Annotated in this window: 100 protein-coding genes, 1 tRNA gene, 1 other RNA gene and 1 pseudogene (2 of these 103 running past the window's edge); 36 read left to right on the top strand and 67 right to left on the bottom strand. The window is 60.0% G+C overall.

Translation table 11 applies throughout. The features are described 5' to 3' along the window. Positions 1–1,268 carry the 5' portion of an aminopeptidase P family protein gene (locus tag AC5YUO_RS12130; protein WP_496153468.1) on the bottom strand. It extends 574 nt beyond the left edge of the window, so the window shows 1,268 of its 1,842 coding nt (coding positions 1–1,268); its start codon is at positions 1,266–1,268; its stop codon lies beyond the left edge, outside the window. A 293-nt stretch (positions 1,269–1,561) separates the two neighbouring features. Between AC5YUO_RS12130 and AC5YUO_RS12125 the strand changes: the two genes are divergently transcribed. After that, on the top strand, positions 1,562–1,735 hold the full coding sequence (locus AC5YUO_RS12125) for a hypothetical protein (protein ID WP_003522343.1): 174 nt from the start codon (positions 1,562–1,564) through the stop codon (positions 1,733–1,735). 147 nt (positions 1,736–1,882) lie between these two features. Here the strand turns inward: AC5YUO_RS12125 and AC5YUO_RS12120 are convergent, their stop codons facing one another. The 3 genes from AC5YUO_RS12120 to AC5YUO_RS12110 all read right to left on the bottom strand — a co-directional run bounded on the left by AC5YUO_RS12120 (position 1,883) and on the right by AC5YUO_RS12110 (position 3,878). After that, positions 1,883–2,761 (bottom strand): 50S ribosomal protein L11 methyltransferase, encoded by an 879-nt coding sequence (locus tag AC5YUO_RS12120; RefSeq protein ID WP_496153467.1) that lies wholly within the window; start codon positions 2,759–2,761, stop codon positions 1,883–1,885. Between the two features lie 80 nt (positions 2,762–2,841). Continuing rightward, entirely contained in the window at positions 2,842–3,450 is a 609-nt protein-coding gene (sco, locus tag AC5YUO_RS12115; RefSeq protein WP_496153466.1) for a cytochrome oxidase assembly protein Sco, read from the bottom strand. Between the two features lie 140 nt (positions 3,451–3,590). Further along, the gene (locus tag AC5YUO_RS12110; protein ID WP_496153465.1) at positions 3,591–3,878 is read right to left on the bottom strand and encodes a hypothetical protein; all 288 of its coding nucleotides are present in this window, start codon (positions 3,876–3,878) and stop codon (positions 3,591–3,593) included. Positions 3,879–3,975: 97 nt separating this feature from the next. On the opposite strand from AC5YUO_RS12110, the gene AC5YUO_RS12105 reads away from it, so the two are divergent. Beyond that, complete coding sequence (locus tag AC5YUO_RS12105; protein WP_004430791.1) at positions 3,976–4,443, top strand: chemotaxis protein CheW; 468 nt, start codon at positions 3,976–3,978, stop codon at positions 4,441–4,443. Positions 4,444–4,656: 213 nt separating this feature from the next. Here the strand turns inward: AC5YUO_RS12105 and AC5YUO_RS12100 are convergent, their stop codons facing one another. From AC5YUO_RS12100 to gcvA, 3 genes are read right to left on the bottom strand one after another with little or no spacing between them, the layout of a single operon-like run. Continuing rightward, positions 4,657–5,148, bottom strand: a complete 492-nt coding sequence (locus tag AC5YUO_RS12100) for a CreA family protein (RefSeq protein WP_035220532.1) — start codon at positions 5,146–5,148, stop codon at positions 4,657–4,659. A 46-nt stretch (positions 5,149–5,194) separates the two neighbouring features. Further along, positions 5,195–5,803, bottom strand: coding sequence for a 3'-5' exonuclease (locus AC5YUO_RS12095; RefSeq protein ID WP_400813324.1), 609 nt, complete (start codon positions 5,801–5,803; stop codon positions 5,195–5,197). A 43-nt stretch (positions 5,804–5,846) separates the two neighbouring features. Further along, positions 5,847–6,749: a transcriptional regulator GcvA gene (gene gcvA, locus AC5YUO_RS12090; RefSeq protein WP_496153464.1), complete on the bottom strand. Its 903-nt coding sequence runs from the start codon at positions 6,747–6,749 to the stop codon at positions 5,847–5,849. A 198-nt stretch (positions 6,750–6,947) separates the two neighbouring features. Between gcvA and AC5YUO_RS12085 the strand changes: the two genes are divergently transcribed. Together AC5YUO_RS12085 and AC5YUO_RS12080 are read left to right on the top strand one after the other, a co-directional pair. Continuing rightward, positions 6,948–7,874, top strand: coding sequence for a DMT family transporter (locus tag AC5YUO_RS12085; RefSeq protein WP_496153463.1), 927 nt, complete (start codon positions 6,948–6,950; stop codon positions 7,872–7,874). 296 nt (positions 7,875–8,170) lie between these two features. Next, positions 8,171–8,707, top strand: coding sequence for a GNAT family N-acetyltransferase (locus tag AC5YUO_RS12080; RefSeq protein ID WP_496153462.1), 537 nt, complete (start codon positions 8,171–8,173; stop codon positions 8,705–8,707). A gap of 4 nt (positions 8,708–8,711) precedes the next feature. Here AC5YUO_RS12080 and AC5YUO_RS12075 read toward each other — a convergent pair whose 3' ends face one another. From AC5YUO_RS12075 to AC5YUO_RS12035, 9 genes are all read right to left on the bottom strand, one after another. Further along, positions 8,712–9,608, bottom strand: coding sequence for an aminoglycoside phosphotransferase family protein (locus tag AC5YUO_RS12075; RefSeq protein WP_496153461.1), 897 nt, complete (start codon positions 9,606–9,608; stop codon positions 8,712–8,714). 65 nt (positions 9,609–9,673) lie between these two features. Continuing rightward, positions 9,674–11,848 (bottom strand): NAD-dependent DNA ligase LigA, encoded by a 2,175-nt coding sequence (gene ligA, locus AC5YUO_RS12070; protein ID WP_496153460.1) that lies wholly within the window; start codon positions 11,846–11,848, stop codon positions 9,674–9,676. A gap of 115 nt (positions 11,849–11,963) precedes the next feature. Next, positions 11,964–13,637, bottom strand: a complete 1,674-nt coding sequence (gene recN / locus AC5YUO_RS12065) for a DNA repair protein RecN (protein WP_496153459.1) — start codon at positions 13,635–13,637, stop codon at positions 11,964–11,966. A gap of 15 nt (positions 13,638–13,652) precedes the next feature. After that, complete coding sequence (locus AC5YUO_RS12060; protein WP_400813317.1) at positions 13,653–14,519, bottom strand: outer membrane protein assembly factor BamD; 867 nt, start codon at positions 14,517–14,519, stop codon at positions 13,653–13,655. Positions 14,520–14,753: 234 nt separating this feature from the next. Continuing rightward, positions 14,754–15,713: a UDP-3-O-acyl-N-acetylglucosamine deacetylase gene (gene lpxC, locus AC5YUO_RS12055; protein ID WP_400813316.1), complete on the bottom strand. Its 960-nt coding sequence runs from the start codon at positions 15,711–15,713 to the stop codon at positions 14,754–14,756. Between the two features lie 265 nt (positions 15,714–15,978). Continuing rightward, a complete protein-coding gene (ftsZ, locus tag AC5YUO_RS12050; protein WP_496153458.1) occupies positions 15,979–17,733 on the bottom strand; it encodes a cell division protein FtsZ in 1,755 nt (584 codons plus the stop codon). Positions 17,734–17,825: 92 nt separating this feature from the next. Beyond that, positions 17,826–19,157, bottom strand: a complete 1,332-nt coding sequence (gene ftsA / locus AC5YUO_RS12045) for a cell division protein FtsA (protein WP_004442783.1) — start codon at positions 19,155–19,157, stop codon at positions 17,826–17,828. Then, positions 19,154–20,086, bottom strand: coding sequence for a cell division protein FtsQ/DivIB (locus AC5YUO_RS12040; RefSeq protein WP_496153457.1), 933 nt, complete (start codon positions 20,084–20,086; stop codon positions 19,154–19,156). Before AC5YUO_RS12040 ends, ftsA begins: the two co-directional genes overlap by 4 nt. After that, positions 20,074–21,000 (bottom strand): D-alanine--D-alanine ligase, encoded by a 927-nt coding sequence (locus AC5YUO_RS12035; protein ID WP_269703292.1) that lies wholly within the window; start codon positions 20,998–21,000, stop codon positions 20,074–20,076. Before AC5YUO_RS12035 ends, AC5YUO_RS12040 begins: the two co-directional genes overlap by 13 nt. Before the next feature lie 543 nt (positions 21,001–21,543). On the opposite strand from AC5YUO_RS12035, the gene AC5YUO_RS12030 reads away from it, so the two are divergent. Then, on the top strand, positions 21,544–22,848 hold the full coding sequence (locus AC5YUO_RS12030; RefSeq protein ID WP_496153456.1) for an MFS transporter: 1,305 nt from the start codon (positions 21,544–21,546) through the stop codon (positions 22,846–22,848). A gap of 71 nt (positions 22,849–22,919) precedes the next feature. On the opposite strand, the gene AC5YUO_RS12025 is transcribed toward AC5YUO_RS12030, so the two are convergent. The 19 genes from AC5YUO_RS12025 to AC5YUO_RS11935 form a co-directional block, all read right to left on the bottom strand. Then, positions 22,920–23,729 carry a GGDEF domain-containing protein gene (locus AC5YUO_RS12025; protein WP_496153455.1) on the bottom strand — a complete coding sequence of 270 codons (810 nt, stop codon included), beginning with the start codon at positions 23,727–23,729 and terminating at the stop codon, positions 22,920–22,922. A 203-nt stretch (positions 23,730–23,932) separates the two neighbouring features. Next, entirely contained in the window at positions 23,933–24,898 is a 966-nt protein-coding gene (gene murB, locus AC5YUO_RS12020; protein ID WP_400813309.1) for a UDP-N-acetylmuramate dehydrogenase, read from the bottom strand. Next, positions 24,895–26,310 (bottom strand): UDP-N-acetylmuramate--L-alanine ligase, encoded by a 1,416-nt coding sequence (murC, locus tag AC5YUO_RS12015; RefSeq protein WP_496153454.1) that lies wholly within the window; start codon positions 26,308–26,310, stop codon positions 24,895–24,897. The genes murB and murC overlap by 4 nt, the downstream gene beginning before the upstream one ends. Then, complete coding sequence (murG, locus tag AC5YUO_RS12010) at positions 26,307–27,443, bottom strand: undecaprenyldiphospho-muramoylpentapeptide beta-N-acetylglucosaminyltransferase (protein ID WP_400813307.1); 1,137 nt, start codon at positions 27,441–27,443, stop codon at positions 26,307–26,309. Before murG ends, murC begins: the two co-directional genes overlap by 4 nt. Positions 27,444–27,449: 6 nt before the next feature. Further along, positions 27,450–28,604 carry a putative lipid II flippase FtsW gene (gene ftsW, locus AC5YUO_RS12005; protein WP_004430748.1) on the bottom strand — a complete coding sequence of 385 codons (1,155 nt, stop codon included), beginning with the start codon at positions 28,602–28,604 and terminating at the stop codon, positions 27,450–27,452. Between the two features lie 5 nt (positions 28,605–28,609). After that, positions 28,610–30,019 (bottom strand): UDP-N-acetylmuramoyl-L-alanine--D-glutamate ligase, encoded by a 1,410-nt coding sequence (gene murD, locus AC5YUO_RS12000; protein WP_496153453.1) that lies wholly within the window; start codon positions 30,017–30,019, stop codon positions 28,610–28,612. Between the two features lie 3 nt (positions 30,020–30,022). After that, a complete protein-coding gene (mraY, locus tag AC5YUO_RS11995; protein ID WP_003522196.1) occupies positions 30,023–31,123 on the bottom strand; it encodes a phospho-N-acetylmuramoyl-pentapeptide-transferase in 1,101 nt (366 codons plus the stop codon). A gap of 23 nt (positions 31,124–31,146) precedes the next feature. Beyond that, positions 31,147–32,580, bottom strand: a complete 1,434-nt coding sequence (locus AC5YUO_RS11990; RefSeq protein ID WP_496153452.1) for a UDP-N-acetylmuramoylalanyl-D-glutamyl-2,6-diaminopimelate--D-alanyl-D-alanine ligase — start codon at positions 32,578–32,580, stop codon at positions 31,147–31,149. Next, positions 32,577–34,046 (bottom strand): UDP-N-acetylmuramoyl-L-alanyl-D-glutamate--2,6-diaminopimelate ligase, encoded by a 1,470-nt coding sequence (locus AC5YUO_RS11985; RefSeq protein ID WP_496153451.1) that lies wholly within the window; start codon positions 34,044–34,046, stop codon positions 32,577–32,579. The genes AC5YUO_RS11990 and AC5YUO_RS11985 overlap by 4 nt, the downstream gene beginning before the upstream one ends. 57 nt (positions 34,047–34,103) lie before the next feature. Beyond that, the gene (locus AC5YUO_RS11980; RefSeq protein ID WP_400813303.1) at positions 34,104–35,846 is read right to left on the bottom strand and encodes a peptidoglycan D,D-transpeptidase FtsI family protein; all 1,743 of its coding nucleotides are present in this window, start codon (positions 35,844–35,846) and stop codon (positions 34,104–34,106) included. Then, positions 35,846–36,406 carry a cell division protein FtsL gene (gene ftsL / locus AC5YUO_RS11975; RefSeq protein ID WP_400813302.1) on the bottom strand — a complete coding sequence of 187 codons (561 nt, stop codon included), beginning with the start codon at positions 36,404–36,406 and terminating at the stop codon, positions 35,846–35,848. Before ftsL ends, AC5YUO_RS11980 begins: the two co-directional genes overlap by 1 nt. A 1-nt stretch (position 36,407) precedes the next feature. Further along, a complete protein-coding gene (rsmH, locus tag AC5YUO_RS11970; RefSeq protein ID WP_496153450.1) occupies positions 36,408–37,433 on the bottom strand; it encodes a 16S rRNA (cytosine(1402)-N(4))-methyltransferase RsmH in 1,026 nt (341 codons plus the stop codon). 14 nt (positions 37,434–37,447) lie between these two features. Further along, entirely contained in the window at positions 37,448–37,888 is a 441-nt protein-coding gene (gene mraZ, locus AC5YUO_RS11965) for a division/cell wall cluster transcriptional repressor MraZ (RefSeq protein WP_496153449.1), read from the bottom strand. Between the two features lie 400 nt (positions 37,889–38,288). Continuing rightward, positions 38,289–38,690, bottom strand: an RNA gene (rnpB, locus tag AC5YUO_RS11960) — RNase P RNA component class A. A 56-nt stretch (positions 38,691–38,746) separates the two neighbouring features. Then, positions 38,747–39,937, bottom strand: coding sequence for an NAD(P)/FAD-dependent oxidoreductase (locus tag AC5YUO_RS11955; RefSeq protein WP_496153448.1), 1,191 nt, complete (start codon positions 39,935–39,937; stop codon positions 38,747–38,749). A gap of 59 nt (positions 39,938–39,996) precedes the next feature. After that, positions 39,997–41,184 carry an NAD(P)/FAD-dependent oxidoreductase gene (locus AC5YUO_RS11950; RefSeq protein ID WP_496153447.1) on the bottom strand — a complete coding sequence of 396 codons (1,188 nt, stop codon included), beginning with the start codon at positions 41,182–41,184 and terminating at the stop codon, positions 39,997–39,999. A gap of 92 nt (positions 41,185–41,276) precedes the next feature. Continuing rightward, positions 41,277–41,816 carry a transglycosylase SLT domain-containing protein gene (locus tag AC5YUO_RS11945; protein WP_113076569.1) on the bottom strand — a complete coding sequence of 180 codons (540 nt, stop codon included), beginning with the start codon at positions 41,814–41,816 and terminating at the stop codon, positions 41,277–41,279. Between the two features lie 247 nt (positions 41,817–42,063). Then, the gene (locus tag AC5YUO_RS11940; protein WP_496153446.1) at positions 42,064–42,843 is read right to left on the bottom strand and encodes an N-acetylmuramoyl-L-alanine amidase; all 780 of its coding nucleotides are present in this window, start codon (positions 42,841–42,843) and stop codon (positions 42,064–42,066) included. Continuing rightward, on the bottom strand, positions 42,840–43,580 hold the full coding sequence (locus tag AC5YUO_RS11935) for a J domain-containing protein (protein WP_003522185.1): 741 nt from the start codon (positions 43,578–43,580) through the stop codon (positions 42,840–42,842). Before AC5YUO_RS11935 ends, AC5YUO_RS11940 begins: the two co-directional genes overlap by 4 nt. A gap of 319 nt (positions 43,581–43,899) precedes the next feature. On the opposite strand from AC5YUO_RS11935, the gene AC5YUO_RS11930 reads away from it, so the two are divergent. The 7 genes from AC5YUO_RS11930 (at position 43,900) to AC5YUO_RS11900 (ending at position 51,549) form a co-directional block, all read left to right on the top strand. Then, on the top strand, positions 43,900–45,111 hold the full coding sequence (locus tag AC5YUO_RS11930; protein WP_400813293.1) for a pyrophosphate--fructose-6-phosphate 1-phosphotransferase: 1,212 nt from the start codon (positions 43,900–43,902) through the stop codon (positions 45,109–45,111). 52 nt (positions 45,112–45,163) lie between these two features. Continuing rightward, on the top strand, positions 45,164–45,799 hold the full coding sequence (locus AC5YUO_RS11925) for a LysE family translocator (protein ID WP_496153445.1): 636 nt from the start codon (positions 45,164–45,166) through the stop codon (positions 45,797–45,799). 136 nt (positions 45,800–45,935) lie between these two features. Beyond that, complete coding sequence (locus AC5YUO_RS11920) at positions 45,936–47,018, top strand: transglycosylase SLT domain-containing protein (RefSeq protein ID WP_496153444.1); 1,083 nt, start codon at positions 45,936–45,938, stop codon at positions 47,016–47,018. 199 nt (positions 47,019–47,217) lie between these two features. Continuing rightward, positions 47,218–48,468, top strand: a complete 1,251-nt coding sequence (locus AC5YUO_RS11915) for a BtaA family protein (protein ID WP_059756626.1) — start codon at positions 47,218–47,220, stop codon at positions 48,466–48,468. Further along, positions 48,465–49,184: a class I SAM-dependent methyltransferase gene (locus tag AC5YUO_RS11910; RefSeq protein ID WP_496153443.1), complete on the top strand. Its 720-nt coding sequence runs from the start codon at positions 48,465–48,467 to the stop codon at positions 49,182–49,184. The genes AC5YUO_RS11915 and AC5YUO_RS11910 overlap by 4 nt, the downstream gene beginning before the upstream one ends. A gap of 234 nt (positions 49,185–49,418) precedes the next feature. Further along, entirely contained in the window at positions 49,419–50,198 is a 780-nt protein-coding gene (locus AC5YUO_RS11905) for a glycoside hydrolase family 25 protein (RefSeq protein ID WP_400813288.1), read from the top strand. 124 nt (positions 50,199–50,322) lie between these two features. Then, positions 50,323–51,549: a lytic murein transglycosylase gene (locus AC5YUO_RS11900; protein ID WP_496153442.1), complete on the top strand. Its 1,227-nt coding sequence runs from the start codon at positions 50,323–50,325 to the stop codon at positions 51,547–51,549. Positions 51,550–52,014: 465 nt separating this feature from the next. Here the strand turns inward: AC5YUO_RS11900 and metF are convergent, their stop codons facing one another. The 3 genes from metF to ettA form a co-directional block, all read right to left on the bottom strand. Further along, positions 52,015–52,908: a methylenetetrahydrofolate reductase [NAD(P)H] gene (gene metF, locus AC5YUO_RS11895; protein ID WP_496153441.1), complete on the bottom strand. Its 894-nt coding sequence runs from the start codon at positions 52,906–52,908 to the stop codon at positions 52,015–52,017. Between the two features lies 1 nt (position 52,909). Then, positions 52,910–53,923, bottom strand: a complete 1,014-nt coding sequence (locus AC5YUO_RS11890; protein WP_269829082.1) for an ArsR/SmtB family transcription factor — start codon at positions 53,921–53,923, stop codon at positions 52,910–52,912. Positions 53,924–54,083: 160 nt separating this feature from the next. After that, on the bottom strand, positions 54,084–55,733 hold the full coding sequence (ettA, locus tag AC5YUO_RS11885) for an energy-dependent translational throttle protein EttA (RefSeq protein WP_400813283.1): 1,650 nt from the start codon (positions 55,731–55,733) through the stop codon (positions 54,084–54,086). Between the two features lie 146 nt (positions 55,734–55,879). Here ettA and AC5YUO_RS11880 point away from each other — a divergent pair, with 146 nt between their 5' ends. The 4 genes from AC5YUO_RS11880 to AC5YUO_RS11865 all read left to right on the top strand — a co-directional run bounded on the left by AC5YUO_RS11880 (position 55,880) and on the right by AC5YUO_RS11865 (position 60,850). Beyond that, complete coding sequence (locus AC5YUO_RS11880) at positions 55,880–56,860, top strand: alpha/beta hydrolase (protein WP_496154856.1); 981 nt, start codon at positions 55,880–55,882, stop codon at positions 56,858–56,860. 169 nt (positions 56,861–57,029) lie between these two features. Then, positions 57,030–58,232 (top strand): succinate--glutarate CoA-transferase, encoded by a 1,203-nt coding sequence (caiB, locus tag AC5YUO_RS11875; RefSeq protein ID WP_496153440.1) that lies wholly within the window; start codon positions 57,030–57,032, stop codon positions 58,230–58,232. Continuing rightward, entirely contained in the window at positions 58,229–59,896 is a 1,668-nt protein-coding gene (locus tag AC5YUO_RS11870) for a thiamine pyrophosphate-binding protein (RefSeq protein ID WP_496153439.1), read from the top strand. Before caiB ends, AC5YUO_RS11870 begins: the two co-directional genes overlap by 4 nt. 195 nt (positions 59,897–60,091) lie before the next feature. Then, a complete protein-coding gene (locus tag AC5YUO_RS11865; RefSeq protein WP_496153438.1) occupies positions 60,092–60,850 on the top strand; it encodes a HugZ family pyridoxamine 5'-phosphate oxidase in 759 nt (252 codons plus the stop codon). Positions 60,851–61,065: 215 nt separating this feature from the next. Here AC5YUO_RS11865 and AC5YUO_RS11860 read toward each other — a convergent pair whose 3' ends face one another. From AC5YUO_RS11860 to AC5YUO_RS11850, 3 genes are all read right to left on the bottom strand, one after another. Continuing rightward, entirely contained in the window at positions 61,066–61,407 is a 342-nt protein-coding gene (locus AC5YUO_RS11860) for a RidA family protein (RefSeq protein ID WP_400813277.1), read from the bottom strand. Between the two features lie 47 nt (positions 61,408–61,454). Beyond that, a complete protein-coding gene (locus AC5YUO_RS11855; RefSeq protein WP_046798035.1) occupies positions 61,455–61,793 on the bottom strand; it encodes a protein tyrosine phosphatase family protein in 339 nt (112 codons plus the stop codon). A gap of 117 nt (positions 61,794–61,910) precedes the next feature. Then, positions 61,911–62,744 carry an aldose 1-epimerase family protein gene (locus AC5YUO_RS11850; RefSeq protein ID WP_496153437.1) on the bottom strand — a complete coding sequence of 278 codons (834 nt, stop codon included), beginning with the start codon at positions 62,742–62,744 and terminating at the stop codon, positions 61,911–61,913. Positions 62,745–62,899: 155 nt separating this feature from the next. On the opposite strand from AC5YUO_RS11850, the gene AC5YUO_RS11845 reads away from it, so the two are divergent. Further along, positions 62,900–64,294 carry a L,D-transpeptidase family protein gene (locus AC5YUO_RS11845; RefSeq protein ID WP_496153436.1) on the top strand — a complete coding sequence of 465 codons (1,395 nt, stop codon included), beginning with the start codon at positions 62,900–62,902 and terminating at the stop codon, positions 64,292–64,294. A 64-nt stretch (positions 64,295–64,358) separates the two neighbouring features. Here the strand turns inward: AC5YUO_RS11845 and AC5YUO_RS11840 are convergent, their stop codons facing one another. The 9 genes from AC5YUO_RS11840 to AC5YUO_RS11800 all read right to left on the bottom strand — a co-directional run bounded on the left by AC5YUO_RS11840 (position 64,359) and on the right by AC5YUO_RS11800 (position 74,165). Further along, positions 64,359–65,564 carry an MFS transporter gene (locus AC5YUO_RS11840; RefSeq protein WP_496153435.1) on the bottom strand — a complete coding sequence of 402 codons (1,206 nt, stop codon included), beginning with the start codon at positions 65,562–65,564 and terminating at the stop codon, positions 64,359–64,361. Positions 65,565–65,610: 46 nt separating this feature from the next. Beyond that, positions 65,611–66,258 (bottom strand): TetR/AcrR family transcriptional regulator, encoded by a 648-nt coding sequence (locus AC5YUO_RS11835; protein WP_496153434.1) that lies wholly within the window; start codon positions 66,256–66,258, stop codon positions 65,611–65,613. Between the two features lie 148 nt (positions 66,259–66,406). Continuing rightward, on the bottom strand, positions 66,407–67,123 hold the full coding sequence (locus tag AC5YUO_RS11830) for a ParA family protein (RefSeq protein ID WP_496153433.1): 717 nt from the start codon (positions 67,121–67,123) through the stop codon (positions 66,407–66,409). 165 nt (positions 67,124–67,288) lie between these two features. After that, complete coding sequence (locus tag AC5YUO_RS11825) at positions 67,289–67,669, bottom strand: hypothetical protein (RefSeq protein WP_496153432.1); 381 nt, start codon at positions 67,667–67,669, stop codon at positions 67,289–67,291. 12 nt (positions 67,670–67,681) lie between these two features. After that, on the bottom strand, positions 67,682–68,827 hold the full coding sequence (locus AC5YUO_RS11820) for an iron-containing alcohol dehydrogenase (protein WP_496153431.1): 1,146 nt from the start codon (positions 68,825–68,827) through the stop codon (positions 67,682–67,684). Then, entirely contained in the window at positions 68,824–70,212 is a 1,389-nt protein-coding gene (locus tag AC5YUO_RS11815) for an aldehyde dehydrogenase family protein (RefSeq protein ID WP_496153430.1), read from the bottom strand. Before AC5YUO_RS11815 ends, AC5YUO_RS11820 begins: the two co-directional genes overlap by 4 nt. A gap of 18 nt (positions 70,213–70,230) precedes the next feature. Then, the gene (locus AC5YUO_RS11810) at positions 70,231–71,598 is read right to left on the bottom strand and encodes a glutamine synthetase family protein (RefSeq protein ID WP_496153429.1); all 1,368 of its coding nucleotides are present in this window, start codon (positions 71,596–71,598) and stop codon (positions 70,231–70,233) included. 65 nt (positions 71,599–71,663) lie between these two features. After that, a complete protein-coding gene (locus AC5YUO_RS11805; protein WP_496153428.1) occupies positions 71,664–73,178 on the bottom strand; it encodes an amino acid permease in 1,515 nt (504 codons plus the stop codon). A gap of 213 nt (positions 73,179–73,391) precedes the next feature. Next, complete coding sequence (locus AC5YUO_RS11800) at positions 73,392–74,165, bottom strand: N-formylglutamate amidohydrolase (protein ID WP_496153427.1); 774 nt, start codon at positions 74,163–74,165, stop codon at positions 73,392–73,394. Between the two features lie 176 nt (positions 74,166–74,341). Here AC5YUO_RS11800 and AC5YUO_RS11795 point away from each other — a divergent pair, with 176 nt between their 5' ends. The 6 genes from AC5YUO_RS11795 (at position 74,342) to AC5YUO_RS11770 (ending at position 80,590) form a co-directional block, all read left to right on the top strand. After that, on the top strand, positions 74,342–75,220 hold the full coding sequence (locus AC5YUO_RS11795; RefSeq protein ID WP_496153426.1) for a MurR/RpiR family transcriptional regulator: 879 nt from the start codon (positions 74,342–74,344) through the stop codon (positions 75,218–75,220). 290 nt (positions 75,221–75,510) lie between these two features. Continuing rightward, positions 75,511–76,617, top strand: coding sequence for an ABC transporter substrate-binding protein (locus tag AC5YUO_RS11790; protein ID WP_496153425.1), 1,107 nt, complete (start codon positions 75,511–75,513; stop codon positions 76,615–76,617). Positions 76,618–76,715: 98 nt separating this feature from the next. Then, complete coding sequence (locus AC5YUO_RS11785) at positions 76,716–77,600, top strand: ABC transporter permease (RefSeq protein WP_496153424.1); 885 nt, start codon at positions 76,716–76,718, stop codon at positions 77,598–77,600. Continuing rightward, positions 77,597–78,379, top strand: a complete 783-nt coding sequence (locus AC5YUO_RS11780; protein ID WP_496153423.1) for an ABC transporter permease — start codon at positions 77,597–77,599, stop codon at positions 78,377–78,379. The genes AC5YUO_RS11785 and AC5YUO_RS11780 overlap by 4 nt, the downstream gene beginning before the upstream one ends. 13 nt (positions 78,380–78,392) lie before the next feature. Further along, the gene (locus AC5YUO_RS11775) at positions 78,393–79,451 is read left to right on the top strand and encodes an ABC transporter ATP-binding protein (RefSeq protein WP_496153422.1); all 1,059 of its coding nucleotides are present in this window, start codon (positions 78,393–78,395) and stop codon (positions 79,449–79,451) included. A 95-nt stretch (positions 79,452–79,546) separates the two neighbouring features. Beyond that, positions 79,547–80,590, top strand: coding sequence for a zinc-dependent alcohol dehydrogenase family protein (locus tag AC5YUO_RS11770; protein ID WP_496154855.1), 1,044 nt, complete (start codon positions 79,547–79,549; stop codon positions 80,588–80,590). A 23-nt stretch (positions 80,591–80,613) separates the two neighbouring features. On the opposite strand, the gene AC5YUO_RS11765 is transcribed toward AC5YUO_RS11770, so the two are convergent. Continuing rightward, positions 80,614–81,252, bottom strand: a complete 639-nt coding sequence (locus AC5YUO_RS11765) for a hypothetical protein (RefSeq protein ID WP_496153421.1) — start codon at positions 81,250–81,252, stop codon at positions 80,614–80,616. A 331-nt stretch (positions 81,253–81,583) separates the two neighbouring features. On the opposite strand from AC5YUO_RS11765, the pseudogene AC5YUO_RS11760 reads away from it, so the two are divergent. Further along, a pseudogene (locus AC5YUO_RS11760) lies at positions 81,584–81,769 on the top strand (AAA family ATPase); the annotation flags it as partial. A gap of 175 nt (positions 81,770–81,944) precedes the next feature. On the opposite strand, the gene AC5YUO_RS11755 reads toward AC5YUO_RS11760, so the two are convergent. Further along, positions 81,945–82,448, bottom strand: coding sequence for a GNAT family N-acetyltransferase (locus tag AC5YUO_RS11755; RefSeq protein WP_496153420.1), 504 nt, complete (start codon positions 82,446–82,448; stop codon positions 81,945–81,947). 91 nt (positions 82,449–82,539) lie between these two features. Then, positions 82,540–86,313: a methionine synthase gene (gene metH, locus AC5YUO_RS11750; RefSeq protein ID WP_496153419.1), complete on the bottom strand. Its 3,774-nt coding sequence runs from the start codon at positions 86,311–86,313 to the stop codon at positions 82,540–82,542. Positions 86,314–86,505: 192 nt separating this feature from the next. Here metH and AC5YUO_RS11745 point away from each other — a divergent pair, with 192 nt between their 5' ends. Further along, positions 86,506–87,753 carry an AGE family epimerase/isomerase gene (locus AC5YUO_RS11745; RefSeq protein WP_496153418.1) on the top strand — a complete coding sequence of 416 codons (1,248 nt, stop codon included), beginning with the start codon at positions 86,506–86,508 and terminating at the stop codon, positions 87,751–87,753. 133 nt (positions 87,754–87,886) lie between these two features. Here AC5YUO_RS11745 and AC5YUO_RS11740 read toward each other — a convergent pair whose 3' ends face one another. Next, a complete protein-coding gene (locus AC5YUO_RS11740) occupies positions 87,887–88,447 on the bottom strand; it encodes a dual specificity protein phosphatase family protein (protein WP_059756755.1) in 561 nt (186 codons plus the stop codon). Between the two features lie 210 nt (positions 88,448–88,657). Then, positions 88,658–89,110, bottom strand: coding sequence for a hypothetical protein (locus AC5YUO_RS11735; RefSeq protein WP_400813250.1), 453 nt, complete (start codon positions 89,108–89,110; stop codon positions 88,658–88,660). 444 nt (positions 89,111–89,554) lie between these two features. Between AC5YUO_RS11735 and AC5YUO_RS11730 the strand changes: the two genes are divergently transcribed. Continuing rightward, positions 89,555–90,187 (top strand): outer membrane protein, encoded by a 633-nt coding sequence (locus tag AC5YUO_RS11730; protein ID WP_400813249.1) that lies wholly within the window; start codon positions 89,555–89,557, stop codon positions 90,185–90,187. A 203-nt stretch (positions 90,188–90,390) separates the two neighbouring features. Further along, entirely contained in the window at positions 90,391–90,762 is a 372-nt protein-coding gene (locus AC5YUO_RS11725; protein ID WP_035261012.1) for a hypothetical protein, read from the top strand. A 103-nt stretch (positions 90,763–90,865) separates the two neighbouring features. Here the strand turns inward: AC5YUO_RS11725 and AC5YUO_RS11720 are convergent, their stop codons facing one another. Then, positions 90,866–91,372 (bottom strand): hypothetical protein, encoded by a 507-nt coding sequence (locus tag AC5YUO_RS11720; protein ID WP_496153417.1) that lies wholly within the window; start codon positions 91,370–91,372, stop codon positions 90,866–90,868. Between the two features lie 40 nt (positions 91,373–91,412). Continuing rightward, positions 91,413–91,488 (bottom strand) — tRNA-Ile (locus tag AC5YUO_RS11715). 180 nt (positions 91,489–91,668) lie between these two features. Here AC5YUO_RS11715 and AC5YUO_RS11710 point away from each other — a divergent pair. Continuing rightward, complete coding sequence (locus tag AC5YUO_RS11710; protein ID WP_496153416.1) at positions 91,669–92,412, top strand: SIMPL domain-containing protein; 744 nt, start codon at positions 91,669–91,671, stop codon at positions 92,410–92,412. 167 nt (positions 92,413–92,579) lie between these two features. Here AC5YUO_RS11710 and AC5YUO_RS11705 read toward each other — a convergent pair whose 3' ends face one another. Next, complete coding sequence (locus AC5YUO_RS11705; protein ID WP_400813247.1) at positions 92,580–92,915, bottom strand: hypothetical protein; 336 nt, start codon at positions 92,913–92,915, stop codon at positions 92,580–92,582. A gap of 151 nt (positions 92,916–93,066) precedes the next feature. Beyond that, entirely contained in the window at positions 93,067–93,489 is a 423-nt protein-coding gene (locus AC5YUO_RS11700; protein ID WP_496153415.1) for a secondary thiamine-phosphate synthase enzyme YjbQ, read from the bottom strand. A gap of 253 nt (positions 93,490–93,742) precedes the next feature. Between AC5YUO_RS11700 and AC5YUO_RS11695 the strand changes: the two genes are divergently transcribed. Further along, positions 93,743–96,295: an HWE histidine kinase domain-containing protein gene (locus AC5YUO_RS11695; RefSeq protein ID WP_496153414.1), complete on the top strand. Its 2,553-nt coding sequence runs from the start codon at positions 93,743–93,745 to the stop codon at positions 96,293–96,295. Between the two features lie 41 nt (positions 96,296–96,336). On the opposite strand, the gene AC5YUO_RS11690 is transcribed toward AC5YUO_RS11695, so the two are convergent. The 3 genes from AC5YUO_RS11690 to dnaG form a co-directional block, all read right to left on the bottom strand. After that, the gene (locus AC5YUO_RS11690) at positions 96,337–97,257 is read right to left on the bottom strand and encodes a DUF930 domain-containing protein (RefSeq protein WP_496153413.1); all 921 of its coding nucleotides are present in this window, start codon (positions 97,255–97,257) and stop codon (positions 96,337–96,339) included. Positions 97,258–97,452: 195 nt separating this feature from the next. Beyond that, positions 97,453–99,507 (bottom strand): RNA polymerase sigma factor RpoD, encoded by a 2,055-nt coding sequence (rpoD, locus tag AC5YUO_RS11685; RefSeq protein WP_496153412.1) that lies wholly within the window; start codon positions 99,505–99,507, stop codon positions 97,453–97,455. 393 nt (positions 99,508–99,900) lie between these two features. Beyond that, positions 99,901–101,886, bottom strand: a complete 1,986-nt coding sequence (gene dnaG, locus AC5YUO_RS11680; protein WP_496153411.1) for a DNA primase — start codon at positions 101,884–101,886, stop codon at positions 99,901–99,903. Positions 101,887–102,059: 173 nt separating this feature from the next. On the opposite strand from dnaG, the gene AC5YUO_RS11675 reads away from it, so the two are divergent. After that, positions 102,060–102,365, top strand: coding sequence for a BrnT family toxin (locus AC5YUO_RS11675; protein ID WP_496153410.1), 306 nt, complete (start codon positions 102,060–102,062; stop codon positions 102,363–102,365). Continuing rightward, positions 102,316–102,648: a BrnA antitoxin family protein gene (locus AC5YUO_RS11670; RefSeq protein WP_496153409.1), complete on the top strand. Its 333-nt coding sequence runs from the start codon at positions 102,316–102,318 to the stop codon at positions 102,646–102,648. The genes AC5YUO_RS11675 and AC5YUO_RS11670 overlap by 50 nt, the downstream gene beginning before the upstream one ends. Before the next feature lie 290 nt (positions 102,649–102,938). Here the strand turns inward: AC5YUO_RS11670 and AC5YUO_RS11665 are convergent, their stop codons facing one another. Beyond that, positions 102,939–103,391: a GatB/YqeY domain-containing protein gene (locus AC5YUO_RS11665; RefSeq protein ID WP_496153408.1), complete on the bottom strand. Its 453-nt coding sequence runs from the start codon at positions 103,389–103,391 to the stop codon at positions 102,939–102,941. Positions 103,392–103,726: 335 nt separating this feature from the next. Between AC5YUO_RS11665 and carA the strand changes: the two genes are divergently transcribed. Beyond that, positions 103,727–104,932 carry a glutamine-hydrolyzing carbamoyl-phosphate synthase small subunit gene (carA, locus tag AC5YUO_RS11660; protein WP_496153407.1) on the top strand — a complete coding sequence of 402 codons (1,206 nt, stop codon included), beginning with the start codon at positions 103,727–103,729 and terminating at the stop codon, positions 104,930–104,932. A 134-nt stretch (positions 104,933–105,066) separates the two neighbouring features. Here carA and AC5YUO_RS11655 read toward each other — a convergent pair whose 3' ends face one another. Together AC5YUO_RS11655 and AC5YUO_RS11650 are read right to left on the bottom strand one after the other, a co-directional pair. Next, positions 105,067–106,464: an MATE family efflux transporter gene (locus AC5YUO_RS11655; protein ID WP_496153406.1), complete on the bottom strand. Its 1,398-nt coding sequence runs from the start codon at positions 106,462–106,464 to the stop codon at positions 105,067–105,069. 157 nt (positions 106,465–106,621) lie between these two features. Further along, complete coding sequence (locus AC5YUO_RS11650; protein ID WP_496153405.1) at positions 106,622–107,032, bottom strand: GNAT family N-acetyltransferase; 411 nt, start codon at positions 107,030–107,032, stop codon at positions 106,622–106,624. A gap of 273 nt (positions 107,033–107,305) precedes the next feature. Between AC5YUO_RS11650 and mcpU the strand changes: the two genes are divergently transcribed. Together mcpU and AC5YUO_RS11640 are read left to right on the top strand one after the other, a co-directional pair. Beyond that, complete coding sequence (gene mcpU / locus AC5YUO_RS11645; protein ID WP_496153404.1) at positions 107,306–109,396, top strand: methyl-accepting chemotaxis protein McpU; 2,091 nt, start codon at positions 107,306–107,308, stop codon at positions 109,394–109,396. A 308-nt stretch (positions 109,397–109,704) separates the two neighbouring features. Then, the gene (locus tag AC5YUO_RS11640) at positions 109,705–110,184 is read left to right on the top strand and encodes a DUF2938 domain-containing protein (protein WP_400813234.1); all 480 of its coding nucleotides are present in this window, start codon (positions 109,705–109,707) and stop codon (positions 110,182–110,184) included. Between the two features lie 38 nt (positions 110,185–110,222). On the opposite strand, the gene ypfJ is transcribed toward AC5YUO_RS11640, so the two are convergent. After that, on the bottom strand, positions 110,223–111,155 hold the full coding sequence (ypfJ, locus tag AC5YUO_RS11635) for a KPN_02809 family neutral zinc metallopeptidase (protein WP_400813233.1): 933 nt from the start codon (positions 111,153–111,155) through the stop codon (positions 110,223–110,225). Positions 111,156–111,254: 99 nt separating this feature from the next. Next, positions 111,255–111,743 carry a DUF2306 domain-containing protein gene (locus AC5YUO_RS11630; RefSeq protein WP_496153403.1) on the bottom strand — a complete coding sequence of 163 codons (489 nt, stop codon included), beginning with the start codon at positions 111,741–111,743 and terminating at the stop codon, positions 111,255–111,257. Positions 111,744–111,828: 85 nt separating this feature from the next. Here AC5YUO_RS11630 and AC5YUO_RS11625 point away from each other — a divergent pair, with 85 nt between their 5' ends. Continuing rightward, positions 111,829–112,662 carry a LytTR family DNA-binding domain-containing protein gene (locus AC5YUO_RS11625; protein ID WP_496153402.1) on the top strand — a complete coding sequence of 278 codons (834 nt, stop codon included), beginning with the start codon at positions 111,829–111,831 and terminating at the stop codon, positions 112,660–112,662. A 157-nt stretch (positions 112,663–112,819) separates the two neighbouring features. Continuing rightward, a protein-coding gene (carB, locus tag AC5YUO_RS11620) for a carbamoyl-phosphate synthase large subunit (protein ID WP_496153401.1) crosses the window boundary here: on the top strand, positions 112,820–115,343 show its 5' portion. 965 nt of this gene lie beyond the right edge of the window; only the first 2,524 of its 3,489 coding nucleotides appear in the window; it begins with the start codon at positions 112,820–112,822; its stop codon lies beyond the right edge, outside the window.

Below are 115,343 nucleotides of genomic sequence, written 5' to 3'. Positions count from 1 at the left end.
ATATCAGTGGTGCCATTGACATATTGCGCGCCGGAATCGACGAGGAACATCTCCCCGTCCGCAAGGGTGCGGTCCGTATCGGTGGTGACACGGTAATGGATAATGGCGGCATGTTCGCCGGCACCTGAAATCGTATCGAAAGACACGTCCTTGAGCGGGTTTTGCATCCCCTGTCCCACCTTGACCCGTGCGACCTCCAACGCCTTCACGGCGGCGATTTCAGTGACACTGCCGGGTTGCTGGCGGTCCAGCCAGCAGAGATATTCGACCATGGCCGCGCCATCCTGCACATGGGCGGCAGCGGAGCCGGCCAGCTCCGCCTTGTTCTTGCGTGCACGCGGCAGGCGGACAGGATCGGCCTCCTCGATGAGCGAGCCGCCCGCTGCCGTGATTGCGCCGGTCAGCGCCACCGGTGTCAGATCGGCATCGACCATCACCCGGCCCTTGGCGCTGGCTATGGCATGCAGACGATCTGCGATCTTCGACGGCGGCAATTGTGTCGCGAGCTGCGCCAGATAGGCCTCGGTCTCAATGCCGGTCTTGCGCTTGTCGAGAAAAATATCCGCCCTGCCATCCGCATAGAGGATGGCGCGGGCGAGCGGATGCGGCGTATGCGGCACATCGTTGCCGCGAATATTGAAAATCCAGGCAATGGACGATGGATCGGTGACCAGCAGGGCATCCGCCCCCTTTGCCGCGACCGTTTCCGCCAGAGAAGCGATCTTTTCCTTCGCCAGCTTGCCGGTAAAGGCTTCGGGCTGGATAACGACAGCTTCCAGCGGCTCGGAGGGACGATCCCGCCACAGGGCATCGAGCGGGTTCTTTTCCAGCAGAACGACCGAACCACCCTTGCCGGCAAGCACTTTTTCCAGCCGCTTCAGCTCCGCGCCGGTGTGCAGCCACGGATCGATGCCGAGCCGGAAACCCTGGGAAGCATGTTCGGCCAGCCAGACGGAGGGTGGCGCGCCAACCAGATCGCCGCCGCTGAAGACCGATTGATCGACCTGTGACTTGAGCTGCGTCGTATAACGGCCATCGACAAAAACCACCGCCTCCGTGCGCGTCACCAGCGCAATGCCGGCGGAACCGGTAAAGCCCGTCAGCCACGACAGGCGCTCGGCGCAGTCAGGCACATATTCCCCCTGATATTCATCGGCGCGCGGCACCAGAAAACCGTCAATGCTAAGGGCGTCGAAACCGGCGCGCAGCGCCTCGACACGGGCCTTGCCGAATTGCGGCGCGGATTTGTTTTCGAAGGTCTGGAACATGTGCGTCTTTCGGGAACTGTCATGGGAAAAGCTGTTCGTTCGCGCCGTCAAATCATTGGCGCGCAACGACAATGCCACGCGGACAAAGCCGGTTTCAAGCCATATATGACAGACAGGATTACGGCGATAAATTGTGCATTTTTTGCGAAATAAGTAATACTCAAGGCAAAGAGCCATGCGAAATACGCACGCCTACCGTGACGTATCCCCTCTAACCAAACAAAAACACATCGCTTATATCAGGATCAACACAGCGAGAGAGACACTCTCCTGGCAAACAAGGATTTGAAGCAATGGCAAAATCTTTCCTCCGCACCGCCTTCGATCGCGTCGTTGAAGCACGCGAGCGTCAGGTCAGCCGCCATGTCAACGCCGCCCTTCTGAACCTCGACGACAAGTCGCTCGAAGCGCTCGGCATGAACCGCGCCGATCTGCGTCGCAAGGCAAAGTCCAGCTACGTATTCTGATCACATCAGGCGCGGCGACCCTCCCTCCCCCGCGTCTGAACAAGAATACGTCGACCCGCTTGAGCAAGCTCCTCCCATGCTCGCGGGTTCCCAGGCGGCGCGAAAGCGCCGCCTTTTCTTTTGTCCGAAAGGGATGCTGCGGAAACTTCAGTCCTTGCGCAGATGCAGCGTCACCCAGCCATTGCGCCAGATGGTGCGGACGTGGGAAAGCCTTGCGCCATTATAGGCGGAAAGCACCTTCCAGCGCTGTGATGCGAGAATTCCCGACAGGATGACGGTGCCGCCGGGCGCCAGATGCGCGACGAGTTGCGGTGCCATCTTGATGAGCGGCCGCGCCAGAATATTGGCGATGATGAGATCGAACGGGCCATGCTTGCGAAAGGCATCCGAGTGGAAACCCGGCGCGGTCTCCAGCGCCATCCCGGAGACGATGCCGTTCAGCCGCACATTCTCCTTCGCCACCTTCACGGCGATGGGATCGATATCCGTCGCCAGCACCGGAATGGGACGCATCTTGCGCACGGCGATGGCAAGAACGCCACTGCCGGTGCCGAGATCGAGCGCATTGCGCACGGTCCGTGCCCGCAGAACCTCCTCGATCATTTCAAGGCAGCCTGCCGTCGTGCCGTGATGGCCGGTGCCGAAAGCCTGACCCGCCTCGATTTCAATCGCCAGATCGTTCGCCTGCACCTTGTCGCGATCATGCGCGCCATGCACGATGAAGCGCCCCGCCCGAACCGGCTTCAGCCCCTCGAGAGACTTGGCGATCCAGTCGACATCAGGAACGGTCTCCTTCTCGATGACGAGACCGGGGAAGACAGGAGCAAGCAGCGCGCTGACGCGCGCGCGGAACTCCTCTTCCTGATCGGCCATCAGATAAACCGAGGCTTCCCAGATGTCGCGCTTCTCATCCACCTCGGTCGTGGCGATCGCGACATCCTCCTCACCGAAATAGTCCGACATGAGATCGAGGATTTCACCAGCCTGAATTTCGGTCGTGGTGACATAGAGGCGGATTTCGCTCACGGCGGGCTGCTTTCTCTGGCTAGGGCTACTCAATCTGCCTTTGCCACAAAACCTTCATCAGTCCAATAAGCCCGTCGCAATTATGCCTTCGCGCCCTTCAGAAGATTCTGGAGCTTCTGCTCGGCAACATCAGGGTTTTCACCATAGGCGATCGTTCCGGCAAAGCGGCCATTGGCGTCAAGCAGGATCACCGATGCCGTATGATCCATGGTGTAATCGCCATTTGGATCCTTCTCGTCCACCGGCACCTTCTTGGCATAGATGCGATAGCCTTTCAGCGTCTCGGCAATCTTGTCGACCGGGCCGGTAATGCCGGTGATCCGCTTCGAGACGTTGGAGACATATTGCTGCATGATCTCAGGCGTATCGCGCTCGGGATCGACGGAAACGAAATAAGCCTGCAGCTTGTCGCCGGCCGGATCCACCTTTTCCATCCAGCCGTTCAGCTCGAACAGGGTTGTGGGGCAGACTTCCGGGCAATGGGTGAAACCGAAGAACAGCGCGGTCGGCTTGCCCTGAAACGCCTTTTCGGTGATCGGCTGGCCGTTTTGCGCGGTCAGTTCAAACGGCACGCCATAGGCCGTCTCGACCATCTGCTCGCGGGTCTTCGTCATCTCGATCGTCAACCAGCTGACGACACCGGCGAGAACGAGCACAACGGCCCACAATACGATGCGAATGTTTCTCATTGTCCAATCCTACCCCGAAAGCTGGCGGCATGTCGCAAGCCTGGCAGACAGATAACGAAAGGCGACGGGGACGGCAAATCAACTGGACGTATTTGGACTAACCGCGCTGATTTGTCACAAAGCCCGAACTGGAAAACGCGTCATAGACACCAGGCAATGCCGCTCTGTACCGTGGACAGGAAAATATCCGTGCTGTGCCGCACCCAGCCCTCAAAGGCAAGAAGCACAACGGCAAGTGAGGCCGCCGCCGCAAGACTTGCCAGAATAAACTTCAGCGGATGGGAAACGAGCATGTTCATATGCTCATCATAACCTGTTTGCTTGAGCGCGAAAACCGCCAAAATACTGGGTTTTGCCGGCGGGACCGGGGCAATTGTTAGGGAAAGTTTAAAATCTTGCTGTGCATGATGACCATAGCGGTTTTTCAAGCCTCGACATGATGTCTCCCGGTCCATTCTCCGGCCACCGCATAAAGCTCAATCCTGCGCGGGCCTGTTAGAGAGCCATCAGAGGAAACCTGCCGTCATGTCCAACGCCATCAAGCAATCCGGCGCATATCTCGAAATCGTCTCCTTCCATCTGAGCGATCAGGAATTCTGCATCGACATCATGGCGATCCGCGAAATCCGTGGCTGGGCACCGGTCACCCCGATGCCGCACACGCCGCCCTATGTTCTCGGTCTCATCAACCTGCGCGGCGCCGTCATTCCCGTCATCGACATGGCCGGCCGCCTCGGCATGAAGATGACCGAACCGTCCGAGCGCTCCGCCATCATCGTCACCGATATCGGCGGCAAGCTGGTCGGCCTCCTGGTGGAACAGGTCTCCGACATGATGACCATCCGCTCCGAAGACCTGCAGCCTGCGCCGGATATCATTCCCGAAGAGCAGCGCAGCTTCTGCCGCGGCATCGTGGCGCTGGAAAAGAGCATGGTCTGCTTCCTCAACCTCGACACGGTCATTGCGGACGAGTTGGCGCGCGAAGCGGCCTGATTAAATCGGCCGATTTCACATTGATAATAAACGGGTAGATCTTGCGACTTATCTTGAGGGGCACGGCCGGGCTGTAAACCTCTCCTCCGTCATGCTCGGGCTTGTCCCGAGCATCTGCAACCTATCATTTTAAGATACGTGATTGGATCCTCGGGACAAGCCCGAGGATGACGTCGCGGTTGAGTTATGCGCAGCAGCGCGGGTGGCAAACCCTCAAGGCTTGCCCTTCTGCCACGTCACCTGCTGATTATAAAGCGGCACCGTCGATATCGCCATCTTGGCCGAACCGTCGGTCAGTTCCCGCGCATGGACCAGGTAAATCAGCGTGTCATTCGCCTTGTCGTAGACACGGCTGACGACGAGCTTCTTCCACACCAGCGACATGCCCTGCCGGAACACCTCTTCCCCGCCCTTCGACAGATCGATATCGCCGATCTCCACCGGTCCCGTCTGGCTGCAGGAAATGGCGTTGTTGGACGGGTCTTCGAACCAGTTGCCGTTCTTCAGCCGGTCGATGACGCCGCGCTCGAAATAGGTAACGTGGCAGGTGACACCCTTGATCTTCGGATCCGCGATCGCCTCGATGACGATGTCATTGCCGATCCAGTCGACGCCCACCTCGCCAACGACCTGCGAATGCGCCGCTGTCACCGGAAGCAATGCCAGAAAGCCCGCAAACAAACCCGACAGAGTTTTCATCGTCATCGCATCTTCTCCGTTACGCTGCTTCAAACATAGGTGGAAGAAGGCGTTACGCAACCCGGGAGACAGCGCGTTTTTTCATGCTGCAGGGCTGGTAACCGGTGGAAGTGAGACGGCCGACCACCATGCCGATCTTTTCCGGCAGGTCTCGGACATGGGCGACGCGCAAGGCCTTGGCAGCGGCAATAGACGCAGCCGCGCAGACAACCGCGTCTTCGGCGGCATTGTGATGCACGAAACGCAGCTGGAGGTGATGGGCAATCACATTCAGCTTGTGCGATGCCAGATTGGGCCAGACATGGCGGGCAATCTTGACGCTGCACAGGTAGGAAAGATCCGGATAGGACTGCCGATATTTGTCGAACGACGCCCGCATGACGCTGAAATCAAAGGCGGCATTATGGGCAATCATGGTGGCGCCCTGGATATCGTCGATGAATTCCTCCATCACCTCGGGAAACTCCGGCGCATCCTCGACATCATCAGGGCGAATGCCGTGCACGGCAATGTTGAAGGGCGAAAACCGCATGTCCTTCGGACGGATGAGACGTTCTTCCACGCGAACGATCTCACCCTCTTCTATCCACGCAAGCCCGACGGAGCAGGCGCTGCCCCGTTCCTCATTGGCGGTTTCGAAATCGATGGCGATGGTTTTCAAGAGTGATTCCCGTTGTTTCATTCCGGCATAGACCGGATTGGCCTCAAAGAGAACCGGCCTCGGTCGAACGCGCCTGCGAAAGCATCCAGTCAATCAGCGTCACCAGATCGGGATTCTCCAGCATGCGTCGCGGATAAACGAGAAAATAGGCAAGCGTGCTGGCCATATCCTTCCCGAAGGGCGCAATCAATGCGCCTTCAGCCAGCTCGCGGGAAACGAGCGAACGCCGGGTGAGCGCAATGCCATGCCCGGCTTTTGCCGCATCCAGCGCGCCATTGCTGTCGATGAAGACCGTGCCTCCGGAGGCATCGACCTCGGATGCTCCTGCCGCCTCCAGCCAGCGCCGCCACTCATTGCGGTTTTCATCATGCAGAAGCGGCACGGATTTCAGATCTCCCGCCTCCTGAAGCGGCCCATATTTTTCCAGAAGCTGCGGCGAACAGACCGGCAGGGTGCTGTCATCGATGAAGCGGATGCTCTCCAGCCCTTCATATCGGCCAAAACCGTGCCGCACGGCGAGATCGACATCGTCCCGCGAAAAATCCACCAGCCGGTTCGTCACGCTGATGCGAACATCCACATGCGGGTGTTGCTGCTGAAAGGCAGGCAATCTCGGCATCAGCCATTGCACGGCGAAAGTCGGCGTACAGCTCAGCGTCAGAACCGTGATCTCGGAGCGCGCCGTCAATTCCGCCGTCGCTTCGCGCATCATCCGAAAGGCGGTGCGGAGCGCGCCGTAATAACGTTCCCCCTCCCGCGTCAGCTGGATGCTGCGCGGCTTTCGGGAAAAAAGCTGCACGCCAAGGCGCGCTTCCAGCTCCCGGATCTGCAGGCTGACCGCGCCGGGCGTGACGTTCAATTCGTTGGAAGCAAGCGTTACGCTGCGATACCGCGCTGCGGCCTCGAAGGCCTGCAACCCTTTCAGAGAGGGAAGTTCGGCTGCCATGATTTAGCTCATCTCAATTATCGCGCGAGAAACAATCGTTTGAATACACCATAAAACAGGGAGTAAATAGGCGCAACAGGACATGAAGCGTGGCGAAACACACACATTATTAGTTTGAGATAAACTCAACCGATATCGGGTGGATGACGGCAATCCCGTCTGCGATCATGTCGATACTGATGCTTTTGGGAGATGACGATGGCGATACAGAAACAGATGGATGCCGGTGAATGGGCGATGCTCGTCGCGCTTTCGCTCCTGTGGGGCGGATCGTTCTTTTTTGTCGGCGTCGCCGTCAAGGAACTGCCGCCCGTCACCATCGTCACGCTGCGCGTCAGTCTTGCGGCAATCGCGCTTCTGATCGTCTGCCGTCTCATGGGCCTTCGCCTGCCGCGCGAATGGGCGGTGTGGCGCGCCTTTTTCGGAATGGGGCTGCTCAACAACATCATTCCCTTCTGCCTGATCGTCTGGGGCCAGACCCAGATTGCCAGCGGGCTCGCCTCGATCCTCAATGCCACCACGCCCCTCTTCACCGTCATCGTCGCGCATTTTCTGACCGCTGACGAAAAAATGACCGGCAACAAGCTCACCGGCGTGCTGATCGGCTTTGCCGGCGTGGCGACGATGATCGGCCCGGCCGCCTTTGCCGGCTCGTCCGGCCTCTGGGGTCAGATCGCCATTCTCGGCGCCGCCATCTCCTATTCCTTCGCGGGCATATTCGGCCGCCGTTTCAAAGCCATGGGCGTGCCGCCGCTGATGACCGCCACCGGCCAGATTTCGTCTTCAACACTGATGCTGATCCCGGCCGCCCTCCTCATCGACAAGCCATGGACGCTCGCCATGCCGAGCCTTGGCACCTGGGGTGCACTGATCGGCATCGCCCTCCTGTCGACGGCGCTCGCTTACCTCATCTTCTTCCGTATTCTCGCAAGCGCCGGCGCCACCAACCTCGCTCTCGTCACCTTCCTCATCCCGGTCAGCGCCATCCTGCTCGGCTCGCTGCTTCTCGGGGAACAACTGGAAATAAAACACTTTGCCGGCATGGCGATGATCGCCGCCGGTCTTGCGGCGATCGATGGCAGATTGCTTTCCAGATTACGCCCGCCTCGCCAGCGGCTGCAGTGAAGTCAGGAAGATCGAGGTCGGCTTGCAAGATAGCGGCCTCGTTCTTTTCCTCTGACCCAGGTGTTTCCGGGAATGATCCCTGCCGTGCCGTCTTGACGCGCGGCGGCTCCTCTGGCCTTATGCCGCCATGACCGGCTTTGCTACCCACATGCATCTCACCGTGACCATTCGCCCCGCAGGGCGCGTGGCGGTGTCAGTGCGTTAGTCATCTGGTCATCCGTCCACCACCCTGCCGCAAATTGGCAGGGTTTGGTGTTTCCCGCTCTGCCTCGGCTGAATATCCAAGGAGAGCAGACATGCCGGAATGCGATATACCCTTACCCCTGGACCCCGATGCGCGCTGGCCCGAAGGCCTGTGTATTCGCGCCCGTACTCTGGCGGATGCGCCGGGGATAACAGCACTGCACAACATGACCGGATATCGCTACGGGACGCTGCGCTGGCCACACCACAATCCCGACGATATTCGCAAGGGGATAGAAACCCAGCCGGCCAACAGTTTTGCGCTGATTGCCATCCTGGACGGCAAGATCGTCGGTGATATCGGCTTGACGCGCCACACCAACCGCCGGGCGCATGCGGGCAGCATCGGCATGGGCGTTCATGATGCCTATAAGGGACGGGGAATCGGCAGCGCCATGATCGGCGAAATTCTCGCCATTGCGGATCGCTGGCTGGACCTGAAACGGATTGAACTGACCGTTTTCACCGACAATGAACCGGCGCTCGCGCTTTATCGCAAATTCGGCTTCGAGGTCGAGGGCCATCTGAAATCCTTCGCCTTCCGTGATGGCGATTATGTCGATGCCTATTGCATGGCGCGTCTGCGATAGCGGTTCAGACGGCTGCGGCGTGATCCGCAAACACATGCCGAATGGTCCGTCGCGACCATTCGGCCATTTTTTCGTTACGCCCGCGCTCGGCATCCAGCACGATCAGCGCCTTCCACAGTGCCCAGCCGCGCCCGCGCTGCCATGCAGTCTCATCCAGATCAAGCGCCCGGCGAAAAACGGCGCGGCTTTCGGCATCAAGCACATTCCACGCGAGAATAAAATCGGACGACGGGTCACCCACACCGGAACTGCCGAAATCGATGACGGCCGACAGGCGGCCGTCCTGCACCAGCAGATTACCTTCGGCAATGTCGCCATGCACCCACACGCCCTGCCCCCGCCAATGGCTCGAAAGCGCGAGCTGCCATATCTCCATGGCCAGCGCCTGATCCACCTCATCGGCAAGGCGCATCGCCGAGGCCCGCGCTTCTCCATCATAAACCGCGAGCGAACCGCCGCGATGAAAGTTATGCACACCGGCCCGCGGACCATCTGAAGCATCGATGTGATGCAGCGCCTTCAAAAACGCCGCAACATCACTGGCTATCGCCGAAAGATCGATGCTGTCCAGATGCCGGGCGAGAGGTTCGCCCTTTAGCCAGCGATAAACGGACCAGCAGAACGGATAAGTTTCGTCCGGCCGCCCCAGCGCCAATGGCGCCGGGATTGGGGAAGGCAGAAACGGTGCAAGGGTCGGCAACCACCGATGCTCCTTCTCCACCTGCGCCACATAGCGCTCAGCGCTCGGCATGCGGACCAGCATATCGTCACCCAGGCGAAAGCTGCGATTGTCCCAACCGCTCAGTTCCACCGGCTGAACATCGAGCGCCGCCCATTGCGGAAACTGGCTGGCGATCAGCGCCCGGACCTGCTGAGCGGTGACAACGATACGGTCATCCATGATGCACTTCCCCGTTGCAGGCGCAAACCTCTAGCGGTGCAAGACAACATGGCGATGACGCGGTATCAGCCGCCGATCAATGCCAGCCACTCGTCCTCATCCATGGTCTGCACGCCAAGTTCCGTCGCCTTGGCAAGCTTGGAGCCCGCCCCCGGCCCTGCGACGAGAATATCGGTCTTTTTCGAGACGGAACCGGCCACTTTCGCGCCGAGGCTTTCGGCGCGGGCCTTGGCCTCGTCACGAGTGAATTTTTCCAGCGAGCCGGTGAAGACAACCGTCTTGCCGGCCACCGGGCTACCTTCGGTCGAAGGCTTTTCAGCCTCCTTCGGCTGCAATTCGCGTATCAGCCGGTCGATGACATCGAGATTGCGCGGTTCCTTGTAGAACTCGATGATGGCGCGGGCCACGACCTCGCCAATGCCGTCGATACTGTTGAGTTCGGCCCAGGCGTCGCTTGCCAGATCCGCCGCCGCCTTCATGCTCTCTTCGAAGTGTTCGTAAGTGCCATAGGAGCGCGCCAGAAGCTTCGCCGTCGTCTCGCCCACATGGCGGATGCCGAGCGCGAAAATCAGGCGATGAAGATCGATCTCACGGCGGGCATCTATGGCATCGAACAGCTTCCTGACGCTGACCTTGCCGAAACCATCGATATTTTCGAGCTTGGTCAGATGGGATGCTTCCTGCCGCGCCTTCAGCGTAAAGATGTCTGGCGCGGTCTTGATAGAGAGTGCCGGATCATCGCTTTCGAAGAAGAAATCGATCTGTTTGGTGCCGAGCCCTTCGATATCGAAGGCATTGCGCGAGACGAAATGTTTGAGATGCTCCACCGCCTGCGCCCGGCAGACGAAACCGCCCGTGCAGCGCGTGACCGAATCGAGCTTGCCGGTCTTTTCATTGCGCTCCCGCACCGCATGGCTGCCGCAGACCGGACATTTTTCCGGGAACGCATATTTCACCGCCTCGGCCGGACGTTTCTCCAACAGCACGTCCAGCACCTGCGGAATGACATCGCCGGCGCGCTGCACGATGACCGTGTCACCGATGCGGATGTCATGATCCTCCGGGCGAATGCGCTCACCGCTATTGCCGATGCCTTCGATATAATCGGCATTGTGCAGTGTCGCATTGGTGACGACGACACCGCCGACGGTGATCGGGGTAAGACGTGCCACCGGCGTCAGCGCGCCGGTGCGTCCCACCTGGATTTCGATATTCTCGACCGTGGTGAAAGCCTGTTCGGCCGGAAATTTATGCGCGGTCGCCCAACGCGGGCTGCGCGAACGGAAGCCCAGCCTTTCCTGCAGATCGAGCCGGTCGACCTTATAGACCACGCCATCGATATCGTAATCGAGATCGGGCCGCGCGATGCCGATTTCATTATAATGCTCAAGCAATTGCTGGGCGGAGGTGAATCGCTTCATCAGCGGATTGACCGGAAATCCCCACTCCCGGAACTTCTCGACGATGCCATATTGCGTATCGGCAATCCGTGCCGGCTGACCGCCATTCGAAACCTCACCCAGAGCATAGGCAAAGAACCGCAGCTTGCGTCTCGCCGTCACATTGGCGTCGAGCTGGCGCAGAGAACCGGACGCCGTGTTGCGCGGGTTCACATAGGTCTGCTTGCCTTCCGCCTCCATCTGGGCGTTGAGCGCCATAAAGTCGCTCTTGGCCATATAGACTTCACCGCGCACCTCCACCACATCGGGCGCATCGGCAGGCAGGCTATTCGGAATTTCCTTGATGGTCATGATATTGGCGGTGACATTTTCACCCGTTGTGCCATCGCCGCGCGTCGCCGCTGTCTTCAGCCTGCGATTCTCATAGCGGATGGACATGGAAAGCCCGTCGATCTTCGGCTCGGCGGTAAAGGCGATGGAATCGTCGGGCAGATGCCCGAGGAAACGATAAACCGAAGCGACGAAATCCCGCAGATCCTCTTCGGAAAACGTATTGTCGAGCGACAGCATCGGCCGCGCATGCACGATGGGTGCGAAGGTCGGAAGCGGCGTGAAACCGACTTTTTTCGACGGGCTGTCGGCCCGCACCAACGCCGGGAAAGCCGCCTCGATGGCATCGTTACGCCGCTTCAGCGCGTCATATTCCGCATCTGAAATCTCCGGCGCGTCGTTGCCGTGGTAAAGCGCGTCATGGCGCGCAAGCTCAGCCGCCAGAAACGCAAGCTCGGAAGAGGCTTCAAGCTCGGTGAGGTTTTCGACGGATTTCTGGTCTTTCGACATGACGGCCTCTTTTCGGAATTACCGAACGCTTTTAGCCGAAATAAAACACAATAAAAACAGGTTTTGCCGTTGGACTCACAAGCCCAATCCGCTCGCACGGCGCAGTGGGCAGCTGTCAGTCCTTGGCAGCCAGCAGCCGCGCCGCCGCAGCCCTCGCCTCGTCCGTCACCGACGCGCCGGCGAGCATGCGGGCGATTTCTTCCGTGCGGTGTTTCGGCTCCATCGTCGCGACGCGGGTGGCAATGCGCTCGCTGCCGTCGCCGGATGGACCCTTGGAAATGAGAAGATGGGTCGCCGCCCGCGCTGCCACCTGCGGCGCATGGGTAACGGAGAGAACCTGCACGGTCTTCGACAGGCGGCGCAGCCGCTGGCCGATGGCATCCGCCACCGCGCCGCCGACACCCGTATCGATTTCATCGAACACCAGGGTCGGTGCCGAACCGCGATCCGCCAGCGCCACTTTCAGCGCCAGCAGGAAGCGGGACAATTCGCCACCCGAGGCCACTTTCATGATCGGGCCGGGACGCGTGCCCGGATTGGTCTGGACGTGAAATTCCACCGTGTCGATACCATCGGCCGTCGCCTGCTCGGGATCGGAGGTCACCTCGACGGTAAACCGCGCCCGTTCCAGCTTGAGCGCCGGTAATTCTGCCATGACAGCATTGGAAAGCGCATCCGCCGCATGGTGGCGTTTATCGGAAAGCGACTGGGCGGCCCGGTCGAAATCGGCCTTCACGACGCCGAGATTTGCTTCCAGCTTGCCGAGCTTTTCTTCACCGGCATCGAGATCGGCGAGATCGGCCACCATCTTTTCGGCGAGAGCCGGCAGGTCAGGCACGGCGACATTATATTTGCGACCGGCGGCGCGCAGCGCAAACAGCCGCTCCTCCACCCGCTCCAGCTCACGCGGATCGAATTCGGTGCGACGCAGCGCCGCCTCCACTTCCATCTGCGCGTTGGAGAGGCTGTCGAGCGCGGCATCCAGCAATTGCACGGTGTCTTCCAGCAGCCCGGGCGCTTCGTGGCTCTTGCGCTCCAGACGCCGCATCATCGAAGCGATGACAGGCACGGGCGAGGCATTGCCGTTCAGGAATTCGCTGGCTTCGGCGATATCGCCGGCAATGCGTTCGGATTTCTGCATCACCGCCCGGCGCTCGGCCAGTTCTTCCTCTTCACCATCCCGTGGCGAGAGTGTCTCCAACTCCTCGACGGAAGAACGCAGGTAATCCGCCTCACGGGCGGCGGCCTCCACCTTGGCGCGATGCGTCTTGAGCGCACGCTCGGCATCCTTCCAGGTGCGGTAAAGGCCCTGGACGGTACGGGCTTCGTCGCTCAGCCCGGCAAAGGCATCCAGCAGCGTGCGGTGGGCATCGGTGTCGACAAGCGCGCGATCATCATGCTGGCCATGGATTTCGACCAGCAATTGCCCGAGCTGGCGCATCATCTGCACGCTGATGGCCTGATCGTTGATATAAGCCTTGGTGCGCCCGTCCGAGGATTGCACCCGGCGGAAAATCAGGTCGCCATCGTCATCGAGACCGTTTTCGCGCAGGAGAAGCCGTGTCGGGTGACTGTTTGGGACTTCGAAAGTGGCGGTGACCTGCCCCTTGTCCTCGCCATGCCGTACAAGGCCGCCATCGCCGCGGCCACCAAGCGCCAGCGAGAGGCTGTCGAGAAGAATGGATTTGCCGGCGCCCGTTTCACCCGTCAACACGGAAAGGCCCGCCTCGAAACCGAGGTCGAGCCTTTCAATCAGGACGATATCGCGAATCGAGAGCTGGACCAGCATGGCCTATGCCCCGTCTCAGGCGCCGATAAGCTTCTTGCCGGCGCGCGAAATCCAGGACCCCTTGTTTTCCCGCGGTTCCAGCCCGCTGCCCTTCAGCAGCTTGTAGGAATCCGAATACCATTGGCTGTCAGGATAGTTGTTGCCGAGAACGGCGGCAGCGGTCTGCGCCTCGTCCACCAGGCCCATCGCATAATAGGCTTCCGTCAGACGCGCCAGCGCTTCCTCGATCTGGTTGGTGTTCTGGTATTGCTCGACGACAATGCGGAAACGCGAAACGGCGGCGAGATATTCCTTGCGCTCAAGGTAATAACGACCGACCTGCATCTCGCGGCCGGCGAGCTGGTCGCGGGCGAAACGGATCTTGGCCTGCGCGTCGGCGACATATTCCGAATCGGGATAGTCGTTGACGACCTTGTTCATCGCTTCGACGGTGCGCTGCGCTGCGCGCTGATCCTGTGTCACGTCGGAAATCTGCTTCGAATAGGCAAGGCCGATCATGTACTGAACGTAGGCCGCATCCTTGGAGCGCGGATATTGCCGCAGGAACCGGCTGCCGGTCGCAATGGCCACATCGTTCTTGTTGGTGCGCGTGGCGATGAAGGTCTGCATGACAAGCGCCTTCTGGCCCCACTCGGTGAAGGGATATTGCTTGTCGATCGCCTCGAACTTGCGTGAGGCTTCCGTCATGTTGCCGGCGTTCATGTTGGCAAGCCCCTGCTTGTACAGAACATCAGGCGGATCGGTCTCGACGCCGAGCTTGGTAATGTCGATATCCGGATCGGACTGGCAGGCCGTGACGGCGACACTTGCACCGACCAACAACAACGAAACGGCGATCCCCCGCATCGTACCCTTCATCGCACCAGACCCTACATGCTTCATTCGACAGTTCCCACTTCCCGCGCAAATACATAAGCATCGGCTTTGCACTGGCGTTCTAGCCATAAAAGCATCCGCAGGGCAACGCAATGATGACGCATTAACGCATTTTTATGGCATCGACCCGTGCAATCGCATGAATATCAGACGATATAACGCAACTTCTTGTTCGCATCACAAAAAAGCCGCCCCAAAAGGGAGCGGCTTTTTCTGTCAATTGATAGCCTGCGAACAAACTCACGCAGACCAGGGTGCGAATTCCGGCATATTGACCGCAACGAATTCGCGGGCGCGCACCATCTGGTGGCGGGCGGCCGGCGCTTCGACGATCTCATAGGCCGTGCGGTCGCTCAAAAGCGCTTTCAGCGCATTCGCATTGACCTTGTGGCCGCCGCGATAGGAGCGGTAGCAGCCGATGAACTGCGCGCCGGCAAGCGCCAGATCGCCCACGGCGTCCAGCGTCTTGTGACGGACGAACTCGTCCTTGGCGTAACGCAGGCCTTCCATGTTGATGACGCTGTTGTCGTCGGAGATGACGACCGAATTCTCAAGCGAGGAACCGAGCGCATAACCGGCAGCCCACAGACGCTCCACGTCACGCATGAAACCGAAGGTACGGGCGCGCGACAGTTCGCTCTTGAAGCTCTCCGCCGTCAGGTCACCCTTCCAGGACTGCCTGCCGATCAGCGGCGTATCAAAATCGATATCGACCTCGAAGCGCGTGCCGTCATAGGGACGGAACTCCGCCCAGGAGGCACCCGAATCGATGCGCACCGGCTTGATGACGCGAATATAACGACGCTTCACGCCGAGGTTCTTGATGCCGACCGATTCGATCGCTTCGATGAAGGGCGCGGAGCTGCCGTCCATGATCGGCGCTTCCGGACCGTCGACTTCAACGACGAGGTTGTCGAGGCCCATGGCGTAGATGGCAGCCATGACGTGCTCGATCGTCGCCACCGACTGGGAAAGCGAACGGCCGAGCACGGTGCACAGGTCGGTATTGCCGACATTGGCCGAAACCGCCTTCAACTCGGTAACGCTGCCATTGTCATGAAGGCGATGGAAGACGATGCCCGTTCCGGCTTCTGCGGGCTGGAACGTCATCGAAACCGGATTGCCGGAATGCACGCCAATGCCTTTAAGCTGAACAGCATGGGCGATAGTTGTCTGAAATCCGAGCAGTCCGATAGTCATGCGTATATGCCTTGTTTTGCAAACCGCGCCGCCTGGCGCCGTTCAAGTTTTCAAGCCGGTTTTGGCAACCGGCCAAGTCCGTATTTTCCCTTACCCAGCCTCATACATACGCACATGTAGGTGCCACGACAAATCACTGTTCGTTTCGGATTGTTACACGCGTAAACCTTTGAAAAGGCGAATTAATTTAGTGTTAATAACGTAAAATAAACAAAACGCCCGGATCGTGAAACCCGGGCGTTTAGAGAGGCGGATGGAATCGCTCTTAGTTGGACTGGCGGCGCAGGAAGGCCGGGATTTCCAGCTGGTCGTCGTCGTGATGGCTGGACGATGCAGGCGTTGCACGACCGTGGTCGTCAAGCTGGCCACGACGCGGCGCGTAGAGGCTGGCTTCCGGCGAAAGCGGCGCGCGGCGCTGCTGCGGAGCCATGCTCGGCGCATCCATCATGTCGGAGGGAACTTCTTCTTCTTCGCGGCGGCCAAGCGAGTTGGTGATGCGCTTCAGAAGACCCATCGGGCCACGCTCTTCCTGGGCAGCAGGAGCGGCATGGGTGCGATGGTCCAGCTCGGCTTTGACGACCGGCGGGAAGTCTTCGACCTTCGGCATGCGAACCGGCTCGGGCTGGCGGGCAACGGGTGCGGGTTCCTGATAGACCGGAGCCTGGGGCTGCTGCATGCGCGGTGCCGGAGCGGCGACCTGTTCCGGAGCATGATAGACCGGTGCCGGAGCAACCGGAGCCGGAGCGGCCTGCTGAACCGGCTGGGCCGGACGAAGGGTCGGCGCTTCAGCCGGAGACGATGCGAACAGCTTGCTCTGCGGACGGAAGTCCTGGGCCGGCTGCTGGTGTGCGGCAAAACCGAGTTCACGTTCCATTTCGGCTTCCGCCGAACGGATGGTCTGGGCGATCGGGTCTACGGCTTTCGGTGCCTGCGAGACTGCTGCAGGCTGTACTGCGGCCGGAGCGGAAGCAACGGCCGCGGAAGGACGGATAAGCGGCTTGGCAACGGCAGCTGCGGCGCGCATATCAGCGATGTTCTGCTCACCAACGCCTGCAACGCGATCGATGCCGGTTGCAACAACGGAGACGCGGATGAGACCTTCAAGCGCTTCGTCGAAGGTCGCGCCGAGGATGATGTTGGCATCCGGATCGACTTCTTCGCGAATACGGGTCGCAGCTTCATCGACTTCGAACAGGGTAAGGTCGCGACCGCCGGTGATGGAGATCAACAGGCCCTGTGCGCCCTTCATCGAGGTTTCGTCGAGCAGCGGGTTGGCGATGGCCGCTTCCGCAGCCTGCATTGCGCGGCCCGGACCGGAAGCCTCGCCAGTACCCATCATCGCGCGGCCCATTTCGCGCATGACCGAACGGACGTCGGCGAAGTCGAGGTTGATGAGACCTTCCTTCACCATCAGATCGGTGATGCAGGCAACGCCGGAATAGAGAACCTGGTCGGCCATGGCGAAGGCGTCGGCGAAGGTCGTCTTGTCGTTGGCAATGCGGAAGAGGTTCTGGTTCGGAATGACGATCAGCGTATCGACGGACTTCTGCAGTTCCTCGATGCCCTGTTCGGCAAGACGCATGCGGCGGCCGCCTTCGAAGTGGAAAGGCTTGGTGACGACGCCGACCGTCAGGATACCCTTGTTACGGGCAGCCTGCGCAACCACCGGGGCGGCACCGGTGCCGGTGCCGCCGCCCATGCCGGCGGTGACGAAGCACATGTGGGTGCCGTTCAGGTGATCGATGATCTCATCGATGCATTCTTCAGCGGCGGCGCGGCCGACTTCCGGCTGGGAACCGGCGCCGAGACCCTCGGTGACGTTGACGCCGAGCTGGATGACCCGATCCGCCTTCGTCATGGTCAGAGCCTGCGCATCCGTGTTGGCGACGACGAAGTCGACGCCCTGGAGGCCAGCCGTGATCATGTTGTTGACAGCGTTACCGCCACCGCCACCCACACCGAAAACGGTAATGCGTGGCTTCAGCTCGGTGATATCAGGCTTTTGCAGCTGTATCGTCATTTTACCATTCCTTCTTTCTCTGGCCGCATCGCCCCGCTGGCCGATTCTTGAAAACTCAACTCTGAAACCTCCGGCTTACGCCACGAGGCCACTCAAAAACTCTCTTTCAGCCATTGCCCCACCCGGGCTATCCGGCCGCTACCGTTACCAAACGGCGAGAACATTCCGCCTTGCGCCGCATGAATTTCGATGTCCGCCACCTGCGGATAGATCATCAGTCCGCAGGCGGTTGAGAATGCCGGTCCCTTCGCCGCTACCGGAAGACCGGCAACACCCATGGGGCGGCCGATACGAACGTTGCGGGCGAGAATGCGCCGTGCCGTTTCCGGCAGCCCCGTCAGCTGGCTTGCGCCGCCGGTCAGGACAACGCGCTTGCCGACGATGGGGCTGAAGCCGGACTTCTGGATACGATCACGGATCAATTCCAGCGTCTCTTCGATACGCGCCCGCACGATGCGGGTAACAAGGGCTCTTGAAACTTGCGATGGTTGATCGCGATCATCTTCGCCAATCGGCGGGATCGAAATCATGTCGCGCTCATCCGCGCCATTCAGCAAAGCCGAACCATGCACCACCTTCAGTCTCTCCGCATCTTCGATTCGTGTCGAGAGGCCTCGTGCAAGATCTGTCGTAACATGATGGCCGCCAAGGCCAATCGCGTCGGTGTGGATGAGACGGCCTTCGGCGAAAACCGAGATCGTCGTGGTGCCGCCGCCCATGTCGATGGCCGCGCAGCCGAGTTCGACTTCGTCATCCACCAGCGCCGCAAGGCCGCTGGCGTAAGGCGTTGCCACCATGCCTTCGACGGAAAGATGCGCGCGGTTGACGCAAAGCTCGAGATTCTTCAGCGCCGTGCGTTCCACAGTCACCACATGCATGTCGACGCCGAGAAGATCACCATACATGGAGAGCGGGTCACGGATGCCGCGCTCGCCATCCAGCGAATAACCCGTCGGCAGCGAATGCAGGATCGCCCGGTCCTGGCGCATGGACTGCTGGCTTGCCGCCACCAGAACCTTGCGCAGGTCGCTTGCTTCCACTTCCTGGCCGCCGAGATCGATGCTCGCGGTGTAGATGTCGCTTGCCAGCCGTCCGGCGGAAACATTGACGATCAGGCTGTCGACGGTGAGACCCGCCATGCGCTCGGCCGCATCGACAGACAGACGGATGACGCCTTCCAGCGCGTCGAGATCGGCGATCACGCCTGACTTCACGCCGCGCGAGCGCTGGTGGCCGATGCCGATGATTTCGACCTTGTGGGTGCGGCCGGGCAGAATTTCGCTTTCCTGACGCGGCGTCAGCCGGCCGATCATGCACACGACCTTGGTCGAGCCGATGTCCAGCACGGAGACGATGTGGCTGCGCTTGGAGGAAAGCGGCTTCAGGCGTGGCAGACCGAAATGGGAAGAACCGAAAAAGCTCATGTGTTCTTCTCCGCCTTCTTGAGAGCCTTGGTGCGCGCATCGACAGCGGCCTGACGGCGCTCCGTGGCGCCTTCGGTCAGCTGGATCGTGGTGCGGTCGGCCAGTCGGAGATCGACGGCGGCGACATCGCGCGACAGCACTTTTTCCTCGAGATCGAGCCGCGCCAGCAATTGCAGCGCCTGCGGCAGGTTCTCTTCCGGCAGCTTGACGACGATGCCGTTGTCGAGATGCAGATCCCAGCGGCGGCCGGCAATGCGGACATAAGCGCGGACACGGTTGCGAATTTCCGGCCAGTCGGCCAGCTGCTCGACGAAACCGGCGGCACCCGTTTCCGCGTCACGGCCGACGAAGAGCGGCAGGGCGGCGAATTTATTGTCCCGCAGCGGCGCGATCACGCTGCCGCTTTTTTCGATCAGCGAGAGTTCCGTTCCATGCTGCCAGATGCCGAAGGCCTGACGCTCCTTCAGCCGGACTTCCACGGTCTTGGGATAGACCTTGCGAATATCGACATCTTCCACCCAGGGAAGCTGGACCAGCTTGCGGCGCGCCGCATCGATATCGAGCGCGATCAGCGAGGTGCTGCCATCGAGGCCGAGAAGCTGGAAGACATCGATTTCCGAAGTCTGCAGATTGCCGGAAACCTTTACGTCCTCGACCGCAAACCCGGCAGCCGATGTCGTGGTCTGGGTGACGATATTGGTGTGGCCGCCGAGCGACATGCCGTAAAGTCCGGTCACCGCGTAAAAGGCGATGGCCGAAATCGTGCCGGTATGGGCGGGAATATGAATGCGTCCGGTCGCAAGGCTGACACCGAAACGCACGAAGCGACGTAGCGGACGCGGCAATACCATGCGGTCGTCGGCGCTGGCTGCCGCCGCGAATTGTTCGCGCTTTTTTGCCGTCGACTTTTTGCCGGTCACCGCAAACACGAAGCGTCCTCCACCATCCAGCTGACAAGGTTACCAAAGGAGCGGCCAGCATGGGCCGCCATTTCCGGCACCAGGGAGGTCGGCGTCATGCCCGGCTGCGTATTCACTTCAAGCCAGATAACTTCGCCATCTTCTGAGAAACGGTCGTCGTAACGAAAGTCTGAACGGCTTACGCCACGGCACCCGATCGCCTGATGCGCCATAACCGCCAATGTTTGAATCTTTTGGTAAATTTTCGGTGAAATTTCCGCGGGAATGACATGTTTCGAGCCACCGGCCGCGTATTTCGCATCGTAATCATAGAAATTGTGACCGAGAGGCACCACCTCGGTGACGCCGAGCGCCTCGCCGTCGAGCACGCCGCAGGTGAGTTCGCGCCCATGAATATAGCGCTCGACCATGACCTGATCGCCATAACGCCATTCCGACGAGGTGAGGATCTGCGGCGGATGCGACTGGTCTTCCTTGACGATGACGACGCCGAAGCTCGATCCCTCGCGCACCGGCTTCACCACATATGGTGGCGCAAGCGGATGTTCGCTGGTGAAATCGAAGCGGTTCATGACGCGCTCGGCAGCAACCGGGATGCCGGCGGCAGCGGCAACTTTCTTGGCCTGCGCCTTGTCCATGGCAAGGGCGGAAGCCAGCACGCCGGAATGGGTATAGGGAATGGCCAGATATTCGAGAATGCCCTGAATGGTGCCGTCTTCGCCGAAGGGGCCGTGCAGTGCATTGAAGGCGACATCCGGGCGCAATTCGGCGAGTACGGCGGCGACATCGCGCCCTACATCGACACGGGTGACCTTGTAGCCCTCGCCTTCGAGCGCAAGCGCGCAAGCGTTGCCCGACGAGAGGCTGACCGGCCGCTCCGACGAAAACCCACCCAAAAGAACAGCTACGTGCTTGCCGCCCATCGAACCCTCTGACACCAACTCTCCGTTACGAACCACGCCCGAACCGACCGAATTTGACGGACGGTGATTCTGGCACATGATCCTTGAGATCAGTTAAACGCCATTAAGGTTAATGAATCGTTTACTTTCGTTAACCGCCGCGTCCAACATGCCGAGTTCCGTTAAAGAATCAGCATCGATCCGGATTCCCTCCTTGGAATCAGAGAGTTGCGCGGATTGCAACATGCAGGTTTTCAATGATCGGAAATAAAACCGCCCTGGCGGGTTCGCCGCTTCGCGATGAAGGCAAGGTCGAAACGTTAACGGACGGGCTTATTCCCCAGACAAAATTATCTGGCGTTTCAGCATTTTAAATCCGCGGCCTGAATCAGTCTCTCAATCGCGGGACTGTGACCGGCGGTCCCCCGCAAGTCCTGTCATGTTCAACAATCACATTATTTGCATTATTTCTTTTTTAGCATTCCATAAGAACAAAAATTGCGTTAACGCAGTCATCGCCTCCCAAGGCATGACATTGCAATCATCCAAAATGGAACCAATACCATGACCGACGCGATATCTCCGGTATCGCCGACCGCTGACACTTCGAACGTTGTAAAGACAAATTCGCCTGCACGAGTTCTCACTGCCAGCCTGGTCGGCACGACCATCGAGTTTTTCGACTTTTACGTTTACGCCACGGCCGCAGTGCTCGTGTTCCCGGCCTTGTTCTTCCCGAACAATGACCCGATGACGGCGCTTCTGGCGTCCTTCGCCACCTTCTCCATCGCCTTCTTCGCCCGCCCGCTAGGCGCTGTGGTCTTCGGCCACTATGGTGACCGCGTCGGCCGCAAGACAACGCTTGTCGCCGCCCTGCTCACGATGGGCGTCTCGACGGTCGTGATCGGCCTCCTGCCCTCCTATGAGACCGCCGGCGTCCTCGCCCCGCTGTTGCTCGCGCTTTGCCGCTTCGGTCAGGGCTTCGGCCTTGGCGGCGAATGGGGCGGTGCCGTCCTGCTCGCCACGGAAAATGCCCCTCCCGGCAAACGCAGCTGGTATGGCATGTTCCCGCAGCTCGGCGCACCGGTCGGCCTGTTCCTCTCCTCCGGCGTCTTCTGGATCCTGCTACACTTCATGTCGCAGGAAGCCCTGCTCAGCTGGGGTTGGCGCATTCCCTTCGTCGCTTCGATCATCCTGATCGCGGTCGGCATGTGGGTTCGCCTGTCGATCACCGAAACGCCCGACTTCCAGAAGGCAATCGAAAAGGAAGAACGTGTGGCCGTGCCGGTTGCGGAACTGTTCCGCAACCATAAGCGCAGCCTCGTGCTCGGCACCTTTGTGGCGCTCGCCACCTTCGTGCTGTTCTATATCGGTACCGCCTATCTTCTGTCCTACAATGTCAAGGTCCTGAAAATTCCGTTCCTCGACGCGCTGGAAGTTCAGATCCTCGGCTCCATCGTCTTCGGTATCTTCATCCCGATCGCCGGCAAGCTCGCCGAAAGATTCGGCCGTCGTGAAATCCTGATCCTGACGACGGTGCTGATCGGCCTGTTCTCCTTCCTGCTGCCCGGCCTGATGTCCGGCGGTGAAGGTTCGATCTTCGTCTTCGCGGCTCTGGCCATGATGCTGATGGGCATGACCTACGGCCTGATTGGCACAGCGCTCGCCGCACCCTTCCCGACCCGGGTGCGCTATACCGGCTCGTCCATCACCTTCAACATGGCCGGCATCTTTGGCGCATCGCTGGCGCCTTACATCGCCACATGGCTGCAGGTGAATTACGGCATGGGTTACGTCGGTTATTATCTCTGCGTATCGGCCCTCATCACGCTGGCCTGCATTCTTCTGTCCCGCAAGGACGAAGTCTGATCCCAGATCATCGACGACAAAAAGCCCGCGAAACCTCCGTTTCGCGGGCTTTTCCTTGTCTGCTTTTGCCCTTAAGCCACGGCCTGGCGCCGCTCGACATGGCCGGTCATACAGACGCGATTGCGCCCCCCGCCCTTTGCCCGATAAAGCGCCAGATCGGCATTGTGCATGACCTTGTCGAAGATTTCGGCGTCGCCGCGAAAAGCAACCCCAATCGAAATCGTCACCGTGATCCGCAGATCTTGATGCTCTACCGGCGTCGTTTCGATCGCCGCGCGCACCCTTTCGCACATTTGCAGGAAGGCAAGCGGGCTGGTTTCCTGCACGACCACAAATTCCTCGCCGCCCAGACGGGCGACATGGGCCGGGGGATCAAAATGCTCTCTTATCCTGCGGGCCACGCCTGAAATGACAAGATCACCGACGAGATGGCTGTATCTGTCGTTCACCGACTTGAAATGATCGATATCGAGAAAGGCGACGCAATAGTCACTGCCGAGTTCGGCGCATGCCGCATAAAGGCCGAGCCGGTTGCTGAGGCCAGTCAGGGCGTCCGTATGGCTCAAATGCAGGAAGCGCTCGTGGGATTGCATGAGAATTTGCACTTCCTTGGCATTCAGCCAGCAAACCAGCAACGTCACCGTAAACGCCACAGCGCCGCCAAGCGTCACGCTCAGCATGATACCGTTGATGAGATCGGTCACCAGCCCGAATTGTGCAAGAAGCGTCAGGCCGCCCGTGCACATCACGATGACGATGACCGTCACGAGGCACGCGATACGGATGGAGAATTCCAGAGGGTCGAGCCGCCGCCGGCCCTCCAGCGTCGCGACCGAAAAACTCATCATCTCGATCGGTTTTTTCCAAAGACCCAAGATCATGCTCAAAAGTGCCTAAATCACGTAATGTCGTTGGTATTTCCAAATAAAAAAGCAATTTAATATTGAGGGAACGAGACCTCGCCTCACTCACTCTCGTATTTTCCCCCGATATTACGGGAAAAACTGTTGATCGACCGTTACGATACACGCAGCGGCCGGATCAACAGCAGGATTTTCTTGCGATACGCAGCATCCGCCGGGGATTACGCCCCGAGGAAGGGTTCCACTTCGCGGCCCGGCATGAAAAGGCCTAGCCGCTTGATTTCCCATTCCAGCCGGATGCCCGACTTCTCGAACACGCGCTTGCGGATGGTCTCGCCCAGATATTCCAGATCGTAACCGGTCGCATGGCCCGTATTGATCATGAAATTGCAATGCAGCGACGACATCTGTGCGCCGCCGATGACGAGACCGCGGCCGCCCGCCTCATCGATCAGTTCCCAGGCGGAATGACCTTCGGGATTCTTGAAAGTGGAGCCGCCCGTCTGTTCGCGGATCGGCTGAACGGTCTCGCGATGGTGGCGCACGGCATCCATATCGGCGCGGATTTTCGCCTTGTCTTCCGGATAACCCTCAAACAGCGCGCCGGTGAAGATCAGGCCCGCATCGGCGCCGGAATGGCGGTAGCTGTAGCCCATATCCGCATTGGATAGCACATGCTGGTTGCCCTGACGGTCCACCGCATAGACTTCCACAACGCGATCGCGCGTCTCGCCGCCATTGGCGCCGGCATTCATGCGAAGCGCGCCGCCGATGGAGCCGGGAATGCCGTAAAAGAAGTGGAACCCGCCAATGCCATTATCCATGGCCATCGCCGCAATATGCTTGTCCGGGCAGATCGCACCGGCCTTGATGCGGTTTTCCCCCGCCAGCTCCACCTGGCCGAAACCCTTGGCGGACAGACGGACGACCACGCCCGGAATGCCGCCATCGCGCACCAGAAGGTTCGAGCCGACGCCGACCACGGTCAACGGCACGTCTTCCGGCAGAATTTTCAGGAAGGCGATCAGATCGTCGGTATCGTGCGGCTGGAACATGACTTCCGCAAGTCCGCCGGCTCTGAACCACGTCACGCGGTCCATGGGCGCATCCGGTGTCAGACGTCCCCGCAATTCATTTACCCCGTCGCCGAGCCTCCCCAGCAATTTAACCCCATCGACCTGTCTCATTCAGACTTTCCTGATATGCTCTTCAATTCCGAAGGCAGTACTGCTGCCCATTGCGTGATATTTCCAGCCCCCAAGAGAACCACGAAATCACCCGGATTCGCAATGCCTGCAACCACTGAGGCGAGATCTTCCCGTTTTTCGAGAAAACGGGCGTCCCGATGGCCGGCGGCCTTGATGGCCGAAACCAGCGCTTCCGAGCTTGCGCCTTCGATCGGATCTTCGCCCGCGGCATAGACCGGAGCAAGGATAATCGTGTCGGCATCGTTAAAACAATGCGCGAAATCGTCGAACAGGCTGGAAAGGCGGCTATAGCGGTGCGGCTGGTGCACGGCGATGATACGGCGCTTGCAGGCCTCCCGCGCTGCTGCCAGCACGGCCTTGATCTCGACCGGGTGGTGACCGTAGTCATCAAAGACCTGAACGCCATTGGCTTCGCCCGTCAGCGTGAAGCGACGCTTGACGCCGGCGAAGGAGGCAAGGCCCTTCTTGATGTCGGCTTCCGAAATGCCGAGACGATTGGCGACGGCGATTGCAGCCGTCGCATTCGACACATTGTGGCGGCCGGGCATCGGCAGGACGAGGTCCTTGAAGGAGAATATCTTGCCGGTGCGGCGACGGCGGATTTCCACGTCGAATACCGAGCGCGTGCCATCGATGCGCACGTTCGAAAAACGAACGTCGGCCTGCGGGTTCTCGCCGTATGTGATGACCTTGCGGTCCTCGATGCGGCCGACCAGCGCCTGCACTTCCGGGTGGTCGAGGCACATGACGCCAAAGCCGTAGAAAGGCACGTTCTCGACGAACTGACGGAACGCGGCGCGCACGGCATCGAAATTGCCGTAATGGTCGAGATGCTCCGGATCGATATTGGTGATGACGGCCACATCGGCCGGCAGTTTCAGGAAGGTACCGTCGGATTCGTCGGCCTCCACCACCATCCACTCGCCCTCGCCCATGCGGGCATTGGTACCATAGGCATTGATGATGCCGCCATTGATGACGGTCGGATCGAGATTGCCGGCTTCGAGCAGGGTTGCGACCATGGAGGTGGTCGTCGTCTTGCCATGGGTGCCGCCGATGGCGATGGCGTTACGGAAACGCATCAGCTCGGCCAGCATTTCGGCACGGCGAACGATCGGCAGGTGCTTTTCGCGCGCAGCAATGAGTTCCGGATTGTTCTTCTTGATGGCGGTCGAAACAACCACCACTTCGGCGTCACCGATATTATCCGCCGTGTGGCCGACAAAAACCTCGATGCCCTTGTCGCGCAGGCGCTGCACATTGGCGCTGTCGGCCTGATCCGACCCCTGAACGCGATGGCCGAGATTGTGAAGCACTTCGGCAATGCCGCTCATGCCGATCCCGCCTATGCCGATGAAATGCACAAGGCCTATGGCTTTCGGCATCTTCATGCCCCAACTCCTTCATTCTTCTTCTTGAATTCCTGTACGGACTGGCCGGAAGCGATCGCCTCCACCAGATCGGCCAGCACATCCGCCGCATGCGGTTTGCCGGTCGCCTTGGCCGCAGCCGCCGTTGCCGAAAGCCGATCCGGTTCCGAAAGCGCCGACATCAGCAGGCCGGACAGCTTCTGCGGCGACAGTTCCGCCTGCTTGATGACGCTTGCCCCGCCCGCCGCCGAAAGCGCGGCCGCGTTCGCCGCCTGATCGTGATCCAGCGCATGCGGATAGGGCACGAGGATCGACGGCCGGCCGATCACCGAAAGCTCGGATACGGTCGAGGCGCCCGAGCGGCTGATGACCAGATCGGCCTCACCGATGCGCGAGGCCATGTCGCCGAAGAAAGGCGAAACGTCAGCCTTTACGCCGAGCTTCTGGTAAGACGTTATCACATTGTCCTTGTCTTCGGGACGCGCCTGTTGCGTCACGACGATGCGCTTGCGCTGTTCGTCCTTCAGCAGGCAGATCGCTGCCGGAACGGCGCTGGAAAAGAACTGCGCGCCCTGGCTGCCGCCGAAAACCACGAGCTGGAAGGGCTCGCCCGTCTTTGAGGGCGTATAGGGAATTTCAGACGCCGCCAGCACCGCAGGGCGCACCGGATTGCCCGTCGCCACCGTCTTGTCGGAATATTGGCCGTTGGCAGGCGGCAGGAAACCGCCGGCAATCGCCTTCACGCGGGCAGCCAGCGCCTTGTTGGCGCGGCCCATCACCGCATTCTGCTCGTGGATGATGGAGGGAACGCCAAGCCCGGTCGATGCCAGAAGCGGCGGCACGGTGGGATACCCGCCGAAACCGACGACTGCGACCGGCTTCAGTTTGGCGACCAGCCGACGCGCGGCGCGCAGGCCCACCCACAGCTTCCAGAGCGATCGCGCCACCGAAATCGGGTTCTTCGAGCCGATGGTGGCGGAAGGCACCACATGGATTTCATCCGCCGGAAACTTGCCGGCATAACGTTCAGCGCGGCTGTCGGTGACGAGATGCACCGAAAACCCACGCGCTTTCAGCGTATGCGCCAACGCCTCGGCTGGAAAGACATGGCCGCCGGTTCCCCCGGCGGCAAGAAGAACAATACCCTTGCTCATAATCGTTTACTCCGCGGGAACGCCGGAACCGACGCGGAAGAAACTCCGCTCCTGCGCCCGCTTTTCGGGTCTGTGGCGTGTCAGCGCCAGAAGGAAGCCAGCGGTCACGCAGATCGCCATCATCGACGAACCACCATAGGAAATCAGCGGCAGCGTCATGCCCTTGGCGGGCATAAGCTCCAGATTAACGCCGATATTGATCATCGACTGCATGCCGATTTGAAGGACCAGACCGGCCACGGCGAAACGGCAGAAATCGTCTTTTTCCTTGAAGGCGTGCGACAGGCCGCGCAGTACGATGAAGGCGAAGATGGCCACCAGGAACATGCAGAAAACAATGCCGAATTCTTCCGCCGCCACCGAGAATATGAAATCGGTATGGCTGTCGGGAATGATGCGCTTGACGATGCCCTCACCCGGTCCGCGCCCGAACCAGTCGCCGCGAATGATCGCCTCGCGCGCCGTGTCCACCTGAAACGTATCGCCCTCGCCCGTCCAGAACCGGTCGATACGGCCCGCGACGTGCGGCAACATGAGATAGGCGGTCACAATGCCGCCGACGCCGAGGCCGCCGAGCATGATGATCCAGAACCACGGAACGCCGGCCATGAAGAACATGCCGCCCCAGACCACCGATGTCAGGATCGTCTGGCCGAAATCCGGCTGGGCGATCAGGAGTGCGGCCACGATGCCGAAGGTGATGATGGCGAAAAGATTACCGGGTATTTCAGGATGACGCGCCCGTTCGGCAAACAGCCATGCGCAGACGATCACGAAGGCCGGTTTCATGAATTCCGAGGGCTGGATCGAAAAGGTGCCGATGGAAATCCAGCGCCGCGCGCCCTTGACCTCGATGCCGAAGAACAGCGCGAAGATCATCATCAGCAGCGAAGCGATGAGCATGATGACCGCGACGCGGCGCACCTGGCGCGGCGACAGGAAGGACAGGCCGACCATGATCGCCAGCGACGGCACCATGAACATCGCCTGGCGCTCGACGAAGAAGAAGCTGTTGAGACCGATGCGCTCGGCAACGGCGGGCGAAGCGGCAAAGGACAGCATCAGGCCGATGCCCATCAGTGCGATGAACGCCGCCAGAAAGAAACGGTCGATGGTCCAGAACCACTCCGCGACCGGACCGCGATCAACTCGGCTTACCATGGCCTTCAGCCCCCTTTTCCAGAGTGAACGAGCATCGTCATGCCATCGAGCGCCGCGACCTGCGCGACGAACGAATCACCTCTGACTTCAAAGTTCTTATATTGATCGAAGCTTGCGCAAGCCGGGGATAACATCACGATATTGCCGGCCGTCGCGTCTTTTTCCGCATCCGCCGCCGCGTGTTGCACGGCCTTGTCCAGAGTGCCTGATATTTCGTAGGGCACCGCCTCGCCGAGCGTCGCCGCAAATTCGGCCGCCGCCTCGCCGATCAGATAGGCCTTGGCGATGCGCGGGAAGAGCGGCGAAAGGCTGGTGATGCCGCCGGCCTTCGACAGACCGCCGGCGATCCAGTAGATACGGTCGAAACTCGAAAGCGCTGGCGCTGCCGCATCCGCATTGGTGGCCTTGCTGTCATTGACAAAGGTGACATTGCCACGCCGGCCCACCGGCTGCATGCGATGCTTGAGGCCGGGGAAGGACTTGAGACCGGCACGAACCTCATCTTCCGATACGCCGACGGCGAGGCAGGCTGCAATCGCTGCCGCAGCGTTCTGTGCATTGTGGCTGCCGCGCAGGGTCTGGATACCGTCGAGATCGACCAGCAGCGAAGACGTGCCGCCATGCGCCCTGAGAATCCGGCTGCCTTCGGCATAGAGACCTTCGGAAACGACATTGCGCTTGGAGATGCGCTCCACCTTGACGCCGGCGCGCTCGATACGATCGGCAATCAGCGTCGAGTGACTGTCATCCACACCGACAATCGCCGTGCCGCTACCCGCCACCAGCCGTTCCTTGACGTCGGCATAATGCTGCATAGTGCCATGCCGGTCGAGATGATCGGGCGTCAGATTGAGCAGGATACCGGCCGTCGGATTGATCGTCGGAGCCAGATCGATCTGGTAGGACGAGCATTCCACCACGTAGAAACGTTGCGCCTTCGGCGGATCGAGGCTCAGCACCGCCGTGCCGATATTGCCACCGAGCTGCGTATCGCGGCCCGAAGCGTTGAGAATGTGGGCGATCAGCGCCGTTGTCGTCGACTTGCCGTTGGTGCCGGTAATCGCGATGAAGGGGCAATCCGGTGCATGTGCCCGGCGCTCGCGGATGAAAAGCTCGATATCGCCGATCACTTCGACGCCCGCCGCCTTCGCAAGGTCCACCGACCAATGCGGCTTCGGATGCGTCAGGGGCACGCCGGGCGCCAGCACGAAGGAGGAAAACGAAGACCAGTCAATCGTGTGAAGGTCCGCAGTCATAATGCCCTCGGCCGCGGCCTTGGCAACGCTGTCGGGATTGTCATCGAAAGCCACGACGTCGGCACCACCGGCAACAAGCGCCCGGGCGGTAACGAGACCGGAACCGCCGAGCCCGAAGAGAGCGACCTTCTTACCTCTAAACGACGTGACCGGGATCATCACTCACCTCAGCTTCAGGGTGGCGAGACCGAGCAGCGCAAGGCCCACGGAGATGATCCAGAAACGGATGACCACCTGGCTTTCCGTCCAGCCCTTTTTCTCGAAATGATGATGGATCGGCGCCATCAGGAAAACGCGCCTGCCCGTGCGCTTGAACCAGAAGACCTGGATGATGACCGACAGGGTTTCCATGACAAAGAGACCGCCGACGATGACCATGACGATCTCGTGCTTGGTGGCAACGGCGATGGAGCCGATGAGGCCGCCGAGCGCCAGCGAACCCGTATCGCCCATGAAGATGGCGGCGGGCGGCGCGTTGAACCACAGGAAGCCGAGGCCCGCGCCGATGACTGCGCCGACAATGACGGCAAGCTCACCCGTGCCGGGCACAAAATTGATCTGCAGATAATTGGCGAAAACCGCGTTGCCGGCGAGATAGGCGATCACGCCGAAGGTAGCGGCGGCGATCATGACCGGCACAATGGCGAGACCGTCGAGACCATCGGTCAGGTTCACCGCATTGCCAGCCCCAACGATGACAAAAGCGCCGAACAGCACGAAGAAATAACCGAGATTGATCACGAATTCCTTGAAGAAGGGAAAGGCGATGGAGCTGCCGAGCGTGCCGCCATGCGGCGCGGAGGCAAGCGCCATCTTCATCATGAAAAACACGGCAATCGCCGCGATCAGGAATTCGATGCCGAGACGGGCCTTGCCGGAAAAACCCTTGTCGCTCTGTTTCGTGACTTTCAGATAATCGTCGTAGAAACCGATGGCGCCGAAACCGAGCGTCACCATCAGAACGGCGACGACATAGACATTCGACAGATCACCCCAGAGCAGCGAACCGCCGAGAATGCCGGCAAGGATCATCAGCCCGCCCATGGTCGGCGTGCCGGCCTTCTTGAAATGCGTCTGCGGTCCATCGGCACGGATCGGCTGACCCTTGCCCTGACGCACGCGCAGCGAGTTGATGATGGCCGGTCCAAACAGGAAGACGATCAACGCAGAGGTGAACATCGCCGCACCCGCCCGGAAGGTGATGTACCGGAACAGGTTGAAGATTTGAATTTTATCCGACAGTTCGACGAGCCAGATCAGCATAATTGCCCTTTCAAAAGGCTATTTCAGACTTGGCGTTCCGTCTCGGGGAATGCCGGATACTTGTCAAGCAGGGCGGCGACAATCTTGCCAAAACCGAGCCCAAGTGACGATTTTACCATCAGCGCGTCTCCCGGTTGCACCCACTGCAGGGCAAAATCGGTGAGTTCCGCCGTCGTCGGGAACCAGATGACGGTGACGCTATCAGGCAACGCGTCGCGCAACGCCGCCATCGCCTCGCCCGCGAGCCAGACATGTTCGATTCCCGCCGCAAGCAGCGGTCCTGCCAGTTCCTCGTGCAACTGCGCGGAAAACTCGCCCATTTCCAGCATGTCGCCGAGAACCGCGACGCGCCGGCCATGGCCCTGCGTTTCCGTTTCCGCCAGCACGGCAATCGCCGCGCGCATGGACGCCGGATTGGCATTGTAGCTTTCATCGATCAGCAGGAAGGATCCGCTTTCAATCGTCAGGCGGTGGCGCTGGCCGCGCCCCTTCACCGCCTCAAGCGTTCCGAGCGCCTCGAAAGCCCGGTCAAGATTGGCGCCGGTGACGGCAACGGTGCCCAGCACGGCCATGGCGTTATCGGCAATGTGCCGGCCGGGAATGTTGATGTGCAACTCGCTGGTTTCGCCGTTCAGGATCGCCCAGATCGTTGAGCCCGTCGTCGTGCTCTCGAAATCCGCAAGGCGGAAATCGGCCTTGGCGTGCTGCCCGAAGGTAAGGATATGTTCGATACCCTGTTCCTGCGCCGCTTCTTCAAGCTGCTCGAACTGGGCGTTGTCGCGGTTGAGGATGACCGAACCGCCCTCTTCCAAGCCTTCGAAAATCTCCGCCTTGGCGGCGGCGATCTCTTCGATATTCTTGAAATTGCCGAGATGGGCCGGCGCGATGGTGGTGATGATCGCCACATGCGGACGGACCATCTTTACCAGCGGCCGGATTTCGCCGGAATGGTTCATGCCGATTTCGAAGACACCGAATTCCGTGTCCGCCGGCATGCGCGCGAGTGTCAGCGGCACGCCCCAATGGTTGTTGAAGGACGCCACCGCCGCATGCACCCGGCCCGAAGGAGCCAGAGCCTGCCGCAGCATTTCCTTGGTGGTGGTCTTGCCGACCGAGCCGGTCACCGCGATGATGCGCGCAGACGTTCTTTCGCGCGCCGCAATGGCAAGCTTGCCAAGGGCTGCGAGCACGTCTTCGACCACGATCATCGGCACGGTCAGGCGACCGAGCGCCGGCAGCTTGGCTTCGGCAACGACCAGAAGACCGGCGCCGTTGGCAACGGCGAAGCTGGTATAATCATGACCGTCCACCCGATCCCCCTTGATCGCGAAGAAGGCCTCACCCTGTTTGACCGTCCGGCTGTCAATGGAAATGCCGGTGATACCGGTCGGCAGGTTGCCCACGGGGCGTCCTGCCGTGATGGCGATCATGTCAGCGACTGTCCATAACCAGCTCAAATCTTCGATCCTTCCAGCCCTGCCAGTGCACCGCGCACCTGTTCATGATCGGAAAACGGTAGCGTCACGGAGCCGACGATCTGCCCTTCTTCATGCCCCTTGCCGGCAACGATCAGCGTGTCGCCATGCGACAGCATCGACACCGCATGGCGGATCGCCTGCGACCTGTCGCCGATTTCCAATGCGCCGGGTGCCGCCGCCATGACCTCGGAGCGGATCGTCGCGGCATCTTCCGAACGCGGATTATCATCAGTGACGATGACGATGTCGGAGAGACGCGTCGCCACCTCACCCATGATCGGACGCTTGCCCTTGTCGCGGTCGCCGCCGCAACCGAAGACGGTGATGATACGGCCCGAGGTGAAGGGGCGCACAGAGGTCAGAACATTTTCCAGCGCATCCGGCTTGTGGGCGTAATCCACATAAGCAAGCGCGCCGTTCTTCGTCTGGCCCACGAGCTCCAGACGGCCGGCAGCGCCGATCAGCTTTTCAAGCGCCTTCAATGCTGTCGAAGTCGGAACGCCGGTGGAGATGGCAAGACCGGCGGCAACAAGCGCATTCGCAACCTGGAAATCACCCGCCAGCGGGATATCGACTTCATAAATAACGCCGTCATGATGCACTTCGATCATCTGCTTGTGACGGAAATGCTCGACACGCTTCAGCGTCAGATATCGGCCCTTGCGGCCGACGGTGCGCACATCGAGACCCGCTTCGTGCGCCGCCTGTATGGCCTTGTCCGACCATGGGTCGTCAGCGAAGATCACGGCGGGAGCGCCTTTTTCCATCAGCGTATCGAAGAGCCGCATCTTTGCGGCCATGTAATCCTCGATGGTCGGATGGTAATCCATGTGGTCGCGGCCAAGATTGGTGAAGCCGGCAGCTGAAAGCCTGACGCCGTCGAGACGGCGCTGGTCGAGGCCGTGGCTCGAAGCCTCCATTGCCGCATGCGTCACGCCTTCGGCGGCAAGTTCGGCCAGAAGCGCATGCAGCGTCACCGGATCAGGCGTCGTCAGCGCGCCATAATCCTCGCGGCCGGGAGCGATGACGCCCGTGGTGCCGATCTGCGCGGCGGCATGGCCGGCAAAAGCCCAGATTTGCCGCACGAAGGAAGCAACGGATGTTTTGCCCGCCGTGCCGGTGACGGCAACCATGATTTCAGGCTGTTTTCCATAAAAACGGGAAGCGGCAAGCGAGAGATAAAGGCGCGGGTCTGAGACAACCAGAACCGGCACGTCGGCTTCCACCGCGTGCCCGGAAACAACGGCGACCGCACCTTTGGCGACCGCGTCCTTCACATAGGCCGCACCATCAGCCTTGGTGCCCGCAACCGCCACGAACAGGCTGCCGGGCTGAGCCTTGCGGCTGTCTGCGGTGATCCCCCCGATTTCGATTGCCCCGATCCTTGACAGGAGCAATTCATTCAATTCCGGAAACGCATTTCCGGATATATCTCGCAAATTCATCGACTGTTTCCGTCTTGTCCCCCCGGCACGAATCGCCGGAACATCATAAGCTAACAATCAATAAGACACGAGCAAGGCCGAGCCGTCCTTGCCGAACTTCGGCTTTACGCCCAGCACCGCCGCCGTGCGGGTGATGATATCGTGCACCATGGGTGCGGCCGACGTGCCGGCGAGCGCCGCACCGTTGCCCTTGTCCGTCTTCGGCTCATCGATGAAGGACAGCACCACATATTGCGGGTCGTCCATCGGGAAGGCCGACAGGAAGGCGTTGAAGTTCTTGTCGTGCACGTAACGTCCGTTGACGACCTTGTCAGCCGTGCCGGTCTTGCCGCCGACGTTGAAGCCGTCGACGCGCGCATTGCGGCCGGAACCGTTGACGCCGTTCCATTCGAACAGGAAACGCATGTCCTTGCTGGCGCCCGGTTTCAGAACCTGCTTCGCCACCTGATCCGCCTGCTCGCGGGTACGCGGCAGGAATGTCGGCTCGATCAGTTTGCCGCCATTGACGAGTGCCGCACCGGCGACCGCCGTCTGCAGCGGTGTCGTGGAAACGCCGTGACCGAAGGAAATGGTGATGGAGTTGATCTTCTTCCATTCACGCGGCTGCGACGGCAAAGCCACTTCCGGCAGTTCGGTCTGCATGCGGGTCAGGAGGCCAAGCCTTGTGAGGAATTCCTTGTGGCCTTCGGTGCCGACAGTGTCGGCGATCTTGGCCGTACCGATGTTGGACGAATACTGGAAGATTTCCGGCACCGAAAGCATCCGGCCCTTGCCGTGGAAGTCCTTGATGGTGAAGCCACCAATGCGGATCGGGTAACGCGCATCAAACATGTCACCGAGACGGACGCGGCCCGAATCGAGACCCATGGCAATCGTAAAGGACTTGAAGGTGGAACCCATTTCGAACGTGCCGTTCGACATGCGGTTGAGCCAGCCTTCCTTGGCGCCTTCGGCCGGGTTGTTCGGATCGTAATCCGGCACCGAGGCCATGGCGAGAACTTCACCGGTATGCACATCCAGAACCACGGCGCCCGCACCGATCGCCTGGAACTTGGCGATCGCCGCGGTCACGACTTCACGAACGATGGACTGCACACGCAGATCGATGGAAAGCTTCACCGGCTCCAGCGGCTGGTCGCTGGTCATGCCAAGCGCCGTCAGATCGGCAAGGCCCTGGCTGTCGACGTAACGTTCCATGCCCGCAACGCCGCGATTGTCGATATTGACGTGGCCGACGACATGGGCGGCGGTCGGCCCGCCGGGATAAAAGCGGCGCTTTTCCGGGCGGAACCCGACGCCGGGAATGCCGAGCGCCAGGATCTGGCTCTGCTGCTTCGGCGTCAGCTGGCGGCGCAGCCACTGGAAACGCGAATTGGAGGAAAGCTTCTGATAGGTACTGCGCTGATCGAGGTCAGGCAGCACGGTGCGCAGCTTCTCAATGGCCTCATCGATATCGACGATGCGATGCGGTTCGGCAAACAGCGAGACGGTGCGGATATCGGTGGCCAGCACCTCGCCGTTACGGTCGAGGAGATCGGGGCGCGACGCCATCAGCCTGTCTGCGGGCGCGATGCTCGACACCGTTTCCTGTTCCGCCATGCCATATTGCACGAGACGGCCGCCCACGACGGCATAAAAGGCGACGAAACCGAAAATGAGAAGGCCGACGCGGCTTTTCGCCTGGGCGGCGCGCTTCTTGCGGGCACCCTCAAAAGCCGCATGATCCGTATAGACACCGGTGGTGCTGGCGGAAAAGTGAGCCTTGCTCTTCAGAACCATGACGCGGGAGAGAAAAGACATCAGCGGTTCACCGATCCTGTTATGGTTTCATCCATCTCGCCGGTTTCATCGCCAGCGGTGGCGGAAGCGACCGGTACAGGTGCCGGCGCCGGACGTGAAACGCGTGCGCGGGGCGTGGGCACCGGAACGCCGTTCACGGCGATCTGGCCTGCAGGCGGCGATTTCGGCTTCGAAGCGCCACCGAGCGTGGCGCCCGGCTTGGAACCGTTGACGGCGGCGGCAATCACGTCCTCGACGCTCATGCCCTCAGGCTCGGGCGGCTGCGGCAATTGCGAACGCAGCATGGGAAGCTCGCGCGGCTGCGCCAGTTGCGTCGGCAGCGTCGGCGAAAGGCCGAGTTCCGTCTGATAGGCATTGACCAGACGGTGCAGACGGTTCGGCTGCGTCAGCAGCGCCCAGTCGGCCCGCAGAAGATCGATCGTATCCTTTTCAAGCTTGATCTCGGCTTCCAGCTTGCGGACTTCCTCAAGTTTGAGGTCGGCCTTGTGCTTGATCGAATAGGTGACGACCGCGGCCGCGACCATCACACCCATCAAGATGACATCGAAAGTGCGCAGCATATCAGCCTCCCATCTTTTCAAGGCTGGCGAGATCGGGAAGTTCGAAGATCGAGAAATCCGCGGCCCGTGCCGGTGCGGTGGTGCGCAGGCCAGCCCGCAGCTTGGCGGAACGGGCACGCGGATTAAGCTCCGCCTCCTCGTCGCTGGCAGCGATCATCGGCTTGCCGATAGCATCGAAAATAGCCGGCTTGTCCTCGACCATCGGCAGATGCCGGGAACCGGCGGCCTTGCCGGAACGGTCGGAGAAGAATTTCTTGACGATGCGGTCTTCCAGCGAATGGAAGGTGACGACGACCAGCCGGCCGCCGGGCTTCAAGGACCGCTCTGCAGCGAACAGCGCCTGCGCCAACTCGCCAAGCTCGTCATTGACGAAAACACGCAGCGCCTGAAACACGCGCGTCGCGGGATGGATTTTATCCTTCGCCTTGCGCGGCGTGACGATCTCGATGAGGCCAGCCAGATCGCGGGTGGTGCGGAAGGGCTCCTCCGCCCGCTTCTTCTCGATGGCGCGGGCAATGCGACCCGGCTGCTTTTCCTCACCGAGAAAACCGAAGATGCGAATGAGATCGCCGACCTTCGCGCGGTTGACGACATCGGCCGCCGAAACGCCGGAAGCGGACATGCGCATGTCGAGCGGACCGTTCTTCTGGAAGGAGAAACCCCGCTCGGCCTCGTCGATCTGCATGGAGGAAACGCCGATATCGAGAACGACGCCATCAAGCCCACCCTCGGGGGCGTGCTTGGCCAGATCGGAAAATTGCGACTGGATAAGGTTCAACCGGCCGCCATTGCTGGCAACCATGGCCTGACCGCCGGCGATCGCTGTCGGATCGCGGTCCAGCGCGATGACATTTGCACCCTGATCGAGAATGGCCTGGGTATAACCGCCGGCGCCAAAGGTGCCGTCGAGAATGATCTTGCCGGGTGCAGGCTCCAGCGCGGCAATGACTTCGCGAAGCAGGACCGGGATGTGACGCTGAGGTCCGCCATCGGCATCAGAAGATCGCCCGCCAGAATTCGCCGCCATTCCGTGTCCCCGTCCTATGCGGGGCGAGCAGCCGAAAAACCGCGCCCCGCTCTTGCTTCCGCCTGCGCCGCCAGAAACGCATTCGGTTGCCAAAGCTGAAAATGATCCGCCCGTCCGACGAAGGTGACCTCGGTGGAGATGCCGGTGAATTCCCGCACGAAATCCGTCACCATCAATCGACCTTCCTGGTCGAGCTTCATGAAAACGCCGCCGCCGTGAACAAGCAGCGACATTGCGTTCGCTTGCGGCGAGAAGGCATCCATGGACGCTATCTGCCGCTCGTAGCGCTCCAGCAAATCCGGACCGCCGACACTGATTGCCGGAAAGGCGAAATCCTGGAGACAATAAAGCTCCTGAATGCCGCGCCTGACCAGCACCGAACGAAACGGAGACGGAACCGAAACGCGCCCCTTGGCGTCGATCCTGTTCGTCACGTTCGATAAAAAGCGGTCCATTACTCAACTCGCCAAAACCGCATGCCGCAAAGCGATCCATCCGCTCCGCAGCCGACACCGGTACGCACGACACATCGCCAAGCGCCAAGGCGACGTGCCCTGCAGCAGCCCCTCGTAGGCTCCTCACTCGTTTCAGCGATTGCGGGTCAAAAACACGACCCAATGTGGTGTGCATTTGGGATATCATGGGACACTATGGGCGTCAATGGGAGAAGCCGGCACGATACCGACTTCGCATCGGAAATTCATAAGCCGTTAAGTTTAACGAATGGTTTACTTCAGGCGCGTCGATGCGCTTTCACGGCGCGGAAAGGCGCGGTGAAACAAGAATTTTTCCTTTATGAAACAACAGAATGATTACGTCTTTTCGGAACTCCCGCTCCGGAGCCGAAAAGGAAAATTCGCCAGTTGGCCTGTAAGCCGGGTTCTGTATGGCCCCGGTTTGACCCGGAACGTGGCAGCCATTCATCTGGGACGGCATTTGCATGCCGCCTCGCGCAACCCACCCGGATGACGGGCCCGGAAACCGGCTGTGAACGGGCTTTCGCCCGCCCCGTGTCATCCCTATTCGGTCTTGCTCCCGGTGGGGTTTACCTTGCCGCCGCTGTTACCAGAAGCGCGGTGGGCTCTTACCCCACCCTTTCACCCTTACCATGCGATGCATGGCGGTTTGCTCTCTGTGGCACTTTCCCTGGGGTCGCCCCCGCCGGACGTTATCCGGCACCGTATTTCCGTGGAGCCCGGACTTTCCTCACCTTACCGTCTTTCGACATTGGTAAAGCGCGGCTGCCCGGCCAACTGGCATGGGCTGCATAACCATGTTCCGAAACGAAAGCCACCGAAAAGCGCAGAGAAAGATCAAAGAAATGCCGGTTTGAAATCCGTCGAGAAGGCCCCGTCGGCGATTTCCCCGTCCCGCAGCAGCACAGCACCGAGCCGGCCGATCTCATCGGAACTCTTGGCCGCGGTGCCGTTGCCACCGGTCAGAACCGCGATGCGCGGCGAGGCGGTGAAGCCGATGGCCGGATAACCGCTTCGCGTTTTGGAGACGACGCAGGCGGCCATCGAGACCCGCGAGAGATCGATGGAAGGCACCAGCGTTCCGACAATCCCCGAGAGATGATCGCGCACGCTTTCGCGCCCCCCGGAGCGAAACCATTGCCGGATTTCCGGATCGCTACCGAGCCTCTTGTCGTCCGGATCGCCACCGATCTTCAGGTAGAATTTTCCGTCGGGATAACGCACCGGCGGCAGGAGATAGATATGTTTGGTCGTATCACGCGGTTCGTAGATCAGCGACGGCATGCCCGCATATTGCCCAAGGTCATCCTCGTCTATCTCGAAGAAAGCGACGGTACGGGCATAAACATCAAGCCCGACCGGTTGCGGCAGCAGATCTTTGGTGATCGAGAACCCGCCGGCCGCCACCAGCACCCGGTCTGCGGTATAAACCGCACCGGAAGCCGTCCGCACCGAGGCGCGACCATCCTCTTCCCGCGTCGAGACGACAATATCGTCGATCAGCGTAACGCCCGCCTTTCCCGCCAATACGGCCTGCGCCTTCACCAGTGCGCGCGGGTTGACGTAACCGGCATTGTCCCTCTCAAACACGCCTTCGCAACCCTGTTCGAAGGAGAAATAGGTAAAGCGGCTTTTAAGGCTATGGTCCTCAAGCAGTTCCGTGGAAACGCCGAGCCGAGCCGCCGCTTTCAGAACATCGTCGACAAAGGGATTGGCGCCGCCCCGTTGAGGTCCAACCATCAGGCAACCGACCGGCGCGTAAAACTCGACACCGCTGCGTGTGGCAATATCGGCATAACGCGCGATGGAACGGTTGGCGAGCAAGGCCCAGTCGGCATCGCCATCGATGGTGCGGGTAATCCGCGCCTCGTCATAGTGGCTGGCGAAGACGCCCTGATGCGATTTGATGTCGGCAGGTTCGCCGGGACCGATCAGCGCGACGCCATCCACCGTTTCGGCCAGATGGCGGGCGGCAGCCGCACCCATCATGCCGCGACCCACGACGATGTATTTGAAATGTCCCGACATGCCGCCCTCTTCACCCGCTCATTTCCGTCGCAACCTTGTAGCCGCTTCCTCCCTGAATGTCAGACGAAAACCGGCGACATTTCGGCGGCGAATTCGTCCTCGGTCAGCTGTCCGTTCAAAAGCAGCATCGCGCCCAGCCGTCCGATCTCGTCCGAAGACTTGGCGGAGACGAAATTGCCGCCTGTCAGAACCGCGATATTGGAGGATTGCGTATAGCCGATATAGGGATAACCGCTGCGGGTAATCGAGGCGACACAGGAGCCCGAAGTGACCGGGCAACCGGCGAGCTCAGGCATCAAGGATAAGGCCCGCTTTTTCAGGAACTCCACCTCATCAGGCGTACCATCCGAATGGAACCAGCCCACCGCCTCCGCAAGCGTTTCAAGCCGGCCCTTTTCGCTCTCGCCGCCGATCTTCAGATAGACCTTGCCATCGGGATAACGCACCGGCGGCAGGATGTAGACGATGTCGTCCTCGGTTTCCGCCAGTACGATGGTCGAAGGCATCGCACCGAAAAGGGCCTGCCGTGCCTCATCCAGTTCGAAAAAGACGATGGTGCGGCCCGTGGCCGCCATATCCACCGGTGACGGCAGAAGCTCCGCCATATTGGTGAAACCACCCGCCGCGACGATGACCTTTTCGGCCGTATAGGTGGCCCCTTCCCGCGTCTTGACCTCGACCCCACGGGAGGTATCGCGGATATGCACCGCCGTCTCCCGCACAAGCCGCGCGCCCTGCGCTCCGGCAATCGCGCATTGCGCCTTCACCAGCGCCCGTGGATTGACGTGGCCGGCATTGCTGGCCTCGAAATAACCGCCATGATCGGCAGGCAGCGAGAACATTGGAAATCGGTCGGCCAGCGCAGCGTTGCCAAGCGTTTCCACATCAAGACCAAGACGATCCGCCGAGGACAGCGCTCGCGACACATAGTCTCCCGCAAGCCCCTTGCCGTTGCCGGTGAACAGGCAGCCCGCTTCGGTGAAAAAGCGGATGCCGCTTTTGTCCTCGATCTCCGCATAACGCCGGATCGATCGCAACGCGAGTTCGGCCCAGACGGGATCGCCGTCAAAACCACGGGTGATACGCGCTTCGTCGTAATGGCTTGAAAACACGCCTTGATGGGTCTTGCGATCGGCCGGCTCGCCCGGCCCGATCAGCGCCACGCCATCCGTTTGCACGGAGAGATGCCGCGCCGCGGCCGCTCCCATCATCCCTGCCCCGACCACGATATATTTAAAATCCGGCATGTCATGCTCCGTATCAGATTTGTTTCTGACTACAGCATGCCGGACCGAACCGGAATCGCTTTTCGCAATTTCGCAGATGATCGATGGCGACCTCAGCCGGCCAGCAGCGCCTGCACCTTGCCGCAATAGCGCTTGGAGACCGGGTTCATACGGGTGGCGCCATGGCCTGCATTGTAACGCAGGATCGTGCTGCACACCTGACCGCCGCCCAGCTGATGCGCCGTCGCCAGATATTGCATGCCCCAGCGGATATTGGTCTCGGGATCGTAGAGCGCCTTGGTCGTGCCGCGATAGCCCATCATCCGCGCCGTTGCCGGCTTGATCTGCATCAGCCCGACCTCGCCGGCGCTGCCGCGGGCCTTGGGGTTGAACTTGCTTTCCACCGAAACCACGGCATGCGCCAGATTGGTGGGAACGCCGTAACGCTTGGCATATTTGACGATCAGATCGGAATAGTCGTTTCTGAGCGAAGAAGGCAGGCTCTTTTCGGGAATGGGATAACCGGGCTTGCGGAAGAAGGTCTCCAGCGTCACGGTTTTGGTCTTAACGTCCTCGTCTTTGGCAAAAGCAATTCCCGCCTGCGAAGCGAGCATAACAACGCCCGCCGCGACAGCAACAACAACCCTGTTCATATGTAGAAAAAGTCTCCAGATCGGATGACAGAAACAATGAAGCGACACAAATAATCTGCGCCCGGAAAGTCGATCTCGACCTTCCGCTGTCCGGTCTCCTTGATTGATATTGACGGCAGGTTCCCCTGAAGAACGTCACCGCATGCAGTGACGTTCTTAAACTTCCTCAATGCGGATTAACTGTGGCACAGTAAAAAAAGCGACTTGAAGAGCGAGAAAAAGAGGAACGCTTTTCCAGAATTCGCGTTTAAGCGGCCGAAAATCTCGGCAGGCTGGCGATCAGCCGATGCAGCGTGTCGATAGTGGAGAAATCCGCGATCCCATCCACCAGAGCGGGACGGAAATGCCGCTGGAAGGCAGCCACGGCGCCTTCCGTTTTTTCGCAATAAGCACCTGTAATTTCAACGCCGTATCCATAGATGGACAGCATCGACTGCAGCGCTTCGACCGGCTGGCCATGATCGCCGCGCTGGAAAAAGCGGCCGCCGCGGATCGGCGCGGGCTCCACCCAATGGCCGACACCGTGCTGCGACAGGATGTCCCACGGGAATTTTTCACCCGGATCGACCTTGCGGATCGGCGCGACATCCGAGTGCGCCAGCACCCTTTCAGGGGCGATATTCCAGCGCCGGCCGCAATCGCGACACAATTCGATAACGGCTTCCACCTGTTTCTTCGGAAATTCCGGCAGGCCGCCGGGATGGCCCTGATTGGCGATCTCGATGCCGATGGAGCGGGAATTGATGTCCTCATTCCCCGCCCAGATGCTTTTGCCCGCGTGCCAGGCACGGCGGGTTTCCGGCACGAGCTGGACGACGCGCCCATCCTCGAAGACGAAATAATGGCTGGAAACCTGACTTTCCGGATTGCAGAGCCAGGAAAGCGCGCCATCGGCCGTCGTCATGCCGGTATAATGCAGCAGGATAATATCGGGACCGGCCACATCGAGCCTTTCGCCATGGTTAGGCGAAGGCGCAACGGCTGCGCCCCCGAAATCCGGGGTGAAATCCGGCAGACATTCACTCATGCGACGCGGCGTTCTTTCTCGATGGCCGCATAGGCGGCGTTGAGAGCCGCCATACGCTCATTCGCAGCCGCATGCAATTCCATGGGAACGCCGCGTGCAATGAGCTTGTCAGGATGGTGTTCGGCAACCAGCGAACGGTAACGCCGGCGAATATCGGAAAAATCGTCGGAGGGCGAAACGCCGAGCACGCGATAGGGGTCGCGCCCGTCCATATGGACATGCCGCGCCATTATCGTTTCGAAGTGATCTTCGGTGATACGGAAGATTTCCGCGATCCGGCCGAGGAAGGCAAGTTCCCGCTCGTGGATCAGCCCGTCGGCCTTGGCAATGTGGAACAGGCCGTCGATGACGCTTTCCAGCATCTCGCAATTGGCGTGTCCGGAACCGCACAGACCGGCAAGCCGCTCCGCATAGGCCTCGTAACCGGCAACGTCCTGACGCGCGAGGTTATAAAGACGGGCTACGTTCTTGGCTTCTTCTTCCGGGAAATCGAAGATTTGCCGGAAGGCGCGCACCTCGGCATCGTTGACGACACCGTCGGCCTTCGCCATCTTGGCGGAAAGTGCGATGATGGCCACGGAAAAGGAAACCTTGCGGCGGGTTTCCGGGTCACCCTCAAATAGGGTGCGGATGGCTTCCACCACGCGCCCGAGCGCACCGCCTGCCGCGTCGCCGATTGCGCCGAGCAGCCGTTCCCACAGGGATGAAATTTGCAGACAGGCGAAATCGAACATCATGCGACAAGCATGACGGGATATTGCCGCGAATGCAATATGTCCGGAGGACCGGCGGCATTAACTTTTATTCATCTTTGCGACAGTTTTGCTTCAGGAACAAGAGTGCGGCACACGACGGGGTCATGGTTTTCCACAGACGACGGGGAACCGGACACCGGCCATGCCGATTGAAACGATTATATTCCGCCACTTTGCCCAAGCCGCTGAAAAACCGCGAGAAATCGGCATTGTTCTTCATAAATTCACTTTACACCTACACGCGGCTGTCGCATCCATTTGCCAGACATGTCTTTGGGTATATGTGAAAAGGAGAGCCATGATGGCCAAACAGAAAGTCGCAATGCTGACCGCGGGTGGCCTTGCGCCCTGTCTCTCTTCGGCCGTGGGTGGCCTGATCGAACGCTACAGCGACATCGCGCCTGAGATCGACATCATCGCTTACCGCTCCGGTTATCAGGGCGTGCTTCTGGGCGACCGCATCGAAATCACGAAGGACATGCGCGAAAAGGCGCATCTGCTGCACCGTTACGGCGGCTCGCCGATCGGCAACAGCCGCGTCAAGCTCACCAACGCCGCCGATTGCGCCAAGCGCGGCCTGGTCAAGGAAGGCGACAATCCGCTGCGCGTCGCGGCTGACCGGCTGGCAGCTGACGGCGTCACCATTCTCCACACCATCGGCGGTGACGACACCAATACGACGGCTGCGGACCTCGCCGCCTATCTCGGCGCCAACGGCTACAACCTCACCGTCGTCGGCCTGCCGAAGACGGTCGATAATGACGTGGTGCCGATCAAGCAGTCGCTCGGTGCCTGGACGGCGGCAGAGGTCGGCGCCGCCTTCTTCGACAATGTCAGCAACGAGCAGAGCGCCGCACCGAAAACCTTCGTCATCCACGAAGTCATGGGCCGCCATTGCGGCTGGCTGACGGCCGCCACCGCCCGCGCCTATATTCAGAAGACCAGCGGCAATGACTATGTCGAAGGCCTGATGATGAACACCCAGATGAAGAACATCGACGGCATCTATCTGCCGGAAATGGCCTTCGACATCGAGGCGGAAGCCGAGCGTCTCAAGGACGTCATGGACAAAAACGGCTATGTCACGCTGTTCGTTTCCGAAGGTGCCGGCCTCGACGCCATCGTCGCAGAACGGGAAGCTGCCGGCGAAGCGGTCAAGCGCGACGCCTTCGGCCATGTGAAGATCGACACCATCAATGTCGGCGGCTGGTTCCAGAAACAGTTCGCCGGCCTTATCGGCGCCGAGCGTTCCATGGTGCAGAAGTCGGGCTATTTCGCCCGCTCCGCCGCTGCCAATGGCGACGACCTGCGCCTCATCCAGGGCATGGTCGATCTCGCCGTCGAAAGCGCGCTCAACAAGGTCTCCGGCGTCACCGGCCATGACGAAGACCAGAATGGCAAATTGCGAACCATCGAGTTTCCGCGTATCAAGGGCGGAAAGCATTTCGACCTCTCTGCAAAATGGTTTACCGAAGTGATGGAACACGTCGGTCAGCCGTTCACAGCGGCCTGATTTTACGATAGTCTAAAATAAGACGGCGACAGGGAGGGCAAGGAGGAAGAGAATGTCTGGACAGGCGTGGCTGATTTTCTGTGCAGCATGTGCCGTTGTGTTCGCACTCCCCTCTCCCCTTGTATTCTCTGTCGCCTCCTATGCCGCCATTCGCGGCAAAAAGACGGTCTTCGCTTCCGTTATCGGCGGCGCACTCGGCATCGTCACGGCCATGACGATTTCCGCCATTCCGGTGGCCGGTCTCGTCTGGCTGCCGCAATCCTTCGTGGAAATCGTGCAATGGGCCGGCATCGGCTGGCTGATGCTGTTTCTCCTGTGGACCTTCGCCACCCCCGCCGCCCAGGCGGCCAATGCCGACAATGACAATCTGCCGGGCAAATCCTGGAGCGGTATCTTCCGCGATTGTTACGCCATTGCCGCCCTGCGCCCGCGCTACTTCACTTTCTTTCTCGCGCTGCTACCGCAATTCGTGTCCACCTCCGGCAATGCAATTGAAACGCTTGCCATGGCGCAGGCCGCCATCCTGCTTCTGGCGCTTGTGATTTTAACCGCGCAGGCGCTGTTTGCCGGCTCCACTCTGGCGCTGGTGCGCCGCATGTCGGGCGATAAAAAAATCCGGCCGAAATACCGCACCCACTTCATTTCCGGCCGCGCCGTCAGCGCCGGATACAGGCGCATCGCGGCCTGAAAAACCGCCCGAAAGCCGGGGAGAAACGTCCCGGCTTGCCGCTATCCTTACAATAGGTTAATGAAGGCTCGACGGGACACTGCCTGCTTCGCTCGACGCGGGGGTATCGAAAGACAGGCATAACGAAGGCGGCAACATGCGAAATTCGGGAAAATTCCGCGGAAGAAGTGCACTTCTTCTGTCTTCCACCGTGGGTCTGGCACTGGCATTGAGCGCATGCACCAGCGTCGAATATACCGCGAAGGAAGGGCCGGACGGCCCGAAGATTGCAACAGTCAATCCCGCTGCCACGCCTGCGCAAACATCGGCGCCGCCGGCAACGGCCGAAGCCGCAGCGGGCGCGACCCCGGCAGCAGCGGCGGTGCAGACCGCCGAAACCGCAACCTCTTCCCAGCCTGCGGCACTTCCCACCGCCGTCGCCGTCAAGGGCGGACGCGTGGCTCTGCCGCCGGCTTCTGAAATTGCCGCAGCCGCCGCCATCGCCGCCCAGATGCAACCGCAGCAGAACGAGGTCGCTCAGGCAAGCGTGACGACATCTGCACCGACAACGGCCGCAGCCCTTGCGCCGACAAGCGCCACTCCAGCGGCGACAGCCATCGAAACGGCGGATCTGGCGGCAAGACCGGCCGCCCACAATGCCGCAGCCGATCTGCCGCAGGTGGTTGCCGTCAAGGGCAGCTTCCCGCCGGCACCGCCGCCGCCCGGTTCGCCCTCCATCGGCACCGAACTGACAGCCGAACGGAAAGTCATTCCGCTGCCGAAGCCGGACAGCTCGGTTCTCGCCTATGCCGCCGGCCCGACCAATGCCGCGCTTGCCGCCATCCGTCAGAACGAATCAATGACGGCGCCGCTCAATTCCGCACCCGCCGGACGCGAAAAGCTGAGCGGGCTGATTACCAAATACGCCACCATGTATGACGTGCCGGAAGATCTGGTTCACCGCGTGGTGCAGCGTGAAAGCCGCTATAATCCCGGTGCCTATAGCAGCGGCAATTTCGGCCTGATGCAGATCCGGCACGCCACCGCCCGCTCGATGGGCTTCGATGGCCCCGCCTCCGGCCTGTTCGATGCGGAAACCAACCTCAAATACGCCGTCAAATATCTGCGCGGCGCATGGGTTGTGGCGGGCAACGACCGCGATAACGCGGTCCGGCTTTATGCTCGTGGTTATTATTACGACGCCAAGCGCAAGGGCATGTTGCACGTTCTGCGCAAGTGATGGCCTCCGGCTCTGTTATGCGAATGCAACCACGCGGCTTTTCTTAAGCCGCCGGGTGTTTTCATTTCATCATCCTGATTGGGCGGCGCAGGCCGGTTTTCCACCGACCTCCCTATTCCCCGCCTTTGCCCACAGCCCCTGTCATCAAATTGTAGTGTCACGGCTGTAGACGCCTCTCAATCGACTGAGAGGTGAACATATGACGAGTGCGGCACCCAAGACCGGCTTCAGCAAGAACACGAAACTGAAGTCCGCATTGCTCCAGCACAAGGCACTCTCCAAAAGCGGTCTGTCCGAGCGCTTCTTCGGCGTCCTCTTTTCCGGCCTCGTCTATCCGCAGATATGGGAAGACCCCGAAATCGACATGGAAGCGATGGAGCTTGGCGAAGGTCATCGCATCGTCACCATAGGTTCGGGCGGCTGCAACATGCTGGCCTATCTCTCCCGCAACCCCGCCAGCATCGATGTGGTTGACCTCAACCCGCATCACATCGCGCTGAACAAGCTGAAGCTCGCCGCCTTCCGCCATCTGCCGGCGCACCAGGATGTGGTGCGGCACTTCGGCCGCGCCAACACTCGCAGCAACAGCCACGGTTATGACCGCTTCATCGCCGAGCATCTCGACGCGACGACAAAGGCCTATTGGTCGAAGCGCACCCTTTCCGGCCGCCGCCGCATCTCGGTGTTCGACAGGAACATCTATCGTACCGGCCTGCTCGGCCGCTTCATCGGCGCCGGCCATCTCATGGCCCGGCTGCATGGCGTGAAGCTCACCGAAATGGCGAAGACCCGCACCTTGGACGAACAGCGCCAGTTTTTCGACAGCAAGGTGGCGCCGCTGTTCGACAAGCCGGTGGTGCGCTGGCTGACGAAGCGCAAAAGCTCGCTCTTCGGCCTCGGCATTCCGCCGCGCCAATATGACGAGCTGGCGAGCCTTTCCGCCAATGGCACGGTCGCCTCCGTGCTCAAGGAGCGCTTGGAAAAGCTCGCCTGCAACTTCCCGCTCAGCGACAATTATTTCGCCTGGCAGGCCTTCGCGCGCCGTTATCCCGAGCCGCATGAGGGCGCGCTGCCCGCTTATCTCAAGCCGGAATATTACGAGACGATCCGCAACAATACGGCGCGCGTCGCCGTACACCACGCCACCTATACCGAGCTTCTTTCCCGCAAGCCGGCAAGCGCAGTCGACCGCTATATCCTCCTCGATGCGCAGGACTGGATGACGGACACGCAGCTTAACGAATTATGGTCGCAGATCAGCCGCACCGCCGCTTCGGGCGCGCGCGTCATCTTCCGCACCGCAGCCGAAAAGAGCGTCATCGAAGGCCGGCTTTCGCCTGATATCCGCAACCAGTGGGTCTATCTCGAAGAGCGCTCCAACGAGCTCAACGCCATGGACCGCTCCGCCATCTATGGCGGCTTCCATATCTACCAGAGGGCTATGGCATGAAAACCATCGGCGAGAATGTGGGCCTTGCAGACAGCGCGCATGCGAGCCTGATGGACCGCATGTATCGCCACCAGCGGCATATCTACGATATCACCCGCAAATATTACCTTCTCGGCCGCGACAGGACCATTTCCGGCCTCGACGTGCCGAAGGGCGGCACGCTGCTGGAAGTGGGCTGCGGCACCGGCCGCAACCTGCTACTCGCCAGCCGCAAGTTTCCGGACGCGAAGCTTTTCGGCCTAGACATCTCCGCCGAAATGTTGCTGACCGCGTCCGAGAATTTTTCCGGCAAGGCGGAACGCCCCATTCTGCGTGTGGCCGATGCCACTGCTTTTCGCGCTTCAGAATTCGGCCAGACCGACGGCTTCGATCGCGTCATGATCCCCTATGCGCTGTCGATGATACCGGACTGGGAAAAGGCGATCGAACAGGCGCTCACGGCGCTGAAACCCGGCGGTTCGCTGCATATCGTCGATTTCGGCCAGCAGGAACAATTGCCGAAGTGGTTCCGCACCCTTCTGCAAGCCTGGCTCGCGCGTTTTCACGTCACGCCCCGCGCCAATCTCCGTTATGTTCTGGCCAATATGGCCGGCCGCTTTGACGGCAATCTCGAATTCGAGGAAATTGCCCGGGGTTATGCGTGGCGGGCGATCATCACTCTTCCGGTCGTTGAAGCGCAGCAGCCGAAAATCCACCGCATATTGGCCGACGCCTGATTCCCGAAGAGTTACGCATCGCGCCAGGCCGCAAGGGGTGTCGCTTTCGGGGCTCCTGCCGGGTCAGATTTCCGCAGTAAAACCGCAAATCGCTTCAAATCCAGCGACTTGCGAGGTGCAAAAAGCACGTTGCCCCTTGCCATATCAGTTTGTTTACCATGTTATGCGCAAATCGGGAGATACGGTACGCCCATTTGCGGCCGTGGGATGGTCAACATTTTCATCAGGGTTCCAATGCGGCTGCGTTTATCGGCACTACTCACGGCTATGCTGTTGATCGGCGGCTGCACCTCCACGAGTTACGACCTGCTTGAAACCGCATCCGTTTCCAAACCGAAATTTTCCGATACCGATCCCCAGGATTTCGGTATGAACAACCCGCACCGCCACGAAGTGCACGGCATCGACGTGTCCAAATGGAATGGCGATGTTGATTGGCAGACCGTGCGCAAGTCGGGCGTGTCCTTCGTCTTCATCAAGGCGACGGAGGGGTCGGACCGCATCGATCCGAAATTCGGCGACCATTGGCGCAGCGCGGCGGCGGCAGATGTTCTGCACGCGCCTTACCACTTCTATTATTTCTGCTCGACAGCAGACGCCCAGGCCGACTGGTTCATTCGCAACGTGCCGAAGGAAGCCGTCACCCTGCCGCCGGTTCTCGATGTGGAGTGGAACCCCGCCTCCCCCACCTGCAAGACACGTCCCGCACCCGGCATCGTTCGCGCCGAGATGCAGCGTTTCCTCGACCGCATCGAGGCGCATTACGGCAAACGCCCGATCATCTATACCTCGGTCGATTTCCACCGCGACAATCTCGTCGGCCAGTTCAAGAATTATCATTTCTGGGTGCGCTCCGTTGCCGCGCATCCGACCAAGATCTATGAAGACCGGCAATGGGCCTTCTGGCAATATACGGCAACCGGTGTCGTGCCCGGCGTGAACGGCCCGACCGATATCAACGTCTTTGCCGGCAGCGAGAAAAACTGGCGCAAATGGGTCGCTTCCGCCAAATAAACACGGCCAAGAAGCAACACATTCAAAAAAACCGCGTTCTCACCTATCGCCAGACCGCGAGACCCGTTTTTTTGTCGCAAACATATGGGTAAAGCGGGCCTTACAACCCATTGAGGAAATTCCCATGTCCACCTTCCGGTCGCGCAGCATCGTTTTTGCCGCCGCTTTGTCGCTTCTTTCCACCGGCTCCGCTTTCGCCACGCCGCCCGTGGCCTCGCCTGACGATCCCAAGCAGGTTGCCTGCGGCGGTGATCTCGGCGCATTTCTCGAAGGCGTAAAAGCCGACGCCCTCGCCAAGGGCATTCCGGCCGATGCAATCCAGAAGGCGCTTGCCGGCGCACAGATCGACCCTAAGGTGCTCTCGCGTGACCGCGCGCAGGGTGTCTTCCGCCAGACCTTCCTGGAATTCTCCCAGCGCACCGTCAGCCAGGCGCGCCTCGATATCGGCCGCAAGAAACTGCAGGAACTCTCCTCCACCTTCGCCCGCGCCGAAAATGAATTCGGTGTACCAGCCGGCGTCATCGCCGCATTCTGGGCCATGGAGACCGATTTCGGCGCCGTTCAAGGCGACTTCAACACCCGCAACGCGCTGGTGACCCTCTCGCATGATTGCCGCCGCCCGGAACTTTTCCGTCCGCAGCTGCTGGCGCTCATTGAAATGGTTCAGCATGGCGATCTCGACCCTGCCACCAACACCGGCGCATGGGCCGGTGAAATCGGCCAGGTGCAGATGCTCCCCAAGGACATCATTGCTTTCGGCGTTGATGGTGATGGCAACGGCCACATCAACGTCAAGGATAGCGCCCCGGATGCCATCCTGACGGCTGCGAAATTCATCCAGCATCTCGGCTTCAAGAAGGGCGAACCGTGGATTCAGGAAGTCTCCCTGCCGGAAAACCTGCCATGGGAAAAATCGGGCCTTGGCGGTCCGCTCACCGCCGGCGAGTGGTTTGCGCTTGGCGTGACGCCGCGTGACGGCAACAAAAACTTTGCCTCCCTGCCCGCTGCCCTCATCATGCCGCAGGGCCGCAAGGGACCGACCTTCATCACCTATCCGAACTTCAACATCTATCTGGAATGGAACCAGTCGTTCATCTACACGACCTCGGCCGCCTATTTCGCCACCCGCCTGATGGGCTCTCCCGTCTACAACAAGGGCAATCCGGAGCCCGGCTTCGACGATGCGACCATGAAGGAGCTTCAGACCAAGCTTGAGGCGCGCGGACACAATGTCGGCAAGGTGGATGGCATTCTCGGTTCCGGCACCCGCGTCGCCATCCAGAAGGAGCAGCAGCGTCTCGGACTGCCCGCCGATGGCTGGCCTTCGACCGCACTTCTCCAGGCGCTTTAAGCAATCTTAACGGCGCCTTCCGGCCCTTAATCTGTCGGACGGAATCAAGGCATAAAGTGTTAATCTCGACCTGATGACTGGGGATAACACCCCGGTCATTTACTTTTTTTAAACATATGAAGCACTGCGTGATAAGAAAATAATCTTTTAATTTCAAATAATTACAGAAATTTCTTTTTTATGTCGTCTGCAGACGTGCTGCACTGCATCACAAAAACCGCTTTTCAACTGCCACAAAACGGTCATATTATCGAACCTGTCAACAACAGGAGGCACCCATGGGACTTACAAAATCTCTCAATGCCTTGGCAGTCGGTTTGGCGTTTTTGTTCGTAGCGATGATGCTTTTCATCTGACGAGACGTGAAGACCAAACGCAGATAAGAACCGTAGATGACACGAGTTTAAAAAGCGCAGGCCCTGAGGGACCTGCGCTTTTTTCATGTCGGTCATCCGCTGCGTGAAATCAGGCGGCGCTGCGGCGCAGACGCTCCAGCCCGAGATTTTCAAGCACCGCATCAACCAGCGGAGCACGGTTCATGGTGTAGAGGTGGAACTCGTTGACGCCGCGTCGTTGCAGATCGGCGATCTGCTCGGCGGCAACCTCTGCGGCCACGCGGGCACGCCCCTCCAGATCGTCGTCATAACCTTCGAACCGCTCATCCAGAAAACCGGGAATGCTGGTGCCGCAACGGCCGGCGAAACGCTTGAGCTGGGTGAGGTTCTGGATCGGCATGATGCCCGGAACCACCGGAATGGTGATGCCCGCCGCCGTCACCCGTTCCATATAACGCTCGAATACGTCATTATCGAAGAAGAACTGCGTCAGCGCACGCGTCGCACCATTGTCGGCCTTGCGCTTCAGCATATCGATATCAACAGCTTCGCTTGCGCTTTCCGGGTGCTTTTCCGGATAGGCCGAAACGGAAATCTCGAAGTCGGCAATTTCGCGCAGCCCCTTCACCAGAGCAGCGGCGTTCTCATACCCTTCAGGATGCGGCTGATAGGCCGTGCCGATGCCAGTGGAGGGATCGCCGCGCAGCGCCACGAAATGGCGAACGCCGGCATTACGAAACTCTTCGATGACCTGATGCACGTCGTCACGGCTGGCATCCACGCAGGTCAGATGCGCGGCGGTGGCCAGATGGCTGTCGCCGATCATGCGGCGCACCGCATCCAGCGTCGGCGCCTTGGTGGAACCGCCGGCGCCATAGGTGACGGACACGAAATCCGGGTTCCATTTCTTCAGCTCGGCAACCGTTTCCCAGAGCTGGGTTTCCATCTCGGGATTCTTGGGCGGGAAAAATTCGAAAGACAACCGGATATCGCCATCACGGCGTGCGGTTTCCGACCTCAACATATCATGCCCTCCCGGCAGCAAGTAAAACGGCCTCTTGCACCACATCGTCTGCCATCAGCAGCCGCTGGTCGCGGGCAACCCATATCGTCACGTCCAGAGCCTCGTCGGACGCTTTTTCAGAATGAAGATCGACGGCGCGCTCCAGAGACAGCCCGGCCTTTTTCAGCCATTCTTCCATCAGCGGATGCGAAAAGCCGAGCCGCACATGCGCATGCTCATCGCGCAGATATTCGAAGGAATGCGGCGCAAGATCGATGACGATCAGCCGCCCGCCCGGCCGCAGCATGCGCGCGGCTTCGGACAGCGCGATTTCCGGCTGATCGAGGAAATGCAGAACCTGATGGATGACGATCAGATCGAAATCCTGACCTTCCAACGGCAGATTGAGAATATCGCCATGGCGAACCGAGGCATTGACCACGCCCGCCTTGTCGAGATTGGCGCGCGCCACCGAGAGCATGTCGCGGCTGGCATCGACGCCGATCGCGCGGCGATAAATGCCGCTCAGAAGCTGCAGGATACGGCCGGTACCCGTGCCGAGATCGAGCAGCGAATCGACCGGCGTGGTGCCCACCAGTTTCAGGAGCGCGCCTTCCACAGCCTCGTCGCTGACATGCAAGCGGCGCAGCTCGTCCCAGGCGGAGGCGTTACGGCTGAAATAATCCTGCGCCCGCTCCGCCCGCACCCGCTTGACGGTGGCAAGCCGTTCGCTGTCGCGCTGGAGAACGGCGTCGGAGGGCGATGCGGCGCCGAGCAGCTGCCGGACGACGCCCGCAGGCTCGCCATCCTGCCGCAAACGGAAATAGGCCCAGGCACCTTCCTGATAACGTTCGATCAGCCCCTCTTCCGTCAAAAGCTTGAGGTGACGGGAAATGCGCGGCTGCGACTGGCCGAGAATTTCGGTAAGATCGGTAACCGTCAGATCGCCGGCCGCAAGAAGCGCCAACAAACGAAAGCGCGTCGGCTCACCCGCCGCCTTCAGGAGATCCACCAATTTGTCCAGACCGAACGCCACTCTGCCGCGCCTCGCAAGCTAATCAAGATATAAAGATATCTTTATGTCGACGTAGCGTTCGATGCAAGCGCAAAGTGTCCTGCGCCGCCATCAACTCCAATTATTGCACAAGAAAAGGCCCGCTTTGCGGCGGGCCTTTCTGAAGCGATGCGGAAAAGGATCAGCGCGTCAGGCGCTTGTAGCTAACCCGGCCGGGCTTGATGCTTTCCGGGCCGAGGCGGCGGACCTTGTCCTTTTCATAGTCTTCAAAGTTGCCTTCGAACCATTCCACGTGGCTGTCACCCTCGAAAGCGAGAATGTGGGTGGCCAGACGATCGAGGAACATACGGTCGTGGCTGATGATAACGGCGCAGCCGGCGAAGGCTTCCAGCGCTTCTTCGAGCGCTGCCAGCGTTTCCGTATCAAGGTCGTTGGTCGGTTCGTCGAGAAGCAACACGTTGCCGCCCGCCTTCAGCATCTTGGCGAGGTGCACGCGGTTACGCTGACCACCCGAGAGGTTACCAACCTTCTGCTGCTGATCGCCGCCCTTGAAGTTGAAGGCGCCGCAATAGGCGCGCGAGTTCACCTCGAACTTGCCGAGCTTGATGATGTCGTTGCCGCCGGAGATTTCCTCCCACACGGTCTTGTCGCCCGCCAGCGTATCGCGGCTCTGATCGACATAACCGAGCTGAACCGTCTCACCGACAGTCACCGAGCCGCTATCGGGCTGTTCCTGACCGGTGATCATCTTGAACAGCGTGGACTTACCCGCGCCGTTCGGACCGATGACGCCGACAATACCGCCGGGCGGCAGCTTGAAGGACAGGTTTTCGATCAGCACGCGGTCGCCATAGGACTTCGTCAGATTGTCGGCTTCGATGACGACGCGACCGAGACGCTCGGCAACCGGAATGACGATCTGCGCATCGCCGGGACGGCGGTTTTCCGCGGCTTCCACCAGCTCGTCATAGGCCTTGATACGCGCCTTGGACTTGGTCTGGCGTGCCTTCGGGCTGGAGGCGATCCACTCGCTTTCGCGGCTGATGGCCTTCTGGCGCGACGCATCTTCGCGGGCTTCCTGCTGCATGCGCTTGGCTTTCGCCTGCAGGTAAGCGGAGTAGTTGCCTTCGTAAGGAATGCCGCGGCCACGGTCGAGCTCGAGAATCCAGCCCGTCACATTGTCGAGGAAGTAGCGGTCGTGAGTGATCATCATCACGGCGCCGGGATAGTCGCGCAGATGCTTTTCCAGCCAGGCGATGGTTTCAGCGTCAAGATGGTTGGTCGGTTCGTCGAGCAGCAGCAGGTCCGGCTGCGACAGCAGCAGACGGCAAAGCGCCACGCGGCGGCGTTCACCACCCGAAAGGCCCGTTACGGCCGAGTCGCCGGGCGGGCAACGCAGGGCGTCCATGGCCATTTCGACCTGATTTTCCAGATCCCAGAGGTTCTGGCTGTCGATCATGTCCTGAAGCTTTGCGCCCTCATCCGCGGTTTCGTCGGAGTAGTTCATCATCAGTTCGTTGTAGCGGTCGACGATCGCCGTCTTGTGCGCCACGCCTTCCATGACGTTTTCCATCACGGTCTTGTTTTCGTCGAGCTTCGGCTCCTGCTCGAGATAACCGAGCGTCGCACCTTCGGCGAGCCAGGCTTCACCGGTATATTCCTTGTCGAGACCGGCCATGATTTTCAGAACGGTCGACTTACCGGCGCCGTTCGGGCCGAGGATACCGATCTTGGCATCGGGGTAGAAGGAGAGATGAACGTTCTCCAGAACCTTCTTCGCGCCATAGGACTTGTTCAGCCCAGCCATGTGATAGATGAATTGACGTGCCATTGTAGCGAATGCTCCACATCGGATTTTTAAGAGTACGTATCGGGAAATTTGCCGCTATGTAGGGTAAATAGGACCTTGGGGCAACCTCTGGCACGATTATGACCCCATGATTATGACAAGCTGCGTGATGAGGCGATGGCGCGATGATGAATGAGACGACCGATAACTTCGCCTTCAGCCAGATCCAGAGGCTGGAAGCCCCTTCCGGCGCATCCATCGCCTTCCGGTATCAGCCTTCCGCCCTATCCCCCGCGCGCGGCGTGCTGATGATCTGCCACGGCCTCGTCGAACATGCCGGCCGCTACCGCCGTTTTGCCGATGTCATGGCGAAACAGGGCTTCGAGGTCTATGCCCACGACCATCGCGGCCATGGCCGTACGAAAGCGGCGGATGCGCCGCTCGGCCGCTTCGCCTGGAAGGACGGCGCGGAAAAGGTCGTTGCCGATGTCATGGCGATGCGCGTGATGGTCGCAGAAAAACATCCCGGCCTGCCGATCATCCTGTTCGGCCATTCCATGGGCGGCCTCGTGGCGCTAAATACCGCCGTCAGCCATCCGGATGCCTTCGACGGCCTGTCGATCTGGAATTCCAATCTCAATCCCGGCGTCATGGGCCGCATCGCGCAGGTGGTATTGCGGCTTGAAAAAATGCTGAAGGGTTCGGACGTGCCGAGCGCCATCCTGCCGAAAGCAACCTTCCGCGCCTGGAACGCGAAAATGCCGGAAAGGCGCACCCTTGCCGACTGGCTGAGCCACGACAAGGCGGCGGTGGACGCCTATGTCGAAGACCCGCTCTGCCAGTTCGAGGCCAGTGTTTCGCTCTGGCAGGATGTCTTCGAACTCTCCTATCGCGCGCCGAAACTCATCGAACGCCTGCCGAAGACCTTGCCGCTTTTGCTGGTCAGCGGCGATCAGGACGCCGCCACCAATGACGGCAGGGAAATCGTCTGGCTGGCCGAGCGGTTTCGGGAGGCAGGTTTCAGCCATGTCGAACACACCATCTACAAGGGCATGCGGCACGAGACGCTGAACGAGATCGGCTGGCAGGCGGTAGCGGCGGATTTCGCCGCCTGGTGCGGCCGGGTCGTGGATGACACTAAAACCCCCTCCCCGTCATTCCGGCCTTGAGCCGGAATGACGGAATTAGGGGACACCGAGAACGCAACGAATGTCGAAGCGGCCGTGTCATCCCCAATTTAGCGCCGTTCCAAAACGGAATAAGTCCATGAGATAAAATCACATGCGACGGGGCAAGCAGCGGTCTATAAACCGGCAAGAGAAAAACACCGGGGGACAGATGACCGACATGCCGAACAGGAAACCGCCGCTCTCAGGCATTCGCGTCATCGAGCTGGCGCGTGTTCTGGCCGGCCCCTGGGCGGGGCAGATGTTGGCCGATATGGGCGCTGACGTCATCAAGGTGGAAAACCCCGAGGGTGGCGACGATACCCGCGCATGGGGACCGCCCTTCGTTGAAGGTGCGGATGGCGAAAACCTTTCCGCCGCCTATTACCACGCCACCAATCGCGGCAAACGCTCCATCGTTGCCGATTTGAAGACGCCCGAGGGCTGCGAGCTGGTGCGCCGGCTGGTGCGCACCGCCGATGTCGTCATCGAGAATTTCAAGCGTGGCGGGCTTGCCAAATATGGCCTCGATTACGAGAGCCTGAAGGCGCTCAATCCGAAGCTGATCTATTGCTCCATCACCGGCTTCGGCCAGACCGGGCCTTATGCCGATCTCGCCGGATATGACTATATCGTTCAGGGCATGTCCGGCTTCATGTCGATCACGGGCGAAGCGGATGGCCAGCCGATGAAGGCCGGCGTGGCGGTGGCCGATATCTTCACCGGCATCTATTCCGTATCGGCCATTCAGGCGGCCCTGATCCATGCCATCCGCACCGGCGAGGGCCAGCATATCGATATGGCGCTTCTCGATGTGCAATCGGCCGTGCTGGCCAACCAGAACATGAATTACCTGATTTCCGGCAGGCCGCCGGTCAGGCTCGGCAATGCCCACCCGAATATTTCGCCCTATGAGGTGGTGCCGACGGCCGATGGCTTCCTGATCCTCGCGGTCGGCAATGACGGCCAGTTCCGCCGTCTCTGCACCATTCTCGGCATAGGCGCGATTGCCGACGACGAACGTTACGCGACGAACAAGGCCCGCGTGGCCCACAAAGCGGACGTGCGGCGGATCGTTTCCACTGAAACGCTGAAATGGCAGAAGGGCGATCTCCTGACCGCCTGTGAAAAGAATGCCGTGCCGGCCGGACCGATCAATTCCATCGAGGAAATGTTCGCAGATCCGCAGGTGAAGGCGCGCGGCCTCCGCGTCGATCTGGAGGCGGAAGACGGCACCGTCATCCCCGGTGTGCGGACACCCATTATCATGTCACAGACGCCGCTGCGTTATGAGCGCCCGAGCCCGAAGCTCGGCGAACATCAGGCGCAGGTGCTGGCCGAACTGGAAAACATCGAAAGGACCACCACGCCATGACTGCAGCCGGAATGAAAAGAACAGGCGGACAGTTGATCGTCGAAGCGCTGAAGGCCAATGGCGTCTCCCGTGTTTCCTGCGTTCCCGGCGAAAGCTATCTGGCCGTTTTGGATGCGCTATATGAAAGCGGCATCGAAACGGTCGTCTGCCGCCAGGAAGGCGGCGCCGCCATGATGGCCGACACCTGGGGCCGGCTGACCGGCGAACCCGGCATCTGCATGGTGACCCGTGGTCCGGGCGCGACAAATGCCTCAGCCGGCCTGCACATCGCAAGGCAGGATTCCATTCCGATGATCCTGTTCATCGGCCAGGTGCAGCGCGAGGCCCGCGAGCGTGAGGCCTTTCAGGAGGTCGAATATCGTCGTGCCTTCACCGAATTCGCCAAATGGGTGGGCGAGATCGACGATGCACGCCGTATCCCCGAATTCGTCACCCGCGCCTTTGCCGTCGCCACCTCCGGCCGCCCCGGCCCGGTGGTGCTGACGCTGCCCGAAGACATGCTGGTAGAAGAGGTCGAAGCGCCCGAGGCAAAGCCCTACACGCCCGTCGAAGCGCATCCCGGCCCATCCCAGATCGCGGCCTTCGCCAAAATGCTGGGCGAAGCGAAACGGCCCATCTTCATCATCGGCGGCACGCGCTGGTCGGAGGAGAGCGTCGCAACCTTCCGGGCATTTGCCGAAAACCACAAGCTGCCCGTCGGCTGTTCCTTCCGCCGCCAGATGCTGTTCGATCATCTGAGCCCCTCCTATGCGGGCGATGTCGGCATCGGCATCAACCCGGCGCTGGCCAAGGAGATCAAGGAATCAGACCTCGTGGTCCTCCTCGGCGGCCGCCTCTCCGAAATGCCCTCCTCCGGTTATACGCTGCTCGACATCCCCTACCCGTCGCAGAAACTCGTCCATATCTATCCGGAAGCGGAAGAGCTTGGCCGCGTTTACCGTCCCGATCTGGCGATCTGCGCCGCCCCGGACGATTTCGTTGCCGCCCTCTCCTCCGCCACGCTTTCCGACAGCGCCGCATGGGCGGAGCGCACCGCCGCCATGCATGCAGCTTACCTCACCTGGTCGACGCCGCCGCAGAGCGGCCCCGGCGCGGTGCAGATGGGTCCGATCATGGACTGGATCGAAGCCAATGTGCCTGAGGATGCGATCTTCACCAATGGCGCCGGCAACTATGCCACCTGGCTGCACCGCTTCCACCGTTTCCGCCGTTACAACACCCAATCGGCTCCGACATCCGGCTCAATGGGTTATGGCCTGCCGGCAGCGGTGGCTGCCAAACATCTGTTCCCGGAGCGGGAAGTGATCTGCTTTGCCGGTGACGGCTGCTTCATGATGCACGGGCAGGAATTCATCACCGCCGTGCGTTATGGCCTGCCGATCATCACCGTGCTGGTCAATAACGGCACCTATGGCACGATCCGCATGCATCAGGAGCGGGAATATCCCGGCCGTGTCAGCGGCACCGATCTCGTCAATCCGGATTTCAACGCTTTTGCAAAGGCCTATGGCGGCCACGGCGAAACGGTGGAAAGAACGGAAGACTTCGCCGCCGCCTTCGAGCGGGCGCGTGAAAGCGGTAAACCGGCCATCATCGAGGTAAAGCTGGATGCGGAAGCAATCACGCCGACGCGCACGCTGACGCAGATCAGAACCCGGGCCTGACATTGCCGCCGATATTGGTGGTGGACACGGCTCCGGCATGGTGTAAATCCTGACGCTCCAGTCATCCTCGGGCCTGTCACGAGGATCCAATCACGTATCGTAAAATTCATCGGTTGCAGATGCTCGGGACAGGCCCGAGCATGACGAACAGAGAGGTTCCACACTTCTCTCAGCAGCCTTGGATCAGGAAACGACATGCCGGATGTTGCCCCTCCCGTCATCACTCCACGCAGCGCGAAGATCGAGCCCTCGGCCGGCGCGCCCTTCGAGGCCGTGCGCGTGGCCCGCGATGTGCTGCACACATCCCGCACGGCAGCGCTCGCCACGCTCGATCCCGTCAGCGGTTATCCCTATACGACCGCCACCAATATCGGCATCGAGCCGGATGGCACACCGTTCTTCTTCGCAGCCGGGCTGACGCTGCACGCCCGCAACATGGAGGCCGACCCGCGCATCTCGCTGACGCTCGCTCCTTTCGGCAAGGGTGACGCGCTGACGCTGCCGCGGCTGACGCTGGTGGGCAAGGCGGAACAGATCAATCCGGATGAAGTGCCGCTTGCGCGGCAGCGCTACATCGCCCGTTACCCCAAGGCGAAACTTTATCTCTCCCTTCCCGACACGAGGCTTTACCGGCTGCGGACGGAAGGCGTGCAGATCAATGGCGGCCCGGCCCGCAATGCCAGCAACATCATCCCGGCCGATCTGCGCACCGACCTTTCCGGCGCAGACGAATTGATGGCGACGGCGGAAAGCGAATCGACCCGGCTCAACGCCATCAAGGGCGAAGCGGCCCGGCTGGCCGTTCTGTCCGGCGCAAAGACCGGCCGCTGGACGATCACCTCCATCGACCCTGATGGCATCGATCTCGCTTCGGCAAGCGATCTGGCGCGGCTGTGGTTTGCGGAACGGGTGATGACGTTGAAGCAGTTTGAGAAGGCCTTGCCCAGCTTTTGAAGTGAAAGGGTCAAGCGATTCGCAAATCTGGGACAATCGCCTCGCCTCCGTCATGCTCGGGCTTGTCCCGAGCATCTGCCACCTATCAATTTGCGATACGTGATTGGATACTCGGGACAAGCCCGAGCATGACGAAACGAAGGTTTTGATTGTCCCATCAAAAAAAGGCCGGGCCGCTTCCGCGACCCGGCCTTTCTCATAAATCAGTCCATTGCTCAGAGAGCAGCGGTCACGATGAATTCAACCTTGTAGTCCGGCGTTGCCAGCGCTGCTTCGCTGGTGGCGCGGGCCGGCGGGTTTGCCGGGTCGATCCAGCCTTCCCAGACGGCGTTCATTTCGCCGAAGGTGGACATGTCGGAGAGGTAGATGATGGTCTGCAGGATCTTCGACTTGTCGGAACCGGCAGCAGTCAGCAGGCGCTCGACTTCAGCGAGAGCCGACTTGCTCTGTTCCGTCACGCTGGTACCTTCGCCAACCTGGCCGGCCAGATAAACGGTGTTGCCGTGAACGACGGCGCCGCTCATGCGCTTGCCGGGCTCGATACGCTTGATGGTCATGGAAAACTCCTGTTGATTGGCATTAAAAATCGAAGATGCGCGGAAAATCAGCCGCGCAGGTGATGGGTCTTTTCGTAGATCGCCGTGGAGCGCGCGCCGGAACGGCAATAACCGAGCATCGGGCGCTGCAATTCGTCCAGCGCATCCACCATGCCGGCAACGGCATCGGCATCGACGCCATAACGGCCGACCGGCACATGCATGATGGTAAGCCCGAGCTGCTCGGCACGCTCGGCAATATCGGCGAAAAGTGGCTGGCCGTCTTCTTCGCCGTCAGGGCGGTGGCAGACGATCGACTTGAAGCCGAGTGCCTTCACCTCATCCAGATCGGCGACGCTGATCTGACCCGTTACCGAATATTCGTCGTCTATGCGCCTGATATCCATGTCATGCCTCCGCTGAAACCGGCGTCCGCGCCGCTGGCTGTCATCCGTGAAATCCGCATCCGATGTAAGCGGTCAAAACCCCTGCGTCAATGACGGGACATCTTCATTCGGTACGGCTCAGAGGATGGAAAAGCGCAGGCCGAAGGAACGGCTTTCGCCCGGCTGGAGAATATTGAACTCGCCGGCCGCCTCAAGCTCGCTCCGCCCCACCCAACGATGCGAAACCGGTTCGATGCCGAGCACATTGGCGGGGTCCTGCTGGTTCCGCCACATCTGCAGATAGGGCAAGGTCTCGGTGCGAAAACCGACGGTCAGTGTCTTTCCGCCGATGGCGGCAATCGGGCCAAGCTTCAATTCCGCCCATTCATCATTGCCGGCGGGAACGCAGAAGACATTGCCCGGCTCCTCGCCAAACCGCCAGCCATGGCCGCCACCATCCAGCATCGCGCCTTCAAGCCGCACGGCATCGTCAAACAGGCGGGCACCGATATTCATATGATACATCAGAAAGACCGGGATCGGCCGCCCCGACATGTTGACGATCCTGTCATCGAGACTGACTTCACCGCTTTCACCATCGATACGCCATGTCCGTTCCAGAAGCGCTGCGCCACCATCGGCAAGCTTCACGGGAACCCCGACGCGCGCCAGCGCATTGGTCTCATGAACGTCGAAGGCGATGATGGTCGCGGGATGTGAGGAGAAGGAGCCATGCAAGGGATACCGGCGCCCCTCGCGATCACCATCGATCGGCTCCGGATGACGGATATGATCGGGACCGCAGGTGAAGAGAAAGCCTTCCAGCGAATGATCGATGCGCACATCGCCATCGTCGGGAATGGCGCGGCCGGGCGCGATGTCGACGCCATCGACGACGCAGGCGCCAATATCGAAAACGGAGGTTTCATCGAGGAAAATGCGTGGCGATCTGCCGGCCTGAAACGAACGCAAGACAACCTCCCTGTGGCAGTAAAAACGCATGAATCACGGAAACGCTACTAGTCGTGACGGAAATTAAGATTGCATTAACCGCGAATTCACCTTTTTCACAATAGGGTCAAGATTGCGGTGTGTTTATCGGTGAACAAGCAAGGGATAGCAGAATCGTGAAACAGTTTCTTAACGCAGCTCTGGGTCTGACGGTCGCGCTGGCGTCGGTTTTCGCCCCGCTACAGGCTGGCGCGCAGCAGCGTTATGGCGATCAGCAGACGATGCTGGTCACGCCGGACGGTCGCGTGCTCGATTTCATGCCGGAGCGCGGCGATATCGTCATCAGCCGCGATGCGATGGGACGCACGGTGTTTTACGACCAGTACGGCAACCTGCTTGCCACCGAAATGCCCTCCGGTTACCAGCAGCAACGGCAGCAGGCGCGCCAGCAGCGCGACACCACCTATTATCCGCCCGCCCCCGGCGGCCAGTACCGTGAGCCGCAGCGCGACTATGGCTACCAGGACAATGGCAGCGTGCGCGATTACCGCGAATATCGCGGCGACGGTTCCGACGAGAATTTCTATACCGGTTCCGTTCCCGCACCCGGCGCGGTGGAAAGCGGGCCGCTCGGCCAGCCGATGCCCGGCGAAACCACCACGGCCGCCGTTCCGCAGCCGGACCACCTGATCGAGCGGCATACGCCGGTGACGACGCCGGTCAACCGCTCCCGGCAGGAGATCGTCGCGCTCCAGACCTTCCTCGACCGCGAGGGCATCTCGCCCGGCGTCATCGACGGCAAGATGGGCGACAACGTCAACAAGGCGATTGCCGCCTGGCAGGACATGACCGGCGAAAAGCTCGACCCCAACAATTCCGATGACATTCTGGAGCGGCTGCGCGCCTCCGGCGGCATGCCTATTGTCGACTACACCATTACCGCCGCCGACGCCGCCGGCCCCTATGTCGCCTCCATCCCGGACGATTATGCCGAGAAATCGCAGCTGCCCGCGCTCTCCTTTACCTCGACTTCGGAAGCGCTCGCCGAACGCTTCCACATGGACGAGAACTATCTGAAGGAACTGAACCCCGGCATCGATTTCTCCGTGCCCGGCACCATCATCAAGGTCGTCAATCCGGGCGAGACGAAAAAGGGACAGGTAGCCCGCATCGTCGCGCATAAGGGCATCAAGCAGGTCTTCGCTTACGGTCAGGACGGCAATCTGATCGCCGCCTATCCCGCCACCATCGGCTCCACGGATACACCTTCGCCAAGCGGCACGCACACGGTCGAGCGCATCGCGCTCAATCCCGGCTATACCTATAATCCAAAGATCAACTTCAAGCAGGGTCAGAACGACAAGATCCTGCAGATCCCACCGGGCCCGAACGGCCCCGTCGGTACGGTCTGGATCGCCCTGTCGAAGCCGACCTACGGCATTCACGGCACGCCGGAACCGTCCAAGATCGGCAAGACCAACAGCCACGGCTGTATCCGCCTGACCAACTGGGATGCGACGGAACTGGCGAAGATGGTCCGTCCGGGCGTTGTGGTCGAATTCGCGGAATAATCGACGGCAAGAAAAGGAAGAGCCCGGCGGATTGCGGTCCGCCGGGCTTTTTCGTTGATGGGCTTTATCCGCGCTTTTCCGTGAGGAAATAGAACAGCGCCGCCACCGGCAACGCAAAACCGATCCACGAAGCGGCGCTCCATTCACCGACCGCATAGGCCCAGCCGCCCACGGCGGAGCCGATGGCGCCGCCCATGAAGAACGTCGCCATATAGATGCCGTTCAGACGGCTGCGGAATTCCGCCCCGAGCGTGAAGATCGCGCGCTGGCCGAGCACCAGATTGGTGGTGACGCCGAAATCCAGAACGATGGCTGCGACGACCAGAATGGCGAGCGCCAGATGTGAGCCTTCAGGCGCCAGATGCGTGACGGCGAAGGAGAGCGCCACCGCCACCAGTGCAAAGAGGGTGGCGACACGCGTCCAGCCGCGATCGGCCATCCGCCCGGCAATCGGTGCCGCCACGGTGCCGGCCGCGCCGGCAAGGGCGAAGAGCGCGATCTCGCCCTGGCTGAGATTAAAATGCGGCCCGCTCAGATAGAGCGGCGTCGTGGTCCAGAACAGGCTGAAGGCGGCAAAGAGGAAAGCGTGGTAGATCGCCCGCCGCCGCAGGATCGGCGTGTGCAGGGCAAGCCTGCCCATCGAGGCCATCAACGCGCCATAGCTCAGCCGTGCTTCGGGCATGCGGACTGGCAGAAGCCGGAAAAGCACCACGGCAAGAAGGGCCATGACCGCCGCCGACGTCAGAAAGACGCCGCGCCAGGAAACCACTTCCGACAGCAGGCTGGAAACCGGCCGCGCCAGCATGATGCCGGCCATCAGCCCGCTCATGACATTGCCGACCACGCGCCCGCGAATGGCATGCGGCGCCATGTGCGCGGCATAGGGAACGATGACCTGCACCGCAACGGAACTGACGCCGACCAGAAAGGCGGCAATCAGGAACGGCGCCGCATGCGGTGCAAACGCCGCGGCGGCGAGCGACAACACCGCCATGGAGACCGAACTGACCACCAGCTTGCGGTTTTCAATGAGATCACCGAGCGGCACGACGAACAGCAGGCCGATACCATAACCGATCTGCGTCAGCGTCACGATCAGGCCGGTCGCGCCGGCGGAAAGACCGAGTTCCGCGCCGATAATGCCGGCAAGCGGCTGGCCATAATAAAGATTGGCTGCGATCAGCCCGCAGGCTGTCGCCAGCAAAAAGGTCAGTGCCGGGGAAATGGATGTTGTCTCGACATCATCCCCGTCAATTACACGCGTCGTCATCATTTTCTCCAATATGGAAACGAATGTTTCCTAAATAGTCACAAAATCAATCGGCAAGCTTCATGGCGATATCCACCACGGTCACCATGTCCTTGAAGCTGCGCCCGGTTTTTCCCACCACGCGCATGCCGTACATCATGCACAGCATCGCTCTAGCGAGATCATCCGGGTCGGCTTTCGAACGCACTGAACCATCCTTCTGCCCTTCGGTGATGAGACGGGCGACAATCCGTTCCCTCGCCTTCACGGCCCGCTCGACTACGACGGCAATGTCGTCATCCAGGGCGGCCAGATCGGCAGCCGCACCCACCACCAGACACCCATCCGAGCCCACACCGCCGTGGGATCGTTCGGCATAAAACATGAGGCCCGCTCTCAGACGCTCATAACCGGTCTCGCCACCGGCCACCGCCGCCTCGAAACGTTCGGTCTGCACGATCCTGTAGCGCTCCATCGTGGCGATGAAGATGGCTTTCTTGTCCTTGAAGGCCTTGTAGAGACTGCCCTGCGCCAGCTCCATCGCATCGGTGAGATCACCGACAGAGGTGGCGTGGTAACCGCGCCGGGAAAAAACACGGATCGCGCCGTCAAGCGCACGATCGAGATCGAACTCGCGCGGCCGGCCGCGATGGCGCTGTTCCTGGGCATGGGTGCGGGTCGTATTGGTCATGGCTGCAATATAGGAAACGATCATTTCCAAATCAAGTGGAAAAACTCACACCATGACGAGGCAATGGGAAGGGCCTGATGACGCGCCCTCCCCGACAATCATTTGCAGGGAAATTCATCCAGGAAATCTGGCGACGACGCCGCAAGAATCTACGGTCAGCCGAAGCAAAGGCTCAGGCTGCCTTGCGGGTGAAAAGACGTCCGGGCTGCGTTCCGAGCCGCGACAGGCGTTTCGGCATAAGCGCAGCAACCTCAGCGGCGAAAGCTTGCGCATTCTCCACGGCCTTGTCGGTATTGCTGACCTTGTCCTTATCGAGACAGAGGAGCGTGCCGCCATAATCGAAAATATCACGATAGGCCGCCCGCTCGACAATCGCCGTGTTGAGCACGGAGACGTTCTTTTCGGCGAGCAGCATCTTGACGAGCAGCAGCGAACGCGTCGCCACCATGGCGTTCACCCGCGTCAGCACGATGGAGTGGGCGATCGCCTTGCCCATCCTGCAGTTCAGGAACTCGATGTGATCGAGCACTTCGGCGGCACCCCGCGCATCCATGGCCGAGCCCTGAACCGGGATCAGAACATGATCGGAGATACCGAGCGCCATGGTCAGAAGCGGCGTTTTCGCGCCTGGCAGGTCGATGATGAAACAGTCGGTATTGGTTCTGTTCTCGCGAATATGGCCTTCGAGCGAAGCCATCGTCACATGCGAAATCACCGACAGATTTTCGATCTCGCCGGATAAGTCGTGCCAGCGGGAAATCCACAATTGCGGATCGGCATCCAGAACCGTCACGCGATGACCGCTGCGGGCCAGTTCGGTTGCCAGAAGCAGCACGGCCGTGGTTTTCCCGGCGCCGCCCTTGGTATTGGCAAAAGTGATGACTGACATGATACCCCCTGTTGGTCAGAGCCGTTTCATGCTCATTCACGCACCGACGCCTTCATGGTGCTTTCCACAATCTTAACGAACAGGGTTAACAAATGGCTAAGAACGGTTATGCCGGGCAACAGAAAGCCCGCGATTTGTAACGCGGGCTTCTTCCAGTTCAGTGGATTACGTCAGCTTGCGGCAGGAACCCACATCGTCCGCTCGCAGCCGACCGGCTTTGAGATCTTCATATTTGGGCAGATTCAGCGAACCGCCCAGCCTCTTCTCAACGGTATTGCGATCAAGCGAAATCATGCGCCCGGCACTGGTAAAGGACACCATGCCATTTTTTCCGGAATAGGCCATGGTCGCGCGCATCTCGCAAAAATAGCGGTCGGAGCCTTTCGACAGGTTCCAGCCCCGAATACCCGCCTTGTTGCTCGAGAGGGCTCCAACTTTATAGCCCTGCCCGGAAAGTTCCTTAAAAGAAGCAGCCTGCGCAACGACAGGCAAACCCAACAACGCCACCGCGACCAGTGACGAAAAAAGTGAAAATCTAGCGGTCACTCTGCCTACCCTTTAAAAGCAATCCTCGAACAACTTCCTGGTATTCTCAAGCGTCATCGGCACCGGATTGCCGCCGCAGCTCGGATCCTTGATCGCTTCTGCCGCGAGCTCGTCGATACGATCAGGCTTGATGCCCATGGCGGTCAGATTTTCCGGCACACCGAGTTCCTTGCGAAGCTCCAGCACATAGTCATAAAACCCGTCGAAACCGCCGGAAATGCCGAGATAGGCGGCCGCGCGGGCGATCTTGTCTTCGATGGCGGGACGGTTGAAACGCAGCACCGCCGGCATGACCACGGCATTGGTCATGCCGTGATGGGTGTTGTAGACGGCGCCGATCGGATGCGAGAGCGAGTGAATGGCGCCAAGACCCTTCTGGAAGGCAACCGCCCCCATCGCCGCCGCCGCCATCATGTTGGTGCGGGCTTCGATATCCGTGCCGTCCTTATAGGCGCGCGGCAGGAATTCCTTGACCAGCCGCAACCCCTCCAGCGCCACGCCGGCGCTCATCGGATGGAAGAACGGCGACGAATAGGCCTCGAGGCAATGCGCGAAGGCATCCATGCCCGTTCCCGCCGTGATGACCTTCGGCATGCCGACCGTGAGTTCCGGATCGCAGATGACGACGCCCGGCAAGAGCTTCGGATGGAAGATGATCTTCTTCACATGGGTCTGCGAATTGGTGATGACGCTGGCACGACCGACTTCCGAACCCGTACCAGCGGTTGTCGGAACGGCGACGATCGGCGCGATCTTGGAAGCGTCCGCCCGGGTCCACCAGTCACCGATATCCTCGAAATCCCAGACCGGACGCGTCTGCCCGGCCATGAAGGCGATGGTCTTGCCGAGATCGAGACCCGAGCCGCCGCCGAAGGCCACGACACCGTCATGGCCGCCATCGCGATAGACCTTAACACCCGCTTCCATGTTGATTTCGTTGGGGTTCGGATCGACCTCGGCAAAGATCGCCCGGCCGAGGCCCGCCTCTTCCAGCACGTCGAGCGCATGCGCGGTGATCGCCATATTGGCAAGGCCGCGATCCGTCACGAGAAGCGGCTTCTTGATGCCGAGCGTCTTGCAGGCTTCCGCCAGTTCCTTGATCCGGCCACGGCCAAGCTTGACGGCGGTGGGATAGCTCCAGTTGGCGACGATGTTCATTTCGTGACTTTCTTCAGATGGTAGGATTTCGGTCGGGTCAGGTTCTGGAAACCGAGGACGGAGAGCGAGCCGCCTCGGCCTGTCTCCTTGACACCGGTCCAGCAAAGGGCGGGATCGAGATAATCCGCACGGTTCATGAACACGGTGCCGGTTTCGATCTCGCGGCCGATGCGTCCCGCGCGGGCCGCATCCTGCGTCCAGAGCGAGGCGGTCAGACCGTATTTGCTGTCATTCATCAGCGCGATGGCTTCGTCGTCATTCCTCACTTTCATGATGCCAAGGGCCGGGCCGAAGGTTTCTTCGGTCATGAACTCCATGGAATGATCGACATTGACGAGGACCTGCGGCGCGACATATGCGCTCTCGCCGTCATCGGCGGGAAACAGCTTCGGATCGACCAGTGCCTTCGCACCCTTGGCAACGGCGTCAGCGATCTGCGCACGCACCACCTTGGCGAAACGCTTGTTGGCCATCGGTCCGAGCGTCGTTTCCTGTTCCAGCGGATTGCCGAGCTTGTAATTGGACACCCACGCCACCGACTTCTCGACGAATTCGTCATAGAGGTTTTCATTGACGTAGATGCGCTCGATACCGCAGCAGCATTGGCCGGAATTATAGGTCGCGCCGTCCATCAGCGTATCGACGGCACCGTCGAGATCGGCATCCTCCATCACATAACCGGGATCCTTGCCGCCAAGCTCAAGCCCGAGACCGGTAAAGGTGCCGGCAGCGGCGCGCTCGATGGCCCTGCCGCCTTCCACCGAACCGGTGAAATTGACGAAATTGAACAGGCCTTCGGAAATCAGCGCCGACGTCGTGCCATGGTCGAGGAAAACGTTGATGAAGACGTCTTCGGGCACGCCGGCCTCGACGAAAGCCCGCACCATACGTTCGCCGACGAGAAGCGTTTGCGCCGCATGTTTGATGACAACCGTATTGCCGGCCATCAAGGCGGGCGCGACCGTGTTGATCGCCGTCATATAGGGATAGTTCCACGGCGCGATGACGAAGACCACGCCATGCGCCTCGCGCTCGATGCGGCGTTCGAAATTGCCGCTTTCCTCGATAACGAGCGGCGCCAGCGCATCGGCGGCAATGGAGGCGACATAGTTGGAGCGCTCGTTGAATCCCCTAAACTCGCCGCCATAACGCACCGGACGGCCCATCATATGCGCCAGTTCCGGCACCACCTCCGCCACCATTTCATTGAGGCGCGCGACACCCTTCAGAACCAGCTGAACACGGTCCTCTAGCGGGCGCCGCGCCCAGTCCTTTTGCGCCTTGCGCGCCTTCGAAACGGCGGCCCGCGCCGCCTCCAGCGACATCGCCTCCCGCTCGGCATAAACCGAGCCATCGATGGGCGAGATATTCTGGATCATGGTCATGATGTTTTCCCGTAATGATTAGGCCCGTTCGAAACCGCGCGCCACTTCCCAGTCGGTCACGCGGCGGTCGTATTCTTCCTGTTCCCACCGTCCGGCATGGACGTAGTGATCGATCACATCGTCGCCAAAGGCGTTGCGCAGCATTGTCGATCCGTCCAGAAACGCGGTGGCGTCACGCAGGGTCTTGGGTATCTCGCGCACGTCCTTGCCGCCATAGGCATCGCCGACAAAAGCGGGCTCAAGTTCGAGTTTATTTTCGATGCCGTCAATGCCCGCCGCAAGCAAAGCCGCCATGGCGAGATAGGGATTGAGATCGGACCCGCCGACGCGGCACTCGATGCGGATGCCCTTGGTGCCTTCGCCGCAGAGACGATATCCCGCCGTGCGGTTGTCGAGGCTCCAGATCGCCTTGGTGGGCGCAAACGTGCCGGCCATGAACCGCTTGTAGGAATTGATGTAGGGCGCCAGAAAATAGGTAATCTCGCTGGCATGGGCCAGAAGCCCGGCAACATAGTGCCGCATCAGTTCCGACATACCGTGCTTGGCGTCCTTGTCGAGGAAGGCCGGTGTCTTGCCATCGGCGCTCCACAGCGACTGGTGAATATGCGAGGAACTGCCGGCGGCATTATAGTTCCACTTGGCGAGGAAGGTCACCGCCTTGCCCTTGGACCAGGCGATCTCCTTGGTAGCGTTTTTGATGATGGCGTGCCGGTCGGCCATGGTCAGCGCCTCGGCATAACGCACATTGATTTCCGCCTGGCCCGGAGACGCCTCACCCTTGGAGTTTTCGACCGGAATGCCGGCGCCCTGCAGGCCCTTGCGCAGCGCCCGCATGACATCCTCTTCCTTGGTCGTCTGGAAGATGTGGTAATCCTCGTTGTAACCGCTGGCGAGGTTCAGCCCTTTGTAGCCGCTGGCGCGCGCCGCATCGAAGGTCTGGTCGAACAGGAAGAATTCCAACTCGGTCGCCATATAGGCCTTCAGCCCCATGGCCTCCAGCCGCGCCACCTGCTTTTTCAACAGTGCGCGTGGCGAATGCGGCACCTCTTCATGGGTGTGGTGATCGAGCACGTCGCACAAAACCAGCGCCGTGCCTTCCAGCCACGGCACGCGCCGCAGCGTCGAAAGATCGGGTTTCAGCACATAGTCGCCATACCCCTTTTCCCAGCTGGAGGATTTGTAGCCGGGAACGGTTTCCATCTCCATGTCGGTGGCAAGCACGTAATTACAGCTATGGGTTTCCTCAAAGGCGCTTTCAACGAAGAATTCCGCCTGAAACCGTTTGCCCATCAGACGCCCCTGCATGTCGACAAGGCAGGCCAGAACCGTGTCGATGCGCCCCTCGGCGACATCCATTTTAAGCGCGTCGAATGTGTAGCTCGTCATTTTTGTCCGTTCCCTTTATTGCCGTGACCGGGCGGCCGGAATGCGGCCGCCCGTTTGTTCAAGCATCAGGCCTTTGCAGCCGCTGCGGCAACCGCAGCCTGCTTGTGCTCCAGCGCGAATTCCTCTTCCGGCGACAGGATGAGGCGGTGGCGTCCGACAAAGGCGAAATAGGCGATCGCCACGGCGAACCAGACCGCTACCCAGAGCACGCCCTTGGTGAAGTTCGGGTCCTGGATCTGGTAGAGCAGCGTGATGATGGCGATGATGATCGTCAGCACCGCGCCCGGAATGCCGAAGGGCGAGCGGAACGGCCGCTCGATATGCGGCAGGTTCTTCCGCAGCAGGATGAAGGAAATCGCCTGCATGATGTAGGAGAACATCGCACCGAACACCGCCATGTTCAAAAGCACGCTGCCGATGATGCTGCCGCCCTGTTCCGCACCCAGCGCGAACCAGATGACGAGCATGACCGCAAGACCGACAATCGCGCCGGAAATATTGGCCACGTATGGCGTGCGGTATTTGGAATGGGTAATCGACAGCACGGTTGGGAAATAACCCGCACGCGACAGCGAATAGATCTGCCGGCCCTGCGCATAGAGGATCGTATGGAAGCTGGCGATCAGGCCGGTAAGCGCAACGAGACCGAGCAGCACCACGCCGCCATCGCCGTAGATCGCCTTGAAACCATCAAGCAGCGGCTCCAGCGAGGAACCGAGATGGAACGCGCCGACGCCCGGCAGGGACGGGTTGAGCAGCACGATCATGAAAGCCGAAACCATCAGCGTCACCATGCCGAGGATGATGCCCTTCGGCATGTCGCGTTTCGGATCGACCGATTCTTCCGCCGCCAGCGGCAGCTGCTCGATGGCGAGGAACAGCCAGACCGCAAACGGCAGCGTGGCGAGAACGCCCGAGAAGCCGAAGGGGAAGAAGGAACCGCCGCCCTCTGGCAGTTCCACCGCCTTGCCGTCAGGTCCGACACCGATATTGAGCGCGAAACGCGAAAAATCGATGTTGGGAATGGCGCTGATCCAGAAGAACACCAGAACGGTAAGCGAAATCAAGGTAATGACCAGCGTCACCTTGAAGGAAAGCTCAAGCCCGAAGACGTTGAGCGCCAGAAAGATCGCGTAAAACGCTATCCACACGAAGGGTGAATAGGCCGGATCAAGGCCGAGAATGGAGTTCACATAGGCGGTGATGAAGGTGACGACGACCGCCGGCGTCAGCACATATTCGACATTCTCGCAAAGCCCGGTGATGAAGCCGCCCCAGGGACCCATGGCCGTGCGGGCGAAGGAATAGGCCGCACCGGTATGCGGAAGCGCCGGGCTCATTTCCGCGATGGAAAATGTCAGTCCGAGATACATGATGGCGATGATGATGCCCGCCACCAGCATGCCGCCCCAGCCGCCGGTGGAAAAGCCGAAATTCCATCCGGAAAAATGCCCTGATATGACCGCGCCGACGCCGAGCGACCAGAGTGACCACACGCCCGCATAACGGGATAGTCCGCGTTTTTCGAAGTAAGATGCATCAGCCTTCTTGTAGCTGACGCCTGACGATGAACTGTCCATGCCCTTCTCTCCTGAATAAGAAAAAAACAAGCCAGTCAGCCGTTATTGGCCGATTGTGCCCCAGTTTTTGGCTTCACCCGGGAGATCTCCCGCGATTGGCCGCACGCACTTGCTGTTCCCTTGCCGCTTCGCGCCTTGCCGGCTTTTTTAATGGCGGCAGTCTCATTTGGCAGCCGGCCCCGGTGTTTTCACCATCGGCCGGCCATAGCTCCCTCACTCATCGATCGATGAGAGCGCCTTCCCCATAAGCTCGTGGAGAAAAGCGGCGATTGCCGCCTGTTCTCCTTCATTGGTGATGAGATCGTTGCGGATCTCGATCATGACGTTCAAAAGCCCGTCCGGCAGCGCATGCAGCCGCAGCGTATGCGTCACACCGTCTTCCGGGCCATAGGGATCGTTGCGATTGACCGTGAGCGAGGCCCCTTCGGCGCCTGCCAGCATCGCATCCGCGAGGCGGCTGTCGCTATCGTGCAGGATGCCTATCTCAACCTTTCGGAACCGGCCGTGATAAACCGGCGTGAAACTGTGGATGGTCACCACCACCACCCTGCGGCCATCCGCCTGCCGCGCCGCGATGATCTCGCTCACCCGATCGTGAAACGGTACATAAAGCGCCGACGTGCGGGCGAACCGCTCCGCTTCGCTAAGATCGAAATTGCCGGGAATATCGTAAATCTCGCTTTTCACCGGCATGGCGGAAGGCGATTCGGGCGGCCGGTTGCAATCATAGACGAGGCGTGAAAACCGCTGATAAACGAGCGTGGCGTCAAACTTTTCCGAAAGCAGCCGGGCAACGGCCAGAGCACCCGGATCCCAGGCCGCATGGCTCGAAAGCACTTCGGGTGAAAGACCCAATGTTCCGTATTTTTGCGGAATGGTGGCGGAGGCATGTTCGCAGACGAGAAGGACATCGCCCTTCGCCGCAGCATTCTCGATGCCGACGGCCTGCCCTTCCGCTTCTGTGAAAAACCGTGACCGCACCGTCATGCACGAACCCCGCCCGGAAACCCCGCCGCCCCGTCAATGGCGAAAAGAATTCTTCACATTATCGCGAGTGTCAAATGGAATTTTGAAATTTTCTCTTCATTTTTCCCATTGACTCGATAGCTGGCACAGATGTTTATTTTAGCCATGCACCGGCAGAAGACCGGAAGGGGAAAAGTTTGCGCAGCACGACGGCGACCGTCTCGGATGTCATCCATGCCCATTACGACGCGTTGACCCGTTCGGAAAGGCGGCTGGCGGAAAGCCTGCTCGGCAACTACCCCGTCTCCGGCCTCGGCAGCATCACCACCATTGCGGAAAACGCCGGCGTTTCGACCCCAACGGTGGCACGCATGGTGCAGAAGCTCGGTTATAAGGGCTATCCGGAATTTCAGGCGCATCTGCACCAGGAACTGGAAGCGACGATCTCCGGCCCCATCGCCAAACATGACCGCTGGGCAACCAACGCGCCCGGCCTGCACATTCTCAACCGCTTTGCCGATGCCATCACCGGCAATCTGCGCGATACGCTTGGTGATCTCGACACCGCCGTCTTCGACAATGCCGCAGCGCTGCTTTCCGACCGCAAGCGCAGCATCTATTTCGTCGGCGGGCGGATCACCGGTGCGATTGCCGAATATTTCTTCACCCATATGCAGGTGATCCGGCCCAAGACGACGCTGATGTCGTCCAATTCCAGCGCGTGGCCGCAATATATGCTGAATATGAGCGCCGGCGACGTTCTGGTTATCTTCGACATCCGCCGCTACGAGCACGACATGACGACGCTGGCCAAGGTGGCCAAGGCCGACGGCGTGCAGATCATTCTCTTCACCGATCAATGGACATCGCCGGTGGCGCGCCACGCGCTGCACACTTTCCGCGTCAGGATCGAAGCTCCCTCGGCATGGGATTCCTCTGTCGTCACGCTGTTCGTGGTCGAAGCGCTGATCGAAGCGGTGCAGAACGGCACCTGGGATGAAACCAGGGAGCGCATGAACGCGCTGGAGGGCCTATTTGAACAGACGCGGCTGTTCCGCAGGCCGGACAAAACATGAAACTATATAGCCGGCAACTTGCTTGACGCGGATGCCGCTCGCTGATTGGATACCTGTCATCGCTACCAGCACGATAAAACAGGATAAGAAAGCAAGCTGGGGAACATATCTGACCACCACGGATGACGATGGGAATCTCCCGCAATTGCAGGCAAAAGGTCTGACGATGGCGGAAAACGGGCGTAAAGTGACGGAATCCGGATAAATAAATTGTAATCCAGCCGTCACATTAGCTTCATCGAGAATCCGTATCAGCGTCCGCAATATGAGAACACGAAGAGGAGAAAAAAGTGATCTCTCACTGCCGCCGACTGCTCGCTACGACCACTGCACTGGTCATCGCCTCCACCGCCATTGCCGCCGCTGAGCCGAGCGCCGAACTGATCGCCGCCGCCAAGAAGGAAGGCATGCTCACCACCGTCGCGCTGCCGCACGACTGGTGCGGTTACGGCGACGTCATCGCCGCTTTCAAGGCGAAGTACCCGGAAATCACCGTCAACGAACTGAACCCCGACGCCGGCTCTGCCGATGAAGTCGAAGCCATCAAGGCGAACAAGGACAACAAGGGCCCGCAGGCGCCTGACGTCGTCGACGTCGGTCTCGCTTTCGGCCCGCAGATGAAGGCCGAAGGCCTGCTGCAGCCCTACAAGGTCTCCACCTGGGATGAAATCCCTGACAACGTCAAGGATGCAGACGGCTACTGGTACGGCGACTATTACGGCGTCATGTCGATGTTCGTGAACAAGGACCTCGTCAAGAACACGCCGAAGGACTGGGCCGACCTGCTGAAGCCGGAATATTCCGGTCAGGTCGCTCTTGCCGGTCCTCCGCTGACATCTAACCAGGCAATTCTCGGTGTTCTCGCCGCAGGTCTCGGCCAGGGTGCGAAGTCCGGCAAAGAAGCCGGCGAAGCCGGTCTGAAGTATTTCGCCGACCTCAACAAGGCAGGCAACTTCGTTCCGACCGTTGGCAAGGCCGGTACGCTGGCGCAGGGCTCGACACCGATCATCATCGCCTGGGACTATAACGCCCTGTCCTGGAAGAAGACGCTGAACGACAACCCGCCGACGGAAGTCGTCGTGCCTGAGAAGGGCGTTCTGGCCGGCGTTTACGTTCAGGGCATTTCCGCCTACGCGCCGCATCCGAACGCCGCAAAGCTGTGGATGGAGCATCTCTATTCGGACGACGGTCAGCTCGGCTGGCTGAAGGGCTATTGCCACCCGATCCGCTTCAACGCCATGGTCAAGGCCGGCAAGGTTCCGCAGGAACTGATCGACAGCCTGCCGCCGGCAGCCGCCTATGAAAAGGCAATCTTCCCGACCCTCGAGGAAGTCGATGCCAACAAGGCTGCCGTCACCGGCGGCTGGGACAAGACCGTCGGCGCAAACGTCAAGTAAGTTGTTAAGAAGCACCCCGGCTAAATAAAAGCCGGGGTGCTTCTTTCGTAATAACCGCAATATATAGACCGTTTTGAAACGGCGTGTGGGGACAAGGCATGCCATCAACCAACACCGGCGGATCATCCGACGCGGGCAGAAAGCTGCCGCTTCATTGGATAGGTGTGCTGCCATTCGTCGTCTTTGTTGCGATGTTTTTGATTTTGCCGACGATGAAGATCGTCATCGGTGCCTTTCAGAATCCGAGCGGCAGTTTCACGCTCGCCAATATCGCAGGGCTTTTTACGCCGTCCATCATGGGCGCCTTTACGATCTCGATAAAAATTAGTCTGGCTTCCTCATTATTGGGATGCCTGATCGGCTTTTCGGTGGCCGCGGCCGTTATACTCGGCGGTCTTCCGAGCGTGTTGCGCGGGCCGCTGATGACATTTTCCGGTGTTGCGTCACAATTTGCCGGCGTGCCGCTGGCCTTTGCATTTCTGGCGACCCTCGGCCCAGTCGGCATATTGACGGTGTTCCTGAAATCCCAGCTCGGAATAGACCTCCGGTTGATGGGCTTCAATCTCATCTCCTTCTGGGGACTGACAATTACCTATCTCTTCTTTCAAATCCCGCTCATGATCCTGATCATCGCTCCCGCCCTGGACGGGCTGAAGCGCGAATGGCGTGAGGCTGCGGAAGTTCTCGGCGCGACGGGAACCCAATATTGGCGGTTTATCGCGTTTCCCATCTTGCTGCCGTCGCTGCTGGGTACATTCGCTCTGCTGTTCGCAAATGCCTTCGGTGCCGTCGCGACGGCAATCGCGCTCACTGGCTCCTCGCTGAACATCGCCCCTATCCTGCTTTTTGCCCAGATACGCGGCGACGTGCTCGGTGACCCACATCTCGGTTACGCACTCGCCTTCGGCATGATCGTCGTCACCGGCATCGCCAATGCGCTTTATATCTGGCTGCGCGCCCGCAGCGAAAGGTGGCTGAAATGAAGCGTTTCCTCGCCTGGGGCGCGCTGATCTTCGGCCTGCTCTATTTCGCCCTGCCGCTGATCGGCATGACCAACTTCTCGCTGAAAATGCGGCGCGGCGAATATTCCTTCGACGCCTATGGCAAGGTGCTGACCGATCCGCGTTTCCAGGAAACTTTCAGCTATTCGGTGGTGATGGCGCTGTTCACCATCGTCTTCGGTGTTCTGCTCGTCGTGCCCACCGCCTATTGGGTGCGCCTGAAACTGCCGGGCCTGCGCCCCTATATCGAATTCATCACGCTGCTACCGCTGGTCATTCCGGCCATCGTCATCGTGTTCGGTTATATCAGGCTCTACAACACCTCGAGCTGGCTGCCGCTGACCGGCACGACCTTCGGCACCAACCTTCTTCTGATGTTCGGTTACGCCACGCTTGCCCTGCCCTACATGTACCGCGCCGTCGACACCGGTCTTAGAACCATCGATGTCTCGACGCTCACGGAAGCGGCGCAGAGCCTCGGCGCGGGCTGGACGACCATCCTGTCGCGTATCATCTTGCCCAATGTGCTGGTCGCCGTGCTGTCGGGCGCGTTTTTGACCTTCGCCATCGTCATCGGTGAATTCACCATGGCGGCCCTTTTGAACCGCCCGGCCTTTGGCCCCTACATGCAGCTGCTCGGCGCCAACCGCGCCTATGAACCGGCAGCGCTTGCCGTGATTTCCTTCGGCATCACCTGGGGTTGCCTCGGTCTGATCCAACTCGTTTCCCGCTACCAGAAGGGCGCGCCTCCCAAGGCCTGAGGACAAGATTTTCATGAGCTTTTTGACACTTAGCAACATCAAGAAATCCTTCGGCTCCGTGCAGGTCGTGCATGATTTCAACATGGCCATCGAAAAGGGCGAGTTCGTCTCCTTTCTCGGGCCGTCGGGCTGCGGCAAGACCACCGTGCTGCGCATGATCGCCGGTTTCGAAACCCCGAGCGGCGGATCGATCGTCATCAACGGCAAGGACCAGACGGCGCTGCGGCCCAACCAGCGCAATATCGGCATGGTGTTCCAGGCCTATGCGCTGTTCCCGAACATGAATGTCTATGAGAACGTCGCCTTCGGTCTGAAGGTCGCCGGCAAGCCAAAAGCCGAGATCGACGCCCGCGTGAAGGAAATGCTCCAGCTCATCCATCTGGAACATCTGGCCGACCGTTATCCCTATCAGATGTCCGGCGGCCAGCAGCAGCGCGTGGCGCTCGCCCGCGCATTGGCCCCGAAGCCGGAAGTGCTCCTGCTGGATGAACCGCTCTCCGCGCTCGACGCCAAGATCCGCGTCTCGCTGCGTGAGGAAATTCGCCAGATTCAACAGAAACTCGGCATCACCACCATCTTCGTGACCCACGATCAGGAAGAGGCCCTGTCGATCTCCGACCGTATCGTCGTGATGAATGGCGGCCGCGCCGACCAGATCGGTTCGCCCTTCGATATCTATAACAAACCCGCCACCCGTTTCGTCGCCTCCTTCGTCGGCACGCTGAACCTCATCGACGCCATCGTGGTGGATTCCTCGTCCAACACCATCCGTGTCGGAGAGCAGCAGATCACCCTGCCGAAACCGGTCGATGCGGCGAATGGCGAAAAAATCACGCTGGCGCTTCGCCCGGAAGCGGGCTCGCTCGGCAGCGACGCGAAAGGCGATGTTGCCATTTCCGGCCTCGTCACCTCCAGCCAGTTCCTCGGCTCCGTCATCCGCACCCGCCTCGATCTCGGCGGCTCCACCCTGTCTTTCGATATGTTCAATGATCCCGGCACAGCCCCCCCTGCCGTCGGTGAGCAGGTGACGCTGAAATTCGCGGCCGGTGACCTGATGCTCATCAAGGACTAAAGCGCTTTTCCAGACGCAAAACCGCTTCGCCCATTTGCGGGAAATGGTAGAGCAGGTATGACTTCGAACCTGCATACCAACACTATGAGGCCATGATGCGCGCGCTTTATTACGAACGATTCGGCGAGACCCCGGTTGTCGCGTCCCTGCCCGATCCGGAACCGGCCGATGGGGGCGTGGTCATAGAGGTAAAGGCGACCGGTCTCTGCCGCAGCGACTGGCACGGCTGGATGGGGCATGATCCGGATATTCGCCTGCCGCATGTTCCCGGCCACGAATTCGCGGGGGTGATCGCCGCCGTCGGCAAGAACGTCACCCGCTTCAAGACCGGCGACCGCGTCACGGTGCCCTTCGTCTCCGGCTGCGGCCATTGCCATGAATGCCGTTCCGGCAACCAGCAGGTCTGCGAGGCCCAATTCCAGCCCGGCTTCACCCATTGGGGTTCCTTCGCCGAATATGTCGCCATCGACTATGCGGATCAGAACCTCGTGCATCTGCCTGATACAATGAGCTACGCCACCGCCGCCGGTCTCGGCTGCCGTTTTGCCACCTCTTTCCGGGCGGTGACGGATCAGGGACGCCTGAAGGGCGGCGAATGGCTGGCGGTCCATGGCTGCGGTGGTGTTGGCCTTTCCGCCATCATGATCGGCGCTGGCCTCGGCGCACAGGTTGTCGCCATCGATATTGCCGAAGACAAACTCGAACTCGCCCGGCAACTCGGCGCGTCCGCCACCATCAACAGCCGCATGGTCGCCGATGTTTCAGAGGCGGTGCGGGAAGTGACGGGTGGCGGCGCCCATGTCTCCGTCGATGCGCTTGGCCATCCGCAGACCTGCTGCAATTCCATCAGCAACCTGCGCCGGCGCGGCCGGCATGTGCAGGTGGGGCTGATGCTGGCCGATCACGCCATGCCCGCCATTCCCATGGCCCGTGTGATCGCGCACGAACTGGAGATTTACGGCAGCCACGGCATGCAGGCATGGCGCTACGAGGACATGCTGGCGATGATCGAAAGCGGCAGGCTCGCGCCGGAAAAACTGATCGGCCGCCATATAAGCCTCACCGAAGCCGCAACCGCGCTGCCCGCCATGGACAGTTTCAGGGAAAGCGGCATCAGCATCATCGACCGGTTCGAATAACCGCCGGTCGCAGCCGTTTCTTGTCAGGCGCTCCTGCGTCCGAAAGCCCGGACAGGAGCGCCTGTCCGGGGTGATGCCGGCACAGTAGCTGGCATCGGGCTGCTCTCGGCATGATTGCTCTCGGTGTCGCTCCACTGGCGTCGCACCAATTGCTTCTTGCGGACCGTCAGCGGATCGACCTCCGCCGCCGGGTCATTGTCAATGACAGAAGGCGTCGCCAGCGACCGGGCAAACCCCCGGATGAATTGCAACCCCTTGTGGATGAACACAAAAAGACCGACCGCCAGCACGGCGATGAAAACCACAAAACCCCAGCGACCGTTCTCCTCCTTACGGGCCGCCCGTTCCATGCGGTGCTTGGTCGTGGGATCGAAACCAAGTACCGCCTTCAGCCTCGCAATATCTGCGTCGCTGAGTTTGCTGTAGCGGTCGCCGTGATAGAGAACGTAAACATTGCCATTGCTGCTGTTCAGATAGCCGAGATCGAAGGCTTTGCCTTCCCGAAGAAAAGCGGCGGTGTTCGGCAGATCATAAACGAGATCGATCGTCTCGCCGCCGCCAAATCCGGGAATGGCAAATAGTCGAACCTTCCGCGCCTCCGCCTCGCTCGCGGATATCGCGGACAACAAGGAGGCGTAAAAAAATAACACTATATAGTTCATTCATTCCCCACAACAGCAATGAGAATGAGTGACGATTGACATGCCTACCTTAATTCAAAGTATATACTCGAAATAATCTTTTAATAATGCACGTATTATTCGGACAAGCAGGAGGAATTATAATATATTAGCGAAATATACTATACCTCCTCCTAATAAATAGAACTATTGCAACAGGCCTATGCGGTGAGGTTTACACCAGCACATGAACACCATTGGCGCAGGCCACACACCCCGTTAAACTCCAGCCACAATCACCCGCTTCAAGCCTTGATGACGAGCCGGGGCGCAACACCTCCGAACAGGACGGATTATTGGCAAGGAACGCGACATGCTGTTTCTCGACAGCGTAACCATGAAAGAGACCCCGGACGGAAGAGACGCCTATCCCTTCTCCGTTCCGGCGCTGCGCCATCTGGAACGCCTCGAATTCAAGACGCCGATCACCTTTTTTGCCGGCAATAACGGCTCCGGCAAATCGACGCTGCTGGAAGGGCTCGCGGCGGGAATGACGTCACCGAACGCCGTTATGGAAAACATCGCTTCCAGCGACGCCTCCTCGACCGTCCGTTGAAATACCTGAACGATCAGGCGCTGATAGGGCCAAGCCGTCGGGGGTCTAAAAATCGGCCCTATGTTTTGGGGATGGATTGCAAGCCATTCGGAAAGAATCGTTATCCGTTTGCCGGCGCTTAACCGCGATGCGGACGAGCGATCGAGTAGATGACCTGGCGCTCCCCGTAGCGCCACGTCTCTTTTTTGAAACTCATACCGAGTCGCTCCAGCAGACGCCGCGACGGCAGATTCGCGGCTTGCGTTTCCGCCACCAGATGCTCGTAACCAAGGCATTGAAAAGCATGGAAAATGACCGCCGCCGCCGTTTCGGCGGCAATCCCCCTACCCCATACAACCGGGGCGAACTCATATGACAGTTCCATATCCTCGCTATCATGATGCGGCGCGATCCCCACCAGCCCGACACATCCCGCTGGCTCGCCGCCGTCCAATTGAACCGTCCAGCAGTGACGGTCGGTTCGACTGACGAGAATGGAATCCGCCCGCTCTTGCGCCTTGGATAGTGAAAGAGGCCCTCCCAGATAGCGTCTGACATGAGGATCAAGCGCCAAAGCAACGATCTGCCACCTGTCCACATTTTCAGGCGCGCGGAGAACGCAACGCATCGTCCTCAATGTCATTTGCCGCAGAACCCTTGCGACGGAGTGTTCAACTCAGGTTCGATCATTGTAAATCCAACTTGCCCTGCTGTCTTCCTCTCCGCGTGTGCCTTCAAGCCGCGCTGTCGATTTTCTCTTCGCCGTTGGTCGGCACGTAATTCAGTACCGGTCCGAGCCAACGCTCCACTTCTCCCACCGGCATATCCTTGCGGCGCGCATAGTCGAGAACCTGATCACGCTCCACCTTGGCAACACCGAAATAATAGCTCTCGGGGTGGCCAATATAAATACCGGAGACGGAGGAGCCGGGCCACATGGCGTAGCTTTCCGTCAGCTCCACACCCGCCGCATTGGTGGCATCGAGCAGGGCGAACAGCGTCTTCTTTTCCGTATGGTCAGGCTGTGCCGGATAGCCGGGTGCCGGGCGAATACCGGCATAGGCTTCCGAAATCAGCTCCTCGCCATTGAAGTTTTCCTGCGGCGCATAACCCCAGAATTCGGTGCGCACCCGCTCATGCATACGCTCGGCAAAGGCTTCGGCGAAACGGTCGGCCAGCGCCTTGACGAGAATGGACGAATAATCGTCATTGGCCCGCTCGAAACGCTCGGCAATCGCCACTTCCTCAATACCCGCCGTCACCACGAAGCCGCCGACATAATCGGCAACGCCGCTATCGACGGGCGCAACGAAATCGGACAGCGCCACATTGGGACGGCCATCGCGCTTGGAAAGCTGCTGGCGCAGCGTGAAGAAGGTGGCAAGCTCTTCGCCACGGCCTTCATCCGTAAACAGGCGGATATCGTCACCGACGGCATTGGCCGGCCAGAAGCCGATCACCGCCCGCGGCCGGAACCACTTTTCCTCGATGATCTTCTTCAGCATGGCCTGCGCATCGGCATAAAGCTGGCGCGCCGCCTCGCCCTGCTTTTCGTCGTCGAGAATGGCCGGGAAACGGCCCTTTAATTCCCAAGTCTGGAAGAACGGCGTCCAGTCGATGTAACGGGAAAGCTCCTCCAGATCGTAGGTTTCGAACACCTTGGTGCCGAAGAACTGCGGCTTGACCGGCGCATAGCCAGACCAGTCGATCTTATGCGCATTCTCCCGGGCGCGGGAAAGCGGCAGGCGCTGCTTCTCGCGCTCGTTGCGGGCATGGGCCTCAGCCACCTTGGCATATTCAGTGCGGATGCCATCGATATAATCGGGCTTCTGCTCTGCGGAGAGAAGCGCGGAAACGACACCCACCGCACGCGAAGCATCGGTGACATAGATCGCCTGCCCCTGCTCGTAACGCGGATGGATTTTGACCGCCGTATGCACGCGGCTCGTCGTTGCCCCGCCGATCAGCAGCGGAATCTCGAAACCCTGACGCTCCATCTCGGCCGCAACATGCACCATCTCGTCCAGCGATGGGGTGATCAGGCCGGAGAGGCCGATCACATCCACCTTTTCCGCAATCGCCGTTTCGAGGATTTTCGTCGTCGGCACCATGACGCCGAGATCGATGATCTCGTAATTGTTGCAGGCGAGAACGACGCCGACGATATTTTTGCCGATATCGTGCACATCGCCCTTCACGGTCGCCATCAGCACCTTACCGGCGGCACTGCGTTCCGCCCCGCCGTTCTGGCGTTTTTCCTCTTCCATGTAAGGAAGCAGCACGGCAACCGCCTGCTTCATCACGCGGGCGGATTTCACCACCTGCGGCAGGAACATCTTGCCGGACCCGAACAGGTCGCCGACCACGTTCATGCCGGCCATCAGGGGGCCTTCGATAACGTGCAGCGGACGCTCCGCCTTCTGGCGCGCCTCTTCCGTATCGGCCTCGATATAGTCGGTGATGCCATTGACCAACGCATGTTCCAGACGCTTCTCGACCGGCAGTTCGCGCCAGGAAAGGTCCTGCACCTTGGTATCCTTGGCGCCTGTGCCACGGAAACGCTCCGCGACCTCCAGCAGCCGCTCCGTCGCGTCGTCACGCCGGTTCAGCACCACGTCCTCGCAGGCCTCGCGCAGCTCGGGATCGATATTGTCGTAAACCGCAAGCTGACCGGCATTGACGATGCCCATATCCATGCCGACCTGAATGGCGTGGTAAAGGAACACGGCATGCATCGCCTCACGCACGGGCTCGTTGCCGCGGAAGGAGAAGGACAGGTTGGAAACGCCGCCGGAAATATGCGTGAGCGGCATGGTTTCGCGGATGGTCTTGGTGGCCTCGATGAAGTCCACGCCGTAATTATTGTGCTCCTCGATACCCGTCGCCACCGCAAACACGTTCGGATCGAAGATGATGTCTTCCGGCGACAGGCCAGCCTTTTCGGTCAGGAGCTTATAGGCGCGCGCGCAGATTTCCACCTTGCGCTGATAGGTATCCGCCTGCCCAACCTCGTCAAAGGCCATGACGACAACCGCCGCACCGTAATTGTGAACGAGCCGCGCCTGCTGGAGAAACTTCTCCTCGCCTTCCTTCAGCGAAATCGAGTTCACGATCGACTTGCCCTGAACACATTTCAGGCCGGCCTCGATGATCTCGAATTTCGAGCTATCGATCATGACGGGTACGCGGGCGATGTCAGGCTCGGCGGCGATGAGGTTCAGAAACTCCACCATCGCCTTTTCGGAATCGATCAGGCCCTCATCCATGTTGATGTCGATGATCTGCGCGCCGTTTTCCACCTGATCGCGGGCAACAGCCAGCGCCGCCGTATAATCGCCGGCGGTGATGAGCTTGCGGAAGCGGGCAGAACCGGTGACGTTGGTGCGCTCGCCGACATTGACGAAGGGAATATCCTTGGTCAGCACGAAGGGCTCGAGGCCCGAAAGCGACATGAACGGCTTGTGTTCGGGGATCGGACGCGGCTTGTAATCCTTGACCGCTTCGGCAATCGCCCGGATATGCTCCGGCGTGGAACCGCAGCAACCGCCGACGATGTTGACGAGACCGTCGCGAACGAAGCCCTCGACCTGACGCGCCATCATCTCGGGCGTTTCGTCATACTGACCGAATTCGTTCGGCAGGCCGGCATTCGGATAGGCGCAGACGAAGGTATCGGCCACGTCGGACAGTTCCTGAAGATGCGGACGCATCGCGTCGGCACCCAGCGCGCAGTTCAGGCCGATGGTGAAGGGATTGGCGTGGCGCACCGAGTTCCAGAAGGCGGACGGCGTCTGGCCGGACAGAGTACGGCCGGAAAGGTCGGTGATCGTGCCCGAGATCATCACCGGCAGGCGAATGCCCTTCGCCTCGAAACGCTCCTCGCAGGCAAAGATCGCCGCCTTGGCGTTCAGCGTATCGAAGATCGTCTCGATCAGGATGATATCGGCGCCGCCGTCGATCAAGCCATCGATCTGCTCGCCATAGGCAATGCGCAGGTCGTCAAAACTGACGGCGCGAAAACCGGGATTGTTGACGTCAGGCGAAATGGAGGCCGTGCGGTTGGTCGGGCCGATGGCGCCCGCCACGAAACGGCGGCGACCATCTTCGCGTTCGGCGCGCTGGGCAGCGCGGCGGACGATCTGCGCGCCCTCTCGGTTGAGATCGTAGACGGCATTTTCCATCTCGTAATCGGCCTGGGCGATGCGCGTCGACGAAAACGTGTTGGTTTCGAGGATATCCGCGCCCGCCATGGCGTAGCGATAATGGATTTCCTCGATGGCATCCGGCTGGGTCAGGATCAGAAGGTCATTGTTGCCCTTCTGGTGACAGGCGCAGCCGATAAAACGGTCGCCACGAAAATGGTCTTCGTCAAAACCCAGCCCCTGGATCTGTGTGCCCATGGCGCCGTCGAGAATGAGGATGCGTTCGCTGGCGGCCTCGCGCAGCGCCTTGAAAATTTCCGCGCCGTCACGCTTTGCCCCTTCAGGGCCGAACAGATCGTCAAACACGGGCACACTCCTCATTTCGATTTGCAAGATCGCAAGCCGTCAAGTCACATAAAGATATGTTTATGTCAATATATCTTCAAGGAACAGGCATGGCTTTGCGCCATTGCGGCACGTTACGAAATTTCACTGACAGATGACAGGTTTATACGGCAAGGATATAAGCCGAAGCAGCAAACCGCATGGAGGATGAGAATGCCCGAGGACGATCGCAACAGCCGCAACTGGAACACCCTGCCCTGGCACCGCCAGTGGCTGGTAAAACAGGCCGAGGGACTTTTCGATTTCTTCCAGTACCGCGCCCTCAACCCTGCCGGCGGCTTCTTCGATCTGGATGCCAAGGGCACGCCGCTTCAGGCAAAGGATCCCGTGCGCGGCATCCATGCGTCGGCCCGCATGGTGCATTGCTTCTCCATCGGCCATCTGCTCGGCCGTCCGGGTTGTGGCGATATCGTCGATCACGGCATGACCTATCTCTGGAACAGACATCGCGACAGCGAACATGGCGGTTATTTCTGGCAGGTGAACGATGCCGGCCCGGTGGATGCCACCAAGCAGGGTTACGGCCATGCCTTCGTGCTTCTGGCCGCCTCTTCCGCCAAGACCGTCGGCCACCCTCTCGCAGACAAGATGCTGGCCGACATTACCGAGGTGCTGGAAACGCGTTTCTGGGAAGAAAAACACGGCGCCATCGCCGAGGAATTCCATCGCGACTGGTCGCCTATCGAGAACTATCGCGGCCAGAACTCCAACATGCACCTGACCGAAGCGCTGATGGCCGCCTATGAGGCGACGGGCGACAATAGCTACCTCAGCAAGGCAGAGCGCATCGCCGATCTCGTCATCCGCCGCCGCGCCGGCGAGCTGGATTTCCGCGTGCCGGAACATTTCGACGAGAACTGGACGCTCGACAAGGCGTATCGCGGCAACGAAATGTTCCGCCCGTCCGGCTCCACCCCCGGCCACTGGCTGGAATGGGCGCGCCTCATCCTGCAACTATGGGTGCTGGGCGAACGCCGCCATGACTGGATGCCGGTGGCCGCGAAATCGCTCTTCGTGCAATCCATGGCGCTCGGCTGGGACCGGGAAAAGGGCGGCTTCTTTTATACGCTCGACTGGAACGACAATCCGGACAAGCGTGCCAAGCTCTGGTGGCCGATGTGCGAAGCGGCGGGCGCTGCCCACTTCCTCAATGAGAACCTGCCGGCGGACAACTTCTACGAAGACAGCTACCGCCGCATCTGGAGCACCATCGCCAACAACTTCATCGACCATGAGAATGGCGGCTGGCATGAGGAACTGACGGAAGATCTGGTTCCCGCCCACACGCTGTTCCCCGGCAAGGGTGATATCTACCACGCGCTCCAGGCCTGCCTCATCCCGCTTTTCCCGGCGACGGGAAGCCTGACGAAGGTGATCGGGGAAAGCGGCGGGGATTATTGAGGCGCGTTGCGGCCAACAGTGCCTCTGCCGTCATGCTCGGGCTTGTCCCGGGCATCTGCAACCTATCCGCTGGACACAACGTGATTAGATCCTCGGCACAGGGCCGAGGATGACGCCGCGTATAAAGCGACACTCAAAACCCGATGGTTTCCTCGAAATCATCCCACGACTGGTACATTTCATAACGCCCGATACCGGGGATCGGCACATGCCCGTAATAGGGCGAAAGCTGAAACTCCGCGGCCGCCTCGCTCTTGCCGGCCACGGCGGCCACATAGATGGCGGAGGCGAGCCCGGTGCGGTTAGCACCATGTTCGCAATGGATGAGGACAGGTTTTTCCGCATTGCGCAGCACGGCCGCCAGCGTTTCCGAATCTTCCACCGAGACCTTTTCGCTTGAACTCAGCGGATAATCGACAAGCCGGATGCCATTATTTTTTGCCGCAAGGCTTTCCGCATCATACCAGCCTTCACGCTTTTCATCGCGCAGGTTGATGATCGTCTTGATGCCATAAGCCTTGGCATAGGCCGCGATGTCTTTGCCGCTCGGCTGAGCCGAACGATAGAGCTCTCCGGGAATGACTTCGTGAAAATTTCCGGTCAGTTGACCGATGCCCATATGCGCACCCGCCAGAACCGGCAGTGCGACAAGGCCGATGGCGGTTATTTTCAGAAACTTTAGAACAATACGCAAAACATCAACCCGCGACATCAATCGAATGAAGGGGGAGATGGCATCGCAAATGGACGAAAACAAGTCAGCGACGGGCCCGGCCGGTTCCCTTGCGGACGATGAGAATTCGCCCATCCGCCCGGAACCGCTGTGACGCAGGGATTTTCCGGTCGCCGCTCACCAGCACGAAAACCTTCAAAATACCGTGATAGACGGGAACCGCCGAACCGCTCAGTCGAATTCCGCGGAAATGACGGTGACACGCCATTCCAGCCGTTGCGGCTCCACCCTTTCATTGTTGCGCATCCGGAACGCCCGGCAGGCCGCGAAAGTCTCACCGGCCTCGATCCGTCTTTCGCTCACCTGATAGGGATCGAAGGAAACGGAGGCGCGGAAGGCCGGCTCGAACCCTTCGAGCGTATAGGTCAGCCGCTGCACCGCGACGTTATTGTCGTTGCGGAAGCTGACACGGATCGGCAATGCCGCATCCGGGCAGGCCGCATCGAATTCGGCGCTCGCGACGATATGGTCGAGCCGCTGATTGCCGCGCCGCCAGTCATAAATCACAAAGGCGGCGGTGGTCGTCCAGATCAGCAACAGGCAGATGACGACGGATTTGAGATGCCGCGGAAACGCAATGAGGGTGAGAAGAAGAATGGCGCTGAGAACGGCTCCGACAATCACGTCGCCCCTCCTCCGCTAGAATAAAGCCTCATGCGATCTTTTCCTCCCATGCCCTTTCCGCCCGCAACGATCCCCCTCGCCGGGAGGCCGCAACGGTGTAGTCTCAACAGCAGCTGATGCCGCCGGCGATGCAGCGCAAAGCACCAGCACCGCCACAGTCTACCACAACTCTATGGTCGCGCCCTGCGCTGTCAAGACAACCAAGCGTGACGTGGGCCAGCCGCCCTGCCGGACCTTTGACGAAACGCCGAAGGGAACCAAACACGGCCAAAGACGTTCGCCGCATCAGAACAGCATGGCGGGGCGATAAAAAGCCGCGATCCGGGGCAAGACGGCCAGCAACGCCGGGAGGACATAAACACCTCTTGGAACCGCCGAACCCCGACCCATATTAAAAGCAGCTAATCTATGCTATGGATGTCAGTCAGCTCAGGGAGAAAAACGATGAAAACGCTGATCGTAACGTCACTTCTGGCCCTGTCGGCCAGCACCGCAATGGCCGCGGATGCCGTCTACGAAACGCCCGCACCTCCGGTCGCGCAGGAAACCCTGCCGGTCTTCACCTGGTCTGGCCCCTATCTTGGTATTCAAGGCGGCGCGGGCTGGGCAAATGGCGATTTTTCAGCGGGCGGCCCGGTCGCCTCGGATAATTTCAACGGCGGCATTCTCGGCGCCTTCGTGGGTTACAATTACCAGTTCGACAATAATATGGTCCTCGGCATCGAAGGCGATGTCGATTATAACTGGAACGACAATGACTATGCCGGCACCAAGATCGGCACCGACTGGCAGGGCTCCGTGCGGGGCCGCGTCGGTTATGCCTTCGATCACGCCCTGCTCTATGCCACGGCAGGCTGGACCGCGACACGCGGCTTCATCGAAACGCCCGGCGCCGGCAAGGACAGCACCACCTTCAACGGCTACACCGTCGGCGCGGGTCTGGACTATGCCTTCACCGACAATGTGTTCGGCAGGCTGGAATATCGCTACAACGACTATAGCGACAAGGACATCTTCGGTATCAACACCGATGTCGACCAGCACACTGTGAAAGTGGGCCTTGGCGTGAAGTTCTGATAGCGACCAATCGATTTCGACAAAAGCCCGGCCATCCGCCGGGCTTTTTTTCGCTGAAAGCCTGCACCCACTGCGGCCGTCTGAGACCAGAGAAATATGAACCGCATAAAAATGAAATATTCACAGGCCGTTCACCCGTCCCGTGCCATCATCCGGGCATAATGAGCCTCTATCTCCCGAAGCAGGCTTATGGAGTAGCCCCGATGAAAAAGATAATTCTTTCCACTATTGCCGCGCTGGTCGCCACCGGCAGCATTTTTGCATCCTATGGCACCGCTGCCGCGCAGGACTATCCCTATCGCCCGCGCTACGACCGGGGTTACGACCGCGGCGGCCCACCCCCGCCGCCCTACCGCGAACACCGCCGCCACAATGATGGCGCGGCGATTGCCGGCGGCCTCGCCGCAGGCGTCATCGGCGGCCTGATCGGCGGCGCCATCGCCAACAGCAACAACGGCCCGCGCTACTACGAGCCGCCACCGCCGCCCCGCCCGCGCTGCTGGTTCGAAGACCGCCGCGTTCCCAATTCCTATGACGGCGGCTGGCATACGGAAAGTATGCGGGTTTGTAACTGACGGCATAGTCGCAACAGACAAGGGCGCCGGACGAAATGAACCGGCGCGCTATGCAGTCGACGTTTGCCCGGCAAAACATATGCCCCTTAGACATAATGTGCGGCTATATTTTCTCAGCAGCCTTCAAGGCGTTAGGTTGAGACGTTCGTTTGGGGACTCGCGCAGTATATGGCCTACCTCGGCTCGTGGTATAAATTGCGGCCCACATTTTCCCTGTTCGAATATCGCCAGTTACGTCTTCGCGAGGATGCGCCATCCCCGTCCATTCTTGTCCGGATCCGAGCATCGTAGGAATTATCGGCGGATGTCCAGGCATTTGAGGATGCAGAACCACAAACGTTTGGCTCGCTTTGTTGCGCCATTTCGCCCATATATTGGGGTACTCCAGTAAACAAAAATGGGTAATCGTAGTAGGAGCATCGCCACGGTTCACAGCGTTTACCACAAGCAAGTTAGTCTGCTCTACTCCGCCTTGGCCAATCAATGTCATATCAGGATTGGCACGCACAGAGATTTTGGGGCCGCTCTCAAACCAGCGTCTGATTTCCAATGCCAGCGCGCCTGTTGCTACAACTGCGGCATAAACTGCTGCCCAATCACTAGCGTTCATTTTTGAAGCCACCCCTTTTCATGACCCGGTTAAGGAGCGATGGTGGGCCCGGAGGGACTCGAACCCCCAACCAAGCGGTTATGAGCCGCCGGCTCTAACCATTGAGCTACAGGCCCTTTTCGGAAAAACCAGTCCGAAACACCGGTTTCGCAATGGCTCGAATCCGGTGGGTCACGCTCTAACGCAATTTTTTGAGGCCGACAAGCCAATGATGCTTTCGCAAAGCAGTGCCGCCGTATTAGCTACACAATCTAAGGCAATACCCTTCAAAGGGACTCAATCAACGAGGAAACACCATGAAGACAAAAACGGCCCGCCTTTTCGCACTCACCGCATTGACCGCGGCGGCCATGATGCCGCTTGCCGCCCAGGTATCTGCGCAGGATGCCAGCCTGCGCGAAGCCACCATCAGTGTTTCCGGCGAAGGCCAGGCGGCCATCGCGCCCGATATGGCTATTCTTTCCTTCAGCGTCGTCAAGCAGGCGGAAACCGCCGCGGCTGCGCTGACTGAAAATTCCAAGGCGCTCGCCGATGTTCTGAAGGCGTTGAAAGAGGCGGCCATCGAAGACCGCGACCTGCAGACGAGTAATTTCTCGTTGCAACCGATTTATAAGCAGAACGAGTCCAAGAACGGCGTTTATGTCGCGCCTGAGATCACCGGCTATCAGGTGTCCAACGGCCTGACCGTGCGGGTGCGCGATCTGAAAAAGCTCGGCACGATCCTCGACACCTCCGTCAAACTCGGCATCAACCAGGGTGGCGATATCACCTTCACCAATGACAAGCCCGAAGCGACGGTGACCGAAGCCCGCAAGCTGGCCGTTGCCGATGCTCTGGCCAAGGCGAAAACGCTGACGGAAGCGGCAGGCGTGAAGCTCGGCCGTGTCATTCAGATCAGCGAAAACTCGCAGCGCCCCATGCCGGTACCGGCGGGCATGATGCGTGCTTCGATGATGAAGGAAGCCGACAGCGTGCCGATCGCTTCGGGCGAGAACAGCTACAGCGTGGTGGTCAACGTCACCTTCGCTCTCGACCAGTAAGATCGACGGCGGGCGGCACCCCGGTGCCGCTCCTGCCCAATCTTGAGTTCAGTCGCTCACATAACGCAAAATAAAATGCCCCTCGCCTGCCTTTCCGGACAAGCGAGGGGCATTTTTGATCCATCTGCCGTACGGGGATATCGGCAGATCGATAAGGGTCGCTGCTGTTAGCGGCGGATTACGGGGCAACCGCGCTCATTGGCGAAGACAATGCGATCACGGCCGCGGCGGTCGAAGCCTGCCACCACGACACGGCGCGGCGATACATCAACCACGCGAGCGCGGCGAAGGCCCATGCGGCTTGCCTTTTCTTCCGCAAGCCAGGGCGAGCAGCCGCGGCTCGGGCGATCCGGGCGACCCCAGCCGGGGCGATGGCCATAGCCATCCTGAACCTGAACTCTGAACTGGACATCCGAGCCTGCGGAAGCCGCTGGCGCAGTGAAGGAAATTCCACCGAGGGCGATGAGGGCAGCCAGGCCGGCTTTTGCGAAGGTGCTGAACATGGACTCACTCCGTTTGTTTCTTTGCCGACAGGGGAACATCCCCCGGCGATTGAGGAGACCCTAGACCCGCCCGTCTGAATATCAGCAGAACCGGATGTTCAGCAGGCGTTCAGGGAGGTTAACGCGGAACGCCTCGATCCGGATCCGGATATCACGGCGAGATATGCAGCACGATTTCGCGCCGATGCGGCTGGTCGCGATGCTCGAAAAGATAAAGGCCCTGCCAGGTGCCGAGCACGAGCCTTCCATCGCTGATCGGCACACCCATTGAAACCGTGGTGAGCGCCGATTTGATATGGGCGGGCATATCGTCGGGGCCTTCGAGGGTGTGGATGATCCAGCGCATGGAAGGATCGTCGGAAGGCGGCACGAGCCGGGAGAAAAACACCGTGAGATCGCGCCGCACATCGGGATCGGCGTTTTCCTGAATAAGCAGCGAGCAGGATGTGTGCCGGACGAAGACCGTCAGCAGTCCCTCTTCCACGCCGGCATGGCTGACGAATGCCTTGGCCTCGGATGTGAATTCATAAAGACCCTGCCCCCGGGTGGCGACGATCATTTTTCTCTGCGGCACATTTTTTCCTTCAACGGGTTGGAACAAAATCGGCGCTGCCAACGTTTCAACATGTCAAATTGTATCCGATGACGTTAGGGATACGACAATTGCGTGACGACGGCCTATAAAAGCAGAACGGAAAACCGGCGTCACAGTTGCAAAAAACGGGGAAGGGTTGGCACTATCAGAATGAATTATTCAAGCTTACCCGTTCCTCGACGAACACAATATTCCCCGTACAAGACAGGCACAGGGTGCGAAAGACTGATTCATGGCCCCCAGTGACTATCATGTCGACCTGACCAATTGCGACCGCGAACCCATCCACATCCCAGGCTATATTCAACCGCATGGCTGTCTCATCGCCTGCGATAACGCCATGCGCATGGTGGTGCGGCATTCCGAAAACTGCCGCGAGCTGCTGGGCATTGGCGGCGATATCAATGGCAGAACCGCCGAAGAGGTGCTCGGTAAAAAACTCGTGCACGATCTTCGCAATGCGCTCACCGTCACCGGCAGAACCACGCGCCCCGCCATGCTGCCCGCCATGGAAATGAGCGATGGCCGCAGCTTCGATATTGCGCTGCACCGCTACAAGTCCACCACCATCATCGAATTCGAGCCTTCCCGCAACGAGACACAGCCGCTGGGCACGGCGCGCAAGATGGTGGACCGCATCCGCGAGGCCGACAGCGTCGAAAGCCTGATCTCCAGAACGACGCGGCTTATAAAGGCGACGCTCGGTTACGACCGGGTGATGATCTACCGTTTCGAGGAAGATGGTGCCGGCAAGGTCGTGTCGGAAGCAAAGCAGCCGGAACTGGAAAGCTTTCTCGGGCAATATTTCCCTGCAAGCGACATTCCGCAGCAGGCCCGCGCGCTCTATCTCAAGAACACATTGCGCATCATCTCCGATGCCAGCGGCGCCCGGGTTCCCGTCCTGCCCGCTCTCGATGCCTCGGGTGAGCCGCTCGATCTGTCCTTCGCGCATCTGCGCAGCGTCTCGCCCATCCATTGCGAATATCTTCGCAACATGGGGGTTGCCGCTTCCATGTCGATTTCGGTGATTGTCGACGGCACACTCTGGGGCCTCATCGCCTGCCACCATTATTCCCCGCGCGTGCTGACCATGCCGGTCCGGATCGCCGCGGAAATGTTCGGAGAGTTTTTCTCCATGCATTTGCAGGTTCTCAAGCAGAAGCGCAGGCTGGATACCGTCAACCATGCCCATGCCGCGCTGGACCGCTTCCTGCGGCTTGCCGCCCATCACGCCAATATCGAAGAACTGCTGATCGACAGCTTTCAGGATTTTGCCGATCTGATGCCCTGCGATGGCGTCGGCCTGTGGGTGGGGAATAACTGGCACGGCCATGGCGCAACGCCGCCGCAGGACGCCATTCCAAGGCTGGCACGTTTCGTCGCCTCGGCGTCGGAGGGAAAAGTCTGGGCGACGCACGCACTGTCGCAGGCCATACCGGAAGCGGAGATCTATGCCGGCACGGCAGCCGGAATGCTCGCCATTCCGCTGTCACAGGTGAAAAACGACTACCTGCTGTTTTTCCGCAAGGAGATCGTGCAAAATCTGAACTGGGCCGGCAATCCGGAAAAATCCTATGAGACCGGCCCGCTGGGCGACCGCCTCACCCCGCGCAAGAGTTTTGCGATCTGGAAAGAGACGGTTCGCCTGCAGGCGCAGCCCTGGTCGGAAGCCGACCGGGAAATTGCGGAAGCGGCGAGAATCGCGCTGGTCGAAGTCGCCTTCCATCACAGCGAGCTGATGGCGGGCGAAAGGGAGCGCGCGGAAGTGCGCCAGCGCATGCTGAACGAGGAGCTCAACCACCGCGTCAAGAATGTTCTGGCCATCATCAAATCGCTGGTCGGCAATCCCTCGCAGGAGGGCAAGACCCTGCAGGAATATGTCACCGCATTGAAGGGCCGCATTCAGGCATTGTCCTTTGCCCATGACCAGATCATTCGCGGTGAAGGCGGCGGCGCGCTTCGTGATCTTCTGGATGCGGAACTGTCGCCGCATCGCTCGCCGGAGACCATTGTGAAACTGACCGGCCCGCAGGTCACGCTCGATTCGCGCGCCTTCTCCGTCATGGCTCTCGTTCTGCATGAGCTGGCGACGAATGCCGCCAAATACGGCGCGCTTTCGCAAAATGGCGGACAATTGCATGTGCGCTGGGACATCAACGAGAACCGCGACTGCGAGATTGAGTGGCGCGAAATCCTGCCGACCAAACTGCCAACGCCATCACGCGCCGGTTTCGGCACGGCGCTCATCAGCCGCAGCATCCCATACGATCTCGGCGGACGCAGCACGATACGTTATCTGCCGGATGGGCTGGAGGCGGAAATTCTTCTGCCTTCCCGTCACGTTTCGTCGGCAACCACGGCCTCAGACGCACAAACCGAGGATAAGGCCGCGCCGCAGCAGAGACGCTATAACCGGGAGGAACCGTTGAAAATATTGCTCGTCGAAGACCAGATGCTGATCGCCATGGATGTCGAGAACATGCTGGAAGACAACGGTATCAAGGCGATTGAAACGGCAACCTCGTCGGCCATGGCCATTGAAAAGCTGAAGAGCTATGTGCCCGATGTGGCCATTCTCGACATCAATCTCGGTTCCGATACATCGATCCCTGTCGCGCGGGAACTCCACCGCCGCGGCATCCCCTTCCTTTTCGCCACCGGTTATGCGGATGGCAGCATGGTGCCGGATGAATTCGGCAACGTGCCTGTTATCAGGAAGCCCTATGATGAGGATGCGCTGATGGCGGGCATTGGGCTGTTGGTTGGTGATCCGGAGCGGGTGTAGAGACTTATGTAACGAGGTTTCCTGTTTGAGAAAACTTGCCCTCACTGAAATCTCGTAAAGCCCCGTTTTTTCGCATCTTCCGGGCTGACCTCATTCCCGATTTTGAACCGGAACTCCGTCACGGTGTAATTTTCCAGATCGACCTCGCACTGGAACGAGACATCATGCCAGCCATTGCCCGTGTTGAAGGCGCCGCCAGAAGCATCGATCGAATTGCCGGAAATCCTGCCGCCCGTGTCCGAATAGGGAATCATGCCTCTGGCGGCAAATCCCGCACCCTGAATCTGAGCCAGGGCTTCGGTGCTGCAAAGCTGAACGACACGGCGACGTGGTGGCAGATCGCCAAACATTTGGCGTCTCTGGGCCGGTGACAGCATGGACGAAGACAGGAGGTTTTTGGCCGCCGGAAGTTTCGCTGGCTTCTTTTCCGTCACTTCCGCCGGCTTTTCTTCAGCCGGCTTGGCCTGCGGCACAGGCGGCTGATCGGGCTGCGCGTCTTCCTTCACCGGTGAAATCGCGATCTCCCCCTGCGCTGCGGAAGCCTGAAGATCGCTGTTGGCGGCAGGAGCTGCGGGCTTTTCCTCAGCCGTTTTTTCAGGCTGGCTTGCAGGTTCTTCGGCAGGCTCGGTCTTTTCCGCTTCCTCCGTCTTGCCCGGCTTGTCCTCGGGGTCCGTCTGCGTTTCCTCGGGCCTCATGGCGATGGCCGGCAACGTCGCCTGCGGCGGCGGCAAAGGTTTTGCCTCTTCCTGTGGCGGCATGGGCGGCGGTGGCGGAGGTTGCGGTTTTTCCTCTTTTGCCTTCTCTTCACCCGGTGGCGGGGCCTCTTCCGCCTTTTTCTCCTCGGGCGGCGACACCAGATCGACGCTGATGCTCTCCGGCTCCTGCGGCTCGGCTATCCGCTCCGGCAGCTCGAAAAGGAAGAGCGCGACGACGACAAGATGCAGCAGAACGGAGACGGGCACTGCCCATCCCTTCCACCGCCATCTGCCTGCCGAAACCTGTTGCATCTCATCGAACCAAATCGAAGCTGAGCATTTCCAGTAAAGCGGAATGCCTGTTTTCACACATAAGGCTTGTCGCAGAGTTCGCCAGTGCGGGAAACAAAAAACCCGGCCAGCGCTGACTGACCGGGTTCAATTTTAAAGGAAACAAACAGCTTAGCTGTCGAGGAAGCTGCGGAGCTTTCTCGAGCGGCTCGGATGCTTCAGCTTGCGCAGCGCCTTCGCCTCGATCTGGCGGATACGTTCGCGCGTGACCGAGAACTGCTGGCCGACTTCTTCCAGCGTATGGTCGGTGTTCATGCCGATGCCGAAGCGCATGCGCAGAACGCGTTCTTCACGCGGCGTCAGCGACGCCAGAACGCGGGTTGTCGTCTCACGCAGGTTCGCCTGAATGGCGGCGTCGATGGGCAGCAGCGCGTTCTTGTCCTCGATGAAATCACCGAGATGCGAATCCTCTTCGTCACCCACGGGGGTCTCGAGCGAGATCGGCTCCTTGGCGATTTTCAGAACCTTGCGCACCTTTTCAAGCGGCATGGCCAGCTTTTCCGCCAGCTCTTCCGGGGTCGGCTCGCGACCGATCTCGTGCAGCATCTGGCGCGATGTACGGACGATCTTGTTGATCGTTTCGATCATGTGAACTGGAATACGGATCGTGCGGGCCTGGTCGGCGATCGAACGGGTAATCGCCTGCCTGATCCACCAGGTCGCATAGGTCGAGAACTTGTAACCGCGGCGGTATTCGAACTTGTCCACCGCCTTCATCAGGCCGATATTGCCTTCCTGAATGAGGTCGAGGAACTGCAGACCACGGTTGGTGTATTTCTTCGCAATCGAGATCACGAGACGCAGGTTGGCCTCGACCATCTCCTTCTTGGCGATACGCGCTTCGCGCTCGCCCTTCTGCACCATCGAAACGATGCGGCGGAATTCGGCGATGGAAATGCCGGTTTCCGTGGAGAGGTTCTGGATTTCCTGACGGATTTCCCGGATCGTGTTGCTTTCTTCGCGGGCGAATTCCTTCCAGCCGCGCGCGGCCAGATTGGCGATCGACTTCATCCAGTTCGGATCGAGTTCCGCACCGTGATACTGTTCAAGGAAGCTGTCGCGTTTGACACCATAGGATTCGGCAAGACGCAACAGGCGGCCTTCGTTCTGCATCAGCCGCTTGGAAATGTCGTAGAGCTGCTCGACGAGGCTGTCGATACGGTTCTGGTTCAGCGACAGCGACTTGACGGCCGTGATCAGCTGATCCTTCAGTTCCTTGTAACGACGCTCCTGGCCGGAAGACAGCGTGCCGGTGCAGGCCAGACGTGCCTCGACCTGCTGATCCTGAAGCTTGCGCAGCTTCTTGTAGGTGTCAGCGATGGTATCGAGCGTTTCCATAACCTGCGGGCGCAGTTCGGCTTCCATCGCGGCAAGCGAAAGGTTGGACTCGTCGTCGTCCTCTTCTTCCTCTTCCGGCGGCAGGCCATCGCCACCCACGTCAGTCACGTCTTCGTCGCCAGTCGGCGCACGCAGCTTGCGGGTCTTTTCCTTTTCTTCGGCGGCCTTGCGGTCAGCCTCGATCTTTTCCGGGCTCTGGAACTGCGGCGCAGCCTTGGCTTCCGGACCGGAATAGGTCGTTTCGAGATCGATGATCTCGCGCAGCAGCGTCGTGCCTTCGTTCAACTCGTCGCGCCAGATGATCAGCGCCTGGAACGTCAGCGGGCTTTCGCACAGGCCCGAAATCATCGTTTCGCGGCCGGCCTCGATGCGCTTGGCGATGGCGATTTCACCTTCGCGCGACAGAAGCTCGACGGAACCCATTTCGCGCAGATACATGCGCACCGGGTCATCGGTACGATCGGTCGGTTCTTTCTTCTTCGCGGTCGCGAGCGCTGTGCCGCCGGAAGGGGCCAGTTCGCCGCCTTCGGACTCTTCGCTGTCGGAATCGCTGTCGTCTTCGCTGGCGGTCGCCTCCTCGGCATCCTCGTCCTCGATGACGTTGATGCCCATGTCGGACAGCATCGCCATCGTGTCTTCGATCTGCTCGGAGGTCACCTCTTCGGACGGCAGGACGGAATTCAGCTCGTCCATCGTCACATAGCCGCGCTTCTTGGCGGCCTTGATCATTTTCTTGACCGCGTCATCCGAAAGGTCGAGAAGCGGGCCGTCCGTCGCACCGTCGCGTTCGTTTTCTGCTTCTTCGTTTTCTTTGACTTTGGTTGCCATCTATCTCGTCGCTTTCCCTGACGCTAACACCTGTTCCGCCGCATCGCCGTCCGCCCCTCGAGCATCCGGCGCATTGCCGCGAATCACTGTCAGACACCTAACGGAGTGATCTTTAATTGCCGATTAACCACGGCAGCCTCAGGCAGAATGCAAAGACAGTGCACCCGGAAATGCTTGCTCATGCAATTTCTATCCGCCAAGGCTCATTCCACCTTACTTTTCCTGAAATGGTGATTCCCGCTATTTCCCCTCCCGTCAAGCCTTTGAGGGCGAGACAGCCAGGGAAATTCTTAAAAAGAGCCGCAATTTGCGGGTTATCACCAGACTATCCCCTATTTAGGACGCCTGCCGCAAAAGGCAACCCCAGACACCTTTCAATTCTGCCGACCATCCTCAGCCATGACCAACGGCCGGCCCCTTAACCCGACCGGACATGACCCCGAAACCATCGATGATCGCCTCCTGATTTTCCATCCGGCCGATTTCGAGCTGCACTTCTGCCAGCACCCGCACCAGCAGCGTGCCGCGCTCATCATCCGTCGCCTCGGCGATTTCCCGCTCCAGCTCGCGTTTCTGCCAGAGCAGGGATTTCGTCCGCTTGTGCAGCGAAAGCGCCTGTACATAACCTTCGCGCGCATCCTCCATCGCCGCCTGTTCGGTCGCGGTCCACAGGCGGGCATTGCGCACCTGCTGGTCCATGGCCTTCAAAAGCCCTTCGAAGTCCTGTTGCGACAGGCGCTCGATCAATCCCGCCCGCGATATGTCGGCTGCATTTTCCGCCGCATAGGTCAACACCGTCGACCACAGGCGCTGCAGATCACGGTTTTCGTAATCGATGGCGGCGATCTCGTCATATTCCTCAAGCAACAATTCGGGATGGTTGACGATGGTGATAGCGAGGACGCTTTCGCGCAGCGAAGGCTTGGTCTGATAGCCCCGGACAAGCCCCGACTGCGCCAGCCGGTCGGAAATGCTGCTGGCCGGCGCGGCCATGGCCCCGCCCCGCCCCGGCGCATTACGCTGGAAGCCGCGTCCCGCCGGCTGCGCACCATTACGGCGAAAATTGCCGTTCTGCGCCCCACCCTGCTGAAAACGCGGCTGGAAAAAGCCGTTCAGCCTGTCACGCATATCCTGCTGGTAGAACCGCCGCACGGTCTCGTCGCCGATAACAGCCACGATCTGCCGCAAGCGGCTTTCAAGCTGCGCGCGTTTTTCCGGCGTATCGAAAGTGACACCTGATGTCTCGCGGCTCCAGATCATCGCCGCAAGCGGCTTGGCTTCCGAAAGCACCCGGTCGAAGGGCGCGCGCCCCTCCAGCCGCACGAGATCGTCCGGGTCCTTGCCGTCGGGCAGCAGCGCGAAGCTGACGGAGCGATCCGGCTTGATATGCGGCAGGGCGAGATCTGCCGCACGGTTGGCGGCGCGAATGCCGGCGCCATCGCCATCGAAGCAGAGAACCGGCTGCGGCGACATTTTCCAGAGGAGATCGAGCTGGCTTTCGGTCAGCGCCGTGCCGAGCGGTGCGACGGCATTTTCAACACCCGCCTGATAAAGCGCGATGACATCCATATAACCTTCGACGGCGATGACAGAGCCGCCGGCCGCCTGCGAGGCGCGTCGCGCGCGGGCGAAATTGTAGAGAACATTGCCCTTGTGAAAGAGCTCGGTCTCGTTGGAATTCAGATATTTCGCCACCGCATCCGCCGCCATGGCGCGGCCACCGAAGGCGATCACTTTTTCTCGCGACGACAGGATCGGGAACATGATGCGGTCACGGAACCGGTCATAGGTGACCGGCACATTCTCATGCACCACCAGCCCGCAGGCCTCCATCTGTTCCTTCGTCACGCCCTTGCTCGCCAGATGCTCCTTCAGCGCATTGCGGCTGTCAGGCGCATAACCCAGCCGGAAGGTCTCGATGGTGCGCCCGGTCAGCCCGCGATCCCGCAGGTAAGCCCGCGCCCGCGCGCCGAGCGCGGTTTGCAACTGATCCTGAAAGAACAGCGTCGCCATTTCCATGACGTCCTGCAGCGAGGTGCGCTCGCGTTCCCGCTTTTCCGCCTGCGGATCGGGCTGCGGCATGGAAATACCGGCCATATCGGCGATCTGCTGCACGGCTTCCGGGAAATTTAAGCCCTCAAGCTCCGTCAAAAAGCGGAAATGATCGCCGGAAACACCGCAACCAAAGCAATGATACCGCCCCTTGCGGTCCTCGCAGTGAAAGCTCGGGCTTTTTTCGCCATGGAACGGGCAGCAGGCCCAATAATCCCCACGCGACGTATTGGTCTTTTTCTTGTCCCAGGACACACGTCGACCGATCACATCGGAGATGTTCACGCGGTCGCGTATCTCATCAAGGAAAGAATTGGAAAAGCGCATGGGTTACCTGTTCGAGGCCAGTCTTTCATATAAGCGCATAACAGCCGCAATACAAAACACTCCGCAAAGAATACCCGATATTCACAGGCGGCATTGACATCAGTGTATATACAGATGAATATACAAGTGTGGCGCATGAGTGCCCGTAAACTGGAAACAGTGTCGGGTGATTCATGGACATCGTGATGAAAGATTTCATCTCCTTTGATTGGGATGGAAACAAGCGGCTTATCAATCTGGCTAAGCACGGTATCGACTTCGAGGATGCAGCGGAGGCGCTGTATGAACCACATATCGAAATACCGTCTGACCAAAACGGAGAGGTCCGCATACGCGCCATTTGCCCGTTCATGGGGCGCCTCATAGCTGTCGTTTACACGATGCGGGGCGAGACATGCCGGATCATATCAGTGCGTGCGGCGCGGAAAAATGAGCAACAACTCTATTACGCGAATAACACTGGAAGAAATACGCGCTAAGCGGGCTCGCGGCGAGAAGAGCGAGACAGACTGGGCGCGTGTCGATGCCATGACCGATGAGGACATCGACCGCGCCACGCGCGACGATCCGGATTGGGCGGGTTTTGAGGATATCGACTGGTCGAAGGCCCAGGTCGTGTTTCCCACCGCCAAAACATCCATTTCCATCCGTGTCGATCAGGATGTCGTGGATTTCTTCAAATCCACCGGCAAAGGTTATCAAACCCGGATGAATGCGGTTCTGCGCCACTATGTGCATGAGCAGAAAAAACGGTCGGGTTGAAGAAGGAGAGCCGCCATTGCGCCAGCTTCCGGCGAATTTATGGCAGTGCAACATCACCAAAAATTATGTTTTTGTAATTTGAGCGACGCGTTGCGGCGATGTAAAAACAAAACACAGTCAAAGGCAGTGTTTGAACATTTACATACACCTGCCGACACCTGCAGGCACGTCCCCCTCGAAAAAGCCTGCGCGGGAGAGCATTTTGATCCGCCGGAATGCATCTTCGTCGGCAGAAAAAAGGCAGGGTAGCCATGGCTACCCTGCCTTTACTTTTTCAGAAGTGGCGAAAGCTACTTCAGCAGATCCTTGACGACACCGGAGGCCTTCGCGAAGTCGATCTGGCCGGGATAACGTTCCTTCAGCGCATTCATGCACTTGCCCATGTCGCGCAGGCCGGAGGCACCGGTCTCGGCGATGACGGCCTGGCACAGTTCGCGCACCTTCTCGGCCGGAATTTCTTCCGGCATGAATTCCTTGATGATGACAATTTCCTCGCGCTCCTGCGCGGCAAGCTCGGGACGGCCGGCACCTTCATAGATGGCGGCGGATTCTTCCCGCTGCTTCACCATCTTCGTCAGGATCTGCATAATATCTTCATCGCTGACGGGGTCCTTGCCCACGCCGCGATTGGCGATATCGCGATCCTTGATGGCGGTCTGGATGAGACGCACGGTCGAGGTGCGGCGTGCATCCCGAGCCTTCAGCGCATCTTTCAAAGTATTAGCGAACGTGTCGCGCAGCATTTTTCTTCTCCTTGGGAAAGCTCATTCCGCAGCTTCCTGATCGGTAAACTTTCCGCCTTATTTTTCGCAACGACATAAACGAGCAAACACGCTCAAGCAAATCAATTGCATAAGCCCTTGAATCTACGACAGCTTAATTCCGCGTAAATCTTGGCCCTGCGGTTGACCGCTTGGGCTGCTTTCGTTATTTTCCGGCACCTGCACGAGATTTTAACGAAGGGTCGGAACGCGAGCTTTATCGCGCGCCCCTTTATGTCACGAAGCCTGCGACAAAAATGGCCCCTTACCCCCTGCCTTTCAAGAGGCGGGGTGCGAAGCGGCAGAAACGGAACGAGATGACCGAGACAGCGCCCTGGACTACCCGCAAACCGACCGCAATGCTTGTTCTTGCCGATGGCACAGTGATCGAGGGAACCGGTATCGGCGCAACCGGCAAGGTTCAGGCCGAAGTCTGCTTCAACACGGCGCTGACGGGTTACGAGGAAATCCTCACCGACCCTTCCTATCTCGGCCAGATCGTCACCTTCACCTTCCCGCATATCGGCAATGTCGGCACCAATGAGGAAGACATTGAAGACCTGACGCCCGCCGCCCGCCGCGGCGCCGTCGGCGTCATTTTCAAGGCCGACATCACCGATCCCTCGAACTTCCGCGCCGCCAAGCATCTGGATGCCTGGCTGAAGGCTCGCGGCGTCATCGGCCTCTGCGGCATCGACACCCGCGCGCTGACGGCATGGATCCGCGAAAACGGCGCGCCGAACGCGGTCATCGCCCATGATCCGAACGGCGTCTTCGACATCGAGGCGCTGAAGGCCGAAGCCAAGGCATGGAGCGGCCTCGTCGGCCTCGATCTCGCCATCGAAGCCACCTCCGGCCAGTCCTCCACCTGGGCTGAAACGCCGTGGGTCTGGAACAAGGGTTACGGCACGCTCGGTGAAGCCGATGCGAAATACCACGTCGTCTGCGTGGATTTCGGCGTCAAGCGCAACATCCTGCGCCTCTTCGCGGGTCTCGATTGCAAGGTCACGGTGGTTCCGGCCCAGACTTCGGCCGAAGACATTCTCGCACTGAAGCCGGATGGCGTCTTCCTCTCCAACGGTCCGGGAGACCCGGCCGCGACCGGCGAATATGCCGTGCCGGTTATCCAGAACCTCATCAAGAGCGAGCTGCCGATCTTCGGCATCTGCCTCGGCCACCAGATGCTCGGCCTCGCCGTCGGCGCAAAGACCGAAAAGATGCATCAGGGTCATCACGGCGCCAACCACCCGGTCAAGGACTGCACGACCGGCAAGGTGGAAATCGTCTCGATGAACCATGGCTTTGCGGTCGACACCAAGTCGCTGCCCGAGGGCGTCGAGGAAACCCACACATCGCTGTTCGATGGCACCAATTGCGGCCTGCGGATCGTCGGCAAGCCGGTCTTCTCCGTCCAGCACCATCCGGAAGCATCGCCCGGCCCGCAGGACAGCCACTATCTCTTCCGCCGCTTCGTCAACCTGCTGCGCGAGAGACAAGGTGAGGCAGCGCTTGCCGAGCGCTGATGGACCATCCCCAAACTCCGCGTCATCCTCGGGCTTGACCCGAGGATCCATCGGGACCTGGTGGAATGGATCCTCGCCTCAAGGGCGAGGATGACGACACAGAGTTACATGCCAGAACGATCACGGCCCGCTTTTCAGCGGGCCGTTTGCATTTCGCGCTTCACCAGAATGACGAAACGCACGGACAGCAGGACGGCCGCCGTCGAAAGGCCGATCACGAAACCGAACCAGACGCCGCGCCCGCCAAAACCGAGCGGAAAGGCCATGGTCCAGGCAAGCGCCAGCCCGATCGGCCAATAGGAGATCAGCGCCAGCATTGCCGGAATGCGCGCATCCTTCAATCCGCGCAGCAGGCCCGCCGTCACGGCCTGAATGCCATCGACCAGCTGGAAGATGCCGGCAATCACCACGAGGCTGCTGGCATAAGCAAGCACTTCCGCAGCCTCCGGCAATTTCGGATCGAGGAACCATTTCGCCAGAAATTCAGGGACCGCCGCAAACAATATGCCGCCGCAAATGGCGATGCCGCAGGCGATGGCGTAAATCATGATCGAGGCGCGGATGAGATTTTTGAAATCCCCCTGCCCCCGCGCAACGCCCACGCGAACCGTCGCGGCCTGGGAAAGACCTAACGGGATCATGAAGGCGATGGAGGCCAGCTGCAGGGCAATGCCGTGGGCGGCAAGCTGCACCGTGCCGATCTGCCCCATCAGGATCGAAGCGGCCGCAAACAACGTCACTTCGGCAAGAATGGTGATGCTGATCGGCAGGCCGAGGCGCAGCACTTCGAAAAGCGCATGCCAGTCCGGTCGCCAGAAGCGCACGAACAATTCGTATTTCCTCGTTTCCTCCCGCGTCTGCACATAAGCGACGATGAAGATGAAGCTGAAGGCATTGACGATGACGGCGACGACGGCCGCACCGTTCATGCCCATCGCCGGCAATCCGAAATGGCCGAACACCAGCGCATAGGCAAGCACGCCATTCATCACCAGCATGATGATGGTGACATAAAGAATGATGCCCGCCCGCCCGATGGCGCTGACAAGTCCGCGCAGGACATAAAACAGCAGCGCCGGCAAAAGGCCGAACTTGGCGATGGCGAGATAATGGCCGGTCAGTGCCGCCACATTCGGGTTCTGTCCAAGGGAAACGAGAATACGTTCGGCATTAAAGAAGATCGGCAGAGCGAGCAGCCAATAGGCGATCGCCACCCACATGCCCATGCGCAGCGAACGACGGGCCGCCGTCGCATCGCCCTGGCCATAGGCCTGCGCCACCATCGGCACCACGGCCACCGAAAATCCCGAGCCGAAAATGAAGACGACAAAGAAGAACTGCCCGGCCAGCACCATGGCCGCCAGCTTTTCAGCCCCCAGCTGGCCGACGATGACCATGTCAGTGGTATGGATGCCAAGCTGTGCGAGCTGTGCGCCGATAAGCGGAATTCCCAGCACAAGCGTAGCCTTGAAATGCGAAAACCACGACCCCGATCCGGAAGGAACGGTTCCTGCAACAACCGACGAAGACATTGTAATTCACCTGAACCTTGGCCGTTGCCCGCGAATTGCGCAACGGCAGCACGGTGATGAATAAAATATTCCCTTCCTGCACGCAACCTTTGCGGACGAGTGATCAAAATTTACGCAGGATGACAGTGGGCTCCGGTTCAATGCAAACGGCATGTCATTATAAAATCTTTTGTAGCCAGATGCGATGAAGCGGTTGGCCGCCGTTTTCGCCACACACCCGTGCAAACTCCTCATAACCCAGCTTGGCGTAGAAGTCCGGAGCCTGACTTGAGAGGGTATCGACACAGGCAATTCTAGCACCTCTCCTACGGCCTTCATCCTCCGCCGCAAACATCAGCCTTCGCCCCTCGCCGGACCGGCGGTGCGCTTCTGCAACCCATAGATTGTTGATGAAGAGGACTGCAAACGAAACCGACGCCGTGACACCGCCACCAAAGACTTCATCGTCCATGCCGAGGACAATGGCAAAGTTCTCTCGATGAACGGCGCAGGCCTCATTGCTGACCGCAATACCCAGTGAGATCCGCTGAGCTACATGGTCAGGGATCGGTTCCAGTACTTCAAGCATGCAGCATCTCCGGCGTCGTGCGGAAGACACAATACGGCCTGGATGGTGACCCCAACATGACGGCCAAGCGACGACACCGATTCCGACTTATCTCCCATCGCGTTAGGACAGATTTAGTCGAACTTTACCATTTCTCTTTATTAATTAGAGCATTGAATAGTTCTTTTAAATCATAAGCTGCATGACGCAGAATATTCCCGCCTTTGAGGCATGTTTTCCCCACCATTGTCAAAGATGACCTGAACGGTACATCCGGCTCAAAGGATCTGTAGCTTGTCCAAGAAAACCAATCTCATGACCCGCATCCTGTTTGCGGCGTCATCACTTGTCGTCGCCGCCTTTGCGGGCTTTTCTTTCTACATCGACAGCCTTCAGCACCGTGTCACGACGGAAGCCGTGGCGGAAAATATCGATTCCTCAGGCAAACAGGCCTCCCAAAGCATCGCCAACTGGCTGAACGGCCGCATCATGCTGACCGACACGGTGGCGAAAACCCTCGCCAAGCTTTCAGACGACGATGCCAAGGTGCAGTTCCTGCAGAATGACGTGCTGACGGCGCAATTCATGTCCACCTATTTCGGCAATGCCGAAACCGGCAGCTTCACCACTTTCCCGAAAACATCGCTGCCGGAAGGTTATGACCCGCGCAAGCGCCCATGGTATCTGGATGCCGTGAAAGCCGGCAAGCCGGTGCTGACCGAGCCCTATAACGACGCATCGACCGGTGGCCTCATCATCACCGCCGCCATTCCCGTCTCCATCGACGGCAAGCTGGCCGGCGTGACCGGCAGCGATTTCTCGCTGGATTCGCTGGTGACGATGATCAAGTCGGTGGATGCCGGCCAGGACGGATATGCGTTCCTCGTCAGCAAGGATGGCAAGATCCTCATCCATCCCGATCCGAAATTCGTCGACAAGCCGCTGACCGATCTCTTCAAGGTCAATACACCGGCGATTTCCTCGGCAATTTCGCAAACCGAAATCGACGGCAAGGGCAAGATCACCAGTTTCATTCCGGTTGCCGGCCTGCCCTCCGTCGACTGGTATCTCGGTTTCGTCGTCGATTCCGATGTTGCCTACAGCGCGATCGGCCAATTCCGGCTGGCGGCAACCATCGCCACGGTGCTTGCTGCCGCAATCATGATCGGCCTGCTTGCGACCGTGCTTTCCCGCTTCATCGTCCGCCCCGTCACGCAGATGACCTCGGCCATGGAAGGCCTTGCGGCCGGCAATCTCGATGTCGCCATTCCCGGTCAGGAACGTACCGACCAGATCGGCTCGATGGCCGCGGCGGTTGCCGTGTTCCGGTCGAATGCCATGGAACGCCTGCGCCTTGAAGGAGACGCCGAAGAAAACCGCACACTCTCCGAACAGGAGCGTAACGAGCGCGAAAAACTGGCGGCAAAGGACGCGGCGGATATCCAGTTCGCAGTCGATTCGCTTGCCAGGGGACTTGCACATCTTTCCAATGGCGATCTCAATTATCGTATCGATACGCCCTTCGTGACCCGCATCGATCGCCTGCGCGACGACTTCAACAATTCCGTCGCCAAGCTGAACGCAGCGCTCAGCACCGTCGGCCAGAACGCCCGCGCCATCGATGCCGGCGCCGGCGAAATCCGCCAGTCGGCCGACGATCTGGCACGACGCACCGAGCAGCAGGCGGCTTCCGTGGAAGAGACCGCGGCGGCGCTTGAGGAGATCACCACGACGGTGAAAGATTCCGCCCGCCGCGCTGAAGAAGTCGGCCGTCTGGTCGACCGCGCCCGCAATAATGCCGAACAGTCCGGCGTCATCGTCGAAGATGCGGTTCGCGCCATGGAAGGCATCGAAAAATCGTCGTCCGAGATCAGCAACATCATCGGCGTGATCGACGAGATAGCCTTCCAGACCAATCTTCTGGCGCTGAACGCCGGCGTGGAAGCTGCGCGCGCCGGTGAGGCCGGCAAGGGTTTTGCCGTCGTCGCACAGGAGGTGCGCGAGCTTGCCCAGCGCTCAGCCAATGCGGCGAAGGAAATCAAGACGCTGATCAACGCCTCGACATCGCAGGTACAGTCCGGCGTCGATCTCGTCGGCAATGCCGGCAAGGCGCTGGAAACCATCGTCCGCGAAGTACAGGAGATCAATCGCCACATCGACGCCATCGTGACCTCGTCGCGCGAACAGTCGACCGGCCTTCAGGAAATCAACACCGCCATCAACACCATCGATCAGGGCACACAGCAGAATGCCGCCATGGTCGAGGAACAGACGGCGGCGAGCCATGGGCTCGCTTCGGAAGCGGCGGCGCTCAACGAGTTGCTGGCACAGTTCCAGCTGGCGACGGCCACGCGGCGGCAGACGGAATATGGGCGGGCTGCTTGAGGAACCACCTGAAGGCACAGCGCTCAACAGTCGTCACCCCGGACTAGATCCGGGGTCCAGCGCGATCAAGTCATTGATCGCAATAGACTCTTCCCACGGCGCAGACGCGCCGCGACTGGATGCCGGATCATCCTCGGGCTTGTTCCGGGGGCCGGCATGACGGAGGAGAGGTTTTGCGGCTTCCTCGTTTCTCACACTCATGGCCGGAGCAATCCGGCCATTTTTATTTGTCATGCCGACAATAGCCGGTTCCCGCCATCGACCCAATCCGCTAGAGCTTGATCGATCATGATCGTGCGGAGGGATTCATGCTGGAAGTGATTTGGCGCGGCATTGCCATGGGCATTGGCGGCACCGTATTTATGGATATATGGGCAATCGTGCTGCACCGGTTCTTCGGCCAGTCGGCGCCAAACTGGGCGCCGGTCGGCCGCTGGTTCTGGCATGTGCCGAAGGGCCGGATATTCCACGACAGCATCGCCACGGCTGAACCCTATGAATATGAACTGGCGCTCGGCTGGATTTCGCATTACGCCGTCGGCATTCTTTATGGCGTCATTCTCGCGCTGGTGGTTCCGGCCGCATGGTTTGCCAATCCCTCCTTCATCGAGCCGTGGATCGTCGGCATCATAACGGTCGGTGCGGGCTGGTTCCTGCTGCAGCCGGGGCTGGGCATCGGCTGGGCGGCATCGAAGACGCCGAACCCCACAAAGGTCCGCTTTCTAAACCTTGTGGCCCATACGGTCTTCGCACTCGGCATGTATGCCGTGGCGCTTTTGATACGCTAAATGAAAAGGGGGCTGAAAGCCCCTTTCCTGTCCGGTTCTCAGATATTCGCCGAGAATGTATCGCAATCCTCGACACGGCCGCTCTGGAAACCGCGCTTGAACCATTCCATGCGCTGTGCGGATGTGCCGTGGTTGAAACTGTCAGGCACCACATAGCCCTGTGTCTGCTTCTGCAGCGTATCGTCGCCGATCTGGTGGGCGGCATTCAGCGCTTCCTCGAGGTCACCGGTTTCGAGAATGCCCTTCTGTTCGGTAAACTTGCCCCAGATACCGGCATAACAATCCGCCTGGAGCTCGACACGCACGGACATCTTGTTCGCATCCGTCTGGCTCATCGACTGACGGCGGCGGTTGAACTCCGGCAGAACGCCGGTGAGGTTCTGGATGTGGTGGCCCACCTCATGCGCAATCACGTAAGCCTGCGCGAAATCGCCGGCCGCACCGAAACGCTGGTCCAGTTCCTTGAAGAAGCTGGTGTCGAGATAGACCTTCCGGTCACCCGGGCAATAAAACGGGCCGCTGGCAGCCGAGGCATAACCGCAGGCGGAAGACACTTGGCCGGAGAACAGAACCAGCGTCGGCTTCTGATAGGTCTCGCCGGCGGACTGGAAAATGCCGCTCCATGTATCTTCCGTCTCTGCCAGCACGGTGCGCACGAAAGCCGTCGTCTCGTCCGACGACTGACCTTGCGGACGCGTGCCCGCCTGCTGGCCGCCGGATTGCTGCGTCGTGCCACCGCCATCCAGTGAAATATCGCCGCCCGAAAGCAGCGTCAGCGGGTTGATGCCGAGCACCCAGCTTATCAGCAGGATGACCAGAATGCCGCCAATCCCGATGCCACCACCGCGCCGCCCGATCGGCACGCGCATTCCGCCACGGGAAAAAGGATCACTACCGCCTGGTCCCGATCCCGCCGACATGCCACGCCGGTCCTCGATATTGTCCGACTGGCGGCGCCCTCTCCATTCCATGCTATTCTCCCGGCGGATATCGCCTTAACAAGCTGCCTTATAACGGCACTATAATACATCTTGTTCCGGAAGGAAGCTGATCGAGAAAAGCAGCAGCCTTCACGCGGTGCGCCGCCTTTGCCGCACCACGGTCAAAAACAGGAGGACAAGGATGAGCGCGCCGGCCAACAGCGTCAAAATATCCGCCGCGCCATTGCCGAAAACGACTTCGTACATGATGCGGTCGGGAAGGAAGGTGAAGCCGCCGGCAATCACGATACCGCCGAGATAAATGCCCTGCATGATCCGCATATGGTGTTTGATCTGGCCTTTGCGCGCGAAATAGACCGATTGCAGGCAGCCGTAAATTGTCAGCGCGGAGAGGATGTGGATCGGGCTGAACCCGTAAAACACCCTCAATTGATGGATGAAGAATGACGAAAAGGACGTGACGATCATCAACACGACCCAGATTTTGCCCAGCAGGCGGTGAAGGGGCGTGCCCTTCGGAAAAAACAGGACGACTGCGCCAATGATGGCGGCGGGCACGACGGTCGCCACGTGCAACTGAATGGCCGGAGACGCTTCGAGAAGGGGTTGCAGAGACATGTTTCTCACCCGGTTGAACTCGGCCGCAATTTCAGCCAAACAGGCTTCGGCTCAAGCACTCTGGCGCAAACGGCGGGAGATTTTCGTGAACGACACCGCGGTGCAATCCACGCTTCGCCAATTGCAGGCCATGGCGCGTTCCCGCCGGCTCTGGAGCACCTTTCTCGCCATACTCGCCCTCTTCATTCTGACCGGCCCTTACGGCACCGGCGAGAAGATGAGTTTCTGGCCGCGCCTCGTCTACTGGACGCTCGTGCAGGGCGCAGGCTGGATCATCACCACCTGCCTTTCCGCTTTCGCCAATGCCGCGCTGGTGAGGTTTTTTTCCGCCCCGCTCATCCGCATGCTGATCGGCTCGGTTTTCGCCGCCATGCCCATCGGCGCGGTCATCGGCCTCGCCAACCACGTATTTTTCGCAAAGCCGGTCGATGCCGCCTCGGTGATCACCAACGCATTTGCCGCCCTGCCGCTCTGCATCATTTTCTGTTTCCTCAGCTGTCTGACGACCGGTTATCCACGCGCTCCCGACATGCCCGAGCCGCCGCCCGCCGAGCCGTCGTCTGCCGAACCGCCGCCCGCATCCACCAAAGAACCGCCGGCCATATTGAATAGGCTGCCGCCGCAAAAGCGCGGCGATCTGCTGCGGCTGTCGGTGCAGGACCATTACACCGAAATCGTCACCACCCGCGGGCGTCAGCTCGTTCTGCTGCGTTTTGTCGATGCGCTGCGCGAAATCGGCGACACGCCCGGCCTGCAGGTACACCGCTCCCATTGGGTCGCCCACGCCAATGTGATCTCATTGCGAAAAGCGGCGGGCCGTTTTTATATCGTGACCCATGACGGCACGGAAATTCCCGTCAGCCGCTCGCGTAACGCCGCCGTTCAGGCCCGTTTCGCCACACCTGCCCACACCCGTTAAGAGTTTCTGTCGATTCCGGAATTTATGGGGTTCCGTTCTCAAAAACATTTGCCTATAAGCCGCTTCTAGCCTGAAAACATTTGAATTGCGCTCCCCGGCCGGTGATCTTCCACCCTGGCCGGTGTTTTGCGCAACCAAAAAGCGGAACGAGAGAGCCATGCCGAAGCGCCAAGATATCAAGTCCATCCTCATCATCGGCGCGGGACCGATCGTTATCGGTCAGGCATGTGAATTCGACTATTCCGGCACGCAGGCTTGCAAGGCGCTGAAGGAAGAAGGTTACCGGGTCATTCTGGTCAACTCCAACCCGGCGACGATCATGACCGATCCAGGCCTTGCCGACGCCACTTACGTCGAGCCGATCACCCCTGAAGTCGTGGCCAAGATCATCGCCAAGGAGCGCCCGGACGCGCTTCTGCCGACCATGGGCGGCCAGACCGCGCTCAACACCGCGCTTTCTCTCAAGCGCATGGGCGTTCTCGACCGTTACAATGTCGAAATGATCGGCGCGAAGCCCGAAGCCATCGACATGGCGGAAGATCGCGCCCTGTTCCGCGAGGCGATGGCCCGCATTGGCCTTGAAACCCCGAAGTCGATGCTCGCCAACGCCACCGAAATCAAGGATGCCGACCGCAAGAAGCACGAGATCGCCCGCACCGAGCTGAAGGGCAAGCTTTCCGGTCCTGAACTCGACAAGGCGCTGGACGACCTCGAAAACCAGTGGAACCTCGGCGAGACCGACCGCAAGCAGCGTTACATGGCCCATGCCATGGCGATTGCCGCCCAGGCCATCGACCATGTCGGCCTGCCCGCCATCATCCGCCCGTCGTTTACGCTTGGCGGCACCGGCGGCGGCATTGCCTATAACCGCTCGGAATTCTTCGACATTGTCTCGGGCGGTCTCGACGCCTCGCCGACGACGGAAGTTCTGGTTGAAGAATCGGTTCTCGGCTGGAAGGAATATGAGATGGAAGTGGTCCGCGACACCGCGGACAATTGCATCATCATCTGCTCCATCGAAAATATCGACCCGATGGGCGTCCACACCGGCGATTCCATCACCGTCGCGCCGGCGCTGACGCTCACGGACAAGGAATACCAGATCATGCGCAACGCCTCGATTGCGGTGCTGCGTGAGATCGGCGTGGAAACCGGCGGCTCGAACGTGCAGTTCGCCGTCAACCCGAAGGATGGCCGCCTCGTCGTCATCGAAATGAACCCGCGCGTCTCGCGCTCGTCCGCGCTGGCATCGAAGGCGACCGGCTTCCCCATCGCCAAGATCGCCGCCAAGCTCGCCATCGGTTACACGCTGGACGAGCTGGAAAACGACATCACCGGCGGTGCGACACCTGCTTCCTTCGAACCGTCCATCGACTACGTCGTCACCAAGATCCCGCGTTTCGCCTTCGAGAAATTCCCGGGCGCGTCGCCGATCCTCACCACCGCCATGAAGTCGGTCGGTGAAGTCATGGCCATCGGCCGCACCTTCGCCGAATCGCTGCAGAAGGCGCTGCGCGGCATGGAAACCGGCCTTACCGGTCTCGATGAAATCGAAATCCCCGGTTACGAGGAAGGCGAAGGTTCCAAGAACGCCATCCGCGCCGCTATCGGCACGCCGACGCCGGACCGCCTGCGCATGGTTGCACAGGCGCTGCGCATGGGCATGACCGAAGAGGAAGTCCACGAAAACTCGAAGATCGATCCGTGGTTCATCGCCCAGTTCAAGGCCATCGTCGACATGGAAGCCCGCATCCGCGAGCACGGCCTGCCGCAGGATGCCGAAAACCTGCGCATGCTCAAAGCCATGGGCTTCTCCGACGCCCGCCTCGCCAGCCTGACGTCCAAGCGCCCGAAGGAAGTGGCCGAACTGCGCAACAGCCTGAACGTCCGCCCGGTCTTCAAGCGTATCGACACCTGCGCGGCCGAATTCGCTTCGCCGACCGCTTACATGTATTCGACCTATGAAATTCCCTTCGTGGGCGCCGCCCGCTCGGAAGCGCAGGTTTCCGACCGCAAGAAGGTCGTCATTCTCGGCGGCGGTCCGAACCGTATCGGCCAGGGCATCGAGTTCGATTATTGCTGCTGCCACGCCGCCTTCGCGCTGAAGGATGCCGGCTTCGAAGCAATCATGATCAACTGCAACCCGGAAACCGTCTCCACCGACTACGACACCTCCGACCGCCTCTATTTCGAGCCGCTGACGGCCGAAGACGTGATCGAAATCATGCGCGCCGAGCAGGAAAAGGGCGAGCTGGTCGGCGTCATCGTGCAGTTCGGCGGCCAGACGCCGCTGAAGCTCGCCGAAGCGCTGGAAAAGAACGGTATCCCGATCCTCGGCACCGCGCCTGACATGATCGACCTTGCCGAAGATCGCGACCGCTTCCAGAAGCTGCTGATGAAGCTGGATCTCGCCCAGCCGAACAACGGCATCGCCTATTCGGTCGAGCAGGCTCGCCTCGTCGCGTCTGAAATCGGCTTCCCGCTGGTCGTTCGCCCGTCCTACGTTCTGGGTGGCCGCGCCATGCAGATCATCCATTCGGAAGGTCAGCTCCAGACCTATCTGCTCGATACTGTTCCGGGCCTCGTACCCGAAGACATCAAGCAGCGTTACCCCAACGACAAGACCGGCCAGATCAACACCCTGCTCGGCAAGAACCCGCTGCTGTTCGACAGCTACTTGA

This window comes from Agrobacterium sp. LEGMi-208b (genome assembly GCF_059511785.1).
This window is presented reverse-complemented; position numbering and strand designations above follow the sequence as displayed.

Coding starts and splice junctions, on each gene's coding strand:
- AC5YUO_RS12125 (WP_003522343.1), top strand. CDS start 1,562: ATGGCAAAATCTTTCCTCCGCACCGCCTTCGATCGCGTCGTTGAAGCA.
- sco (WP_496153466.1), bottom strand. CDS start 3,450: ATGAGAAACATTCGCATCGTATTGTGGGCCGTTGTGCTCGTTCTCGCC.
- AC5YUO_RS12105 (WP_004430791.1), top strand. CDS start 3,976: ATGTCCAACGCCATCAAGCAATCCGGCGCATATCTCGAAATCGTCTCC.
- AC5YUO_RS12100 (WP_035220532.1), bottom strand. CDS start 5,148: ATGACGATGAAAACTCTGTCGGGTTTGTTTGCGGGCTTTCTGGCATTG.
- gcvA (WP_496153464.1), bottom strand. CDS start 6,749: ATGGCAGCCGAACTTCCCTCTCTGAAAGGGTTGCAGGCCTTCGAGGCC.
- AC5YUO_RS12085 (WP_496153463.1), top strand. CDS start 6,948: ATGGCGATACAGAAACAGATGGATGCCGGTGAATGGGCGATGCTCGTC.
- AC5YUO_RS12080 (WP_496153462.1), top strand. CDS start 8,171: ATGCCGGAATGCGATATACCCTTACCCCTGGACCCCGATGCGCGCTGG.
- AC5YUO_RS12075 (WP_496153461.1), bottom strand. CDS start 9,608: ATGGATGACCGTATCGTTGTCACCGCTCAGCAGGTCCGGGCGCTGATC.
- ligA (WP_496153460.1), bottom strand. CDS start 11,848: ATGTCGAAAGACCAGAAATCCGTCGAAAACCTCACCGAGCTTGAAGCC.
- recN (WP_496153459.1), bottom strand. CDS start 13,637: ATGCTGGTCCAGCTCTCGATTCGCGATATCGTCCTGATTGAAAGGCTC.
- AC5YUO_RS12060 (WP_400813317.1), bottom strand. CDS start 14,519: ATGAAGCATGTAGGGTCTGGTGCGATGAAGGGTACGATGCGGGGGATC.
- lpxC (WP_400813316.1), bottom strand. CDS start 15,713: ATGACTATCGGACTGCTCGGATTTCAGACAACTATCGCCCATGCTGTT.
- ftsZ (WP_496153458.1), bottom strand. CDS start 17,733: ATGACGATACAGCTGCAAAAGCCTGATATCACCGAGCTGAAGCCACGC.
- ftsA (WP_004442783.1), bottom strand. CDS start 19,157: ATGAGCTTTTTCGGTTCTTCCCATTTCGGTCTGCCACGCCTGAAGCCG.
- AC5YUO_RS12035 (WP_269703292.1), bottom strand. CDS start 21,000: ATGGGCGGCAAGCACGTAGCTGTTCTTTTGGGTGGGTTTTCGTCGGAG.
- AC5YUO_RS12030 (WP_496153456.1), top strand. CDS start 21,544: ATGACCGACGCGATATCTCCGGTATCGCCGACCGCTGACACTTCGAAC.
- AC5YUO_RS12025 (WP_496153455.1), bottom strand. CDS start 23,729: ATGATCTTGGGTCTTTGGAAAAAACCGATCGAGATGATGAGTTTTTCG.
- murB (WP_400813309.1), bottom strand. CDS start 24,898: ATGAGACAGGTCGATGGGGTTAAATTGCTGGGGAGGCTCGGCGACGGG.
- murC (WP_496153454.1), bottom strand. CDS start 26,310: ATGAAGATGCCGAAAGCCATAGGCCTTGTGCATTTCATCGGCATAGGC.
- murG (WP_400813307.1), bottom strand. CDS start 27,443: ATGAGCAAGGGTATTGTTCTTCTTGCCGCCGGGGGAACCGGCGGCCAT.
- ftsW (WP_004430748.1), bottom strand. CDS start 28,604: ATGGTAAGCCGAGTTGATCGCGGTCCGGTCGCGGAGTGGTTCTGGACC.
- murD (WP_496153453.1), bottom strand. CDS start 30,019: ATGATCCCGGTCACGTCGTTTAGAGGTAAGAAGGTCGCTCTCTTCGGG.
- mraY (WP_003522196.1), bottom strand. CDS start 31,123: ATGCTGATCTGGCTCGTCGAACTGTCGGATAAAATTCAAATCTTCAAC.
- AC5YUO_RS11985 (WP_496153451.1), bottom strand. CDS start 34,046: ATGAATTTGCGAGATATATCCGGAAATGCGTTTCCGGAATTGAATGAA.
- AC5YUO_RS11980 (WP_400813303.1), bottom strand. CDS start 35,846: ATGTCTTTTCTCTCCCGCGTCATGGTTCTGAAGAGCAAGGCTCACTTT.
- ftsL (WP_400813302.1), bottom strand. CDS start 36,406: ATGCTGCGCACTTTCGATGTCATCTTGATGGGTGTGATGGTCGCGGCC.
- rsmH (WP_496153450.1), bottom strand. CDS start 37,433: ATGGCGGCGAATTCTGGCGGGCGATCTTCTGATGCCGATGGCGGACCT.
- mraZ (WP_496153449.1), bottom strand. CDS start 37,888: ATGGACCGCTTTTTATCGAACGTGACGAACAGGATCGACGCCAAGGGG.
- AC5YUO_RS11955 (WP_496153448.1), bottom strand. CDS start 39,937: ATGTCGGGACATTTCAAATACATCGTCGTGGGTCGCGGCATGATGGGT.
- AC5YUO_RS11950 (WP_496153447.1), bottom strand. CDS start 41,184: ATGCCGGATTTTAAATATATCGTGGTCGGGGCAGGGATGATGGGAGCG.
- AC5YUO_RS11945 (WP_113076569.1), bottom strand. CDS start 41,816: ATGAACAGGGTTGTTGTTGCTGTCGCGGCGGGCGTTGTTATGCTCGCT.
- AC5YUO_RS11940 (WP_496153446.1), bottom strand. CDS start 42,843: ATGAGTGAATGTCTGCCGGATTTCACCCCGGATTTCGGGGGCGCAGCC.
- AC5YUO_RS11935 (WP_003522185.1), bottom strand. CDS start 43,580: ATGATGTTCGATTTCGCCTGTCTGCAAATTTCATCCCTGTGGGAACGG.
- AC5YUO_RS11930 (WP_400813293.1), top strand. CDS start 43,900: ATGGCCAAACAGAAAGTCGCAATGCTGACCGCGGGTGGCCTTGCGCCC.
- AC5YUO_RS11925 (WP_496153445.1), top strand. CDS start 45,164: ATGTCTGGACAGGCGTGGCTGATTTTCTGTGCAGCATGTGCCGTTGTG.
- AC5YUO_RS11920 (WP_496153444.1), top strand. CDS start 45,936: ATGCGAAATTCGGGAAAATTCCGCGGAAGAAGTGCACTTCTTCTGTCT.
- AC5YUO_RS11915 (WP_059756626.1), top strand. CDS start 47,218: ATGACGAGTGCGGCACCCAAGACCGGCTTCAGCAAGAACACGAAACTG.
- AC5YUO_RS11910 (WP_496153443.1), top strand. CDS start 48,465: ATGAAAACCATCGGCGAGAATGTGGGCCTTGCAGACAGCGCGCATGCG.
- AC5YUO_RS11905 (WP_400813288.1), top strand. CDS start 49,419: ATGCGGCTGCGTTTATCGGCACTACTCACGGCTATGCTGTTGATCGGC.
- AC5YUO_RS11900 (WP_496153442.1), top strand. CDS start 50,323: ATGTCCACCTTCCGGTCGCGCAGCATCGTTTTTGCCGCCGCTTTGTCG.
- metF (WP_496153441.1), bottom strand. CDS start 52,908: ATGTTGAGGTCGGAAACCGCACGCCGTGATGGCGATATCCGGTTGTCT.
- ettA (WP_400813283.1), bottom strand. CDS start 55,733: ATGGCACGTCAATTCATCTATCACATGGCTGGGCTGAACAAGTCCTAT.
- AC5YUO_RS11880 (WP_496154856.1), top strand. CDS start 55,880: ATGAATGAGACGACCGATAACTTCGCCTTCAGCCAGATCCAGAGGCTG.
- caiB (WP_496153440.1), top strand. CDS start 57,030: ATGACCGACATGCCGAACAGGAAACCGCCGCTCTCAGGCATTCGCGTC.
- AC5YUO_RS11870 (WP_496153439.1), top strand. CDS start 58,229: ATGACTGCAGCCGGAATGAAAAGAACAGGCGGACAGTTGATCGTCGAA.
- AC5YUO_RS11865 (WP_496153438.1), top strand. CDS start 60,092: ATGCCGGATGTTGCCCCTCCCGTCATCACTCCACGCAGCGCGAAGATC.
- AC5YUO_RS11860 (WP_400813277.1), bottom strand. CDS start 61,407: ATGACCATCAAGCGTATCGAGCCCGGCAAGCGCATGAGCGGCGCCGTC.
- AC5YUO_RS11855 (WP_046798035.1), bottom strand. CDS start 61,793: ATGGATATCAGGCGCATAGACGACGAATATTCGGTAACGGGTCAGATC.
- AC5YUO_RS11840 (WP_496153435.1), bottom strand. CDS start 65,564: ATGACGACGCGTGTAATTGACGGGGATGATGTCGAGACAACATCCATT.
- AC5YUO_RS11835 (WP_496153434.1), bottom strand. CDS start 66,258: ATGATCGTTTCCTATATTGCAGCCATGACCAATACGACCCGCACCCAT.
- AC5YUO_RS11830 (WP_496153433.1), bottom strand. CDS start 67,123: ATGTCAGTCATCACTTTTGCCAATACCAAGGGCGGCGCCGGGAAAACC.
- AC5YUO_RS11820 (WP_496153431.1), bottom strand. CDS start 68,827: ATGAACATCGTCGCCAACTGGAGCTATCCCACCGCCGTCAAGCTTGGC.
- AC5YUO_RS11815 (WP_496153430.1), bottom strand. CDS start 70,212: ATGACCATGATCCAGAATATCTCGCCCATCGATGGCTCGGTTTATGCC.
- AC5YUO_RS11810 (WP_496153429.1), bottom strand. CDS start 71,598: ATGACGAGCTACACATTCGACGCGCTTAAAATGGATGTCGCCGAGGGG.
- AC5YUO_RS11805 (WP_496153428.1), bottom strand. CDS start 73,178: ATGGACAGTTCATCGTCAGGCGTCAGCTACAAGAAGGCTGATGCATCT.
- AC5YUO_RS11800 (WP_496153427.1), bottom strand. CDS start 74,165: ATGACGGTGCGGTCACGGTTTTTCACAGAAGCGGAAGGGCAGGCCGTC.
- AC5YUO_RS11785 (WP_496153424.1), top strand. CDS start 76,716: ATGCCATCAACCAACACCGGCGGATCATCCGACGCGGGCAGAAAGCTG.
- AC5YUO_RS11780 (WP_496153423.1), top strand. CDS start 77,597: ATGAAGCGTTTCCTCGCCTGGGGCGCGCTGATCTTCGGCCTGCTCTAT.
- AC5YUO_RS11775 (WP_496153422.1), top strand. CDS start 78,393: ATGAGCTTTTTGACACTTAGCAACATCAAGAAATCCTTCGGCTCCGTG.
- AC5YUO_RS11770 (WP_496154855.1), top strand. CDS start 79,547: ATGCGCGCGCTTTATTACGAACGATTCGGCGAGACCCCGGTTGTCGCG.
- AC5YUO_RS11765 (WP_496153421.1), bottom strand. CDS start 81,252: ATGAACTATATAGTGTTATTTTTTTACGCCTCCTTGTTGTCCGCGATA.
- AC5YUO_RS11755 (WP_496153420.1), bottom strand. CDS start 82,448: ATGACATTGAGGACGATGCGTTGCGTTCTCCGCGCGCCTGAAAATGTG.
- AC5YUO_RS11745 (WP_496153418.1), top strand. CDS start 86,506: ATGCCCGAGGACGATCGCAACAGCCGCAACTGGAACACCCTGCCCTGG.
- AC5YUO_RS11730 (WP_400813249.1), top strand. CDS start 89,555: ATGAAAACGCTGATCGTAACGTCACTTCTGGCCCTGTCGGCCAGCACC.
- AC5YUO_RS11725 (WP_035261012.1), top strand. CDS start 90,391: ATGAAAAAGATAATTCTTTCCACTATTGCCGCGCTGGTCGCCACCGGC.
- AC5YUO_RS11720 (WP_496153417.1), bottom strand. CDS start 91,372: ATGAACGCTAGTGATTGGGCAGCAGTTTATGCCGCAGTTGTAGCAACA.
- AC5YUO_RS11710 (WP_496153416.1), top strand. CDS start 91,669: ATGAAGACAAAAACGGCCCGCCTTTTCGCACTCACCGCATTGACCGCG.
- AC5YUO_RS11705 (WP_400813247.1), bottom strand. CDS start 92,915: ATGTTCAGCACCTTCGCAAAAGCCGGCCTGGCTGCCCTCATCGCCCTC.
- AC5YUO_RS11695 (WP_496153414.1), top strand. CDS start 93,743: ATGGCCCCCAGTGACTATCATGTCGACCTGACCAATTGCGACCGCGAA.
- rpoD (WP_496153412.1), bottom strand. CDS start 99,507: ATGGCAACCAAAGTCAAAGAAAACGAAGAAGCAGAAAACGAACGCGAC.
- dnaG (WP_496153411.1), bottom strand. CDS start 101,886: ATGCGCTTTTCCAATTCTTTCCTTGATGAGATACGCGACCGCGTGAAC.
- AC5YUO_RS11675 (WP_496153410.1), top strand. CDS start 102,060: ATGGACATCGTGATGAAAGATTTCATCTCCTTTGATTGGGATGGAAAC.
- AC5YUO_RS11670 (WP_496153409.1), top strand. CDS start 102,316: ATGAGCAACAACTCTATTACGCGAATAACACTGGAAGAAATACGCGCT.
- AC5YUO_RS11665 (WP_496153408.1), bottom strand. CDS start 103,391: ATGCTGCGCGACACGTTCGCTAATACTTTGAAAGATGCGCTGAAGGCT.
- carA (WP_496153407.1), top strand. CDS start 103,727: ATGACCGAGACAGCGCCCTGGACTACCCGCAAACCGACCGCAATGCTT.
- AC5YUO_RS11655 (WP_496153406.1), bottom strand. CDS start 106,464: ATGTCTTCGTCGGTTGTTGCAGGAACCGTTCCTTCCGGATCGGGGTCG.
- AC5YUO_RS11650 (WP_496153405.1), bottom strand. CDS start 107,032: ATGCTTGAAGTACTGGAACCGATCCCTGACCATGTAGCTCAGCGGATC.
- AC5YUO_RS11640 (WP_400813234.1), top strand. CDS start 109,705: ATGCTGGAAGTGATTTGGCGCGGCATTGCCATGGGCATTGGCGGCACC.
- ypfJ (WP_400813233.1), bottom strand. CDS start 111,155: ATGGAATGGAGAGGGCGCCGCCAGTCGGACAATATCGAGGACCGGCGT.
- AC5YUO_RS11630 (WP_496153403.1), bottom strand. CDS start 111,743: ATGTCTCTGCAACCCCTTCTCGAAGCGTCTCCGGCCATTCAGTTGCAC.